The organism is Streptomyces sp. NPDC059989 (genome assembly GCF_042736975.1).
Classification (GTDB): domain Bacteria; phylum Actinomycetota; class Actinomycetes; order Streptomycetales; family Streptomycetaceae; genus Streptomyces.
The window spans coordinates 1-110,325 of sequence record NZ_JBHWUO010000020.1 but is presented as its reverse complement, the minus strand read 5'-3'; the positions used below and the strand labels follow the sequence as shown (position 1 = coordinate 110,325).

105 protein-coding genes, 3 tRNA genes and 2 pseudogenes (1 of these 110 only partly in view) are annotated in these 110,325 nt (G+C 72.5%); 57 read left to right on the top strand and 53 right to left on the bottom strand.

Annotation, left to right across the window (positions count from 1 at the left end; all coding sequences use genetic code 11):
• The 3 genes from ACFWBN_RS19895 to ACFWBN_RS19885 all read right to left on the bottom strand — a co-directional run.
• On the bottom strand, positions 1–400 hold the 5' portion of the coding sequence (locus ACFWBN_RS19895) for an ADP-ribosyltransferase (protein ID WP_385178188.1). It extends 224 nt beyond the left edge of the window; the window shows 400 of its 624 coding nt (coding positions 1–400); it begins with the start codon at positions 398–400; its stop codon lies beyond the left edge, outside the window.
• Positions 401–490: 90 nt separating this feature from the next.
• Positions 491–1,291, bottom strand: a complete 801-nt coding sequence (locus ACFWBN_RS19890; protein ID WP_385178187.1) for a DUF3097 domain-containing protein — start codon at positions 1,289–1,291, stop codon at positions 491–493.
• 28 nt (positions 1,292–1,319) lie between these two features.
• Positions 1,320–2,045 (bottom strand): MBL fold metallo-hydrolase, encoded by a 726-nt coding sequence (locus ACFWBN_RS19885; protein ID WP_385178186.1) that lies wholly within the window; start codon positions 2,043–2,045, stop codon positions 1,320–1,322.
• Positions 2,046–2,212: 167 nt separating this feature from the next.
• On the opposite strand from ACFWBN_RS19885, the gene hrcA reads away from it, so the two are divergent.
• The 6 genes from hrcA to ACFWBN_RS19855 all read left to right on the top strand — a co-directional run bounded on the left by hrcA (position 2,213) and on the right by ACFWBN_RS19855 (position 7,704).
• Positions 2,213–3,229: a heat-inducible transcriptional repressor HrcA gene (gene hrcA, locus ACFWBN_RS19880; protein WP_385178185.1), complete on the top strand. Its 1,017-nt coding sequence runs from the start codon at positions 2,213–2,215 to the stop codon at positions 3,227–3,229.
• Positions 3,230–4,366, top strand: coding sequence for a molecular chaperone DnaJ (gene dnaJ, locus ACFWBN_RS19875; protein WP_385178184.1), 1,137 nt, complete (start codon positions 3,230–3,232; stop codon positions 4,364–4,366).
• Positions 4,367–4,513: 147 nt separating this feature from the next.
• Positions 4,514–5,605 carry a nitronate monooxygenase gene (locus ACFWBN_RS19870; RefSeq protein WP_385178183.1) on the top strand — a complete coding sequence of 364 codons (1,092 nt, stop codon included), beginning with the start codon at positions 4,514–4,516 and terminating at the stop codon, positions 5,603–5,605.
• The gene (locus tag ACFWBN_RS19865) at positions 5,602–6,348 is read left to right on the top strand and encodes a 16S rRNA (uracil(1498)-N(3))-methyltransferase (RefSeq protein WP_385178182.1); all 747 of its coding nucleotides are present in this window, start codon (positions 5,602–5,604) and stop codon (positions 6,346–6,348) included. Before ACFWBN_RS19870 ends, ACFWBN_RS19865 begins: the two co-directional genes overlap by 4 nt.
• Positions 6,349–6,434: 86 nt before the next feature.
• Entirely contained in the window at positions 6,435–6,794 is a 360-nt protein-coding gene (locus ACFWBN_RS19860; RefSeq protein ID WP_385178219.1) for a histidine triad nucleotide-binding protein, read from the top strand.
• A gap of 4 nt (positions 6,795–6,798) precedes the next feature.
• Positions 6,799–7,704, top strand: a complete 906-nt coding sequence (locus ACFWBN_RS19855; protein ID WP_385178181.1) for a ribonuclease Z — start codon at positions 6,799–6,801, stop codon at positions 7,702–7,704.
• A gap of 519 nt (positions 7,705–8,223) precedes the next feature.
• Here the strand turns inward: ACFWBN_RS19855 and ACFWBN_RS19850 are convergent.
• Positions 8,224–9,564, bottom strand: coding sequence for an MFS transporter (locus ACFWBN_RS19850; protein ID WP_385178180.1), 1,341 nt, complete (start codon positions 9,562–9,564; stop codon positions 8,224–8,226).
• Between the two features lie 221 nt (positions 9,565–9,785).
• Between ACFWBN_RS19850 and ACFWBN_RS19845 the strand changes: the two genes are divergently transcribed.
• From ACFWBN_RS19845 to ACFWBN_RS19820, 6 genes are all read left to right on the top strand, one after another.
• The gene (locus tag ACFWBN_RS19845; protein ID WP_385178218.1) at positions 9,786–10,865 is read left to right on the top strand and encodes a carbohydrate kinase family protein; all 1,080 of its coding nucleotides are present in this window, start codon (positions 9,786–9,788) and stop codon (positions 10,863–10,865) included.
• A 136-nt stretch (positions 10,866–11,001) separates the two neighbouring features.
• Positions 11,002–12,039 (top strand): PhoH family protein, encoded by a 1,038-nt coding sequence (locus ACFWBN_RS19840; protein WP_385178179.1) that lies wholly within the window; start codon positions 11,002–11,004, stop codon positions 12,037–12,039.
• Between the two features lie 13 nt (positions 12,040–12,052).
• Complete coding sequence (gene ybeY / locus ACFWBN_RS19835; protein WP_385178178.1) at positions 12,053–12,550, top strand: rRNA maturation RNase YbeY; 498 nt, start codon at positions 12,053–12,055, stop codon at positions 12,548–12,550.
• Complete coding sequence (locus ACFWBN_RS19830) at positions 12,547–13,851, top strand: hemolysin family protein (protein ID WP_385178177.1); 1,305 nt, start codon at positions 12,547–12,549, stop codon at positions 13,849–13,851. Before ybeY ends, ACFWBN_RS19830 begins: the two co-directional genes overlap by 4 nt.
• On the top strand, positions 13,848–14,210 hold the full coding sequence (locus ACFWBN_RS19825) for an MmcQ/YjbR family DNA-binding protein (protein ID WP_385178176.1): 363 nt from the start codon (positions 13,848–13,850) through the stop codon (positions 14,208–14,210). Before ACFWBN_RS19830 ends, ACFWBN_RS19825 begins: the two co-directional genes overlap by 4 nt.
• A gap of 70 nt (positions 14,211–14,280) precedes the next feature.
• A complete protein-coding gene (locus ACFWBN_RS19820; RefSeq protein WP_385178175.1) occupies positions 14,281–14,637 on the top strand; it encodes a cytidine deaminase in 357 nt (118 codons plus the stop codon).
• A 25-nt stretch (positions 14,638–14,662) separates the two neighbouring features.
• Here ACFWBN_RS19820 and ACFWBN_RS19815 read toward each other — a convergent pair whose 3' ends face one another.
• The gene (locus tag ACFWBN_RS19815; protein WP_385178174.1) at positions 14,663–15,967 is read right to left on the bottom strand and encodes an MFS transporter; all 1,305 of its coding nucleotides are present in this window, start codon (positions 15,965–15,967) and stop codon (positions 14,663–14,665) included.
• 71 nt (positions 15,968–16,038) lie between these two features.
• Here ACFWBN_RS19815 and ACFWBN_RS19810 point away from each other — a divergent pair, with 71 nt between their 5' ends.
• From ACFWBN_RS19810 to era, 4 genes and pseudogenes are all read left to right on the top strand, one after another.
• Positions 16,039–17,118 carry a GlxA family transcriptional regulator gene (locus ACFWBN_RS19810; RefSeq protein WP_385178173.1) on the top strand — a complete coding sequence of 360 codons (1,080 nt, stop codon included), beginning with the start codon at positions 16,039–16,041 and terminating at the stop codon, positions 17,116–17,118.
• Between the two features lie 108 nt (positions 17,119–17,226).
• On the top strand, positions 17,227–18,510 hold the full coding sequence (locus ACFWBN_RS19805; RefSeq protein ID WP_385178217.1) for a beta-xylosidase: 1,284 nt from the start codon (positions 17,227–17,229) through the stop codon (positions 18,508–18,510).
• Positions 18,507–19,193: pseudogene (locus tag ACFWBN_RS19800) on the top strand (WxL protein peptidoglycan domain-containing protein); the annotation flags it as partial. The gene ACFWBN_RS19805 and the pseudogene ACFWBN_RS19800, both read left to right, overlap by 4 nt.
• 498 nt (positions 19,194–19,691) lie before the next feature.
• Positions 19,692–20,642: a GTPase Era gene (era, locus tag ACFWBN_RS19795; RefSeq protein WP_385178216.1), complete on the top strand. Its 951-nt coding sequence runs from the start codon at positions 19,692–19,694 to the stop codon at positions 20,640–20,642.
• A 12-nt stretch (positions 20,643–20,654) separates the two neighbouring features.
• On the opposite strand, the gene ACFWBN_RS19790 is transcribed toward era, so the two are convergent.
• The 3 genes from ACFWBN_RS19790 to ACFWBN_RS19780 all read right to left on the bottom strand — a co-directional run bounded on the left by ACFWBN_RS19790 (position 20,655) and on the right by ACFWBN_RS19780 (position 22,919).
• Positions 20,655–21,485 carry a GNAT family N-acetyltransferase gene (locus ACFWBN_RS19790; protein ID WP_385178172.1) on the bottom strand — a complete coding sequence of 277 codons (831 nt, stop codon included), beginning with the start codon at positions 21,483–21,485 and terminating at the stop codon, positions 20,655–20,657.
• A 72-nt stretch (positions 21,486–21,557) separates the two neighbouring features.
• Complete coding sequence (locus ACFWBN_RS19785; RefSeq protein ID WP_385178171.1) at positions 21,558–21,827, bottom strand: protealysin inhibitor emfourin; 270 nt, start codon at positions 21,825–21,827, stop codon at positions 21,558–21,560.
• Between the two features lie 9 nt (positions 21,828–21,836).
• Positions 21,837–22,919, bottom strand: a complete 1,083-nt coding sequence (locus ACFWBN_RS19780; RefSeq protein ID WP_385178170.1) for a M4 family metallopeptidase — start codon at positions 22,917–22,919, stop codon at positions 21,837–21,839.
• Positions 22,920–23,284: 365 nt separating this feature from the next.
• Between ACFWBN_RS19780 and leuA the strand changes: the two genes are divergently transcribed.
• Positions 23,285–25,048 carry a 2-isopropylmalate synthase gene (leuA, locus tag ACFWBN_RS19775; RefSeq protein ID WP_385178169.1) on the top strand — a complete coding sequence of 588 codons (1,764 nt, stop codon included), beginning with the start codon at positions 23,285–23,287 and terminating at the stop codon, positions 25,046–25,048.
• A gap of 64 nt (positions 25,049–25,112) precedes the next feature.
• On the opposite strand, the gene ACFWBN_RS19770 is transcribed toward leuA, so the two are convergent.
• Positions 25,113–25,871, bottom strand: coding sequence for an SDR family NAD(P)-dependent oxidoreductase (locus ACFWBN_RS19770; protein WP_385178168.1), 759 nt, complete (start codon positions 25,869–25,871; stop codon positions 25,113–25,115).
• 193 nt (positions 25,872–26,064) lie between these two features.
• Here ACFWBN_RS19770 and ACFWBN_RS19765 point away from each other — a divergent pair, with 193 nt between their 5' ends.
• From ACFWBN_RS19765 to ACFWBN_RS19745, 5 genes are all read left to right on the top strand, one after another.
• On the top strand, positions 26,065–26,760 hold the full coding sequence (locus ACFWBN_RS19765) for a TerB family tellurite resistance protein (RefSeq protein ID WP_385178167.1): 696 nt from the start codon (positions 26,065–26,067) through the stop codon (positions 26,758–26,760).
• Positions 26,761–27,363: 603 nt separating this feature from the next.
• Positions 27,364–28,986, top strand: coding sequence for a nucleobase:cation symporter-2 family protein (locus tag ACFWBN_RS19760; protein WP_385178166.1), 1,623 nt, complete (start codon positions 27,364–27,366; stop codon positions 28,984–28,986).
• A gap of 85 nt (positions 28,987–29,071) precedes the next feature.
• Entirely contained in the window at positions 29,072–29,818 is a 747-nt protein-coding gene (recO, locus tag ACFWBN_RS19755; protein ID WP_385178165.1) for a DNA repair protein RecO, read from the top strand.
• A gap of 11 nt (positions 29,819–29,829) precedes the next feature.
• The gene (locus tag ACFWBN_RS19750; RefSeq protein WP_385178164.1) at positions 29,830–30,651 is read left to right on the top strand and encodes an isoprenyl transferase; all 822 of its coding nucleotides are present in this window, start codon (positions 29,830–29,832) and stop codon (positions 30,649–30,651) included.
• Between the two features lie 23 nt (positions 30,652–30,674).
• Positions 30,675–31,199: a YcxB family protein gene (locus ACFWBN_RS19745; protein ID WP_385178163.1), complete on the top strand. Its 525-nt coding sequence runs from the start codon at positions 30,675–30,677 to the stop codon at positions 31,197–31,199.
• Here the strand turns inward: ACFWBN_RS19745 and ACFWBN_RS19740 are convergent.
• From ACFWBN_RS19740 to ACFWBN_RS19725, 4 genes are read right to left on the bottom strand one after another with little or no spacing between them, the layout of a single operon-like run.
• Positions 31,196–31,624: a Fur family transcriptional regulator gene (locus ACFWBN_RS19740; protein WP_078892882.1), complete on the bottom strand. Its 429-nt coding sequence runs from the start codon at positions 31,622–31,624 to the stop codon at positions 31,196–31,198. The genes ACFWBN_RS19745 and ACFWBN_RS19740 overlap by 4 nt on opposite strands.
• A gap of 42 nt (positions 31,625–31,666) precedes the next feature.
• Positions 31,667–32,530: a metal ABC transporter permease gene (locus ACFWBN_RS19735; RefSeq protein WP_385178162.1), complete on the bottom strand. Its 864-nt coding sequence runs from the start codon at positions 32,528–32,530 to the stop codon at positions 31,667–31,669.
• Positions 32,530–33,321: a metal ABC transporter ATP-binding protein gene (locus tag ACFWBN_RS19730; protein ID WP_385178161.1), complete on the bottom strand. Its 792-nt coding sequence runs from the start codon at positions 33,319–33,321 to the stop codon at positions 32,530–32,532. Before ACFWBN_RS19730 ends, ACFWBN_RS19735 begins: the two co-directional genes overlap by 1 nt.
• Before the next feature lie 29 nt (positions 33,322–33,350).
• Positions 33,351–34,322, bottom strand: coding sequence for a metal ABC transporter substrate-binding protein (locus ACFWBN_RS19725; protein WP_385178160.1), 972 nt, complete (start codon positions 34,320–34,322; stop codon positions 33,351–33,353).
• Positions 34,323–34,476: 154 nt separating this feature from the next.
• Between ACFWBN_RS19725 and ACFWBN_RS19720 the strand changes: the two genes are divergently transcribed.
• The gene (locus ACFWBN_RS19720) at positions 34,477–35,859 is read left to right on the top strand and encodes a glycine--tRNA ligase (protein ID WP_385178159.1); all 1,383 of its coding nucleotides are present in this window, start codon (positions 34,477–34,479) and stop codon (positions 35,857–35,859) included.
• Between the two features lie 79 nt (positions 35,860–35,938).
• On the opposite strand, the gene ACFWBN_RS19715 is transcribed toward ACFWBN_RS19720, so the two are convergent.
• The 4 genes from ACFWBN_RS19715 to ACFWBN_RS19700 form a co-directional block, all read right to left on the bottom strand.
• On the bottom strand, positions 35,939–36,649 hold the full coding sequence (locus tag ACFWBN_RS19715; RefSeq protein WP_385178158.1) for a VC0807 family protein: 711 nt from the start codon (positions 36,647–36,649) through the stop codon (positions 35,939–35,941).
• 150 nt (positions 36,650–36,799) lie between these two features.
• Positions 36,800–37,393 (bottom strand): TetR family transcriptional regulator, encoded by a 594-nt coding sequence (locus ACFWBN_RS19710; protein WP_385178157.1) that lies wholly within the window; start codon positions 37,391–37,393, stop codon positions 36,800–36,802.
• 20 nt (positions 37,394–37,413) lie between these two features.
• The gene (locus ACFWBN_RS19705) at positions 37,414–38,463 is read right to left on the bottom strand and encodes an aldo/keto reductase (RefSeq protein ID WP_385178156.1); all 1,050 of its coding nucleotides are present in this window, start codon (positions 38,461–38,463) and stop codon (positions 37,414–37,416) included.
• Between the two features lie 62 nt (positions 38,464–38,525).
• Positions 38,526–38,870 (bottom strand): DoxX family protein, encoded by a 345-nt coding sequence (locus tag ACFWBN_RS19700; protein ID WP_385178155.1) that lies wholly within the window; start codon positions 38,868–38,870, stop codon positions 38,526–38,528.
• A gap of 91 nt (positions 38,871–38,961) precedes the next feature.
• Between ACFWBN_RS19700 and ACFWBN_RS19695 the strand changes: the two genes are divergently transcribed.
• Positions 38,962–39,417, top strand: coding sequence for a MarR family winged helix-turn-helix transcriptional regulator (locus tag ACFWBN_RS19695; protein ID WP_385178154.1), 456 nt, complete (start codon positions 38,962–38,964; stop codon positions 39,415–39,417).
• Positions 39,418–39,459: 42 nt separating this feature from the next.
• On the opposite strand, the gene ACFWBN_RS19690 is transcribed toward ACFWBN_RS19695, so the two are convergent.
• Positions 39,460–40,869 carry an MFS transporter gene (locus ACFWBN_RS19690; protein WP_385178215.1) on the bottom strand — a complete coding sequence of 470 codons (1,410 nt, stop codon included), beginning with the start codon at positions 40,867–40,869 and terminating at the stop codon, positions 39,460–39,462.
• 79 nt (positions 40,870–40,948) lie between these two features.
• On the opposite strand from ACFWBN_RS19690, the gene dusB reads away from it, so the two are divergent.
• The 3 genes from dusB (at position 40,949) to ACFWBN_RS19675 (ending at position 46,570) form a co-directional block, all read left to right on the top strand.
• Positions 40,949–42,109: a tRNA dihydrouridine synthase DusB gene (gene dusB, locus ACFWBN_RS19685; RefSeq protein ID WP_362811827.1), complete on the top strand. Its 1,161-nt coding sequence runs from the start codon at positions 40,949–40,951 to the stop codon at positions 42,107–42,109.
• 364 nt (positions 42,110–42,473) lie between these two features.
• Positions 42,474–45,182, top strand: a complete 2,709-nt coding sequence (gene ppdK / locus ACFWBN_RS19680) for a pyruvate, phosphate dikinase (RefSeq protein ID WP_385178153.1) — start codon at positions 42,474–42,476, stop codon at positions 45,180–45,182.
• Positions 45,183–45,568: 386 nt separating this feature from the next.
• Positions 45,569–46,570 (top strand): ArsR/SmtB family transcription factor, encoded by a 1,002-nt coding sequence (locus ACFWBN_RS19675; protein ID WP_385178152.1) that lies wholly within the window; start codon positions 45,569–45,571, stop codon positions 46,568–46,570.
• Between the two features lie 227 nt (positions 46,571–46,797).
• Here ACFWBN_RS19675 and ACFWBN_RS19670 read toward each other — a convergent pair whose 3' ends face one another.
• The gene (locus ACFWBN_RS19670; protein WP_385178151.1) at positions 46,798–47,958 is read right to left on the bottom strand and encodes an alkaline phosphatase PhoX; all 1,161 of its coding nucleotides are present in this window, start codon (positions 47,956–47,958) and stop codon (positions 46,798–46,800) included.
• Between the two features lie 267 nt (positions 47,959–48,225).
• Here ACFWBN_RS19670 and ACFWBN_RS19665 point away from each other — a divergent pair, with 267 nt between their 5' ends.
• Both ACFWBN_RS19665 and ACFWBN_RS19660 read left to right on the top strand, forming a co-directional pair.
• Positions 48,226–48,687: a group III truncated hemoglobin gene (locus ACFWBN_RS19665; RefSeq protein WP_385178150.1), complete on the top strand. Its 462-nt coding sequence runs from the start codon at positions 48,226–48,228 to the stop codon at positions 48,685–48,687.
• A 109-nt stretch (positions 48,688–48,796) separates the two neighbouring features.
• Positions 48,797–49,207 (top strand): VOC family protein, encoded by a 411-nt coding sequence (locus ACFWBN_RS19660; RefSeq protein WP_385178149.1) that lies wholly within the window; start codon positions 48,797–48,799, stop codon positions 49,205–49,207.
• A 6-nt stretch (positions 49,208–49,213) separates the two neighbouring features.
• Here the strand turns inward: ACFWBN_RS19660 and nirD are convergent, their stop codons facing one another.
• Positions 49,214–49,546: a nitrite reductase small subunit NirD gene (nirD, locus tag ACFWBN_RS19655; RefSeq protein WP_385178148.1), complete on the bottom strand. Its 333-nt coding sequence runs from the start codon at positions 49,544–49,546 to the stop codon at positions 49,214–49,216.
• Positions 49,543–52,065 carry a nitrite reductase large subunit NirB gene (gene nirB, locus ACFWBN_RS19650; protein ID WP_385178147.1) on the bottom strand — a complete coding sequence of 841 codons (2,523 nt, stop codon included), beginning with the start codon at positions 52,063–52,065 and terminating at the stop codon, positions 49,543–49,545. Before nirB ends, nirD begins: the two co-directional genes overlap by 4 nt.
• Before the next feature lie 161 nt (positions 52,066–52,226).
• On the opposite strand from nirB, the pseudogene ACFWBN_RS19645 reads away from it, so the two are divergent.
• Positions 52,227–53,222 (top strand): annotated as a pseudogene (locus tag ACFWBN_RS19645) (RNA-guided endonuclease InsQ/TnpB family protein); the annotation flags it as partial.
• Positions 53,223–53,249: 27 nt separating this feature from the next.
• On the opposite strand, the gene ACFWBN_RS19640 reads toward ACFWBN_RS19645, so the two are convergent.
• Positions 53,250–54,578, bottom strand: coding sequence for an NAD(P)/FAD-dependent oxidoreductase (locus ACFWBN_RS19640; RefSeq protein ID WP_385178146.1), 1,329 nt, complete (start codon positions 54,576–54,578; stop codon positions 53,250–53,252).
• 157 nt (positions 54,579–54,735) lie between these two features.
• Between ACFWBN_RS19640 and ACFWBN_RS19635 the strand changes: the two genes are divergently transcribed.
• From ACFWBN_RS19635 to ACFWBN_RS19620, 4 genes are all read left to right on the top strand, one after another.
• Complete coding sequence (locus tag ACFWBN_RS19635) at positions 54,736–54,864, top strand: hypothetical protein (protein ID WP_385178145.1); 129 nt, start codon at positions 54,736–54,738, stop codon at positions 54,862–54,864.
• Positions 54,865–54,916: 52 nt separating this feature from the next.
• Positions 54,917–55,585, top strand: coding sequence for a ferric reductase-like transmembrane domain-containing protein (locus ACFWBN_RS19630; protein WP_385178144.1), 669 nt, complete (start codon positions 54,917–54,919; stop codon positions 55,583–55,585).
• Complete coding sequence (locus tag ACFWBN_RS19625; protein WP_385178143.1) at positions 55,582–56,058, top strand: hypothetical protein; 477 nt, start codon at positions 55,582–55,584, stop codon at positions 56,056–56,058. Before ACFWBN_RS19630 ends, ACFWBN_RS19625 begins: the two co-directional genes overlap by 4 nt.
• Positions 56,059–56,431: 373 nt before the next feature.
• On the top strand, positions 56,432–57,208 hold the full coding sequence (locus tag ACFWBN_RS19620) for a sulfite exporter TauE/SafE family protein (protein WP_385178142.1): 777 nt from the start codon (positions 56,432–56,434) through the stop codon (positions 57,206–57,208).
• A 10-nt stretch (positions 57,209–57,218) separates the two neighbouring features.
• Here ACFWBN_RS19620 and ACFWBN_RS19615 read toward each other — a convergent pair whose 3' ends face one another.
• The 4 genes from ACFWBN_RS19615 to ACFWBN_RS19600 all read right to left on the bottom strand — a co-directional run bounded on the left by ACFWBN_RS19615 (position 57,219) and on the right by ACFWBN_RS19600 (position 60,805).
• The gene (locus ACFWBN_RS19615) at positions 57,219–57,938 is read right to left on the bottom strand and encodes a class F sortase (RefSeq protein ID WP_385178141.1); all 720 of its coding nucleotides are present in this window, start codon (positions 57,936–57,938) and stop codon (positions 57,219–57,221) included.
• Between the two features lie 129 nt (positions 57,939–58,067).
• Positions 58,068–58,610 carry a hypothetical protein gene (locus ACFWBN_RS19610; RefSeq protein ID WP_385178140.1) on the bottom strand — a complete coding sequence of 181 codons (543 nt, stop codon included), beginning with the start codon at positions 58,608–58,610 and terminating at the stop codon, positions 58,068–58,070.
• A gap of 186 nt (positions 58,611–58,796) precedes the next feature.
• On the bottom strand, positions 58,797–60,071 hold the full coding sequence (locus tag ACFWBN_RS19605; RefSeq protein ID WP_385178139.1) for an ATP-binding protein: 1,275 nt from the start codon (positions 60,069–60,071) through the stop codon (positions 58,797–58,799).
• Entirely contained in the window at positions 60,068–60,805 is a 738-nt protein-coding gene (locus tag ACFWBN_RS19600; protein WP_385178138.1) for a hypothetical protein, read from the bottom strand. The genes ACFWBN_RS19605 and ACFWBN_RS19600 overlap by 4 nt, the downstream gene beginning before the upstream one ends.
• A 166-nt stretch (positions 60,806–60,971) precedes the next feature.
• On the opposite strand from ACFWBN_RS19600, the gene ACFWBN_RS19595 reads away from it, so the two are divergent.
• On the top strand, positions 60,972–61,436 hold the full coding sequence (locus tag ACFWBN_RS19595) for a gamma-glutamylcyclotransferase family protein (RefSeq protein WP_385178137.1): 465 nt from the start codon (positions 60,972–60,974) through the stop codon (positions 61,434–61,436).
• A gap of 2 nt (positions 61,437–61,438) precedes the next feature.
• Here the strand turns inward: ACFWBN_RS19595 and dnaG are convergent, their stop codons facing one another.
• The 4 genes from dnaG to ACFWBN_RS19575 form a co-directional block, all read right to left on the bottom strand.
• Complete coding sequence (gene dnaG, locus ACFWBN_RS19590) at positions 61,439–63,340, bottom strand: DNA primase (RefSeq protein WP_385178136.1); 1,902 nt, start codon at positions 63,338–63,340, stop codon at positions 61,439–61,441.
• Between the two features lie 34 nt (positions 63,341–63,374).
• Positions 63,375–64,649, bottom strand: a complete 1,275-nt coding sequence (locus ACFWBN_RS19585; RefSeq protein WP_385178135.1) for an NAD(P)/FAD-dependent oxidoreductase — start codon at positions 64,647–64,649, stop codon at positions 63,375–63,377.
• A 93-nt stretch (positions 64,650–64,742) separates the two neighbouring features.
• On the bottom strand, positions 64,743–66,065 hold the full coding sequence (locus tag ACFWBN_RS19580) for a deoxyguanosinetriphosphate triphosphohydrolase (protein WP_385178134.1): 1,323 nt from the start codon (positions 66,063–66,065) through the stop codon (positions 64,743–64,745).
• A 36-nt stretch (positions 66,066–66,101) separates the two neighbouring features.
• Positions 66,102–66,821, bottom strand: coding sequence for a sirohydrochlorin chelatase (locus ACFWBN_RS19575; RefSeq protein ID WP_385178133.1), 720 nt, complete (start codon positions 66,819–66,821; stop codon positions 66,102–66,104).
• A gap of 308 nt (positions 66,822–67,129) precedes the next feature.
• Between ACFWBN_RS19575 and ACFWBN_RS19570 the strand changes: the two genes are divergently transcribed.
• From ACFWBN_RS19570 to ACFWBN_RS19550, 5 genes are all read left to right on the top strand, one after another.
• Positions 67,130–67,837 (top strand): vancomycin high temperature exclusion protein, encoded by a 708-nt coding sequence (locus tag ACFWBN_RS19570; protein WP_385178132.1) that lies wholly within the window; start codon positions 67,130–67,132, stop codon positions 67,835–67,837.
• Between the two features lie 14 nt (positions 67,838–67,851).
• Complete coding sequence (locus ACFWBN_RS19565; protein ID WP_385178131.1) at positions 67,852–68,673, top strand: glucose 1-dehydrogenase; 822 nt, start codon at positions 67,852–67,854, stop codon at positions 68,671–68,673.
• A 112-nt stretch (positions 68,674–68,785) separates the two neighbouring features.
• A complete protein-coding gene (locus ACFWBN_RS19560) occupies positions 68,786–70,861 on the top strand; it encodes a molybdopterin oxidoreductase family protein (protein ID WP_385178130.1) in 2,076 nt (691 codons plus the stop codon).
• 79 nt (positions 70,862–70,940) lie between these two features.
• Positions 70,941–71,597: a DUF6445 family protein gene (locus ACFWBN_RS19555; RefSeq protein ID WP_385178129.1), complete on the top strand. Its 657-nt coding sequence runs from the start codon at positions 70,941–70,943 to the stop codon at positions 71,595–71,597.
• A 238-nt stretch (positions 71,598–71,835) separates the two neighbouring features.
• Positions 71,836–72,882 (top strand): RNA polymerase sigma factor, encoded by a 1,047-nt coding sequence (locus tag ACFWBN_RS19550; protein ID WP_385178214.1) that lies wholly within the window; start codon positions 71,836–71,838, stop codon positions 72,880–72,882.
• A gap of 61 nt (positions 72,883–72,943) precedes the next feature.
• Here ACFWBN_RS19550 and ACFWBN_RS19545 read toward each other — a convergent pair whose 3' ends face one another.
• The 4 genes from ACFWBN_RS19545 to ACFWBN_RS19530 all read right to left on the bottom strand — a co-directional run bounded on the left by ACFWBN_RS19545 (position 72,944) and on the right by ACFWBN_RS19530 (position 78,726).
• Complete coding sequence (locus ACFWBN_RS19545; protein ID WP_385178128.1) at positions 72,944–74,866, bottom strand: ABC transporter ATP-binding protein; 1,923 nt, start codon at positions 74,864–74,866, stop codon at positions 72,944–72,946.
• Positions 74,863–76,596, bottom strand: a complete 1,734-nt coding sequence (locus ACFWBN_RS19540; RefSeq protein WP_385178127.1) for an ABC transporter ATP-binding protein — start codon at positions 76,594–76,596, stop codon at positions 74,863–74,865. Before ACFWBN_RS19540 ends, ACFWBN_RS19545 begins: the two co-directional genes overlap by 4 nt.
• A gap of 187 nt (positions 76,597–76,783) precedes the next feature.
• Complete coding sequence (locus ACFWBN_RS19535) at positions 76,784–78,253, bottom strand: FGGY family carbohydrate kinase (protein ID WP_385178126.1); 1,470 nt, start codon at positions 78,251–78,253, stop codon at positions 76,784–76,786.
• A 170-nt stretch (positions 78,254–78,423) separates the two neighbouring features.
• Complete coding sequence (locus ACFWBN_RS19530; RefSeq protein WP_385178125.1) at positions 78,424–78,726, bottom strand: YtxH domain-containing protein; 303 nt, start codon at positions 78,724–78,726, stop codon at positions 78,424–78,426.
• A gap of 145 nt (positions 78,727–78,871) precedes the next feature.
• Between ACFWBN_RS19530 and ACFWBN_RS19525 the strand changes: the two genes are divergently transcribed.
• From ACFWBN_RS19525 to ACFWBN_RS19515, 3 genes are all read left to right on the top strand, one after another.
• A tRNA-Asn gene (locus tag ACFWBN_RS19525) sits at positions 78,872–78,944 on the top strand.
• A 5-nt stretch (positions 78,945–78,949) separates the two neighbouring features.
• Positions 78,950–79,022, top strand: a tRNA-Asn gene (locus tag ACFWBN_RS19520).
• A gap of 181 nt (positions 79,023–79,203) precedes the next feature.
• Positions 79,204–79,277, top strand: a tRNA-Ile gene (locus ACFWBN_RS19515).
• A gap of 79 nt (positions 79,278–79,356) precedes the next feature.
• On the opposite strand, the gene ACFWBN_RS19510 is transcribed toward ACFWBN_RS19515, so the two are convergent.
• Positions 79,357–80,514 carry a glutamate--cysteine ligase gene (locus tag ACFWBN_RS19510; RefSeq protein ID WP_385178124.1) on the bottom strand — a complete coding sequence of 386 codons (1,158 nt, stop codon included), beginning with the start codon at positions 80,512–80,514 and terminating at the stop codon, positions 79,357–79,359.
• Between the two features lie 212 nt (positions 80,515–80,726).
• On the opposite strand from ACFWBN_RS19510, the gene ACFWBN_RS19505 reads away from it, so the two are divergent.
• Entirely contained in the window at positions 80,727–81,989 is a 1,263-nt protein-coding gene (locus ACFWBN_RS19505) for an MFS transporter (RefSeq protein ID WP_385178123.1), read from the top strand.
• A 43-nt stretch (positions 81,990–82,032) separates the two neighbouring features.
• On the opposite strand, the gene ACFWBN_RS19500 is transcribed toward ACFWBN_RS19505, so the two are convergent.
• Complete coding sequence (locus tag ACFWBN_RS19500; protein WP_385178122.1) at positions 82,033–82,395, bottom strand: cupin domain-containing protein; 363 nt, start codon at positions 82,393–82,395, stop codon at positions 82,033–82,035.
• A 48-nt stretch (positions 82,396–82,443) separates the two neighbouring features.
• Between ACFWBN_RS19500 and ACFWBN_RS19495 the strand changes: the two genes are divergently transcribed.
• Entirely contained in the window at positions 82,444–83,277 is an 834-nt protein-coding gene (locus tag ACFWBN_RS19495; protein WP_385178121.1) for a helix-turn-helix domain-containing protein, read from the top strand.
• Positions 83,274–84,002, top strand: a complete 729-nt coding sequence (locus ACFWBN_RS19490; RefSeq protein ID WP_385178120.1) for an esterase-like activity of phytase family protein — start codon at positions 83,274–83,276, stop codon at positions 84,000–84,002. The genes ACFWBN_RS19495 and ACFWBN_RS19490 overlap by 4 nt, the downstream gene beginning before the upstream one ends.
• Before the next feature lie 10 nt (positions 84,003–84,012).
• On the opposite strand, the gene ACFWBN_RS19485 is transcribed toward ACFWBN_RS19490, so the two are convergent.
• Together ACFWBN_RS19485 and ACFWBN_RS19480 are read right to left on the bottom strand one after the other, a co-directional pair.
• Positions 84,013–85,395, bottom strand: a complete 1,383-nt coding sequence (locus ACFWBN_RS19485) for a carboxyl transferase domain-containing protein (RefSeq protein WP_385178119.1) — start codon at positions 85,393–85,395, stop codon at positions 84,013–84,015.
• Between the two features lie 9 nt (positions 85,396–85,404).
• Entirely contained in the window at positions 85,405–86,280 is an 876-nt protein-coding gene (locus tag ACFWBN_RS19480; protein WP_385178118.1) for a LysE family transporter, read from the bottom strand.
• Between the two features lie 70 nt (positions 86,281–86,350).
• On the opposite strand from ACFWBN_RS19480, the gene ACFWBN_RS19475 reads away from it, so the two are divergent.
• Entirely contained in the window at positions 86,351–86,785 is a 435-nt protein-coding gene (locus tag ACFWBN_RS19475) for an Lrp/AsnC family transcriptional regulator (protein ID WP_385178117.1), read from the top strand.
• Positions 86,786–86,849: 64 nt separating this feature from the next.
• On the opposite strand, the gene ACFWBN_RS19470 is transcribed toward ACFWBN_RS19475, so the two are convergent.
• Together ACFWBN_RS19470 and ACFWBN_RS19465 are read right to left on the bottom strand one after the other, a co-directional pair.
• Positions 86,850–88,403: a GAF domain-containing protein gene (locus tag ACFWBN_RS19470; protein WP_385178116.1), complete on the bottom strand. Its 1,554-nt coding sequence runs from the start codon at positions 88,401–88,403 to the stop codon at positions 86,850–86,852.
• On the bottom strand, positions 88,400–89,437 hold the full coding sequence (locus ACFWBN_RS19465; protein ID WP_385178115.1) for a rod shape-determining protein: 1,038 nt from the start codon (positions 89,435–89,437) through the stop codon (positions 88,400–88,402). The genes ACFWBN_RS19470 and ACFWBN_RS19465 overlap by 4 nt, the downstream gene beginning before the upstream one ends.
• Positions 89,438–89,648: 211 nt before the next feature.
• Here ACFWBN_RS19465 and ACFWBN_RS19460 point away from each other — a divergent pair, with 211 nt between their 5' ends.
• The gene (locus ACFWBN_RS19460) at positions 89,649–90,359 is read left to right on the top strand and encodes an esterase/lipase family protein (RefSeq protein ID WP_385178114.1); all 711 of its coding nucleotides are present in this window, start codon (positions 89,649–89,651) and stop codon (positions 90,357–90,359) included.
• Here ACFWBN_RS19460 and ACFWBN_RS19455 read toward each other — a convergent pair.
• Positions 90,356–90,949, bottom strand: coding sequence for a hypothetical protein (locus ACFWBN_RS19455; protein WP_385178113.1), 594 nt, complete (start codon positions 90,947–90,949; stop codon positions 90,356–90,358). The two genes, ACFWBN_RS19460 and ACFWBN_RS19455, sit on opposite strands and share 4 nt — an antisense overlap.
• A 78-nt stretch (positions 90,950–91,027) precedes the next feature.
• Here ACFWBN_RS19455 and ACFWBN_RS19450 point away from each other — a divergent pair, with 78 nt between their 5' ends.
• Positions 91,028–91,762 (top strand): hypothetical protein, encoded by a 735-nt coding sequence (locus ACFWBN_RS19450; protein WP_385178112.1) that lies wholly within the window; start codon positions 91,028–91,030, stop codon positions 91,760–91,762.
• A gap of 12 nt (positions 91,763–91,774) precedes the next feature.
• Here ACFWBN_RS19450 and ACFWBN_RS19445 read toward each other — a convergent pair whose 3' ends face one another.
• Entirely contained in the window at positions 91,775–92,197 is a 423-nt protein-coding gene (locus tag ACFWBN_RS19445; protein ID WP_385178111.1) for a MarR family winged helix-turn-helix transcriptional regulator, read from the bottom strand.
• A 95-nt stretch (positions 92,198–92,292) separates the two neighbouring features.
• Here ACFWBN_RS19445 and ACFWBN_RS19440 point away from each other — a divergent pair, with 95 nt between their 5' ends.
• The 3 genes from ACFWBN_RS19440 (at position 92,293) to ACFWBN_RS19430 (ending at position 94,670) form a co-directional block, all read left to right on the top strand.
• Positions 92,293–93,315: an NADP-dependent oxidoreductase gene (locus tag ACFWBN_RS19440; RefSeq protein ID WP_385178110.1), complete on the top strand. Its 1,023-nt coding sequence runs from the start codon at positions 92,293–92,295 to the stop codon at positions 93,313–93,315.
• A 65-nt stretch (positions 93,316–93,380) separates the two neighbouring features.
• On the top strand, positions 93,381–93,803 hold the full coding sequence (locus ACFWBN_RS19435) for an organic hydroperoxide resistance protein (protein WP_266936809.1): 423 nt from the start codon (positions 93,381–93,383) through the stop codon (positions 93,801–93,803).
• A gap of 66 nt (positions 93,804–93,869) precedes the next feature.
• Positions 93,870–94,670: an EI24 domain-containing protein gene (locus ACFWBN_RS19430; RefSeq protein WP_385178109.1), complete on the top strand. Its 801-nt coding sequence runs from the start codon at positions 93,870–93,872 to the stop codon at positions 94,668–94,670.
• A gap of 124 nt (positions 94,671–94,794) precedes the next feature.
• On the opposite strand, the gene ACFWBN_RS19425 is transcribed toward ACFWBN_RS19430, so the two are convergent.
• The 4 genes from ACFWBN_RS19425 to ACFWBN_RS19410 all read right to left on the bottom strand — a co-directional run bounded on the left by ACFWBN_RS19425 (position 94,795) and on the right by ACFWBN_RS19410 (position 97,838).
• Positions 94,795–95,526 carry a hypothetical protein gene (locus ACFWBN_RS19425; RefSeq protein ID WP_385178108.1) on the bottom strand — a complete coding sequence of 244 codons (732 nt, stop codon included), beginning with the start codon at positions 95,524–95,526 and terminating at the stop codon, positions 94,795–94,797.
• A gap of 13 nt (positions 95,527–95,539) precedes the next feature.
• Positions 95,540–96,250 (bottom strand): carbon-nitrogen hydrolase family protein, encoded by a 711-nt coding sequence (locus tag ACFWBN_RS19420; RefSeq protein WP_385178107.1) that lies wholly within the window; start codon positions 96,248–96,250, stop codon positions 95,540–95,542.
• 42 nt (positions 96,251–96,292) lie between these two features.
• Positions 96,293–97,174: an endonuclease/exonuclease/phosphatase family protein gene (locus ACFWBN_RS19415; protein WP_385178106.1), complete on the bottom strand. Its 882-nt coding sequence runs from the start codon at positions 97,172–97,174 to the stop codon at positions 96,293–96,295.
• 82 nt (positions 97,175–97,256) lie between these two features.
• Positions 97,257–97,838: a TetR/AcrR family transcriptional regulator gene (locus ACFWBN_RS19410; RefSeq protein WP_385178105.1), complete on the bottom strand. Its 582-nt coding sequence runs from the start codon at positions 97,836–97,838 to the stop codon at positions 97,257–97,259.
• Positions 97,839–97,994: 156 nt separating this feature from the next.
• Here ACFWBN_RS19410 and ACFWBN_RS19405 point away from each other — a divergent pair, with 156 nt between their 5' ends.
• The gene (locus ACFWBN_RS19405) at positions 97,995–100,448 is read left to right on the top strand and encodes a beta-glucosidase (RefSeq protein WP_385178104.1); all 2,454 of its coding nucleotides are present in this window, start codon (positions 97,995–97,997) and stop codon (positions 100,446–100,448) included.
• Between the two features lie 89 nt (positions 100,449–100,537).
• Here the strand turns inward: ACFWBN_RS19405 and ACFWBN_RS19400 are convergent, their stop codons facing one another.
• Complete coding sequence (locus ACFWBN_RS19400) at positions 100,538–101,440, bottom strand: SGNH/GDSL hydrolase family protein (protein WP_385178103.1); 903 nt, start codon at positions 101,438–101,440, stop codon at positions 100,538–100,540.
• 250 nt (positions 101,441–101,690) lie between these two features.
• Here ACFWBN_RS19400 and ACFWBN_RS19395 point away from each other — a divergent pair, with 250 nt between their 5' ends.
• The gene (locus ACFWBN_RS19395; RefSeq protein ID WP_215013748.1) at positions 101,691–102,185 is read left to right on the top strand and encodes a DUF3145 domain-containing protein; all 495 of its coding nucleotides are present in this window, start codon (positions 101,691–101,693) and stop codon (positions 102,183–102,185) included.
• Positions 102,186–102,244: 59 nt separating this feature from the next.
• Here ACFWBN_RS19395 and fabF read toward each other — a convergent pair whose 3' ends face one another.
• The 5 genes from fabF to ACFWBN_RS19370 form a co-directional block, all read right to left on the bottom strand.
• Positions 102,245–103,510, bottom strand: a complete 1,266-nt coding sequence (gene fabF, locus ACFWBN_RS19390; protein ID WP_385178102.1) for a beta-ketoacyl-ACP synthase II — start codon at positions 103,508–103,510, stop codon at positions 102,245–102,247.
• Between the two features lie 80 nt (positions 103,511–103,590).
• A complete protein-coding gene (locus ACFWBN_RS19385) occupies positions 103,591–103,839 on the bottom strand; it encodes an acyl carrier protein (protein WP_385178101.1) in 249 nt (82 codons plus the stop codon).
• A gap of 56 nt (positions 103,840–103,895) precedes the next feature.
• Positions 103,896–104,900 (bottom strand): ketoacyl-ACP synthase III, encoded by a 1,005-nt coding sequence (locus ACFWBN_RS19380; RefSeq protein WP_385178100.1) that lies wholly within the window; start codon positions 104,898–104,900, stop codon positions 103,896–103,898.
• Between the two features lie 19 nt (positions 104,901–104,919).
• On the bottom strand, positions 104,920–105,837 hold the full coding sequence (locus ACFWBN_RS19375) for an ACP S-malonyltransferase (protein WP_385178099.1): 918 nt from the start codon (positions 105,835–105,837) through the stop codon (positions 104,920–104,922).
• Positions 105,838–105,926: 89 nt separating this feature from the next.
• Positions 105,927–107,144 (bottom strand): PucR family transcriptional regulator, encoded by a 1,218-nt coding sequence (locus ACFWBN_RS19370; RefSeq protein ID WP_385178098.1) that lies wholly within the window; start codon positions 107,142–107,144, stop codon positions 105,927–105,929.
• Between the two features lie 116 nt (positions 107,145–107,260).
• On the opposite strand from ACFWBN_RS19370, the gene ACFWBN_RS19365 reads away from it, so the two are divergent.
• Positions 107,261–107,923, top strand: coding sequence for a pirin family protein (locus tag ACFWBN_RS19365; RefSeq protein WP_385178097.1), 663 nt, complete (start codon positions 107,261–107,263; stop codon positions 107,921–107,923).
• On the opposite strand, the gene ACFWBN_RS19360 is transcribed toward ACFWBN_RS19365, so the two are convergent.
• Positions 107,910–108,728, bottom strand: coding sequence for a serine hydrolase domain-containing protein (locus ACFWBN_RS19360; protein WP_385178213.1), 819 nt, complete (start codon positions 108,726–108,728; stop codon positions 107,910–107,912). The two genes, ACFWBN_RS19365 and ACFWBN_RS19360, sit on opposite strands and share 14 nt — an antisense overlap.
• 79 nt (positions 108,729–108,807) lie before the next feature.
• Here ACFWBN_RS19360 and ACFWBN_RS19355 point away from each other — a divergent pair, with 79 nt between their 5' ends.
• Both ACFWBN_RS19355 and ACFWBN_RS19350 read left to right on the top strand, forming a co-directional pair.
• Positions 108,808–109,197, top strand: a complete 390-nt coding sequence (locus ACFWBN_RS19355; protein WP_385178096.1) for a MerR family transcriptional regulator — start codon at positions 108,808–108,810, stop codon at positions 109,195–109,197.
• Entirely contained in the window at positions 109,194–110,222 is a 1,029-nt protein-coding gene (locus ACFWBN_RS19350; protein ID WP_385178095.1) for an aldo/keto reductase, read from the top strand. Before ACFWBN_RS19355 ends, ACFWBN_RS19350 begins: the two co-directional genes overlap by 4 nt.
• The last annotated feature ends 103 nt before the right edge of the window (positions 110,223–110,325 follow it).

The following is a 110,325-nucleotide window of genomic DNA, read 5'->3' as shown; positions in this document are numbered from 1 at the left end:
CGCTCTTCCACCACGTCTTGTACAGGTCGTGGTCGTAGGTCGTGGAGACGTACGGGGAGGGCTGGTTGACCAGCACGTACTGCTCGATGTCGTACTGGCCGTCCACCGTCGCCTTGGGGTGGAAGCCCTCCGCGAACACCACCGACGGCGGGCGGCTGTCCGCGCGGTAGAGCTGCTTGCAGTTGGTGCGCCAGGACGGGGCCGGGGTGATGCGGGACACGTCGGCCCGCTGGTCCGCGGCGGCGAAGAGGCGGTCGTCCACGCGCGGGCAGGAGTTCGCGGGGGCGGCGTGCGGGGCCGCCGGGGCGGTCGGGACCGCGTAGGCGGAGGTGGACGGCAGGAGGGCGGCGGCAAGGGCGGCAGCGACGACGAACCGGCGCCGGAGGGCAAAGGTGATCATGACCAGCACCCTTGCCCCGCGTGGCCCGGCGTACGCGCACTGTCACCTGAACGTGAGCGTGTGCCGGACCGGGATTGACGCCCGCACCTCTCAGGGGGCCGTCACGAAGTCGATCAGCTCCTCGACGCGGCCCAGCAGGGTCGGCTCCAGATCGCGGTACGAGGTCACCCGCGACAGGATGTGCTGCCAGGCGGCCCCGGTGTTCTCCGGCCAGCCCAGCGCCCGGCAGATGCCCGTCTTCCAGTCCTGGCCGCGCGGGACCACCGGCCACGCGGCGATGCCCAGCGCGGACGGTTTCACCGCCTGCCAGACGTCCACGTAGGGGTGGCCCACGACCAGGACGTCCGGGGAGGTCACCGAGGCCGCGATACGGGACTCCTTCGAGCCCGGCACCAGGTGGTCCACCAGGACCCCCAGCCGGGCGTCCGGGGCCGGGCCGAACTCCGCCACGACGGCCGGGAGGTCGTCGATGCCCTCCAGGTACTCCACCACCACGCCCTCGATCCGCAGGTCGTCGCCCCAGACCCGCTCCACCAGCTCGGCGTCGTGCCGCCCCTCGACGTAGATCCGGCCCGCCCGCGCCACCCGCGCCCGGGCCCCGGGGACGGCGACCGACCCGGAGGCGGTGCGGGCCGGGGCCGCCGGGGCCCGGGACGGGCGGACCAGGGTCACGACCGCCCCGTCCAGCAGGAACCCGCGCGGCTCCATCGGGAACACCCGCCGCTTGCCGAAACGGTCCTCCAGGGTCACCGTGCCCGCCTCGCAGGCCACCACCGCGCCGCAGAAGTCCGTACCGGCCACCTCGACCACCAGATCGGGCTCGGCCGCCACCTCCGGCACGGCCTTGGGGCGCTTCCACTGCGGGGTCAGGTCGGGGGAGTACTCGCGCATCCGGCCGACACTAGGAGAGCCGCGGCCGTCACGCCTCCGACACGCCGAAACGGGCCGCCAGTGTGGCGCGTTGCGCACGCACGAAGCCCGCGTCGACCACCGCTCCGTGACCCGGCACGTACAGCGCGTCCTCCCCGCCCAGCGACAGCAGCCGGTCCAGGGCGGCCGGCCACTGCCGCGGCACGGCGTCCGAGCCCGCCTGCGGCTCACCCGACTCCTCCACCAGGTCCCCGCAGAACACCGCCTCGCGCTCGCCCGGCACGAAGACGGCCAGGTCGTGCCCGGTGTGCCCCGGCCCCACGTTCGCCAACAGCACCTGCACCCCGCCCAGGTCCAGCGTCCACTCGCCCGACACCAGGTGCTTCGGCGGCACCAGCAGGTCCACCGCTTCGGCCGCCTCCGCCTCCGCCAGGCCGTGGCGCACCGCGTCCCCGCGCAGCTCCTCGCGGCCCGTCGACAGCAGGGCGTCCAGCCCGACCGCTCCGTAGAACTCCGCCCCCGAGAAGGCGGCCCCGCCCAGGACGTGATCGAAATGGCCGTGCGTGAATGCGATATGGGTCACGTGCCGACCCGTCAGCCGCTCCGCCTCGGCCCGCACCGCGGCGCCCTCCCGCAGGCAGGACCCGGGGTCGATCACGAGCGCCGAATCGTCGCCCACCACCAGCCCCACGGTGCAATCCCACACCGGAAGCCGCCTCCGGCCGGTCCGTCCGGTCAGCCGTTCCCAGCCCGCCTCTTCCCAACGCACGTCCATGCCGCGACGCTACCCTGGCGGGCCTCCCTTGCCAGGGTCTTACTACCCGGCCGTACACTGAGCGGGGGATCTCTGGCACTCGAACGATCAGAGTGCCAGTCGACAAGCAACGAACGCCAACGAACGCCAACGAACACGGCAACGGACCAGAGCTGGAGGTGTGCGCGATGCTCAGCGAACGCAGACTCGAAGTGCTGCGCGCCATCGTCCAGGACTACGTCGGGACGGAGGAGCCGGTCGGCTCCAAGGCGCTCACCGAGCGGCACCGCCTCGGCGTCTCGCCTGCCACCGTGCGCAACGACATGGCCGTGCTGGAGGAAGAGGGCTACATCGCCCAGCCCCACACCAGCGCCGGCCGGATCCCCACCGACAAGGGCTACCGCCTCTTCGTCGACAAGCTGGCGGGGGTCAAACCGCTGTCGTCGCCCGAGCGCCGGGCCATCCAGAACTTCCTCGACGGCGCCGTCGACCTCGACGACGTCGTCGGCCGCACGGTGCGGCTGCTCGCGCAGCTCACCCGGCAGGTCGCGGTCGTCCAGTACCCCTCGCTGACGCGCTCCACCGTGCGCCACGTCGAGCTGCTGTCGCTGGCCCCGGCCCGGCTGATGCTCGTCCTGATCACGGACACCGGCCGCGTCGAGCAGCGGCTGATCGACTGCCAGGCGCCCTTCGGCGAGACCTCGCTCGCGGATCTGCGGGCCCGGCTCAACAGCCGGGTCGTCGGCCGCCGTTTCACCGATGTCCCCCCGCTCGTCCAGGACCTCCCCGAATCCTTCGAGGCCGAGGACCGCGGCACCGTCTCCACCGTGCTCGCGACGCTCCTCGAAACCCTGGTCGAGGAAGCCGAAGAGCGGCTGATGATCGGCGGCACCGCCAATCTCACGCGCTTCGGACACGATTTTCCCCTGACGATCAGGCCGGTGCTCGAGGCGCTGGAGGAGCAGGTCGTGCTCCTCAAGCTGCTGGGCGAGGCCAACGAGTCGGGAATGGCCGTACGGATCGGGCATGAGAATGCCTACGAAGGACTGAACTCCACGTCCGTCGTCTCGGTCGGTTACGGTTCGGGCGGCGAAACAGTCGCCAAGCTCGGCGTGGTCGGACCGACCCGCATGGACTACCCCGGAACGATGGGAGCGGTACGCGCAGTGGCACGTTACGTCGGACAGATCCTGGCGGAGTCGTAAGTGGCCACGGACTATTACGCCGTTCTCGGCGTGCGCCGCGACGCATCGCAGGACGAGATCAAGAAGGCCTTCCGGCGGCTCGCGCGCGAGCTGCACCCGGACGTGAACCCCGATCCCAAGACGCAAGAGCGTTTCAAGGAGATCAACGCCGCCTACGAGGTCCTCTCGGACCCGCAGAAGAAGCAGGTCTACGACCTCGGCGGCGACCCGCTGTCCTCCTCGGGCGGCGGCGGAGCCGGCGGCTTCGGGGCGGGCGGCTTCGGCAACTTCTCCGACATCATGGACGCCTTCTTCGGCCAGGCCTCGCAGCGCGGCCCGCGCTCGCGGACCCGGCGCGGCCAGGACGCCATGATCCGCCTGGACCTGGAGCTGGACGAGGCGGCCTTCGGGACCACCAAGGACATCCAGGTCGACACGGCCGTCGTCTGCACCACCTGCTCCGGCGAGGGCGCCGCACCCGGCACCTCCGCGCAGACCTGTGACATGTGCCGCGGCCGCGGTGAGGTCTCGCAGGTCACCCGGTCCTTCCTGGGCCAGGTCATGACCTCGCGCCCCTGCCCGCAGTGCCAGGGCTTCGGCACCGTGGTCCCGACCCCGTGCCCCGAGTGCGCGGGCGACGGCCGGGTCCGCTCCCGCCGCAGCCTCACGGTCAAGATCCCGGCCGGCGTGGAGAACGGCACCCGGATCCAGCTCGCGGGCGAGGGCGAGGTCGGCCCCGGCGGCGGCCCCGCCGGCGACCTGTACGTGGAGATCCACGAGCTGCCCCACCCGACCTTCCAGCGGCGCGGGGACGACCTGCACTGCACGGTGACCATCCCCATGACGGCCGCGGCCCTGGGCACCAAGTGCCCGCTGGAGACGCTGGACGGCATGGAGGAGATCGACATCCGGCCCGGCACCGGGTCGGGGCAGTCGATCCCGCTGCACGGGCGCGGCGTCACGCACCTGCGCGGCGGCGGGCGCGGCGACCTGATCGTCCACGTCGAGGTCACCACCCCGGGCAAGCTGGACGCCCAGCAGGAGGAACTGCTGCGCCAGCTGGCGAAGCTGCGCGGCGAGGAGCGGCCGATGGGCCAGTTCGCGCCCGGGCAGCAGGGTCTGTTCAGCCGGCTGAAGGACGCGTTCAACGGCCGCTGACCGGCCCGTGATCCGATGCGCCGAGCCCGGCCGGGGGATGCCCCCGGCCGGGCTCGGCGCATCCGTTCCGGCCACGCCTGGAAGCGGACTATGCCAGGCGAATGCCGTGATTCGGTCCGATGAGCGGGACATGGCACGATGCAGTCCATGTCCACCGCACCGAACGGTCTCTCCCCCTACCCGATCGTGCAGGCTCCCATGGCGGGCGGCGCCTCCTGTCCGCCCCTCGTCGCGGCCGTGTGCGAAGCGGGCGGACTGGGCTTCCTGGCCGGCGGTTACAAGACCGCCGACGGCATGTACCAGGAGATCAAGCAGGTGCGCGCGCTCACCCGGCGCGCCTTCGGCGTGAACCTCTTCATGCCGCAGACCGGTTACGTGGACCCGGCCGCGGTGGAGGCGTACCGCGGGCAGCTGGCCGGCGAGGCCTGCTGGTACGACGTCTCCCTCGCCGACGAGGACATCATCGGCACCAGCGACGACGGCTACGACGCCAAACTGGCCATCCTCCGGGAGGACCCGGTCCCGATCGTCTCGTTCACCTTCGGCTGTCCCACGCCCGGGGCCCTCGCCGCCCTGCGCAAGGCCCGTACGTACACCGTCGTCACCGTGACCTCCGTCGAGGAGGCCCGCGCCGCGCAGGAGGCGGGCGCCGACGCCGTCTGCGTCCAGGGCGTGGAGGCCGGCGGCCACCAGGGCACCCACCGGGACGACCCGCAGGCCGACGGCACGGCGGCCGTGGGCCTGCTCGCGCTGGTGGCCCAGGTACGGGAGGCCGTGGCGCTCCCGATCATCGCCGCGGGCGGCCTGATGCGGGGCTCGCAGATCGCCGCGCTGCTGGCGGCGGGCGCGGAGGCGGCCCAGCTCGGGACCGCCTTCCTGGCCTGCCCCGAGTCGGGCGCCGACCCGGTGCACAAGAAGGCGCTGACGGACCCGCTGTTCGTACGGACCGAGCTGACCCGGGCCTTCTCCGGACGGCCCGCGCGGGGGCTGGTGAACCGCTTCATGCGGGAGCACGGCCCCTACGCGCCGGCCGCCTACCCGCAGGTCCACCACCTGACCTCGGGGCTGCGCAAGGCGGCCGCCGCGGCCGGGGACCCGCAGGGCATGGCCCTGTGGGCGGGCCAGGGGCACCGGCTGGCGCGGACGCTGCCGGCGGGGGAGCTGGTGGAGGTGCTGGCGGCGGAACTGGCCGAGGCACAGTGCACGTTGAAGGCAAGGCAGATGAGGAGTGCGTCATGACGGCCCCGGTGTTCGTGGTCGAAGAGGTCCCGGCGGGACCGGAGTTCGTCCTGGACGGCCCGGAGGGCCGGCACGCGGTGTCCGTGAAGCGGCTCAACCCCGGTGAGGACGTGGTCCTCACCGACGGGCGGGGCCGCTGGGCGGAGGGCGTGGTCAAGGCCGCCGAGGGCAAGGACCGGCTGGTGGTCATGGACCTGCACGCCGTCGAGGAGGAGCCGGAGCCCGCGGTCCGCATCACCGTGGTCCAGGCGCTTCCCAAGGGCGACCGCGGCGAGTTGGCCGTCGAGACCATGACCGAGACGGGCGTGGACGCGATCGTGCCGTGGCAGGCCTCGCGCTGCATCACGCAGTGGCGCGGCGACCGCGGGGCCAGGTCCCTGGCCAAGTGGCGGGCCACGGCCCGGGAGGCGGGCAAGCAGTCCCGCCGGGTCCGCTTCCCGGAGGTGGCCGAGGCCATGTCCACGAAGCAGGTGGCGGCGCTGCTGGCCGGCGCCGACCTGGCGATGGTCCTCCACGAGGACCGCGACACCCCCTCCGAGGCGCTGGCCACGGCCGAACTGCCCACCTCGGGCTCCGTCGTGCTGGTGGTCGGCCCCGAGGGCGGGGTCTCCCCGGAGGAGCTGGCCGTCTTCGCCGGGGCGGGAGCCCACCCCTACCGGCTGGGCCGCTCCGTGCTGCGGACCTCCACCGCGGGCACCGCCGCGACCGCCGTCCTGCTGGCCCGCACCGGCCGCTGGTCCTGACCGGGCGGGCGCGGCCGCCCGCCGTCGCTCTGGATACGATGCCCCGACCGATCACGATCACCGTCACCGTCACGAGAGGCGAAGCAATGGCCGGGGAACCGCAGGCCGACTGCCTGTTCTGCAAGATCGTCGCGGGGAACATCCCGGCGACGGTGGTCCGGGAGACCGAGACGACCGTAGCCTTCCGGGACATCAACCCGCAGGCGCCCACGCACGTGCTCGTCATCCCGAAGGTGCACTACACGGACGCCGCCAGCCTGGCCGCGGCCGAGCCGGGCATCGCCGCCGACATACTGCGTGAGGCCGCACAGGTCGCCGCCGACGAGAAGATCGACGACCACGGCTACCGGGTCGTCTTCAACACCGGCTCCGGCGCGGGCCAGACCGTCTTCCACGCCCACGCGCACGTCCTCGGCGGCCGCGGCCTCCAGTGGCCCCCCGGATAGTCCGTTGTCCGTACGCGAATTCGTGGTGCTGGGCACCGCCAGCCAGGTGCCCACGCGCCACCGCAACCACAACGGCTACCTGCTGCGCTGGGACGGCGAGGGCATCCTCTTCGACCCGGGCGAGGGCACCCAGCGGCAGATGCTCCGCGCCGGGGTGGCCGCGCACGACATCAACCGGATCTGCGTCACCCACTTCCACGGTGACCACAGCCTCGGCCTCGCCGGGGTGATCCAGCGGATCAACCTCGACCGGGTTCCGCACCCCGTCACGGCGCACTACCCGGCCTCCGGGCAGAAGTTCTTCGACCGGCTCCGGTACGCCACGGCCTACCGGGAGACCGTGGTCATCGAGGAGGAGCCGGTGGCCGAGGACGGGCCGCTGGCCCGGGGGGGCTCGTACGTCCTGGAGGCCCGCCGGCTCTCGCACCCGGTGGAGGCCTTCGGCTACCGGCTCACCGAGCCCGACGGGCGCCGGATACTGCCCGAACTGCTCGCGCGGCACGGGATCAAGGGGCCGGACGTCGGCCGGATCCAGCGCGACGGCGAACTGAACGGGGTGACCCTCGAAGAGGTCAGCGAGCCGAAGCCGGGGCAGCGGTTCGCGTTCGTCATGGACACCCGGCTCTGCGACGGCGTGCACGCGCTGGCGGAGGGCGTCGACATGCTCGTGATCGAGTCGACCTTCCTCGACGAGGACGAGCAACTGGCCGCCGACCACGGGCACCTCACCGCCGGGCAGGCGGCGCGGGTGGCGCGGGACGCGGGCGTACGGCACCTGGTGCTGACGCACTTCTCGCAGCGGTACACCGACCCGGGCGAGTTCGAACGGCAGGCGCGGGGGGCGGGGTTCGAGGGGGAGGTGACGGTGGCGGCGGATTTGGTGCGGGTGCCGTTGCCGAAGCGGGGCTAGCGGGGGTTTCGGGGCGCTGCCCCGCACCCCGCGCCTCAATCGCCGGCGGGGCTGGGTTTGGCTCCGGCCGGTCCCCTGGCGGGGGGGCTCGGCGGTGTCCCTGGCGGGGCTTCGCGGGGGCCGGGGCCGGGGACGGGGTGGGGTGTCGGCCGGGACTGCATGATTTATGGCGCCCCATGGGGATTGAGCGGTACGGGCTGCGGTTGCGCCACAAATCACGTTTTACGTCCCGGCCAACACCCCACCCCGTCCCCGACCCCGGCCAGGCACATTCAGACCCGCCCGGGCAAAATCCAGCGCCGCCGGGCACATTCAGCCCCTCCGGCGTTTGAGGAGCGGGGGTCCCCCCGGACGGAGTCTGGGGGAGGGTCTGGGGCGGAGCCCCAGGTCTGTGAGCCGCACCTGAGCGGCGGCGCCGGGCACAGTCCAGCCCCGCCGGCGCTTGAGGCGCGGGGGGCTGGGGGCGGAGCCCACAGGATCGGGGAGGGGCGGGGTGGGGCAGGCTCCGCGCAGCGGTCGTCAGACGCGTTCGCGGCGGCGGGACGGTGTGGTCAGGAGGAGGACGCGGCGGGGCGGACGGCGGCGGAGCGGGATCTCGGTCACCGGGAGTTCGGCGGCACCGACGCGGGGGATCGCCCCCGACGGCGCGCCCGCGCCGGCGGCGAGGACGGCCGCCGGGGCGCCACCGCGGCGGCGGACGGAGCCCGCGGTCAGCGGGCGGCCACCGGCGTGCAGCGCGACCGCGGTCATGGGCCCCGCCACGGCCAGCAGCAGCCCGCCCAGGACCAGCCCCATTCCGGAGAAGCCCGCGGCCTCGGCGAGCACGCTGCCGGTGACCGGCCCGCAGGCCACGCCCAGGGAGGACGCCGAGCCGGCCAGCACCGCCCAGCGGCCCCGCGGGTCGAGGGCCGCGGCGAGCCCGATGGCGTACGAGAGGACCACCGGGTAGAGGGCGTTCCACAGGATCTCGCCCGCCGCGAAGCCGGCGAGGCCGTGCGCCGAGGACGAGAGCGCCACGCAGCAGGCGATCAGCGCCGTGCCCGCGCCGATCGGGACGGCCCGGCCCAGGCGGGCGCCGAGCGCGGAGGCGGCCGTGACGCCGAGCAGGCCCGCGCCGAGCGCCGCGGCGAAGACGATCCCGAGGGTGACCTCCGAGAGGCCCGCCTGCTGGGTGCCGATCCGCCCGCTGACCCCCCACAGGGCGTTCTGGGCCAGGGACCACAGCATCAGGCCGCCCGCCAGGACCACCCCGGCGCGCGGGTACGGCAGCCGGCCCGCCGCAAGCCCGGTGACGGCGCCGGCGTCGGGCCCGCCGAGGCGGGCCGTGGCCGGCCAGGCCGCCGCCGCGACCAGGGCGATCGCCGCGAACGGCAGCCCGTGCCCGCCCCCGAGCCGGGGCAGCGTCAGGTACAGCGCGCCCGCCGTGGCCGAGACCGACAACAGCCCGAGGGCGGAGGTGCGGTGCGGGTCGCGCTGCCCGGCGATCCCGGAGGCGGCCACGGCCGTCGCGGTGCCGGAGCCGAAGCCGCCGACCACCGCGCCCGCGATGACCAGCGGCAGCAGCGAGGTCGCGGCGGCCGTGCCGTAGCCGACGACGGCGAGCAGCAGCCCGATCCGGGCCGGCGGGCGCGGCCCGTGGCGGGATATGCGGGAGGCGAGGGTGAAACCGGCCGCGGCGGAGCCGAGCAGCAGGACCGAGCCGATCAGGCCGGCCTGCGCGGGGCTCAGCGGGAGATGGGCGTCCAGCCGCCCGACGACGGTCGGCAGCAGGTACGGGGCGACGTAGCCGGCCGTGAAGAGGGCCACCAGGGGCCAGGCGGCGGGCGGCGCGGAAGGCGGCGCGGAGGCGCGGTCGAGCACGGATGTTCCAGGTGGTGCGTGGTGGCGCCGCGGAGATCGCGGGGCCCATGTCTATCAAGCGGGCGTAGGGGTGGAAAAGGGCATTCCGGAGGTGATCTGCGACACACTGGGTTTTGACCCTCGCCGAGGCGGGCAGGGCTGGCAGCTTTCCACCGGGAACCGCTTTGCAGAAACGACCCTTCAAGAGCAACGGGGAGTACACCGTGACCAGTCGGGACAGCATCGACAGCCGCTCCGCAGCAGTGGACCCGCTCGGTCCGCTGCGGGATCCCCACGAACCGGGCTGCGACGTCTTCCTGACCGGGACGGTCTTCCTCGACATCATCTTCACCGGCCTCGACTCCGCACCCGTGCGCGGTACGGAGTCCTGGGCGCGCGGCATGGGCTCCAGCCCCGGCGGCGTCGCCAACATGGCCACCGCCCTGGCCCGCCTCGGCCTGCGCACCTCGCTGGCGGCGGCCTTCGGGGACGACCACTACGGCGAGTACTGCTGGGACGCCCTGGAGCAGGGCGAGGGCATCGACCTGTCCATGTCGCGGACCGTCCCCGGCTGGCACAGCCCCGTCACCGTCTCCATGGCCTACGAGGGCGAGCGCACGATGGTCTCGCACGGCCACGAGGCCCCTCCGCCGGCGGGCCCCGGGCCCTTCCCGCAGTGCCCGCCGCGCGCCCGGGCGGCCGTGGCCGCGCTCGGGCCGGACCGGGGCGAGGAGTGGATCGGCGAGGCCGCCCGGCGCGGCTCGCGGGTCTTCGCGGACGTCGGGTGGGACGAGAGCGGCCGGTGGGACCTGGGGGCCCTGGCCGACCTGGAGCACTGCGAGGCCTTCCTGCCGAACGCCGGCGAGGCCATGCGGTACACCCGGACCGACTGCCCGCGCGCGGCGGCCCGGGCGCTGGCCGAGAAGGTGCCGATCGCGGTGGTGACGATGGGCGCGGAGGGCTCGTACGCGGTGGACGGGCACACCGGCGAGACGGCCCACGTCCAGGGGATCGCGGTGGACGAGCTGGACCCGACGGGGGCCGGGGACGTCTACGTGGCGGGCTTCGTCACCGGCACCCTGGCGGGCTGGCCGCTGGCGGACCGGCTGGCCTTCGCCGGGCTGACGGCGGCCCTGTCGGTCCAGGAGTTCGGCGGCTCCCTGTCGGCCCCGGGCTGGCCGGAGGTGGCCCACTGGTGGCGGACCGCCCCCGAGGCCCTGCGCGGCCGGTACGGCTTCCTGGACGACCTGGTCCCGCGGGGCCCGGCCCCGGCGGCGCGCCGCAGGGCGGTGCCGACGATCGGATTCCGCCACTCCGCGTAGCCCTGCGCACCGGCGGCGAAGCCGGGCGTAAAACCCCTCGGGGAAGCCCCGGCGGGGACGTAGGCTTGGTTATCCGGAGGTCGTCGATCGGCGCGGCCCCTCAGCGGGAGGTATGTGCAGGCCACAGTGCCGGCCCATGACTCAGACACCCACAGCCCACATTCCAGTGCCGGGGCAGGCGCGAGCCCACTTCACCGTTCCGGCCAGGCACCCGATGGTGACGGTGCTCGGCTCCGGTGACGCCCTGTTGCGCGTGATCGAGAAGGCCTTCCCGAAGGCCGACATCCATGTTCGGGGCAATCAGGTGAGCGCGATCGGCGATGCGGCGGAAGTCGCACTGATCCAGCGCCTGTTCGACGAGATGATGCTGGTGCTCCGCACCGGGCAGCCGATGACGGAGGACGCAGTGGAACGCTCGATCGCCATGCTCAAGGCGAGCGGCAACGGGACCGGGCCCGAGGAAACGCCCGCCGAGGTGCTCACCCAGAACATCCTCTCCAGCCGCGGCCGCACCATCCGACCCAAGACCCTCAACCAGAAGCGGTACGTCGACGCGATCGACAAGAACACGATCGTCTTCGGCATCGGCCCCGCCGGTACCGGCAAGACCTACCTGGCCATGGCCAAGGCGGTCCAGGCCCTGCAGTCCAAGCAGGTCAGCCGGATCATCCTGACCCGGCCCGCCGTCGAGGCGGGGGAGCGGCTCGGCTTCCTGCCGGGCACCCTCTTCGACAAGATCGACCCGTACCTGCGCCCGCTGTACGACGCGCTGCACGACATGCTCGACCCCGACTCGATCCCGCGGCTCATGGCTGCCGGGACCATCGAGGTCGCGCCCCTGGCGTACATGCGCGGACGCACGCTCAACGAGGCCTTCGTCGTCCTCGACGAGGCGCAGAACACCACCGCCGAGCAGATGAAGATGTTCCTGACCCGGCTCGGCTTCGACTCGAAGATCGTCGTCACCGGTGACGTCACGCAGATCGACCTGCCGGGCGGCGCCAAGAGCGGTCTGCGGCAGGTCCAGGAGATCCTGGACGGGGTGCCGGACATCCACTTCTCGCGGCTCACGTCCGAGGATGTCGTCCGCCACAAGCTGGTCGGCCGTATCGTCGACGCGTACGAGAAGTACGACGACGGCCAGCAGGCCGCGAACGGCCACCAGCGGAAGTAGAACCCAGCGCACCATGTCGATCGACGTCAACAACGAGTCCGGAACCGAGGTCGACGAGCAGGCGATCCTCGACATCGCCCGCTACGCGCTCACCCGGATGCGGATCCACCCGCTGTCCGAGCTCTCCGTCATCGTCATCGACGAGGACGCGATGGAGCAGCTCCACATCCAGTGGATGGACCTGCCCGGACCCACCGACGTCATGTCCTTCCCGATGGACGAACTGCGTCCCCCTGCGAAGGACGACGAGGAGCCCCCGCAGGGGCTCCTCGGTGACATCGTGCTCTGCCCCGAGGTCGCCAAGAAGCAGGGCGAGGACGCCCCGACGCAGCACTCCATGGACGAGGAGCTCCAGCTCCTGACCGTCCACGGGGTGCTGCACCTGCTCGGGTACGACCACGAGGAGCCGGACGAGAAGGCCGAGATGTTCGGCCTCCAGGCGGCCATCGTCGACGGCTGGCGCACCGAGCGCGGCATGACCGGTCCGTCCCCGGCGCCCACCGTCTCGTGAACGCCCCGCAACTGATCACCGGAGCCGTCCTGCTGGTGGTCGTGGCCTGGTTCGCGGCCTGCGCCGAGTCCGGGATCGCCCGGATTTCGAGCTTCCGTGCCGAGCAGGCCGTACGGGAGGGCCGGCGCGGCAGCGAGAAGCTCGCGCAGGTGGCGGGCGATCCGACCCGCTACCTCAATGTGGCGCTGCTGGTGCGGGTCACCTGTGAGATGGCGGCCGGAGTCCTCGTCACGTATGTCTGCCTCGGCGAGTTCGGGGAGACCTGGACCGCGCTGCTCGTGGCCATCGCGGTCATGGTGCTGGTCTCCTTCGTCGCCGTGGGCGTGTCCCCGCGCACGATCGGCCGCCAGCACCCGCTGAACACCGCGACGGCGGCCGCGTACGTCCTCGTGCCGCTCGCGCGGGTGATGGGGCCGATCCCGCAGCTGCTGATCCTCATCGGCAACGCGCTCACGCCCGGAAAGGGCTTCCGCAAGGGGCCGTTCGCCTCCGAGGCCGAGCTGCGCGCGATGGTGGACCTGGCGGAGAAGGAATCGCTGATCGAGGACGACGAGCGCCGGATGGTGCACCAGGTCTTCGAGCTGGGCGACACGCTGGTGCGCGAGGTGATGGTGCCGCGCACCGACCTGGTCTGCATCGAGCGGTACAAGACGATCCGTCAGGCGACGACGCTCGCCCTGCGGTCGGGTTTCTCGCGCATCCCGGTGACCGGGGAGAACGAGGACGACATCGTCGGGATCGTCTACCTGAAGGACCTGGTCCGCAAGACCCACATCAGCCGGGAGACGGAGGCCGACCTGGTCTCCACGGCGATGCGGCCGGCGGTCTTCGTGCCCGACACCAAGAACGCGGGCGATCTGCTGCGCGAGATGCAGCAGGTGCGCAACCACGTGGCGGTGGTCATCGACGAGTACGGGGGCACGGCCGGCATCGTCACCATCGAGGACATCCTGGAGGAGATCGTCGGCGAGATCACCGACGAGTACGACCGGGAGCTCCCGCCGGTCGAGGACCTCGGCGAGGACCGCTACCGGGTCACCGCGCGCCTGGACATCACCGACCTCGGCGAGCTGTTCAAGGTCGAGGCCTTCGACGACGAGGACGTGGAGACGGTCGGCGGACTGCTGGCCAAGGCCCTGGGCCGGGTGCCGATCGCGGGCGCCTCGGCGCTGGTGGAGCTGCCCGACGGGCGTCCGCTGCGGCTGACGGCCGAGTCCCCGGCCGGGCGGCGGAACAAGATCGTGACGGTGCTCGTGGAACCGGTGGCCGCGGTGGAGGCCGCGGGGGAGGAGGGGGAGTGACCCCGGCGCAGCTGCGGAGGTTCTGCCTGAGTTTCAACGCGGCCGTGGAGGAGTTCCCCTTCACCCCGGAGACCTCGGTGTTCAAGGTGCTGGGCAAGGTGTTCGCGCTGACGGCGCTGGACGCGGAGCCGCTGAAGGTCAACCTCAAGTGCGAGCCGGAGCTGGCGGTGCGGCTGCGCGAGGAGCACGAGGCGATCGTGCCGGGCTATCACATGAACAAGCGGCACTGGAACACCGTGACCGTGGGCGGGCCGGGCGGCCTGCCGGAGGCGATGGTCCGGGAGCTGGTGGAGGACTCGTACGACCTGGTGGTGGCGGGCCTCCCGAGGGCGGAGCGGCTGCGGCTCGACCGGCCGTGACGGTGCCCCGCAGAGCGCCTCGGCGGGGTCGTTGCACGGCTCCGCCGGGGCGCTCCATATGCTTTCGCCCATGACCGACACCACCGGGATCGACCCCGAGGACAGCAAGATCATCACGCTGGCGCGCAGCGCCCGGGCCCGCAACGGCGTGCCCGAGGGGGCCGCGGTGCGGGACGAGACGGGCCGCACCTACGTCGCCGGGACGGTGGAGCTCGACTCCCTGAAGCTGAGCGCGCTCCAGACCGCGGTCGCGATGGCGGTGGCGAGCGGGGCGCAGTCCCTGGAGGCCGCCGCCGTGGTCAGCGCCGCCGACGCCCCGGCCGATGCCGACCGCGCGGCCGTCCGCGACCTGGGCGGCCCGGACACCCCGGTGCTGCTGGCGGCTCCGGACGGCACCCTGAAGTCCACGACGCCCGCCGGATCCTAGGGCTCCGACGGGCGGTGGCCGGCGGTCAGGCCGCGACGGCGGCCCCCGCCGGGGAGCGGCGGCGGATGACCATCGCCATCAGGGCCGCCATCGCGCACAGGCCGCCGGACGCGTACCAGACCAGGTCGTACGAGCCGAAGGCGTCCCGCGCCAGGCCGCCCAGGAAGGCCACCACCGCCGCGCCGACCTGGTGCGAGGCCAGGACCCAGCCGAAGACGATCGCGCTGTCCTCGCCGTACTGCTCGCGGCACAGCGCGATGGTCGGCGGGACGGTCGCGACCCAGTCCAGCCCGTAGAAGACGATGAAGAAGATCAGGGGCGGCTGTACCGAGGGCGCCAGCAGCATCGGCAGGAAGAGCAGCGAGATCCCGCGCAGCGCGTAGTACACGGCCAGCAGGCGCCGCGCGTCGAAGCGGTCCGTGAACCAGCCCGAGGCGATCGTGCCGACCACGTCGAACACGCCGATCACCGCGAGCAGCCCCGCGGCCGCCGTCACCGGCATGCCGTGGTCGTGGGCGGCCGGCACGAAGTGGATCCGCACCAGCCCGTTGGTCGAGGCCCCGCAGATCGCGAAGGTGCCCGCCAGCAGCCAGAACGGGCCCGTCCTGGCCGCCTTGAACAGGACGGTCACGGCTCTGCGCGCCGCACCCGGGATCGGCGCCGGCTTGGCGGTGTACGTTCCGCCGTACGGGGCGAGGCCCACGTCCGCCGGGTGGTCGCGCAGGAGCAGCCACACGAAGGGGACCACGGCCAGGGCCGCCAGCGACACCGTGATCGCCGCGGGCCGCCAGCCGTGGTGCTCCACCAGCCAGGACAGCAGCGGCAGGAAGATCAGCTGCCCGGAGGCGCCCGCGGCGGTCAGGATCCCGGTGACCAGCCCGCGCCGCGCGGTGAACCAGCGGTTGGTGACCGTCGCCGCGAAGGCCAGCGCCATCGAGCCGCTGCCCAGGCCCACCAGCACCCCCCAGAACAGCACCAGCTGCCAGGACGCGGTCATCCACACCGTGGCCGCCGAACCGCCCGCGATGACGGTCAGGGCCAGCGCGACGACCTTCCGGATGCCGAAGCGGTCCATCAGCGCGGCGGCGAAGGGCGCGGTGAGCCCGTAGAGCGCGAGATTGACGGAGACGGCGAAGCCGATCGTGCCGCGCGACCAGTCGAACTCCTCGTGCAGCGGCTCGATGAGCAGTCCGGGGAGGGAGGCGAAGGCGGCGGCGCCGATGATCGTCACGAAGGCGACGGCCGCGGCGAACCAGGCGCGGTGGATGCGTCCGGCCCGGCGGGGGGCGCCGTCGGGGGCGGCGGTGGGGGTGGGTGCTGTCTGCGTCACGCCGACAGCTTCCGGCCTGCGGGACACCGTACGACAGTGGCCTGACTGTCACGCTTCGATATGATCGGGCCATGGAGCCGAGCCCGTCGAACCGCCCGAGCCACCCGAGCCACCCGAACCCGCCGAAGGGCCCGGGGTCGCACCGGATCGTCGTCCTCGCCCTCGCCGGGCTGCTCCCCTTCGAACTCGGCATCCCGCACCGGATCTTCGGCCGCGCCAAGGACCCGGCCGGGCGGCCGCTGTACGAGATCCTCACCTGCGGGCTCGCCCCCGGCGCGGTGCGCACGGACGCCGACTTCGCGATCCACGTCGAGCACGGCCCGGAGCTGCTGGCCACGGCCGACACCGTGGTGGTGCCGGCCTCGTACGAGCTGGGCCCGGTGTACGAGCACGGCCTGCTGACCGACGAGCTCGCCGCTGCCCTCGGCCACATCCGGCCCGGCACCCGGCTCGTCTCCATCTGCACCGGCGGCTACGTGCTGGCCGCGGCCGGATATCTGGACGGCCACCGGGCCACGACCCACTGGGCCTCCGCCGAGCACTTCCAGGAGCTGTTCCCGGCCGTACGGGTCGACGCGGGCGTGCTCTACACGGACGACGGGGACGTGCTGACCTCCGCCGGTGTCGCCGCCGGCATCGACCTGTGCCTGCACATCGTGCGCCGCGACCACGGCGCGGCCGTCGCCAACGAGGTGGCCCGGCGGACCGTCGTACCGCCCCACCGGGACGGCGGGCAGGCGCAGTTCATCGCGCGCCCGGTGCCGGAGCCGCAGCTCGCCAGCACCACGGCTGCCCGCGCGTGGGTGCTGGACCGGCTGCACGAACCGCTGCGCCTGAGCGATCTGGCCCGGCAGGAGGCCATGTCGGTACGGACCTTCACCCGCCGGTTCCGGGAGGAGTCGGGCGTCAGCCCCGGGGAGTGGATCACCGGCCAGCGGGTGGAGCGGGCCCGGCAGTTGCTGGAACAGACGGATCTGCCGATGGAGCAGGTGGCGCGGGAGACCGGTTTCGGGACGGCCCAGTCGCTGCGCAAGCACGTGCAGGCGGCGCTGGGCGTCAGCCCGACCGCCTACCGCCGTACCTTCAAGGCGACGGCGGGCACCCTGCCATCTCCTGATGGGCCATCAGTTGATGCCGGACCCGTGCATTGACTTCTCCCGCGCCCCGCTCGTGAATGGCCCCCTGTCGGCGGGACGGAACCCAGGGGGCGGGCAGTGCGAACAGGGGCGCGCAGCAGGAGATGGTCGGCGGCCGTCGGCATGGCGGTGCTCGCGGCCGTGACCGGGAGCGCGCTGAGCGCACCGGCCGCCGCCGACGGTGGGGCCCCGCCCGGCCAGGTGACCTTCCCGACGCACTGCCTGCCGCCCCAGGAGGCCGGACTCCCGCCCGCCGACGGCCCGACCACCGCCCGGATCACCGTCGACGACCCGGCCCCGCAGGTCGGCGACACCGTCACCGTGACCTACCAGGTGGCCGTGACCCCCGCCGTGAACCCCGTCGGCGGCGAACTCCCGGCGGACGTGCTGACCCCGACCGGGCGCGTCCTGCTCGGGGGCGCGCAGAGCGGCGAGGTCACCGTCGTCGGCGCCAAGCGCAACGGGCCCGTCCCGGCGGGCGCGGTCCTCCCGGCCGTCACCATGACCGGCACCTTCACCGTCACCGCGCCCGGCGAGATCACCCTGGCCCCCGGCGGCTACACCCTGCACACCAGCCACCTGCTGGACCTGGACACCACCTGCTCGGCCACCGGGACCCCCGTCTCCGAGCGCCTCACCGCGACCCCGCTGCCCACGGCCAACCTGCGCAGCGTCGCGCTCGCGGCGGCCTACGGGAAACCGGGCGCCAAGGTCCGGGTCACCGCCGCCGGATTCACCCCGGGCGCCACCGTGACGGTGGCGGGCCGGGCGGGCGCCGCCGAGACCGCCGACCGGGTGGCCGCCACCGCTGACCCGCTGGGCGTGGTCCTGGCGGAGCTGCCGGTCACCGACAAGGCCACCACCGCGGTGGTCGCGTACGAGGGCACGGCCTGGTCGGCGGGACAGGGCTCGGGCCCGGCCGCGTACACGGTCATCGACGCCGCGCCGCTGCCGCCGGGCACGCAGAAGGTGACCGCCACCGTGGAGCCGGGCGCGCTGGGCATGACGCAGACGGGCGAGGACATCGCCCTGGGGGCGGTCCCGTACGGCGACGGCGGCGCCGCCCCCGGCCGGATCGGGACCGTCACCGTCAAGGACGCGCGCGGCGGGCCGGCCGGCTGGTCGCTGATCGGCAAGGTCGGCGACTTCACGGGGCCGGGCGGGGTGCGGATCCCGGGGGGCGCGCTGTCGTGGACCCCGTCGTGCGTGGCTGCGGCGGGCAGCCCGAGCGTGTGCGCGGCGGGCAGTGCGGGGGTGGTGGGGCCGGAGGGGGCGGTGCTGGCCTCTACGGCTGACGCGGCGGTGGTCGGGGGCACGTTCACCGTGGATGCCGCCGTCACCCTGCGGGTGCCGCCGTACACGCCGCCGGGTTCGTACACGGCGGTCCTTACGCTGACCCTGTCGTGACGGGGGTGTGGGTGCGGGCGCGAGCCGGGTTGCCGCTGCGCGGGGCCTTCCCCCACCCCGCCCCTTCCCGAAACTGGGGCTCCGCCCCAGACCCCGCTCCTCAAACGCCGGAGGGGCTGAAAGATCAGCCTCGCCTGGGGGTCCCCCCGGACGGAGTCTGGGGGAGTTTGAGGCGCGGGGGTGCGGGGGCGGAGCCCCCGACGGGGGGCTGGGGGCGGAGCCCCCGGTTTCGGGAAGGGGCGGGGTGGGGGAGGCTCCGCGCAGCGGCAGCGCGTCTCGGCAGGGCGCTGCCGGTCGTGGGGGCGGTCCTCGCCGCCGTTTGGCTCGCGCCCGCCGGGACGGCAGAGGCCGCCGACAACGGCCAGTGGTCCGTCCTCCCCGCCGCCAACACCGTCGGCCAGCGGCCGTACTTCTACCTCGCCGCCGCCCCCGGCCAGACCGTCAGCGACTCCGTCACCATCGCCAACCGCACCGACCGCCCCCGCACCTTCCGCCTCTACGCCGCCGACGCCTACAACACCCCCCGCGACGGCGGCTTCGCCCTACGCGGCCCCGACGAACCCCGCCGGGCCACCGCCGCATGGGCGAAGCTCGACCGCGAGCGGGTCACCGTGCCGGCCCGGGCGGCGGTCGGCGTCGCCTTCAGCCTCACCGTCCCCGACCGGGCGGAACCGGGCGACCACCCCGGCGCCATCGTGGCCCTGGAGGACCGGCCGGAGGCTGCCACCCCCCGGGGCATCGGCGTCCAGCAGGCCGTCGCCGCCCGCGTGTACCTGCGGGTGACCGGCCCCACCGCGCCCGCCCTCGCCGTACGGGAGGTCACGGCCACCGGCACCGAGGTCTCGTACACGCTCCACAACATCGGCAACGTCACCCTCCGCCCCCACGCCACCCTCACCGCCACCGGCGCACTCGGCCGGCCCCTGCCCGGCCGCGGCGGCCGCGAGCTCACCGGGCTCCCCGCCGAGCTGCTGCCGGGCCAGGAAGTCCGGCTCAAGGCCGCCTGGGACGGGCCGCCCGCCACGGAATGGGCGGAGCTGACCGTACGCGCGCGGGCCGACGGAACCACAGCTCAGGGCAGTGCCGCCTACGCCGCGCACCCCCGGCTCGCCCCCCTCCTCGCGGGCGGGACGGCCCTCGCGGCGGTGGCCTGGTCGGCGCTGGGAGTCGCATCGGGGAGAATGGCCCGTATGAGCGATCGTTCCCCCGAGTCCACTGCCCCGCACCGTGCGGGCTTCGCCTGCTTCGTCGGCCGCCCCAACGCGGGGAAGTCGACCCTCACCAACGCACTCGTGGGCACCAAGGTCGCGATCACCTCCAACCGGCCGCAGACCACCCGCCACACCGTCCGCGGCATCGTGCACCGCCCCGACGCCCAGCTCGTCCTCGTCGACACGCCCGGCCTCCACAAGCCGCGCACGCTGCTCGGCGAGCGCCTCAACGACGTCGTACGGACCACCTGGGCCGAGGTCGACGTCATCGGCTTCTGCCTGCCGGCCGACCAGAAGCTCGGCCCCGGCGACAAGTTCATCGCCAAGGAGCTCGCGGGGATCAAGAAGACCCCCAAGATCGCCATCATCACCAAGACCGACCTGGTCGAGTCCAAGGTGGTGGGCGAGCAGCTCATCGCCGTCCACCAGCTCGCCGAGGAGCTGGGCTTCCAGTGGGCCGAGATCGTCCCCGTCTCGGCGGTCGGCGACACCCAGGTCCAGCTGCTGGCCGACCTGATCGCGCCGCTGCTGCCGGAGAGCCCGCCGCTGTACCCGGAGGGCGACCTCACCGACGAGCCCGAGATGGTCATGGTCGCCGAGCTGATCCGCGAGGCCGCGCTGGAGGGCGTACGGGACGAGCTCCCGCACTCCATCGCCGTGGTCGTCGAGGAGATGATCCCGCGCGAGAACCGCCCGGCCGACCGGCCGCTGCTCGACATCCACGCCAACGTCTACATCGAGCGGCCGAGCCAGAAGGGCATCATCATCGGCCCGAAGGGCGCCCGCCTGAAGGAGGTCGGGATGAAGTCGCGCAAGCACATCGAGGCGCTGCTCGGCACCCCGGTCTTCCTCGACCTGCACGTGAAGGTCGCCAAGGACTGGCAGCGGGACCCCAAGCAGCTCCGCAAGCTCGGTTTCTGACCTTCCGGACGGTCAGGCCCCCGGAGCCGCCGGCGGTTCCGCGATGAGGGCCGTCGCCACGCGGCGGAATCCGGCGCGGGCGTAGATGCGGGCCACGTCCTCGTCGCCCGCCGAGAGGAAGACCGTACGGGTGCCGCGCGCGAGGGCGTCGGCGACCAGGGCGGCCGTGACCCCGAGGGCCAGGCCCTGGCGGCGGGCCGACGGGAGGGTGCCCACACCCACCACCTCGGCGACGTCCCCGACCGGGTTGTACTGGCCCGAGCACAGCACCAGGCCGTCCCGTACGGCCGCCGCCATGACGGTCAGGCCCGACGCGATCAGACCGGACACCCGTGCCCGGCGCGCCTCCACCCCGGGATCGGCCATCGCCGCCGCCAGCTCCGCCGGGCCGGCCTCGCCCAGCGCCGTCCCCGGGGCCGCGAAGGCCAGCGCCGGGGCCGTGACCGCCGCCGTCAGCAGCGGGTCGCCGGCGCCGAGGAGGCGTACCTCCGGATGCGCGGGGAGCGGTACCGCGGCCGGGTCCAGCACCATCAGCGGGTGCGCGTGGACGTGCAGTCCCGCCGCCTCCACCGCTGCCCGCAGCGAGGGGCTGGTTTCGGCCACCCACTCGAAGGCCTCGGGCACCTTCAGCTCCCGCTGCCGGGCCAGTACCCGCTCCACATCGGCCGCGGTCGCCGCCGGGCCGCCGAGCGCGGGCCGCGCGTAGTACGGCCACCCGGCGCCCTCCTGGACGAACAGGGTCAGCGGGCCGAAGTCCTCGGCCCGCGCCCCGCCCACCCGCGGCACCGTGTCGTAGTACCGCTCCAGCTCGGACAGCGTCGAATCGATCACGTGGTCGGTCATCCGGTCATCCAAGCAAAGCCGCGCCGCCCGGGCACCTGCGTTTCGGCGCCAGGGCGAGGGCCGAACCCCTGGTCAGGCACCCTCCTTCAGGATGCGGGTGATGAGCGCCCGCTGTGCCTCCGACAGGTTCGGCTCCTGGCAGGCCACCGTCCGCCCGTCCACCGTGATCCGGTACGAGAACCCGTCCCGCACCCGGTCCGCCGGAGGCCCCGGCGGGCCGGGCCGCAGCGCCAGCTGGGCCAGGGCCTGCCACTCGGCCTCGTCCGGCCGGCCCGAGGTGTCCACCTCGGCCCGGCGCTCGATGCCCGCGAAACCGCCCGTCCGTACCACCTGAATCCGCATGCGTGCCCTCTACCCCGCCAGCGGGACGCCCACCGCCGACCACGCCTTCTGGAGGGCCAGGTGCTCGGTGCCCCCGTCCCCGTACCGGGCCACGGCGGCCGCCGTCGACAGCCGGGCGAAGTCCTCGAAGTCGGCGTTCGAGGTCAGCTGCCCGCCCGTGAGGGTGTCGTACCAGATCTGCCCGGCCCGCTCCCAGGCCTTGCCGCCCAGCTCGGTCGCCACCACGTAGAAGGCGTGGTTGGGGATGCCGGAGTTGATGTGCACCCCGCCGTTGTCGCGCGCGGTCTCCACGTAGTCGTCCATGGTCGCCGGCTGCGGGTCCTTGCCGAGCTCGTCGTCGTCGTACGCCGTCCCCGGCGCCTTCATCGACCGCAGGGCGACCCCGCTGACGTTGGGCCCCAGCAGCCCGGCCCCGATCAGCCAGTCGGCCTGGTCCGCCGTCTGCTCCAGCGAGTACTGCTTGATCAGCGAGCCGAACACGTCCGACATCGACTCGTTCAGGGCGCCGGACTGCCCGTGGTAGTTCAGGTTCGCCGTGTACTGCGTGACCCCGTGGGTCAGCTCGTGCCCGATGACGTCCACCGACACCGTGAAGTCGAGGAAGAGGTCCCCGTCCCCGTCGCCGAAGACCATCTGCTGCCCGTCCCAGAAGGCGTTGTTGTAGTCCTCGCCGTAGTGGACGCTCGCGTCCAGCGCGAGCCCGGAACCGTCGATCGACTGCCGCCCGAAGCCCTTCAGGAACAGCTCGTACGTGGCCCCGAGCCCGGCGTAGGCGCGGTTGACGGTGGCGTCCTTGCTCGCCCCGTCGCCTTCCCCGCGCACCTTCTTCCCGGGCAGCCGGGTGCGGTGCTGGCAGTCGTAGATGGTCCGGCGCGGATCGTCGGAGGCGTCGGGGGCGGGCGCCGCCAGTGCGGGCGCGATGCCCCGCACTGCGGTGACCCGGCGCCGGGTGCGCAGGAGGGAGTCGCGTTCGAGGGTGCGCTGGGCGAGATCGGCGCGCCGGGAGTCGCCGGAGAGGGCGGCCTTGTCGAGCAGGTGCGGCGGCACGACGGTGCAGAAGACGGGGTGGCGGTGGCTGTGGGAGGCATCCATGCCCGGCAATGTGGCAGTGGGTCATGCCTGTGTCACTACCTGCAACCATGATTCATTCGGTTGTCTGAAAGCGGTGACCTGGGATTGACGGATCGACCGGACCTCCCCGGAGAAAGGAGGCTTAGCTCACATTCGGTGCAAATCGGACGCGTGGGTCTTGCATACTGAAACAGGTCCTCGCGTTACGGCGCGGCTCGGTTAGGCTCGGCCCATCATGCGTTTCGGGCTGCTTCTCCTTAGCTGCCGCGGCGAGGGTCTGTAGTCGTAGGCCGGCCCCCTCCCCGCGGAGTTTGGTGTTGCGGTTTTTACGACCGCCCGTCGGCCGTCCCAGCGAACTACCGCGGACACGCGAGGAGCCCAACGCCATGAGCCAGCAGCCTTTTGTCGGTCGCCCCACGCCCATCACGAACGCGACCCACTCCCAGCAGCCCTCCGGGATGCCGATCCACAAGTACGGCCGGTACGAGCAGGTGGACATCCCGGACCGCACCTGGCCGGACGCCCGCGTCACCAAGGCCCCCCGCTGGCTGTCCACCGACCTGCGCGACGGCAACCAGTCGCTGATCGACCCGATGACCCCCGCCCGCAAGCGCGAGATGTTCGACCTGCTGGTGCGCATGGGCTACAAGGAGATCGAGGTCGGCTTCCCGTCCTCCGGTGAGACGGACTTCGCCTTCGTGCGCTCCATCATCGAAGAGGGCGCGATCCCGGACGACGTCACCATCTCCGTACTGACCCAGGCCCGCGAGGACCTGATCGAGCGGACCGTGGAGTCGCTGGTCGGCGCCAAGCGCGCCACCGTGCACCTGTACAACGCGACCGCCCCGACCTTCCGCCGGGTCGTCTTCCGCGGCTCCAAGGAGCAGATCAAGCAGATCGCCGTCGACGGCACCCGCCTGGTCATGGAGTACGCCGAGAAGCTGCTGGGCCCCGAGACCGTCTTCGGCTACCAGTACAGCCCGGAGATCTTCACCGACACCGAGCTGGACTTCGCCCTGGAGGTCTGCGAGGCCGTCTGCGACGTCTGGCAGCCGGCCGAGGGCCGCGAGATCATCCTGAACCTGCCCGCCACCGTGGAGCGCTCGACGCCCTCCACCCACGCGGACCGCTTCGAGTGGATGGCCCGCAACCTGACCCGCCGCGAGCACATCTGCATCTCCGTGCACCCGCACAACGACCGCGGCACCGCCGTCGCCGCCGCCGAGCTGGCCCTGATGGCCGGCGCCGACCGCATCGAGGGCTGCCTGTTCGGGCAGGGCGAGCGCACCGGCAACGTCGACCTGATCACGCTGGGCATGAACCTGTTCTCGCAGGGCATCGACCCGCAGATCGACTTCTCGCAGATCGATGAGATCCGTCGTACGAGCGAGTACTGCAACCAGATGGAGGTCCACCCGCGCCACCCCTACGCGGGCGACCTGGTCTACACCGCCTTCTCCGGCTCCCACCAGGACGCCATCAAGAAGGGCTTCGACGCGATGGAGGCCGACGCGGCCGCCGCCGGCAAGACCGTCGACGACATCGAGTGGGCGGTCCCGTACCTGCCGATCGACCCGAAGGACGTCGGCCGCTCCTACGAGGCGGTCATCCGGGTCAACTCGCAGTCCGGCAAGGGCGGCATCGCGTACGTCCTGAAGAACGACCACAAGCTGGACCTGCCGCGCCGCATGCAGATCGAGTTCTCCCGGATCATCCAGGCCAAGACCGACTCCGAGGGCGGAGAGGTCACGCCGAAGGCGATCTGGGACGTCTTCTCCGACGAGTACCTGCCCAACCCGGAGAACCCGTGGGGCCGCATCCAGCTGCGCTCCGGCCAGACCACCACCGACAAGGACGGCACGGACACGCTGACCGTCGAGGCGGTCGTGGACGGCGTGGAGACGGTCCTGGACGGCACCGGCAACGGTCCGATCTCGGCCTTCTTCGACGCGCTGGCCGGCATCGGCGTCGACGCCCGCCTGCTGGACTACACCGAGCACACCATGAGCGAGGGCGCCTCCGCCGTGGCCGCCTCGTACATCGAGTGCGCGATCGACGGCCGTGTCCTGTGGGGCATCGGCATCGACGCCAACACCACCCGCGCCTCCCTGAAGGCGGTCATCTCCGCCGTCAACCGCGCGGGCCGCTGAACCGCTCGTACGGGAACCCCGTCCCTCCATCCGGAGGGGCGGGGTTCCGCCGTTTCCCGGGGTCTCAGCGGGCCAGGTAGCCGCCGTCCACCGGCAGGACCACACCCGTCACGAACGAGGCCGCGTCGGAGGCCAGGAAGGCGATGACGCGGGCCACCTCCTCCGGCTCGCCGAGCCGGCCCATCGGGTGGGCTCCGGCCATCTCGGCGAGGTATTCCGGCCCGCCCGGCTCGTCGTCCAGCGCCAGCACCCGCTCCGTGCGGATGGTTCCGGGGGCCACCGCGTTGACGCGGATCCCGTGCGCCGCCCACTCCACCGCGAGGTGCTTGGTCAGCCCCGAGGCCACGAACTTCGCCGGCCCGTACGCCGCCTGCCGGGCCTGCCCGGCCACCCCCGAGATCGAGGACACGCAGACCAGCGCCCCGCCGGGCGGATCCTGCGCGGTCATCGCCTCGATGGCGTACTTGCAGGTCAGGAACATGCCCCGGCCGTCGACGGCCATGACGTGGTCCCAGTCCTCCGGGGTGGTCTCCCGTACATCCGAAAGAGGGAGCACCCCGGCGTTCGCCACGGCGACGTCGAGCCTCCCGTAGGCGCCGACGGCCGTCGCCACCATCGCGCGGTTGGCCTGCGGATCGGACACGTCACCGGTCACCACGGTGACCTCGTGGCCCTCTTCGGCCAGCTGCGCGCGCAGGGCCTCCAGGCCGGGGCGGTTGACATCGGACGCGGTCACCCGGGCCCCGGAGCGGGCCAGCAGCAGGGCCGTGGCCCGGCCGATGCCGCTCGCGGCGCCGGTCACCAGACAGGACTTCTCGTTCATGCGGCCGAGGGTAGGGAAGAAGGCGAGGTGGCGGGGGCGCACTTCGGCCAAGTCCGGGCACCGCCCGATGTTGTCTTGTCACACGACTGACGCATCCTCACCGATGTGGCTAACATCACGCCAACCCGGCGATGTTGCCGTGGGGGTCCCTTCCCGTGCCCAGAGGGCTACGGGGGCGTTACGGAGGTGCGACGTGCTGCCAGTTCGGGGTGGGGACGGCCGGAAGCTGACGGTCTGGGGCATCCGTACCACCTGGAGCACCGTGGGCGACGGGGAGTTCTTCTGCCCGGCCTGCGGTGGCGACCGCAACTACCGCAGGCGCACCGGGCGCCGCCGTTTCACCGTCCTCGGCGTGCCGCTGCTGCCGCGCGGGAGCGCCGGGCCCGTCGTCGAGTGCCAGGCCTGCCGGGAGCGCTTCGCCACCGACGTCCTGGACCACCTCACCACCACCCGCTTCACCGCGATGCTGCGCGACGCCGTGCACACCGTGGCGCTGGCCGTGCTCGCCGCGGGCGGGACGGCCTCGCGCAGCGCGCTGGAGGCCGCCGTGCACGCCGTACGGGCCGCGGGGTTCCAGGACTGCACCGAGGAGCAGCTGGAGTCCCTCGTGGAGGCGCTGTCCAGCGACGAGGGCAGGCTCGGGCTGTACGACGTACCGGAGTGCTGCGGGGCCGCGCTGTCGATAGAGCTCCACGAGGCCCTGGAGCCGCTGGCTCCGCACCTGGCGGGTCCGGGCCGCGAATCGGTCCTGCTGCAGGGGGCCCGTATCGCGCTCGCGGACGGTCCGTACATCCCGGCCGAGCGCGAGGTGCTCTCCACCGTCGGCGCGGCGCTGCGGATCGACGCGGACGACGTGGCCCGGCTGCTCTCGGCGGTCCGGGCGCCGTAACGAGTCTTCCCTTGCAGTGACACCCGAGCCCCCTGGGGCTCGGGTGTTCTGCTTTCCGGACAGCTGTCCCCGCTGAACGGAGGCACTTCGTCCGAAAGTGGCCCGAACGACGTAACGATCCGGCCTCGCAGGGTCCTTTTCGGGCCTCGTGAACGCGGCGTGAACGTCGGAGGCACACCTTCCACACAAGATCGGTCCACCAGTCGGACGCCCGGAAGGCCGGCTTCGAATTTGCGTTGCCGTAGGCCGGTGAATCGCGTAGTCGCAGGTCATGGCCTATGGGCTTCGCGGTCGCGCAGCAGGAACGGCTTCTTCCGGGCGGTGTCGCCCATACTCCTCGATCCGGATCTCCACCACTGGAGAAACCTCTAGATCGGAGATCGGTGACGGTCAACAATTTGTGGAAGTCACCGATACCTGTGAGGCCCCCCACAGGCGTTCAATTCCGGTCACACGACGAGACGCCACCGTTAACACGGCGGGGCTTCGATTCACGTGAACGCACTGACAAGCCTGGCGGATCAACGGGTTAGCGACCCACTTCGACCAGGGATAACCAGATCTCCTCTCACTTACCTCACCTCTTTGAAGGGCAAGGCAGAGATGGCACGTGTCGCCGCCCGGCTTTCCGACAACGGAGAGCAGAGCACGCACCCGGTCGACGAGGTGCTCCCCCTCCCCAAGCTCGCCCTCTACGGCTTCCAGCACGTATTGGCGTTCTACGCCGGCGCGGTGATCGTCCCGATCATCGTCGGCGGAGCCCTCGGCCTCAGCACCGAGCAGCTGGTCTATCTGATCAACGCCGACCTGTTCACCTGCGGTATCGCCTCGATCATCCAGGCGTGGGGCATCGGTCGGATCGGCTCGCGCCTGCCCCTGATCCAGGGCGTCACCTTCACCGCGGTGTCCCCGATGATCGCCATCGGGCTCGGGGCGGGCGGCGGGACGGCGGGCCTGCTCGTCATCTACGGCGCGGTCATCACGGCCGGCATCGCCACCTTCGCCTTCGCCTGGCTGCCCCCCAAGGCCTTCCGGACCGTCATGCGGCTCTTCCCGCCGGTCGTCACCGGCACGGTGATCACCGTGCTCGGCATCGTCCTGATCCCGGTCGGCCTCAACGACGCGGCGGGCGGCCTCGGCAGCCCCGACTTCGGCGACCCCAAGCACTTCGCCTACGCGGCCGGCACGATGCTCTTCATCCTCGTCCTGATGAAGCTCGGCAAGCCGTTCCTCTCCAGCATCTCCATCCTGCTCGGCCTGGTCGGCGGCACCGCCGTCGCCTTCCTGCTCGGCGACGCCAAGTTCGGCGACGTGGGCAAGTCGGACTGGATCGGCATCACCACGCCCTTCTACTACGGAGCCCCGAAGTTCGAGTGGTTCCCGATCGTGCTGATGCTCATCGTCATGCTGATCACCATGGTGGAGACCACCGGTGACACCTACGCCGTCGGCGACATCGTCGGCAAGGAGATCGACAGCGAGACCGTGGCCCGCGCCCTGCGTGCCGACGGCGCCGCGACCGCCCTCGGCGGTGTCCTCAACTCCTTCCCGTACGTGGCCTTCGCGGAGAACGTCGGCCTGGTCCGCATGACCAAGGTCAAGAGCCGCTTCGTCGTGGTCGCCGCGGGCGTGTTCATGATCTTCCTCGGTCTGATCCCCAAGGCCGCCGCGATCGTCGCGGCGGTCCCGCACGGAGTGCTCGGCGGCGCGGCGACGGTGATGTTCGCGATGGTCGCCCTGGCGGGCATCCAGACCCTGGCCAAGGTCGACCTCAAGGAGGAGAAGAACGCGCTGGTCGTGGGCGTCTCCCTGGCCTTCGCGCTGCTGCCCGCCACGGTCCCGGTGCTCTTCAAGGAGCACATGGACGCGGACCTCTCCTCGCTCCTCAACAGCGGTGTCACGCTCGGTGCCACGGCCGCCATCGTCCTGAACCTGATCTTCAACGGCCTGGCCAAGGACGACTCGCACGGCGCGCCCAAGGTCGAGCTGCCCGCCCAGGCGGCCGCCCCGGCCGAAGCCGAAGCGGCACCCGAGGCGGCCGGGACGTCCCCGGAGACCGAGGCGAAGTCCGAGGCGAAGTCCGAGGCGAAGACCGAGGCGAAGACCGAGGCGAAGAGCGGCGGCGAAGCCGAGACGGTCGCCGAGGCCGCCGTCGGCGTCGCGGTCGCGACGAAGACCGGTGCCGAGAAGACCGACACGGACGACGCGGCGACGCCCGCTTCCTGAGCCTCCCAAGGGGTGACGGCCCTCCGTCCGGACCGGTGTCCGGACGGAGGGCCATCGTCGTGCCCGCACAGGCGACAATGGGCGCATGAGTCTGTTCCGCGACGACGGCATCGTGCTGCGCACCCAGAAGCTGGGTGAGGCGGACCGCATCATCACGCTGCTCACCCGGGGCCACGGCCGGGTCCGGGCCGTCGCCCGCGGGGTCCGGCGTACGAAGTCCAAATTCGGCGCCCGGCTGGAACCTTTCTCCCACGCCGACGTGCAGTTCTTCGCCCGCGGCAGCGAGCTGATCGGCCGCAGCCTCCCGCTCTGCACCCAGACCGAGATCATCGCCCCGTACGGCAACGGGATCGTCACCGACTACGCCCGCTACACCGCCGGCACCGCGATGCTGGAGACCGCCGAGCGGTTCACCGAGAACGAGGGCGAGCCCGCCGTACAGCAGTACCTGCTGCTCGTCGGCGCCCTGCGCACGCTCTCGCGCGGCGAACACGAACCGCACCTCATCCTCGACGCCTTCCTGCTGCGCTCCCTCGCCGTCAACGGCTACGCGCCCAGCTTCGAGGACTGCGCGAAGTGCGGGATCCACGGCCCCAACCGGCACTTCTCCGTCGCCGCCGGCGGGGTCATATGCGGGGACTGCCGGGTCCCCGGCAGCGTCGTACCCTCGTCGGAGGCCATCGCCCTGCTCAGTGCCCTGCTGACGGGCGACTGGGACCACGCGGACGCCTGCGAGGCGCGTCACGTGCGGGAGGGCAGCGGGCTGGTCTCCGCCTATTTGCACTGGCATCTGGAGCGCGGGCTACGCTCCCTGCGATACGTCGAGAAATAGGAGCTGGGCACATGGCACGACGCGGGATTCTGGGACGCTCTCGCCGCGAGTACAAGGTTCCCGAGCCGCACCCGTCCGGTGAGCGCCCGCCGAAGATCCCCGGCGAGCTCGTCCCGAACCACGTCGCGGTCGTCATGGACGGCAACGGCCGCTGGGCCAAGGAGCGCGGACTGCCGCGCACCGAGGGCCACAAGGTCGGCGAGGGCGTCGTGCTGGACGTGCTCAAGGGCTGCCTGGAGATGGGCGTCAAGAACCTCTCCCTGTACGCCTTCTCGACGGAGAACTGGAAGCGCTCGCCCGACGAGGTCCGCTTCCTGATGAACTTCAACCGCGACGTCATCCGCCGCCGCCGCGACGAGATGAACGAGCTGGGCATCCGCATCCGCTGGGTCGGCCGGATGCCCAAGATGTGGAAGTCGGTCGTCCAGGAGCTCCAGGTGGCCCAGGAGCAGACCGTCGACAACGACGCGATGACCCTGTACTTCTGCGTCAACTACGGCGGCCGCGCGGAGATCGCGGACGCGGCGCAGGCCATCGCCCGCGATGTCGCCGCCGGCCGGCTGGACCCGTCGAAGGTCAACGAGAAGACCGTCGCGAAGTACATGTACTACCCGGACATGCCGGACGTGGACCTCTTCCTGCGCCCCAGCGGTGAGCAGCGCACCTCGAACTACCTGCTCTGGCAGAGCGCGTACGCCGAGATGGTCTTCCAGGACGTGCTGTGGCCGGACTTCGACCGCCGCAACCTCTGGGCGGCCTGCCTGGAGTACGCGCAGCGCGACCGCCGCTTCGGCGGGGCCGTCCCGAACCAGGCCGAGGGCTCCGCAGGCTGAGCCTGCCGCTAGGCTCCGCCGTCATGGACATGGCTGACCAGGCGGTGGAGCTGCACGGCTCCGCGGCCCGCCGCGACGTACGGGAGGCGCTGCGCTGGCGCGCCGTCGGGGCGCCCGGGGGGCGCAAGCGGCTGATGCTGTGGCTGGTGCTGGTCCCCCTGGCGCCGGTCGCGCTGATCGTGGTCCGGCACGGTCGGGGGACGGATCCGGCGGGCCTGGCCTTCGCGGCCGGCGCGGGGGTGGTCCTGGGCGCCGTCTGCCTCTGTCTGGACCTGTGGCGGTTGGCGCGCCGGATGTACCGCCGGGCCTCGAAGCACCCCGAGTACCGGTGCGTGGTCACCGAGCGGGAGGTGCGGAGCCACCGGCCCGACGGGACGGCCACCGCGTACACATGGGCCCGTTACACCGGCTGGGCCGAGACCCGGAACCTGTTCATCCTCGTCTACGGCGGGGAAGGCCTGGGCTGGCTCCCGAAACGGGGCGCGCAGGACCCGGCCGATGTCGCCCGGGTGCGGGCGATCCTGGAGCGGAACCTGAAGCGGGTCTAGGCGGCGGCCGCGCAGTCGGCGCAGGTGCCGAAGATCTCCACCGTGTGGGCCACGTTCACGTAGCCGTGCTCGGCGGCGATGGACTCCGCCCACTTCTCCACGGCCGGGCCCTCCACCTCGACGGCCTTGCCGCACTTGCGGCAGACCAGGTGGTGGTGGTGGTCCCCGGTGGAGCAGCGCCGGTACACGGACTCGCCGTCGCTGGTGCGCAGGACGTCGACCTCGCCGGCGTCCGCGAGCGACTGGAGGGTGCGGTACACGGTGGTCAGGCCCACGGAGTCGCCACGGTGCTTGAGCATGTCGTGGAGCTCTTGGGCGCTGCGGAACTCGTCCACCTCGTCCAGCGCCGCCGCCACGGCGGCCCGCTGCCGGGTGGATCGTCCTCGTACTGGCGCGGTATTCATCTCGCCAGGCGCAGTCGCCACCGGTTCCTCCTCGTATCGGCCTGCGGCCATTGTGCCAGTCCGCTAGACCTTCACATCGTCCCGCGTGCAGACCTCCTCGGCCGTACGGGCGGCTTTGGCGCGGCGCCGGGCCAGCGGGGCCGACAGGGCCGTCATCGCCATGAAGACGGCGATGGCGAGCAGCACGATCATGGCGCCCGAGGGCGCGTCGAGGTAGTACGTGGTGGCCGTGCCGGTCAGGGCGACGGCGAGGCTGATCGCGACGGCGAGGCCCAGGGTGGTGGCGAAGCCGCGGGTGACCCGCTGGGCGGTCGCCACGGGGATCACCATCATGGCGCTGACCAGCAGCAGGCCGACGATGCGCATCGCGACGGTGACGGTGACGGCGGCGGTGATGGCGATCAGCAGGTTCAGCGCGCGCACCGGCAGGCCGGTGACCCGGGCGAACTCCTCGTCCTGGCAGACGGCGAAGAGCTGCCGGCGCAGGCCGATGGTGACGGCGAGGACGAAGGCGGCGAGGATCGCCATCGCGGTGAGGTCCTCGGGGGCGACGGCGGTGATCGAGCCGAACATGGCACTGAGGAGCTTGGTCGTGGAACCGCCGCCCATGTGCATGATCATCACGCCGCCGGCCAGGCCGCCGTAGAAGAGCATGGAGAGCGCGACGTCGCCGCTGGTCTTGCCGCGGGAGCGGATCAGCTCCATGGCGACGGCGCCGACGACGGCCACCAGCGTGGCCATCCACACGGGGCTGGTGTTCAGCACGAAGCCGATCGCGACACCGGTCATGGCGACATGGCCGAGGCCGTCGCCCATGACCGCCTGGCGGCGCTGGACGAGGTACGTGCCGATCGCGGGCGCGGTGATGCCCACCAGCGCGGCGGCGATCAGCGCGCGCACCATGAAGGGGGAGGCCAGGAGGTCCATCAGCTCAGCAGTCCCGTCCGGAGGGGCTCGGCGTCGTGCGCCGCGTGGGGGTGTACGTGGTCGTGGCCGGGCAGGGCGTGCTGGCCCACGGCCTCCGGAGGCGGTCCGTCGTGGACCACGCAGCCGTCGCGCAGGACGACGGCCCGGTCGATCAGGGGCTCCAGCGGGCCCAGCTCGTGCAGGACGAGGAGGACGGTGGAGCCGGCGGCGACCTGCTCGCGCAGGGCGTGCGCGAGGACCTCCTGGTTGGCGAGGTCCACGCCCGCCATCGGCTCGTCCATGATCAGCAGCTCGGGTTCGGCGGCGAGCGCCCGGGCTATGAGGACGCGCTGGTGCTGGCCGCCCGAGAGGGCGTTGACCGAGGAGTCGGCGTACGCGTCCATGTCGACGAGGGCCAGGGCGCGCTCCACGGCGGCCCTGTCGGCCTTGCGGAGGAGGCCGAAGCGGGAGCGGGCCAGCCGGCCGGAGGAGACGACCTCGCGGACCGTGGCGGGGACACCGCTCGCTGCGGTGGTGCGCTGCGGGACGTACCCGATGCGCGACCAGTCGCGGAAGCGCTTGAAGTCGGTGCCGAATAGGGACAGGGTGCCGCCGGCGAGCGGGACCTGGCCGACCACGGCGCGTACGGCGGTCGACTTGCCGGAGCCGTTGGCGCCGAGCAGGGCGACGACCTCACCGCGGCGGACGGTGAGGTCGACCCCGCGCAGCACGGGGCGCGAGCCGAGCGAGGCCGTGGCCCCGCGCAGGGATATGACGGGCTGGTCGTCAGCCGGTCGGGGCGTGGACTGCATGGCTCGCGCCTCCGTTGCTGCTGCTGTCATTACTTGGCTCCGAGCGCCTTCTGGAGGTTCTTCAGGTTGGACCGCATGACCTCGAAGTAGTCAGCGCCCTGGGACTTGTCGGTGATTCCCTCGAGCGGGTCGAGGACGTCGGTCTTCAGGCCGGTGTCCGCCGCGAGGGTCTTGGCGGTCTTGTCGCTGGCCAGGGTCTCGAAGAACACCGTGGTGACATTCTCCTTCTTCGCGATCTCCTGGATCTCCTTGACCCGGGCCGGGCTGGGCTCGGACTCGGGGTCGACCCCGGAGATGCCCTCCTGGTCCAGGCCGTAGCGCTCGGCGAGGTAGCCGAAGGCGGAGTGGGTGGTGATGAAGGTCTTGGAGGCCGGGTTCTTCAGGCCGTCCTTGAACTCGGTGTCCAGCGCGGTCAGCTGGCCGACCAGCTCGTCGGTGTTCTTCTTGTAGTCCGCGGCGTGGTCGGGGTCGGCCTTCTCCAGGGCGGCGCCGACGCCCTTGGCGACCTCCGCGTACTTGGCGGGGTCCAGCCAGACGTGCGGGTCCTCGCCGGCCCCGCCGTGGCCGTGGTCGTGGCCCTCGGCCTCGTGGCCCTCTTCGCCCCCGTGGTCGTGTCCGGAAGTGCCGTGCGCTTCCAGCTTGGTGAGGGTCGCGGCGTCGACGACGCTCTTCACGCCGGACTGGGCGACGGCCTTGTCGACGGCGGGCTGCAGGCCCTTGAGGTAGAGGACCACATCGGCTTCGCCGAGGCGCCCGGTCTGCTTCGGGGTGATCTCCAGGTCGTGCGGTTCGACGCCCGGCTTGGTGAGGGTGTCGACCTTCACGTGGTCCTTGCCGATCTGCTCGGCGAGGAACTGCATCGGATAGAACGACGCCATCACGTCGAGCTTGCCGTCCTTGCTGCCGGTGGCACTGGCTCCGGAGCAGGCGGTCAGGGCCGTGGCGCCGAGGGCGACGGCTCCGGCGAGGGCGGCTGCGGGTATGAGGCGTCGTACGTTCATGACATCCATTTTCATCAAAGATGGAAACGATTGTCAAAAACCCAGGTGAGAGGGCCGGGCCGGGGCGGTGGAAGGGGTATCCGATTTGAAAGGGAGGGTGTGGGCGCCGGTAACCTGAGGCATTCGCCGTTCGTCCTCGTATGAAGAGAGCACCGTGGCCGCCGACAAGATCGACACCATCGTCAGCCTGAGCAAGCGCCGTGGCTTCGTTTTCCCTTGCAGTGAGATCTACGGCGGCTCCAGGGCTGCCTGGGATTACGGCCCGCTCGGTGTCGAGCTCAAGGAGAACATCAAGCGCCAGTGGTGGAAGGCGATGGTCACCGGGCGTGAGGACATCGTCGGTATCGACTCGTCCGTGATCCTGGCCCCCGAGGTCTGGGTGGCCTCCGGCCACGTCGCGACCTTCTCGGACCCGCTGACCGAGTGCACCTCCTGCCACAAGCGCCACCGTGCCGACCACCTGGAGGAGGCGTACGAGGCCAAGCACGGCCGCCTGCCGGCGAACGGCCTCGCGGACGTCAACTGCCCCAACTGTGGCGTGAAGGGCCAGTTCACCGAGCCCAAGCAGTTCTCCGGCATGCTGGAGACCCACCTCGGCCCGACCCAGGACACCGGCTCCAAGGCCTACCTGCGCCCCGAGACCGCCCAGGGCATCTTCACCAACTTCGCCACCGTGCAGACCACCTCGCGCAAGAAGCCCCCGTTCGGCATCGCGCAGATGGGCAAGTCCTTCCGGAACGAGATCACTCCGGGCAACTTCATCTTCCGCACGCGCGAGTTCGAGCAGATGGAGATGGAGTTCTTCGTCAAGCCGGGCGAGGACGAGCAGTGGCAGGAGTACTGGATGGCCGAGCGGTGGAACTGGTACCGCGACCTCGGCATCCGCGAGGAGAACATCCGCTGGTACGAGCACCCGAAGGAGAAGCTGTCCCACTACTCGAAGCGCACCGCCGACATCGAGTACCGCTTCAACTTCGGTGGTAACGAGTTCTCCGAGCTCGAGGGCGTGGCCAACCGCACCGACTTCGACCTCAAGGCGCACTCCGCCGCCTCCGGCCAGGACCTGACGTACTTCGACCAGGAGGCCGGCGAGCGCTACACGCCGTACGTCATCGAGCCGGCGGCCGGTGTCAACCGCGCCATGCTCGCCTTCATGCTCGACGCGTACGTCGAGGACGAGGCCCCCAACGCCAAGGGCGTCATGGAGAAGCGCACCGTCATGCGCCTCGACCCGCGCCTGGCGCCGATCAAGGTCGCCGTCCTGCCGCTGTCCCGCAACGAGAAGCTGTCGCCGAAGGCCAAGGGTCTCGCGGCCGACCTGCGCAAGTTCTGGAACATCGAGTTCGACGACGCCGGCGCCATCGGCCGCCGCTACCGCCGCCAGGACGAGATCGGTACGCCGTTCTGCGTCACCGTCGACTTCGACACCCTGGACGACAACGCGGTGACCGTGCGCGAGCGCGACACCATGAAGCAGGAGCGCGTCTCCCTGGACCAGATCCAGAGCTACCTCGGCAGCCGCCTGCTCGGCTGCTAGGTCCTCTCCCAGGACGCACGAAGACCGGTGGCCCGGTGCGCGAGGAGCGCACCGGGCCACCGGTCTGTTCGGCCCCGGATCAGGCGGCCGGGGAGTCGGCCTGCGCCGCGGCCGCCTCGGCGGCGCGGCGCTCGCCCTCGGCCTGGGACCGCTTGCCGTAGAGCGCCGTCCACACGCCCAGCGCGCCCAGCACCCCGTAGATCATGATCGGGCTCAGGGTCACCATGGTCTTGGTGTCCAGTGCGTACGCCAGGGCGATCCTGACCAGCGCCTCGGCGACGTAGGCCACGCCCCAGACCAGGGTCATGGTGCGCATGGTGGTGCGGAAGCCCTCGTACTGCCACAGGCCGTTCCACCAGGCCGTGCTCTCCGGAGTCCCGTCGGTGGCGAACTTGCGGCCGAAGTAGAACATCAGCGGGCGCGGTGCGAGCAGGGTGGCGAGGCAGAGCAGGCCGAACAGCCCGGTCACGCCCGAGTCCTTGATCAGCAGGGCGCGGGCCGAGTGGGCGCCGACGAGCGAGACGACGGCCGTGATCACCAGGAACACCAGGGTGACGACGGCGAACTCGTCGAGCTTGCGGCGCCAGGCCACGCTGATGGCGCTGTCGAGCACCGGCCAGGCGCTGCTGAGGAGCAGCGCCGAGAACTCGCTCCAGCCGTGGTCCTCGGTGAGCGTGTTGTACGTGATGATCGGCGCGACCACGTTGAGCCCGATGGTCAGGATCCAGCCGAGGGCGGTGGCGGCGCCGGAGCGGGCGGGAGGTGCGGGTCGTGCTGCTTGGGCGGACAAGGTTCCCCCTGGAACGTGCCTGATGAGTGCGGTAGGGGGAACGTAGGGACATGTGGGTGGCATGTACAAGGCGACCAGGACCAAAATGATCGCCAAGCTGTCCGGACCGGCTGGTTCCGGACAGGCCGGGCCGGGCCGCCGTGGCCCGCGTCAGGCGCGCAGGCCCCGGATGATCAGCGAGGTGACCGCCTCGAACTCCGTGAAGATCGTGGGCGAGAGCCAGTCGGCCGCGTACTGCGGATCGTGGAAACGGCCGGTGGCATCGAAGACCGCACGGGCGGCGGCCGGCACGTCCTCGGCGGAGAGCGAGCCCGCCTCGACCCCCTCGGCGATGATCCGGCCCAACTGGTCGATCAGCTCGGTCAGATGGGCGTCCACGATGCCGCTGTTCTCGGCGAGCAGCACGGTGTAGGTGGCGAACAGTTCGGGGTCGTCGCCGGCCTTGTGGCGCTTGGCCTCGAAGAGGGCCTCCAGCCACGCCTCCAGCTTGGAGGGGGCGCTCTCGGAGGGCGCCGAGGCGATCTCCTCCAGCATGACGACGCTCTTGGCGAGCCAGCGGTCCGTGACGGCCTCGCGCAGCGCCGCCTTCGACGGGAAGTGCCGGTACACGCTGCCGTGGCTGACGCCCAGGGCGCGGGCCACGTCCACCACCGTCGCCTTGGTGGGGCCGAAGCGGCGCAGCACCTCCTCGGTGGTTTCGAGGATGCGCTCGGGTGTCAGGGGCTCGGCAGCAGCGGGTGGCATGGGACGACCGTACCGTCAGCTCAGTGTTCGCTGTCGAGGTGGGCCATCTGGGCCGCCGGGTACCGCTCGCCCGCCGCGGCGCCGGCGGGCACGGCCTCCTCGATGGCCGCCAGGTCGGCCGCGCCGAGGGTTGTCTCCGCGGCGCCCAGCGCCTCGGCGAGCCGGTCCCGGCGCCGGGCGCCCACCAGCGGCACGATGTCCTCGCCGCGCGAGAGCACCCAGGCGATGGCGGTCTGGGCCACGCTCACGCCCTTGCTCTCCGCGACCTTGCGCAGGGCGTCGACCAGGTCGAGGTTGCGGTCGAGGTTGTCCCCCTGGAAGCGGGGGCTCATCCCGCGGAAGTCGCCCGGGGCCAGCGCGCGGTCACGGGTGAAGTGGCCGCTGATCAGCCCGCGGGAGAGCACCCCGTACGCCGTGATGCCTATGCCGAGCTCGCGGGCGGTCGGCAGGATCTCCGCCTCGATGCCGCGGGAGATGAGCGAGTACTCGATCTGGAGGTCCGCGATGGGGGCCACGGCGGCGGCCCGGCGCAGGGTGTCCGCGCCGACCTCGGAGAGGCCGATGTGCCGGACGTGCCCGGCCTGGACCGCCTCGGCGATGGCGCCGACGGTCTCCTCGATCGGGACGTCCGGGTCCACGCGGGCGATCCGGTAGATGTCGATGTGGTCCCGGCCGAGCCGCTGGAGCGAGTAGGCCAGGAAGTTCCTGACGGCCTCGGGCCGGCCGTCGTAGCCGGTGAAGCCGCCCTCGACCGTGCGCAGGGCGCCGAACTTGACGCTGGTCAGCGCCTGCTCGCGGGCCGCGGCGGGCGCGGTGCGCAGGGCTTCGCTGATCAGCAGCTCGTTGTGGCCCATGCCGTAGAAGTCGCCCGTGTCGAGCAGGGTGACGCCCGCGTCGAGGGCCGCGTGGATGGTCGCGAGGGACTCGGCGCGGTCGGCCTCTCCGTAGAGGGCGGACATCCCCATGCAGCCGAGGCCGAGGGGGAAGACGGACGGGCCGGTTGTGCCGAGCGTGCGGTGGGTCGCGGTCGTAGGGGTCCGGGGTGCGGTGACGTTCTCGTTCGTAGCCATGAAACGAGAATGGCATGACGAGTGACAGATTTCAATATCTGTCACTCGTCAGTGTGAGGCGGCTACGACAGGGCCCGCAGGATCAGGGCCGCGGCCGCGACGGCGGTGAGGACGGCGGCCGGGGCGAGCTCGTAGTCCTTGGCGCGGAGGTGGGTGATGACCGCGCCGATGAAGTAGAGGGTCACGCCGATGGCCGCGGCCACGCCGAGCGGGGTGATCCACAGGCCGACGATCAGGCCGATCGCGCCGGCGGCCTTGAGGACGGCCAGGCGTGGCAGCCAGGAGTCCGGGACCTGGACCTTCCGCATGCCGGTGACGATCTGGTCGTTGCGCTGCAGCGTGAGGGTGGCGGAGGCGGCGAGGACGAGGGCGAGCAGCCCGCCGACGACGGCGTAGGCGATGAACATGGAGGGCTCCGATGGTCGGTGGTGATAAACCATTGATTAGCATCAACGATATCCCTCATGCAATGATTCCGTGATTGTTACGATGTGGGACATGACGGCAGATCAGGACGGATCGCACCCCCCGCAGCGGCTGGGCCTGCTGCTGGCCTGGCACGGAGCGGTGACCCAGACCCGGATGAAGAAGGCGCTCAGCGCGGCCGGGCTCACCCCGCGGCACGCGATGACCCTGATGCACCTGGAGGACGGCCCCATCAGCCAGCGGTCGCTCGCCGAGCGGCTGGAGGTGGACCCGAGCGTGCTCGTGGGGATCCTGAACGACCTGGAAGGCGACGGCCTGGCCGAACGCCGCCGGGACGCGGCCGACCGCCGCCGTCACAACGTGGCCATCACCGAGGCCGGAGCCACCGCCCTGGGCAAGACCAACGCGGCGCTCGACGCCGTGGAGCAGGGCCTGTTCGCCGCCCTCTCCGAGGGCGACCGGACCACGCTGCGCGGCCTGCTGGCGCGGATCGACACCCACGCGGACGACTTCGACTGCCAGGAGTAGCCCGCGCGGTTCGCGTGGCGGTCCGACCGGCCTGCGCCGCGGTCAGACGTCGGCGGGCGCCGGGGCGGTCTTGGGGTCCAGGGTGCGGGCCGTGCGCTCCGCCGTCCCGCGCGCCCAGGCACCGCTCGTGGCCGCACCCACGACCAGCACGAGCACCCCGCACAGCGTGATGATCCACCAGGCCGGGCGCGCGGCCGCCGTGAAGTCGGCGCCCCCGGCCATACCGGCCGCCAGGACCGCGCCCACGATGGCGACGCCCAGCGTGCCGCCGGTCTGCCGGCTGGTCGATGCGATGGCGGCAGCGACGCCCGCCTGGGAGCGCGGCATCCCGGAGACCGCGGTATTGGTGATCGGCGCGTTCAGCATGCCGAAGCCGAGCCCGAACAGCACGTACCCGGTGAACAGCAGCGTCGTGGACGTCTCGGCCTGGAAGACGGCGAACAGCAGCCCGCTCACGCCCATGGCGACGCCCGCGATCAACAGGGGCAGCCGCGGCCCGCGACTGCCCACCAGCCGCCCCGACAACGGCGCGAAGAGGAAGGTCAGGACGGCCATCGGCAGCATGTAGAGCCCGGCGTGCAGCGCGTCCAGCCCCCGTACGTCCTGGAGGTACAGCGTGTTCAGGAAGAGGAAGCCGGCCATCCCGGCGAAGCCGCTGATCGCGATCACGGTCGCCCCGCTGAAGGGCGCGCTCCGGAAGAACCGGAGATCGATCAGCGGCTCCTCGCGCCGGGGCTCGTAGACCAGCAGCCCGACGAGCGAGGCCACGGCCACCAGGGCGCATCCCATGATCAGCGGCGAGCGCCAGCCCTCGGCCGGCGCCTCGATGATCCCGTACGTCACCGTCCCGAGCAGGAGCATGACCAGCACCTGGCCCACGGGATCCGCGCGCCGCGGCCGCGCCGCGCGGGACTCGGGGATGTGGCGCAGGGTCAGTACGAGCGCGGCCAGGCCGACCGGCAGGTTGATCCAGAAGATCGAGCGCCAGCCCACCGAATCGACCAGCACACCGCCGATCAGGGGGCCCGCGGCCATGGAGATGCCACCGACCGCCCCCCACACGCCGATGGCCCGCGCCCGCTCGGCCGGATCCGTGAACGTGTTGGTGATGATCGACATCGCCACCGGGTTGAGCATCGCGCCGCCGACGGCCTGGACCATGCGGAAGAAGATGAGCCAGTCCAGACCGGGTGCGAGCGAGCACAGCAGGGAACCCGCGCCGAAGAGCACCAGGCCGGCGACGAACACCTTGCGCCGCCCGATCCGGTCGGCCGTGGAGCCCATCAGCATCAGCAGCGAGGCCAGGACGAGGGTGTAGGCGTCGATGGTCCACTGCAGGCCCGCGACCGAGGCGTCCAGCTCGCGCCGCATGGAGGGGAGCGCGACGTTGAGGACGGTGTTGTCGAGACTGACGATCAGCAGGCTCATGCAGCAGATCCCCAGGACGATCATGCGCTGCCGGCGACTCTGCTGATTCGGCTGACTCGGCTCGATCATGCCGCCGATGCTACGTCTGCCGCACCCCCTCGGCATGCGGGACAATGGGCGGATGACCACGCTCCCTCCGCCCCTCGCGATCGGCCCGCACACCGTGCAGCCCCCGGTGGTGCTCGCGCCCATGGCCGGCATCACCAATGCCCCGTTCCGTACCCTCTGCCGGGAGTTCTCGGGCGGCAAGGGGCTGTTCGTGAGCGAGATGATCACGACCCGCGCCCTGGTCGAGCGCAACGAGAAGACCATGCAGCTGATCCACTTCGACGAGACCGAGAAGCCCCGCTCGATCCAGCTGTACGGGGTGGACCCGGCGACGGTCGGCAAGGCGGTCCGCATGATCGTCGAGGAGGACCGCGCCGACCACATCGACCTGAACTTCGGCTGCCCGGTCCCCAAGGTCACCCGCAAGGGCGGCGGCTCGGCCCTGCCCTACAAGCGGAACCTGCTGCGCGCGATCCTGCGCGAGGCCGTCGCCGGCGCCGGCGACCTGCCGGTGACCATGAAGATGCGCAAGGGCATCAACGACGACCACCTCACCTACCTCGACGCCGGCCGGATCGCCGTCGAGGAGGGGGTCACCGCGATAGCCCTGCACGGGCGCACCACCGCCCAGCACTACGGCGGCACCGCCGACTGGGACGCCATCGCGCGGCTCAAGGAGCACGTGCCGGAGATCCCGGTGCTCGGCAACGGCGACATCTGGTGCGCGGAGGACGCGCTGCGCATGGTCCGCGAGACCGGCTGCGACGGCGTGGTCGTGGGGCGCGGCTGCCTGGGGCGGCCGTGGCTGTTCAACGACCTGGTCGCGGCCTTCGAGGGCCGCCCCGAGGACTTCCACAAGCCGACGCTGCGCGAGGTCGCCGCCACCATGCACCGCCACGCGCAGCTGCTGGGGGAGTGGATCGGCGACGAGGCGCGCGGGGTGATCGACTTCCGTAAGCACGTGGCCTGGTACCTCAAGGGTTTCTCGGTGGGATCCGAGATGCGCAAGAAGCTCGCGGTCACCTCTTCGCTGGCCGAGCTGGACGCTCATCTGAGCGAGCTCGACTTGGATCAGGCGTGGCCCGAGAGTGCGGACGGTCCGCGGGGTCGGACGTCCGGAAACAACCGAGTTGTCCTGCCGGACGGCTGGTTGAAGGATCCGTACGACTGCGCGGGTGTGAGCGAGGACGCTGAACTGGACACGTCCGGAGGCTGACAAATCGCCCTCCGTGCTGCGTGATATACGCCACGCATGGGTAAGGTTTCGCTCAGATGAGCAATCAAGCCACGGGTAAGACTTTCAAAGGGTGGCACTGGGTGCCACCCTTTGTTCGTTCAAGACTTGAAGGCAAATGGATCGATGATCGCTCATCCGAGCGCGAACAGGCCCTTCCGGGCCCCTCTTCATTCGGGATGTGAACGCTCTTCGTACCTTCTGATTACTCGTGAGTTACTTTCGATCTGCTGGCGCATGGGTGGTTACAGCCGCATGTCGACCAAGTGGACATACCCATAAGCCTTCGATCTGGGTATGTTCCTGGCCGTCAGGGCAGCCACCGAGCCTCGAGGAGTCGAGACCCGTGTCGGAAAACAAAGATCAGAAGTTCGTCTACGACTTCACCGAGGGCAACCGCGACCTCAAGGACCTTCTCGGCGGCAAGGGGGCCAACCTCGCCGAGATGACCAACCTTGGACTCCCGGTCCCTCCCGGCTTCACCATCACCACCGAGGCCTGCAAGGTCTACCTGGAGAGCGGTACGGCCCCGGCCGCGCTGCGCGACGAGGTCAGCGCCCACCTTGCCGCCCTCGAGAAGAAGATGGGCAAGAAGCTCGGCCAGTCGGACGACCCGCTGCTGGTCTCCGTGCGTTCCGGCGCCAAGTTCTCGATGCCGGGCATGATGGACACGGTCCTCAACATCGGCCTCTCCGACGAGTCCGTGACCGGCCTCGCCTCCCAGGCCGGTGACGAGCGCTTCGCGTGGGACTCGTACCGCCGCCTCATCCAGATGTTCGGCAAGACCGTCCTCGGCGTCGAGGGCGAGCTCTTCGAGGACGCCCTCGACGACGCCAAGGCCGCCAAGAAGGTCACCGTCGACACCGACCTCGACGCCGCCGACCTGAAGAAGCTGGTCACGCGCTTCAAGAAGATCGTGGCGAAGGAGGCCGGCCGCCCCTTCCCGCAGGACGCCCGCGAGCAGATGGACCTCGCCGTCGAGGCCGTCTTCAACTCGTGGAACACCGACCGCGCCAAGCTCTACCGCCGCCAGGAGCGCATCCCGAGCGACCTGGGCACCGCGGTCAACATCTGCTCCATGGTCTTCGGCAACCTGGGCCCCGACTCCGGCACCGGCGTCGCCTTCACCCGCGACCCCGCCAGCGGCCACGCGGGCGTCTACGGCGACTACCTGCAGAACGCCCAGGGCGAGGACGTCGTCGCGGGCATCCGCAACACCGTGCCGCTCGCGGACCTGGAGGCCATCGACAAGGCCTCGTACGACCAGCTCATGACGATCATGACGACGCTGGAGAACCACTACAAGGATCTCTGCGACATCGAGTTCACCATCGAGCGCGGCCAGCTGTGGATGCTCCAGACCCGTGTCGGCAAGCGCACCGCCGGCGCCGCCTTCCGCATCGCCACCCAGCTCGTCGACCAGGGCCTGATCGACGAGGCCGAGGCCCTCCAGCGCGTCACCGGCCACCAGCTGGCGCAGCTGATGTTCCCGCGCTTCGACGAGGACGCCAAGACCGAGCTGCTCGGCCGCGGCATCGCCGCCTCCCCGGGCGCGGCGGTCGGCAAGGCCGTCTTCGACTCGTACACGGCCGTCAAGTGGTCCCGCTCGGGCGAGAAGGTCATCCTGATCCGCCGCGAGACCAACCCGGACGACCTGGACGGCATGATCGCCTCCGAGGGCATCCTGACCTCGCGCGGCGGCAAGACCTCGCACGCGGCCGTCGTCGCCCGCGGCATGGGCAAGACCTGTGTCTGCGGCGCCGAGGAGCTCGACGTCGACACCAAGCGCCGCCGCATGACGGTCGGCGACACGGTCATCGAAGAGGGCGACGTCGTCTCCATCGACGGCTCCACCGGCAAGGTCTACCTCGGTGAGGTACCCGTCGTACCGTCCCCGGTCGTCGAGTACTTCGAGGGCCGCATGCACGCCGGCGCCGACGACGCCGACGAGCTCGTCGCCGCCGTGCACCGGATCATGGCCTACGCGGACCGCGTCCGCCGGCTGCGGGTGCGCGCCAACGCCGACAACGCCGAGGACGCGCTGCGCGCCCGCCGCTTCGGCGCCCAGGGCATCGGCCTGTGCCGCACCGAGCACATGTTCCTCGGCGAGCGCCGTGAACTGGTGGAGCGACTGATCCTCGCGGACACCGACGAAGAGCGCGAGGCGGCACTCAGTGCCCTCCTGCCGCTCCAGAAGAAGGACTTCGTCGAGCTGTTCGAGGCGATGGACGGCCTGCCCGTCACCGTCCGCCTGCTGGACCCGCCGCTGCACGAGTTCCTGCCCGACATCACCGAGCTGTCGGTGCGCGTCGCACTCGCCGAGTCCCGCAAGGACGCCAACGAGAACGACCTGCGCCTGCTCCAGGCCGTCCACAAGCTGCACGAGCAGAACCCGATGCTGGGTCTGCGCGGTGTCCGCCTCGGCCTGGTCATCCCCGGCCTGTTCAAGATGCAGGTCCGGGCGATCGCCGAGGCCGCGGCCGAGCGCAAGAACGCCAAGGGCGACCCGCGCGCCGAGATCATGGTCCCGCTCGTGGGCACCGTCCAGGAGCTGGAGATCGTCCGCGAGGAGGCCGACCAGGTCATCGCCGAGGTCGAGGCCGCCACCGGCACCAGCCTCAAGCTGACCATCGGCACGATGATCGAGCTGCCCCGCGCCGCCCTGACGGCCGGCCAGATCGCCGAGGCCGCGCAGTTCTTCTCCTTCGGTACGAACGACCTGACCCAGACGGTGTGGGGCTTCTCCCGCGACGACGTCGAGGCCAGCTTCTTCACCGCGTACCTGGAGAAGGGCATCTTCGGGGTCTCGCCCTTCGAGACCATCGACAAGGACGGCGTCGGCACGCTGGTCCGCAGCGCCGTCCAGGCCGGCCGGGCCACCCGCCCCGACCTCAAGCTCGGCGTCTGCGGCGAGCACGGCGGTGACCCCGAGTCCGTCCACTTCTTCCACGAGGTCGGCCTCGACTACGTCTCCTGCTCGCCCTTCCGGATTCCGGTGGCGCGCCTGGAGGCCGGTCGTGCGGCCGCCGAGGCGAAGGGCAGCGACAGCCGCTGATCCCCGGCCCGCGCAAGGGCCTCGTAGACCGCGTCCGCCCCCGGGTTCCCTGACCCCCGAGGGCGGACGCGCCTATTTCTTTGTTGTTCAACGAATCTTTACGCCAGCAGGCGGTGGACGGATCCCCACCCGTCCACCGCCGCTGTCATTCTGCCGGGCACGTCGGCGCTTCCCGGTGCGACCGACCGCCAGGCCCCGCAAAGCCCCCCACGGCCTTCGCGGAGCGTTTCGGTCGCATCGGAGTGTGCCCGGCGGAGTACAGGATTTCGGTTGTCACGCCTCTGCCGAAAGGGGTTTCAACTGTGGCCGAAAGGGCGTGGTGACCACGTGTGACGGCATGCATACTCATGGGGCGGGGGGATTGCGGTTGCACAGGTGGGGGTTCGGTGCTGCGTATCCATTTCACTGGAGTGGACCTGGCACGCGTACGGATGGCAGGGCGTCCCGATGCGTTGTGGGAAACGATTCTCAGCTTTCATCGCTTAAGAGACCGGCGCGATGCCCGGTTGTTCGGTGAATGGCGGACGGAAACCCGGAGCAGGTTGAATAGTGAAACACGCATGCTCGGTATGCTTATACCGGGACGGGGTTATTTCCCCGATTTCCTCACGCCCGTGGAGGGCCAGTACGGGTGGGACGTGGGCCTCGACGCGCTGCGCGGAATCCGGCCCGAGCGGATGCGGCGGGAGCTGTCCCTGCTGACCGCGGGCGCGCCGCCGGCGCCGCGGCTGCGGGAGTTCCTGGACGGCGGGACCAAGCACCTGCCGAGGCTGCTGGGCGAGCTGCGCGGCTACCACCGGGCGGCCGTGGAGCCGTACTGGACCCACATCCAGGCCCAGATCGAAGCCGAGCGGGCGGCCCGCGGGCGGGCCCTGCTGGACGGGGGCGCGGACGAGCTGCTGGCCTCGCTGCCGCCGATGCTGCGCTGGCGGGCTCCGGTCCTGGAGTGCGAGTACCCGGTCGACCGGGACGTACGGCTGCGGGGGCGCGGGCTGCTGCTCCAGCCGTCCTTCTTCTGCCGCCGGACCGCGGTGACCCTGCACGACCCGGAGCTGCCGCCGGTGCTGGTCTACCCGGCCGCCGCCCACCTGGCCTCGGCGCCCGCGGGGAGCGAGGCGACGCGGCCGGTGCTGGAGGAGCAGCGGGTCCGGACGCTGGGCAAGCTGGTGGGGCACACCCGGTCGGTGGTCCTGCGGGCCATAGGAGACGGGGCGACGACCAGCGAACTGGCCCGCCGGGCCGGGGTGTCGCTGGCCTCGGCGAGCCAGCACGCGTGCGTGATGCGGGAGGCGGGGCTGGTGACGACGCTGCGGCACGGGAACGCGGTGCTGCACACCGTGACCCCGCTGGGGGCGGCGCTGCTCAAGGGCGGGGCCGTCGCCTCATGACGGTGGCCGCGCCCCCGGCGGGGTTTCGCCCGTCGGGGGTGCGGCCGGTCGTGCGGGTGCGGCGCCGCGTCCTGGGGCTCCGCCCCGGACCCCGCGCCTCAAACGCCGGCGAGGCTGGAGATCGGGGCTCCGCCCCGGACCCCGCGCCTCAAACGCCGGCGAGGCTGGAGATCGGGGCTCCGCCCCAGACCCCGCGCCTCAAACGCCGGCGAGGCTGAGGATGGCTCCTAGACGCGGAACGGGCCCGTGACCTCGTAGGTGATGCCGCCCGTCGAGCTGCCGCTCGTGCCGCGCTGGCTGCTGAAGTAGAGGCGGGTGCCGTCGGGGGAGAAGGCCGGGCCGGTGATCTCCGAGGAGGACTGGCCGGTGATCCGCAGGAACGGGGCGACCACGTCGTCCGGGGTGATCAGGCAGATCTCCATGTTGCCGCCGTCCTCGGCGATGTACAGGTCGCCGTACGAGGAACCGGTGACGTTGTCCACGCCCGTCAGCGGGGCCGCGCCGCCGGGGACCAGGGAGTCGTCGTAGGCCAGCTCGTACGTGTTGTTCGCGAGGTTGAGCTGCCAGACGCGGTTGTCGCCCTTGGTGGTGAACCAGACCGTGTCGTTGGCGTAGTGGCAGCCCTCGCCGCCGTTGAACTTCTTGGAGCCGGAGACCTGGGTGCGGGTGGTGGTCGGCGAGCCGTCCGGGTCCGGGACGTTCTGCCAGGTGAAGGATCCGGAGGTGGCGGTGCCGGCCTTGAGGACCTGGAGGGTGCCGGAGGACAGGTTGCCCCAGGTGGTCGGGATGAACCGGTAGAAGCAGCCGTTGGTCTCGTCCTCGGTCAGGTAGATCACCTGGCGGACGGGGTCGGCGGCCGCCGCCTCGTGCTTGAACCTGCCCATGGCCGGGCGCTGCACGGCCGCGTTCACGCCGTACGGGTCCGTCTCGTAGACGTAGCCGAGGCTGACCTCCTCGCAGGACAGCCAGGTGTTCCACGGGGACTTGCCGCCCGCGCAGTTCTGCCGGGTGTTGGAGAGGATCCGGTAGGCGCCGGTGATGGTGCCCGAGGAGTTGAACTTCACGGCGCTCGCGCCGCCGGAGGGGTTGATCTCCGAGTTGGACACGTAGATCCAGCCCGTGCCGTCGGCGAAGCAGGCGCCGCCGTCGGGGGCGCTGTGCCAGGTGTACGAGGTGCCGCTGACGGTCTGGCTCGAACGGGCGATCACCCGGCTGCTGAAGCCACCGGGCAGCATGATGCCGTTGGCGTCCGCGGCGCCGAGCGCCCCGTAGGGCCCGGCGCCCGGCTGGGCGGGTGCCGCGTAGGCGGCTCCGTGCATCAACGTGCCGCCGAAGGCGGCGGCCGAGGAGCCGATGACGGCGCCGCGCAGGAAGGTACGACGTTCCACGGTCACTCCTGGGGGAGGGAGGGCCCCGCGTCCGGTCGGATACGGGGTCTCACGCGTGGAGGAACCTAGGAGTGCCGGGTTGACGTGACGTCAATTCCCCATGACGTGCGGGCGACCGGCTCGGGGGCATCGGGGTCGGCGGGCGCAATGGCCGCGCATTTCGCCCGTGGTGATTTCGGCGTGCCGGGGCGCGTCCCTTTCATCGGGTGACATTTGGCGGGACTTTCTCCCCTGGGGAGGCCCCGGGTGGGGGAGGATGGTGGAACCATGAACCACTCCGCCGCCGCCGACATCTCGGGCCGCGCCGACCTCGACGTCGTGCTGCGCCGCTTCTACACGGCCGCCTTCGCGGACCCGCAGATCGGGCCGTTCTTCACGCAGATCGCGGGCACGGACCTGGAGGTGCACCTGCCGCGGATCACCGACTTCTGGGAGCGGGCCCTCTTCCGTACGGCCGACTACCGGCGCAACGCCTACGCCCCGCACGCCGCGCTGCACTCGGCACGGCCGATGACCGCCGCCGACTTCGGGCGCTGGGTGCAGCTGTGGAACGCGACGATCGACGGCCGCCACAGCGGGCCGAACGCGGAGCGCGCCAAGGCGCAGGGCGAGCGGATCGCGCTGACCCTCCACAAGCGGCTGGCCGGCCACCACGCCTCGCTGGACAGTGCGGACGGCCTGGGCTTCGTACCCCTCGCGGCTCTGGAGCTGCGCTCGGCAGCCGCCTGACCTGCGGTTTCGGAACATCTCAAAAAATCTCGCGGGGAGCGATGAGTTTCCCGGGGAGTCCCGGTCTACCTCTCGAAAGCAACGACGAACCGAGAGAAGAGAGACCGCGATGTCCGCCGCCACCATGATCTTCGTGAACCTGCCCGTCAAGGACCTGGACGCCGCCAAGGCCTTCTGGGAGAAGCTCGGCTACTCCTTCAACCCGCAGTTCACCGACGAGACCGCCGCCTCCCTGGTGATCAGCGACACCATCTTCGCGATGCTGCTGACCGAGCAGAAGTTCAAGGAGTTCGCCACCAAGCCGGTCGCCGACGCCGCGAAGACCACCGAGGTGATGGTCGCCCTCAGCGCGGACAGCCGGGCCAAGGTCGACGAGATCGTCGACGCCGCCCTCGCGGCGGGCGCCGTCGAGCCGCGACCGGCCATGGACCTGGGCTTCATGTACGGCCGCGCCTTCGAGGACCTGGACCACCACGTGTGGGAGTACGTCTGGATGGACCCGGCCGCCATCCAGGGCTGATGCCGGCTACGAGGTGGCGGCGGTCCGCACCGGATAGGTCCGGACCTCCACCTCCTCGTCGTCCAGGCAGCGCCCCGACTCCAGGTCGAAGCGCTGCTTCAGCAGCGGCGAGGCCACGAAGGGCCGGCCCGCCGCACACCCCAGCAGCCCCCGCGAGAGCACCTGCGCCCCGGTGAAGGGGTCCCGGTTGCCGATGGCGTACGGGCGCCCCGCGCGGTCGACGAACACCGCGGCCTGGCTCCCGTCGGGCAGCAGCGCGGCGACCCCCCGCCCGGGGGTGAGCGCGGAGAGCTCGCACACCGTCAGCCAACCCTCCGCCACCTTCAGTTCCACGGTCATCGGACTCCTCCGATCGTCAGGACGGCCAGGTCGGGCTTGACCTGGTCGCGCTCGGGCACGAACTTCACCGTCGGGTCGGGGGCGCCGGGCGCGTTCACGAACGACACGAACCGGCGCAGCCGCTCCGGGTCCTCCAGCGTCTCGGCCCACTCGTCGCGGTAGTGCGCCACGTGGTCGGCCATCAGGGCCTCCAGCTCCGCGCACAGCCCCAGCGAGTCGTGCACGACCACGTCCCGCAGGTGGGCGAGGCCCCCCTCCAACCGCTCCAGCCAGGTCGAGGTCCGCTCCAGCCGGTCCGCGGTGCGGATGTAGAACATCAGGAACCGGTCGATCAGCCGGACCAGTTCGGCGTCGGACAGGTCCTGGGCCAGCAGGTCGGCGTGGCGCGGGGTGGCCCCGCCGTTGCCGCCGACGTAGAGGTTCCAGCCGCTCGCGGTCGCGATGACCCCGAAGTCCTTGCTCTGCGCCTCCGCGCACTCGCGGGCGCAGCCGGAGACCGCCGACTTGAGCTTGTGCGGGGCGCGCAGCCCCCGGTAGCGCAGCTCCAGGTCGATGGCCATCCGTACGCTGTCCTGCACCCCGTAGCGGCACCAGGTCTGCCCCACGCAGGACTTCACCGTCCGCAGGGCCTTCCCGTACGCGTGCCCGGACTCGAATCCGGCGTCGACCAGCCGCGCCCAGATCCGCGGCAGCTGGTCCACGCTCGCGCCGAACAGGTCGATCCGCTGACCGCCGGTGATCTTCGTGTAGAGGCCGAAGTCACGGGCCACCTCGCCGATCACGATCAGCTTGTCGGGGGTGATCTCACCGCCCGGGATGCGGGGGACGACCGAGTACGAGCCGTTGCGCTGCATGTTCGCGAGGAAGTGGTCGTTGGTGTCCTGGAGGGCCGCCTGCTCCCCGTCCAGGACGTAGCCGCTGGCGCCGACGGTCGGGGCGAGCGAGGCGATGATCGAGCCGACGGTCGGCTTGCACACCTCGCAGCCGTCGCCGCCGCGCGCCTCCGGGCGGCCGTGGCCGTCCAGGATCTCCTCGTACGAGGTCAGGCGCCGGGTGCGGACGATCTCGTAGAGCTCGGCGCGGGTGAAGGGGAAGCAGCCGCACAGACCCTTGTCGGCGGCGGCCGGCAGCAGCTGTCCGATCACCTTGAGGCAGCTGCCGCAGCCGGTGCCCGCCTTGGTGCACTTCTTGACCTCGGGGAGGGTGGCGCAGGCGGTGATGGCCTTCTTGGTGACGTTGTGGCAGGAGCAGATCACCGCGTGGTCGGGGAGCGAGGACGGGCCGAGCGCGACGGGCGCGCCGACGCCGGCGGGCAGCACCAGCTGCTCGGGGGCGACGGGCGGGACGCTGCCGGTCAGCGGGCGCAGCAGGCCGTACGAGTCCGCGTCGCCGACGAGGATCCCGCCGAGGAGGACGCCGTCGGGGGAGACGACCAGCTTCTTGTAGACGCCGGAGCGGGAGTCGGACCACACGACGTCGAGGCTGTCGGCGGCGGTTCCGTGGGCGTCGCCGAAGGAGGCCACGTCCACGCCGAGCAGCTTGAGCTTGGTGGAGAGGTCGGCTCCGGTGAACTCCTTCTCGCGGCCCAGCAGATCGTCGGCGGCGGTCTCGGCCATCTCGTAGCCGGGGGCCACCAGCCCGTAGACGCGGCCGTCGACGGCGAGGGCGCACTCGCCGATGGCGTAGACGTGCGGGTCGGAGGTGCGGCAGCGGGCGTCGACGGCGATGCCGCCGCGCTCGCCGACGTCCAGTCCCGAGTCGCGGGCCAGCTGGTCGCGGGGCCGGACGCCGGCGGAGAAGACGACGAGGTCGGTGTCGACGGCGCTGCCGTCGGAGAGCAGCATCCCGCTGACCGCCCCGCCCTCGCCGGTCAGCACCTCCTGGGTGCCGACACCGGTGTGGACGGTGAGGCCCATGGACTCGATCGTGCGCAGCAGGGCCGCGCCGCCGCCGGCGTCGACCTGGACGGGCATCAGGCGCGGGGCGAACTCGACGATCCGGGTGGCGAGTCCGAGCCCCTGGAGCGCGCCGGCGGCTTCGAGCCCGAGCAGACCGCCGCCGACGACCGCGCCGGTGGTCTTGTCCTTCGCGTACTCCTCGATGGCGAGGAGGTCCTCGATCGTGCGGTAGACGAAGCACCCGGGGGCGTCCTTGCCGGGGACCGGCGGAACGAAGGGGTAGCTGCCGGTGGCCAGGACCAGCACGTCGTACGGGAACACCTGCCCGGAGCGGGAGGTGACGGTGCGGGCGTCCCGGTCGATGCGCTCGGCGGGGTCGCCGAGGTGGAGGCCGATGCCGTGCTCCTCCATGAACCCGGCGGGCGTCATGGACAGGTCCTCGGCGGTGCTGCCGGAGAAGTACGAGGTCAGGTGCACGCGGTCGTAGGCGGGCCGGGGCTCCTCGCAGAGCACGGTGATCCGGTGCGTCCGGGTCGCACCGCGCTCGGCGAGGGCCTCCAGGTAGCGCTGGCCGACCATGCCGTGCCCGATGAGCACGATCGTGGGCAGGGGCTTGGTCATGTCAGTCTCCTTGAGTGGAAACCCCCGGCTTCGGCCGGGAGAGGCACGTGCTCGGTTCGGAGCCGCGCGACGGTGGCGTATCGATGCGTGATGCTCTGACCGGTGCTTGTGTGCGGCTTTTGACCGGCTCTAGCGTCGGGGGAGTGGGGGCCTCTACTTCTGTGAGGCGGGCGTTCAGGTACCGCTTCCATCCGACTCGTCCGCAGGCAGCTGAGCTGTCGCGGACGTTCGGGTGTGTGCGGAAGGTCTACAACCTGGCCCTGGCCGTCCGGACCGATGCCTGGGCGGCACGTGGGGAGCGGGTGAACTTCGTCCAGACGTCGGCGATGCTCACGGTCTGGAAGCAGTCCGAGGAGCTGGCCTACCTGGCCGAGGTGTCGTGTGTGCCGTTGCAGCAGGCGCTGCGGCATCTGCAGAGTGCGTTTGCGGGGTTCTGGGGGAAACGGGCGAAGTACCCTCGCTTCAAGTCGAAGCGGAAGTCGCGCAGCTCGGCCGAGTACACGCGCAGTGCGTTCCGTTACGCCGATGGCCGGCTGACGCTGGCGAAGATGGCGGAGCCGCTGGATGTCGTGTGGTCGCGTTCGCTGCCCGCTGGTGTGGAGCCGTCCCTGGTCACGGTCTCCCGTGACCGTGCGGGGCGCTGGTTCGTGTCCCTGCTGTGTGAGGACAGCCCTACCCCGCCTCCTGCCGTTACAGCGGCGGTCGGCATCGACGCCGGGCTGACGACTCTGATCGCGCTCTCCACCGGGGAGAAGATCACCAACCCGAGACATGAACGAGGGGACCGGGAGCGCCTGGCCCGGGCTCAGCGAGCTCTTGCCCGGAAGGAGAAGGGCAGCAAAAACCGGGCCAAGGCCCGCATGCGGGTGGCGAGGATCCATGCCCGGATCGCCGTCCACCGGTGGTTCCCCAGCACGCACCTGTGCTCCGTCTGCGGGGTGCTCGCCGACAAGATGCCCCTCGATGTCCGTGAGTGGACGTGTGACTCCTGCGGGACGGTCCACGACCGGGACGGGAACGCAGCGATGAATCTTCTGGCCGCCGGGCTGGCGGTTGCTGCCTGTGGAGCGGGTGTAAGACCTCATCGGGAGTCCTCCTCTCGGTCGGGGCGGTCCGTGGTGAAGCAGGAAACTCCACCCGTGAGGGTGGGAATCCCCTCCCGTTGGGGAAGGGGAGAAGCCAAGTCAGTGGCCTCCGTCGTCGGTGAGCAGGTGGAACAGGCTGTTCAGGTCCTCGTCGTCCGCCCAGCCGCGGGCGAGGGCGCCCACGGTGGACAGCTCGCCCAGCAGGACCCCGCCGACGAGGCGGTCGCCGCGGACGACGACCGTCCGGTAGGTCCGGCGAGTCGCGTCGGCGAGGCGGACCACGTCGTCGCCGGGGCGGGGGGTGGTCTCGCCGAAGGCGGCCAGGTCGAAGGGGTCGCCGGCGCCGCCGAGGGTGAGGCGGGTGAGGGCGCGGGTGCCGGTGTACCGCGTGGGCCGGCCCGTGAGGGTGGCGGCGAGGGCGTCGGCCTGCTCCAGGGCGGCGCCGGCCAGGCCGTACACCTGGCCGGCGTGCTCGGCGCAGTCGCCGATGGCGTGGACGCGGGGGTCGCCGGTGCGGAGGTGGTCGTCGACCACGATGCCCTTGCGGACGGTGAGTCCGGCGGCCCCGGCCAGGCCTGTGCGGGGGCGGACGCCGCAGGCGAGGACGACGAGGTCGGCGTCGAGGCGGTAGCCGTCGGCGAGCTCGACCCCGGTGACCTTGCGGGGGCCTGCGTGCGTGGCCGGGTGCGGCGCCGCCGCCGGGGCTCCGCCCCGGACCCCGCTCCTCGAACGCCGGAGGGGCTGGATTTGGCTGATGCCGCCCGCTTGGTGCGGCTGGGCTGCAGCCGAAGTCGTCAGGCCGCGGACCCGGCATTCCGTGTGGATCTCGATCCCGAGGTCGGTCAGGTGCGTGGCCAGCAAGGCGGAGGCATCCGCGTTCAGCTGGCGTTCCATCAGCCGTTCGCCCTGCTGGGCGAGGACCACCTGCGCGCCCCGCGAGGCAAGGGCACGGGCCGCCGAGACGCCCAGCAGGCCGCCGCCGATCACCACCGCCCGGACCCCGGGGCGGACCGCCTCGGAGAGGGCCAGGCAGTCGTCCATGGTGCGGAACGCGTGGACCCCGTCGGGGAGTTCCCGTTCACCGGGCTCGAACAGGCCGCGCAGGGGAGGGAGCACCGGGTTGGACCCCGTCGCCAGGACCAGCGAGTCGTACGCCAGCGCAGCGCCGTCGTCGCAGTGCACCAGCCGGTCGGCGCGGTCGACGCGGACCGCCCGCACCCCCCGCCGCAGTACGGGGCCGGGCGTCGGGAGGGCGATCACCTCCGGCGCGTACCGGCCCGCCAGGACCTCGGCGAGCAGGACCCGGTTGTACGGGACGTGCGGCTCCTCGCCGAGCACGGTCACCTCCGCGTCCCCGCCCAGCCGCGCAGCGAGCCGCAGGCCCGCGAGGCCGCCGCCGATCACCACCACACGCTGTTCCGAGGTCATGCCCCGAGAGTGCGCGCCCGCTGTTTCCCCGCCGGATCGCCCCTGTTACCCGGCGGGAACGCCCACCTCAGCGTCCGGGTTAAGCCTCCGTGAGGCCATCCTCAAGGCCGCCTTAAGGGCTCTCACCCCGGCTGCCTGGGCCCTTAGCGTGATCCGCATGCGAGATGCGGCGGTGCGGGTCAGGGGCGGGATCCTGGGCGGGGCGGGGGTGGTCGCCCTGCTGTGGGCGGCGCAGGTGCGGCCCTCGGCCCGGCCCGCGCGCTGTTCGCCACCGCCGCGCACCTGACCGGCCTGCTCGCCGGGTACGGGGTGCTGGTGCTGCTGTTCCTGATGGCCCGGTGCCCGCCGTCGAACACGGGGTGGGCGCCGACCGGCTCGCCCGCTGGCACGAGTTCGGCGGCCGCCACGTGCTCCTGCTCTGCTTCGGGCACGGGCTCTTCGCCCTGCTCGGATACGCCGTGCACGAGGGAACCGACGTGGTCTCCGCCGTCCGGGAGCTGCTCGGCTACCCCGCGCTCGCCGCCGCCGCGGCCGGGACCGTCCTCCTGGCCGCGGTCGGTGTGACCTCCGCCCGTGCGGTACGCCGACGGGTCTCGCACGAAACCTGGCGCGGGGTGCACCTCCTGGTCTACCTCGCCGCCTCCCCGGCCTTCGGCCACCAGCTCGCCGGGCCCGATCTGGCCCTCGCCGCCTGGTTCTGGGCCCTCGCCCACACCATGGTCGCCGTCCTGCTGCTCTGGTACCGGGCCGTGGTCCCCGTACGGCAGGCCCTGCGGCACGCGCTGCGGGTCGCCGAGGTCCGGGTCGAGGGGCCCGGGGTGGTCTCCGTCGTCGTGTACGGGGAGCACCTCGCGGAACTGCGTGCGGAGCCGGGCCAGTTCCTGCGCTGGCGATTCTCCCCCCAGCTACCGCTGGGAGGTGCCCCCACCAGCGCAGGCTGTGGCACACCGCGCTGCCGTTCTCGCTGTCCGCGCCGGTCCGCGGGAACACCCTGCGGATCACCGTGAAGGGGCTCGGCGGGCACTCCCGCCGCATCCGCAGGCTGCGCCCGGGCACGCGGGTGCTGGCCACCGGGCCGTTCGGGGCGCTGACCGCCGCCCGGCGGACGCGGCCCAAGGTGCTGCTGATCGCGGGCGGGGTCGGGATCACCCCGATGCGGGCCCTGTTCGAGACGCTGCCCGGCGGCCCGGGGGACATCACCCTGCTCTACCGGGCCGGGGCCGAGGAGCAGCTCGTACTGCGCGCCGAGCTGGAGGCCATCGCCGCCGAGCGGCAGGCCGGGCTGCACTACCTGCTCGGGCCCTCCGACGCCGCCTACGACCCGCTCGCCCCGCGGGCGCTGGCCGCTCTGGTGCCGGACCTGGCCGAGCAGGACGTGTACCTGTGCGGGCCGCCGGGGATGGCCGGGGCGACCCGGGCCGCCCTGCTGCGGGCCGGGGTGCCGGCCGGCCGGATCCATTCCGAGTGCTTCAGCTTCTGACCGGTTCCGACCCTGATACCGGCTCCGGCTCCGACTCCGGCTCCGGCTCCGGCTCCGACTCCCACCCTCCGAGAGGACCCCGCGCGCCGTGCGTCACCCGCTGCACATCGCCCTGTCCGTGCCCGCCGCCGTGCCCGCCACCGCCACGGGCCGTCACCGCCGCCGCTCCGCGCTCGCTTCCCTATCCCCGGCGCAGCGGCTGGCGGCCGGGCTGGGGCTGGCCGGCGTGCCGGCCGCGAGCGTGCTGACGGCGGTCGTGGACCCGGCGGCTCCGGTGGCCCCGGACCGGGCGCCGGCCCGGCAAAGCTCAACCTTTGCGCAAGTTTCCGGGGATTGATGGCTCCTGCACTCGACAGGTCCATAGGGTCAGGTGGTGCCTGACATATCAATGACCATGATCATCATGCTGTGCGTGGCCGCCGCGGCGGCCGGCTGGATCGACGCGGTGGTGGGCGGCGGTGGCCTGCTGCTCCTGCCGGCCCTGCTCCTCGGCCTGCCGAACGCCCACCCCGCCACCGTCCTCGGCACCAACAAGGCCGTGGCCATCGTCGGCACGGCGGGCGCGGCCGTGACCTACGTCCGCAAGGCCCCGGTGAACGTGAAGCTCGCCGTCCGCATCGGCCTCGCCGCGCTCGCGGGCTCGATGGGCGGTGCGGCGCTCGCCGGGGGCATCAGCAAGGACGCCCTCCGTCCGCTGATCATGGTGGTGCTCGTGGTCGTCGCCGGCTTCGTCCTCTTCCGCCCCGCCTTCGGTACGGCCCCGTCCGCCTCGCCCGTCAGCCGGCAGCGGGTGCTGCTCGCCATCGGGCTCGCAGGCCTCGGCATCGGCTTCTACGACGGCCTCATCGGACCCGGCACCGGCACCTTCCTGGTGCTCGCCCTCACCGCGCTGCTCCACCTCGACCTGGTCACCGCCTCCGCCACCGCCAAGATCGTCAACTGCTGCACCAACGCGGGGGCGCTCGCGATGTTCGCCTACCAGGGCATGGTGCTGTGGCAGCTGGCCGCGCTCATGGCGGTCTTCAATCTGGCCGGCGGCATGATCGGCGCCCGGATGGCCCTCAAGAAGGGCAGCGGCTTCGTCCGCGGCGTGCTGCTCACCGTGGTGGGCGCCCTGGTGATCAAGCTGGGCTTGGAGCAGTGGGGCTGACCTGGCTCGCTCAGTAGGTCCCGGTGAGGTGGGCGAAGACCACCACGTTGCCGCGGTAGCCGGTGCGCGGGGAGAAGCCGCCGCCGCAGGTGATCACCCGTAGCTCGGCGCGCTGCGCGGGCCCGTACACGCGGGTGTCGGGGAAGGCCTTGGCGTCGTAGACCTCGACCGCGTGGACCGTGAACACGGCGGTACGGCCGTCCGCGCGCGGGATCTCGACGGCGGCCCCGCGGTGCAGCGCGCCGAGGTTGTAGAAGACCGCCGGCCCGGCCGCGTTGTCCACGTGCCCGGCGATGACGGCCGTGCCGGTGGCGCCCGGCGTGGTGCCGTCGCGGTACCAGCCGGCGAGGTCGCGCCGGGCGGGCGGGGGCACTTCGAGGCTGCCGCCCGGTTCGAGGCCGAGCCCGGTCAGCGGGGCGTCGACGCGGATCGAGGGGATCCGGATCCGGGTGGGCGGGGAGCCGGGGAGCGGTGCGATACCGGGACCCGTGGCTCCGGCGGCGGTCAGGGCCTCGGCGGGAGAGGGCAGCGGTGGCCCGACCGGCTCGCGGGAGCCGCTGGTCACGAGCCAGATGCCGATGCAGGCGGCGAGCGCGACGAGTCCTGCGTGGCGCGGGGTAGGGGAGCGGACGGCTCGGTTCGGCGGGCGCGCGCCCGGTCCGGGGCGGTGGCCGTCCGTGGGCCGGGGCTGCCGGTCGCGCCCCCGGACGCCACCGAAATCGCCACCCATGCGTACCCCCTCGGTTCCGTTTCGAGGTGACAGGCCGTCGCCCGGCCCCGCGAACGGGGGGGACCTCGCGGGGCGGGCGACGGGGGACGGTACCGGTCGGACCGCGGCCGGAGCCGCGGTGGGCGTCCGTCAGCTCCGCGTGCCGCTCGCCCGGCGACGCAGGAGCCAGGTACCGCCGACGGCGGTCGCGGCCAGCACTGCCGCTCCCGCCGCGATCTTGGCGGGGTCGGTGGTGGTGGTCGTGCCACCGCCCACCCCGGTCTGGACGTGGCCCTGCGGGCCGCGTTCGGTGACGACCAGGTCGCCGGTGGCGAACTTGCCGTTCGCGCAGGTCGCGCCGATGCCGTAGGTGCCGGGGCGGGTGTTGTGGGCGACCTGGAACTGGCCCACGACCACCTCCTTGTGGGTGCCCGGCACCAGCTTGAACCGGCCGCCGCCCACCGTGGTGGCGTCACCCTCCGCGTGGCTGCCGGAGCCGCAGGCGGTGGTGTTCACGGTGACGGTGGCGCCGGTGGCGGCGGACTTGGGCCACACCTCCAGCGCCGCGAAATCGCCGGCCGCGAAGCTCACCATGCCGAGATCCACGGCGGCGACGGCGCCGGCGACCGGGCCGGTGAACGCGACGGCGGTCAGCGCGGTCGCGGTCAGCGCGTGGGCGGTTCGTCGGCGCATGGGGACTCTCCTGGAGACACGGGGTCGTGCTTCCGAGGTAACCCGGCCCGCCCGCCGCGCGCCTGCTGATGTTCCGTCAGGTCCGCTCGCGGGCACCCCGTACGCGCATCGTTTCCGCAGGTCACAGCCGATGACAAGGCCATCCGTGCGGCCCGTGCCGTCCGGGTGACCGCGAGGGGCCGTGGATCAGCCCGGCGGGAGCGCCACCGCGGCCGAGGCACCCGAGGGCGCCGGGTTCGTGAGGGTGACCCGCGCGCCGATGACCTGCGCCTGCCCGACGGCGATGGTCAGGCCCAGCCCCGTGCCCTGGCCGCGCTCGGCCGCCCCGGTCAGGAACCGCTGGGGTCCCTCGCGCAGCAGCTTCTCCGGGAAGCCCGGTCCCCGGTCCCGGACCGTCACGGTCGTCCCCGACACCGTGACCGTGACGGGCTCCGCGCCGTGCCGCCGGGCGTTGGCCAGCAGGTTCGCCAGGATGCGTTCGAGGCGCCGCACATCGGTCCGGACCCGGGCCGGCTCCTGGCCGCCCACGACCTCGGCGGCCACCCCCGAGCGCCGCGTGATCGACTCCACCAGCGGGCCCAGCCGGTGGACCTCCAGCTGCGCCTCCTCCCGGTTCGCGTCGAGCCGGGCCACCTCCAGCAGGTCCTCGGTCAGCGTCCGCAGCGCCGCGACCCGGTCGCGGACCAGCTCCGTCGGCCGCCCCGGGGGCAGCAGTTCGGCGGCGGTGTGCAGTCCCGTCAGCGGGGTCCGCAGCTCGTGCGCCACGTCCGCGGTGAACCGCTGCTCGGCCTCCAGGCGCTGCTGGAGGCTGGCGGCCATCGTGTCGACCGCCGAGGACAGTTCGGCCACCTCGTCCCGGGTCCCCGGCACACCCGGCGGCCCGATCCGCGCGTCCAGCTCGCCCGCGCTGATCCGGCGCGCGATCTCGGCCGCCGTCCGCAGCTCCCGGCTCAGCCGGCTCGCCAGGAGCGCCCCGCCGATCGCCGCGAGCGCCACGACCACCGCCCCGTACGCCACCAGCCGGCGGTCCAGGTCGGAGAGTTCGGCGCGGTCGTCGGCCAGCGACTGCCGTACGGACAGCACGTGGTCGCCGCCGATCGGCCGGGCGGCCCACACCGCGGGGTGCCTGCCGGACATGTCCAGGTAGGTGGTGCGCTCCCCGTCGAGCGCCGCCGCCCGCAGGGGTCCGGGCAGCTCCGGACAGTCGATCCGGGCATCTGCCTCGCCGACCTTGTCGAAGTCGAGCCGCCCGGTGAGCTCGTACACCTGCCGTACGCGGATCAGCTGGGCGGTGGCGCTCGCGCGCGCCGCGTCGCCGATCTGGGCCGCCCGCGCCTGGTGGATCAGCACGCCGATGGCGACGGCGACGAGGGAGCAGCCGACGGCGAGCAGGATGGCGATCTTCCAGCGCAGGCCGAGGGCCCGGAGCAGCCCCCGGCAGCGGGTCAGGACGGTCCTCATCGGGAGCTCCCCCCGGCCTCGGGGGCGCGGGACGCCTTGGGGTCCCTGGGCTGGTGGGAGTGGACCGCGGTGCAGCCGGGCGTCGTACGCGCCTCCGGATCGGCGCAGTCCGGTCCGGACTTGCGGAAGCTCCGCTCGTCGTTGACCACCGTCATCCGGTCGCCGTCCCAGTGGTAGCGGACGGCCTGCTCGGAGCCGTCGTCGGCGGCGATGCGGACCAGCAGGTCCGTGCCGACCGCCTCGGCGGCCAGCTGCCGGCCGATGGTGAACAGGATGGAGACGATCTTGCCGTGGACCACCGCGTAGACGCTCAGCGCGGAGCGGCCGGTCGCCGTGTCGGCGGCGACGACGAGCTCCTGCTGCCCGTCGCCGGTCAGGTCCCGGTAGACGGGCGGGCGGGTGCCGGCCGGGCCCGGTGCCCGGATCTCGTCCTTGCCGAGGTACGGCCGCATGCGCGGATCGGCGCGTACGACGTCCTTCGGGTCCACTCCCGCGAGCCCGTCCGCGCCCACGGCCGGGGCGCTCTTCAGCGGCAGCGGCGCGGGCTCCCGCCGGCCCACCGCCGCACCGGGGGCGTTCGTCCAGGCGGGCCAGAGCGGTTCGGGGCGCGGCTGGGTCGACACGGGCGGCGCGGGCGTTCCCGTACCGAGGCCGCCGGGTGCGCCACAGCCGCCGGCGGCCAGTGCGCAGGTGCACAGGAGGGCGGCGAGGAGGCGGCGGGACAAAGGCGTCATGGAGGCAGGACCGTCAGGTGGGGAGGGAGGAGTCCGACGCTAGACGCCGAGGGTCACGGCCACCGCGAGGTTGTGTAACAGCGGTGCGTACGGTGGTGGGGTGCGGGCAAGTCGGGACTTTGGTCCCGGCCCGCGGACCGTTCCGCCGTACCCCAGGGAGGGCCCCGTGACATCGGTCGTCCGGCCAGAAGAGCCGCCCGTTCCGCCTGTTCCGCCCGTTCCGCTCCCGTTCTTCGTCTACGGGACGCTCCGCCCGGGCGAGGTCAACCACGACCTGTTCCTGCGCGGCCGCACCACCGCGGAGGAGCCCGCCAGTCTCCCGGACACGGCGCTCTACGACGGCCCCGGCTACCCGTTCGCGGTCCACAGCCCGGGCTCGGCCGTCGTCGGGGAGCTGATCACCGCCGCTCCGGGCGCGTACGGGGAGCTGCTGGCCGCGCTGGACCGGCTGGAGGAGTACGAGGGCCCGGGCCGCCCGGGGAACATCTACGACCGGATCGCCCGCGAGGCCCTGCGCCCCGGCGGCACCCCGGTCCGGGCCTGGGTCTACCTGGCGTCCCCGCTCCTCGCCCGCGACCTGCGGGAATCGGGCACCGAGATACCCGGCGGCGACTGGCTGAAGCGGACCTAGGCCTAGAGCCCTTCGGCGCCGCGGTTGCGCAGGCGCTGCCCGTACTGCTGGAGCACCCACAGCTCCTCCTGGACCGCGGCCAGTTGCTCCGGCGGGGCCTGCGGGCCCAGCCGGGACATGGTGCCCTGGATCTCGTGGACCCGGCGGTCGACGGCGCGCAGCCGGACCTGGACCAGCTGGACGCCGGCGTAGATCTCGTCCACCGTCTTCGCGTGGATGGCCTCGACCGCCAGCTCGGTGACGAGCGCGCGCACGGTGTCGTTCGGGGCCGCTTCGCGCACGCGGGCCAGGTAGTCCTCGGTGCCGAGCGAGGCGCCGCCCGCGTCCTGGATGGCCTGGCGCACGGCCGCGTAGGGCGGGGCGGTGAACTCGTCCATCCCGTACGCGTCGAAGGCGGGGGAGACCAGGGCCGGGCGCTGGAGGGCCAGCTTCAGCAGCTCGCGCTCGGTGCGGTGGGCCGGGCTGCGCAGGTTCAGCGCCGGGCCGCCGGCCGGCCGGTCGGCGGGCGCGGGGGCGGCCTCGTAGGACGGGCGGCCCCTGCCCTGCTGCGGGGGCTGGTTGCCGCGCTCCCGCGCCCAGCGCGCCAGCTGCGCGACGCGCTTGACCACGAACTGCTCGTCGCGGATGCCGAGCATGCCCGCGAGCTGGACCGCGGACTCGTGCTGGATCGCGATGTTCTTGATGTTGGCGACGACCGGAGCGGCCTCGTCCAGGGCGGCCGCCCGGCCGGCCGGGTTCTCCAGGTTGTGCCGGGCGACGATGTGCCGCAGGGCGAACTCGAACAGCGGGGTACGGGACTCCACCAGCCCGGACACCGCGGCGTCACCCTGGGCGAGGCGCAGGTCGCAGGGGTCCATGCCGCCCGGGGTGATCGCGATGGAGGTCTCGGCGGCGAACTTCTGGTCGTCCTCGAAGGCCCGCAGCGCCGCTTTCTGGCCGGCCGCGTCGCCGTCGAAGGTGAAGATCACCTCGGCGGTGGCGTTGTCCATCAGCAGCCGGCGCAGGATCTTGATGTGGTCCCCGCCGAAGGCCGTGCCACAGGTGGCGATCGCGGTGGTGACGCCGGCCATGTGGCAGGCCATCACGTCGGTGTAGCCCTCGACCACCACGGCCCGCGAGGTCTTCGCGATCTCCTTCTTGGCCAGGTCGATGCCGTACAGCACCTGGGACTTCTTGTAGATCGCCGTCTCGGGGGTGTTCAGGTACTTGGGGCCGTTGTCGTCGTCGCGCAGCTTGCGCGCGCCGAAGCCGACCACCTCGCCGCTGATGTCGCGGATCGGCCACATGAGCCGGCCGCGGAAGCGGTCGATGGGCTTGCCGCTGCGGCTGTCCTGGGCGAGCCCGGAGGCGATCAGCTCCTTGTCGCTGAAGCCCTTGCCGCGCAGGAAGCGGGTCAGGTGGTCCCAGCCGGCCGGGCTGTAGCCCACGCTGAAGTGCGCGGCCGCGGCCTGGTCGAAGCCGCGCTCCGCCAGGAACTTGCGGCCGATCTCCGCCTCGGGGCCGTCCAGCTGGTCGACGTAGAACTGCGCGGCGGCCTTGTGCGCCTCGACCAGGCGGATGCGCTCGCCGCGGCCGCTGGTGCCGGCGGTGTAGCCGCCCTCCTCGTAGCGCAGGGTGATGCCGGCCTGTCCGGCCAGCCGCTCGACCGCCTCCGAGAAGGAGAGGTGGTCGATCTTCATGATGAAGTCGAGGGTGTCCCCGCCCGCCTGGCAGCCGAAGCAGTGGTAGAGACCCTTGCTGGGGCTGACCTGGAAGGACGGGGACTTCTCGTCGTGGAAGGGGCACAGGCCCTTGAGGTTGCCGCCGCCCGCGTTGCGCAGCTGGAGGTAGTCGGAGACCACGGCGTCGATCGGGACCGCGTCCCGTACCGCCTTCACGTCGTCGTCGTTGATCCGTCCTGCCACGCGTGAAGTCTACGGCCGGTCACCGACAAACCCGTCAGGCCCCCTCGGCCGCGACCAGCGACTCAAGCGGAACAGACGGGTCCGCCAGGGCCTCGCGGTCCACCGGCGCCTTCGACCTGATCAGGGCCTGGATCTGCTCGGTGACATCCCACACATTCACGTTCATACCGGCGAGCACCCGTCCCTCCGAGAGCCAGAAGGCGATGAACTCCCGCTTGCCCGCGTCCCCGCGGATCAGCACCTGGTCGTAGCCGCCGGGCGGCGCGTACCCCGAGTACTCCAGGCCCACGTCGTACTGGTCGGAGAAGAAGTACGGCACCCGGTCGTAGCTGACCTCCTGTCCCAGCATGGCCCGCGCGGCGGCCGGGCCGCCGTTGAGGGCGTTCGCCCAGTGCTCCACGCGCAGCCGGGTGCCGAGCACCGGGTGGTGCGCGGCGGCCACGTCCCCGACCGCGTAGACGTCCGGGTCGGAGGTGCGCAGGGAGGCGTCCACGGCGATCCCGCCGCCGTGCTGCCGGTCCACCAGGGCCAGCCCGGAGGTCTCGGCGAGCGCCGTCCGGGGCGCGGCCCCGATCGCGGCGAGCACCGCGTGCGCCGGGTGCTCCTCCCCGTCGTCCGTACGGGCGGCCAGCACCATGCCGTCGTGTCCCACGATCTCCGTCAGCCGGCCCCCGAAGTGGAACCGCACTCCGTGGTCGGTGTGCAGGTCCCCGAAGAGCCGGCCGATCTCCGGGCCGAGCACCGCGTGCAGCGGAGTGGCCTCCGGCTCGACCACGGTGACCTCGGCGCCGTACCCGCGGGCCGCGGCGGCGACCTCCAGGCCGATCCACCCGGCCCCCGCGATCAGCAGGTGGCCGTTGTCCCGGCCCAGCGTGGCCAGGACGTTGCGCAGCCGTTCGGCGTGGGCCAGGCGCCGCAGGTGGTGCACCCCGGCCAGGCCCGTGCCCGGGATGTCCAGGCGGCGCGGCTCGGCGCCGGTGGCCAGCAGCAGCTTGTCGTAGTGCAGCGCGGTGCCGTCGCCGAGGACCACCTTCTTGGCGTCCCGGTCCAGCTGGACCGCGGGCTGGCCGAGGTGCAGCTCGATGTCGGAGGCCGCGTACCAGGACGGCTCGTGGACGAAGACGCTGTCGCGGTCGTCCTTGCCCGTCAGGTACCCCTTGGACAGCGGGGGCCGTTCGTAGGGATGGTCGCGCTCGTCGCCGATCAGGATCACCCGCCCCGTGAACCCCTCGGCCCTCAGCGTTTCGGCCGCCTTTGCCCCGGCCAGCCCCGCGCCCACGATGACGAATGTCCGGTGTGCGTCGACCACCTGATGCCTCCTCATAACCTCTCCGCCACATGCGACCACATGCGAGCGTCCCGCACTGAGCCTGCCGCGTGAAGGGGGAGTGGCCCGATCAGCTCACCCTTCGGCGCGTCGGGTGCGCTGGGTGAGGCGGGCGTGCAGGGAACGGGCGGCTGCGTCGGTGAGGCACGCGATCTGGTCGATGACCGCCCGTTTCCTCGCCTTGTCGTCGGGGGCCGCGTCGAAGATGGCGCGGAACTGCGGGTCCAGGCCCTCGGGGGCGCGGCCGCTGAGGGCCTCGGCGAGTTCGGCCAGGACGATGCGCTGGTCGGCGCGGATCCGCTCCTGCTCGTCGCGCTGCATGACGTACAGGTCGGCCACCGCCTTGAGCACGGCGCACTCGTTGCGCGCCTCGCGGGGGACCACCAGTTCGGCGGCGTACCGGGTGAGGCGGCCGGAGCCGTACGCCTCGCGCGTGGCGCCCTCGGCCGCCAGGCAGAAGCGGCCGATGAGCTGGCTGGTCGCGTCCTTCAGGCGGGCCTGGGCGACGGCCGAACCGTCGTACCCGTGCGGCCACCACTCCTGCTCCATCAGCCGGTCGAGGGCCTCGCGGAGCTCATCCGGCTCGGTGTCGGCGGGCACGTACCGGCCGATGGCCACCCGCCAGATCGCGGTGCGCTCGGGCTCGGCGAACAGGAGGTTGGGGTCGAGGTGGCCCGCGTGCAGGCCGTCCTCGAAGTCGTGGACGGAGTACGCGACGTCGTCCGCCCAGTCCATGACCTGGGCCTCGAAGCACTTGCGGTCCGCGGGCGCGCCGCGGCGCAGCCACTCGAAGACCGGCAGGTCGTCCTCGTACGCCCCGAACTTCACCGAGCCGGGGTCGGTGGGGTGGTCCCCGCGGGCCCAGGGGTACTTGGTGGCGGCGTCCAGACAGGCCCGGGTGAGGTTGAGGCCGACGCTGACGAGCTCGCCGCTCGCCGGGTCGGGCACGAACCGCTTGGGCTCCAGGCGGGTCAGCAGGCGCAGCGACTGGGCGTTGCCCTCGAATCCGCCGCAGTCCTTGGCGAACTCGTTGAGCGCCTCCTCGCCGTTGTGGCCGAAGGGCGGGTGGCCCATGTCGTGGGAGAGGCAGGCCGCCTCGACGAGGTCGGGGTCGCAGCCGAGCGCGGCGCCCAGCTCCCGGCCGACCTGGGCGCATTCCAGGGAGTGGGTGAGGCGGGTACGGGGGCTCGCGTCCCAGTCGTAGGAGCGGGTGCCGGGGGTGACGACCTGGGTCTTGCCGGCGAGGCGGCGCAGCGCGGCGGAGTGCAGCACACGGGCGCGGTCGCGCTGGAAGGCCGTCCTGCCCGGCCGTTTGTCGGGCTCGGTGGCCCAGCGCTCGGTGGCCGCGGGGTCGTAGGGATCGTCGAGTGGTGCAGGGGCGTGTGCGGTGCCTTCCATGCAGAGACGGTAACCGGAAGCTCTGACAAACCGGGATCAGGCGGAGAGGAGTTCCGGCCGCGCGGGTTCGCGGAGCAGCGCGCGGGCCTGGTCGTAGCGGTGCAGCAGCAGACGGGCCAGGGCCGGATGGCAGCCGAGCGGCGCGGCGGCGGAACCGGGCGCGGCCGCCGCGGACTGGGCGGCGAACCGGCCCGGCGCGGCGAAGTACGAGGCGACGGCGATCCGGTGGTGGCCGCGGGCGGTCAGGGCGCGGACCGCGTCGGGGACGGTGGGCGCGGCGGCGGAGGCGTAGGCGGGGACCACCGGGACACCGCCGAGGCGCTCGGCGAGCAGGGCCGCGGTGCGGCGGGTGTCGACGGCGGACTCGGGGTCGCGGGAGCCGGCAGCGGCGAGCACGACGGCCGAACCGGCGGTCCAGCCGGCCTCCAGGAGGCGTTCGTAGAGGGCCTCGACGAGCAGCGGGTGCGGGCCGAGCGGGGCGGCGACGGCGGTGCGCAGATGGGCCGCCCGGGCCGCGAAGGCGGGCAGGTCGCGCTTGACGTGGTAACCGCGGCCGAGGAGCAGCGGGATGAGGACGGCCTCGCCGCGCAGCTCCCGCAGGACCTCGTCGAGCGGCGGTTCGCTCAGCTCTATGTGGCCGAGCCGGACGGCGAGCTGGGGGCGGAGTTCGCGGACGCGGTCGAGGAGCGCGCGGGCGGTGTGCGCGGCGCGGGGGTCGCGGCTGCCGTGCGCGACGGCGACGAGGGTGGGCTGCATGGGCGGACTCCGGGTCGGCGCAGGTCGCTCAGCTGGGTTCCCAGCTGGACGGTGATGCGGCCGAGCAGCTCGGCCGCGCTGTCGAAGGGGAGGGCGGGGGACTCGGGAGGGTGCACCGGCTCCGTCATGAACCGATCCTGCGCGCCGGAGGTTGCCGCCGCGTTGCGCGGGGGTGACGGGTGTTTTCCGGCTGCTCACTCGCTCATTCGTACGGGTGAAAGGCGCCGTCGGCGGAACTGGAAGCCGGGCGGTGATCGTCAATGTGTGCGAACGACGCGTGAGGCGTGGGGTGCACGGGGGGAGCGGTCATGAGGATCAAGGGCTGGGCGAGGTCGGTGGTGGGGTGGCGGCCGAGGCTGCCGCGCGGGGTGCGGGCGCGGCGGCGGGCCGTGCAGGTGGTGATGGCGGGTTGCGTCCTGGCGCTGCTGCCCTCGGCGTGGACGCACGCGGCGGCCGCCGACCGGCTGGGGACGACGGCGCAGGCGCCGGCCGGCGAGGTGGCCGTGGTGTTCGGGGCGGGCCTGTGGAACGGCAGGCCGACGCCCTATCTGGCCCGCCGGCTCGATGCCGCGGCCGAGTTGTACCGGGCCGGCAAGGTCAAGGTGGTGCTGGTCACCGGGGACAACAGCCGCACCGAGTACGACGAGCCGAACGCGATGCGCACCTACCTCACCGGGCACGGGGTGCCGGCGGACCGGATCGTCAGCGACTTCGCGGGCTTCGACACCTGGGACTCGTGCGTGCGGGCCAAGAAGATCTTCGGGGTCGACCGGGCCGTGCTGATCAGCCAGGGCTTCCACATACGCCGGGCCGTCGCCCTGTGCCGGGCGGCCGGCGTGGACTCGTACGGGATCGGCGTCGACGACGAGCACGACTCCACCTGGTACTACGGCGGGACCCGCGAGGTGTTCGCGGCCGGCAAGGCGGCGCTGGACGCGGCCTTCAAGCCCGAGCCGCGCTTCCTGGGCCCGAAGGAGCAGGGGGTGTCGCGGGTCCTGGCCGCTCTGGCACACTGACGGCGGCGTCGGCTATGCCGATTAGTCATATACCGATCTGTCTGTGTGAGCAGGGGTGTGGAACCGTGGCTGTTGTGGATCTGAGCGGCAAGGTCGTCGTCATCACCGGTGGGGCCCGCGGGCTGGGCGCGGCGGCGGCGCAGGCCGTCGTGGACGGCGGCGGCAAGGTGCTGATCACCGACATCCTGGAGGCGGAGGGCGCCGAGACGGCCGCCAGGCTCGGGGACTCGGCCCGCTTCCTGCGGCACGACGTGACGAGCGAGGCCGACTGGCAGGCGGCGCTGGAGTACGCGGTCGCCGAGTTCGGCGGCATCGACGGCCTGGTGAACAACGCCGGCATAGCCACCGGCCAGTTCCTGGAACACGAGAGCGTCGAGCACTTCCGCCAGGTCGTGGAGATCAACCTGGTCGGCGTGTTCATCGGGATCAAGGCCGCGATCCCGCTGCTCCGGGCGAACGGCGGCGGCTCCATCGTCAACATCTCCTCCGCCGCCGGCCTGACCGGCCTCGCCCTCACCGCCGGCTACGGCGCGTCCAAGTGGGGCGTGCGCGGCCTGTCGAAGATCGGCGCGGTCGAGCTCGCCGAGGCGAAGATCCGCGTCAACTCCGTCCACCCCGGCATGACCCTGACCCCGATGACCGCCCCCGTCGGCATCCAGGCGGGCGAGGGCAACTACCCCGGCGCCCCGCTGGGCCGCGTCGGCGTCCCCGAGGAGATAGCCGCCGCGATCGCCTTCCTCCTCTCCGACGCCGCCGGCTACATGACGGGCGCCGAACTGGCGGTGGACGGCGGCTGGACCGCGGGCCTGACCGTGAAGTACCTGACGGGCCAGTGATCCGTACGCCGCGCGGCCTCACGGCAGGCGGGCGGCGGCGCTGAGGCCGAACACCCCGGCTTGTAACGCGAGGCTGCGGCCGGTGTAACACCGCCGTCGCACGCTGGCCTGCATGCACACCTCGGACGCCGTCACCGCCACGCACTGCCCGTACTGCGCGCTGCAGTGCGGGATGAACCTCCGCCCCGAGCCGGGCGGGGCGGGCGTGGCGGTGGAGGAGCGTGCCGACTTCCCCGTCAACCGGGGCGCGCTGTGCGGCAAGGGCCGCACCGCCCCCGCCGTGCTCTCCTCCCGGGTGCGCCTGACCGAGCCGCTCGTCCGCACCCACGCCGGGACGCTCGAACCGGCCACCTGGGAGGAGGCCCTCGACGCCGTCGCCGCGGGCCTCGCCCGCACCGGCCGCGCCTACGGGCCGGACGCCGTCGGGGTCTTCGGCGGCGGCGGACTCACCAACGAGAAGGCCTACGCGCTCGGCAAGTTCGCCCGCGTCGCCCTGCGCACCTCGCAGATCGACTACAACGGCCGCTTCTGCATGTCCTCGGCCGCCGCCGCGCACCAGCGGGCCTTCGGGCTCGACCGCGGCCTGCCCTTCCCGCTGGAGGACATCCCCCGCACCGGCTGTGTGATCCTCGTCGGCTCCAACCTGGCCGAGACCATGCCGCCCGCCCTGCGCTACCTCACCGAGCTCAAGGCCAACGGCGGCACCCTGATCGTCATCGACCCGCGCCGCACCCGCACCGCCGAACAGGCCGACCTCCACCTCGCCCCGCGCCCCGGCACCGACCTCGCGCTCGCCCTCGGCCTGCTGCACCTGGTCGTCGCGGAGGGGCGTACCGACGAGGAGTTCATCGCCGGGCGCACCACCGGCTGGGAGGAGGCCCGGGCGGCCGCCATGGCCCACTGGCCCGAGCTGGTGGAGCGCATCACCGGCGTCCCGGTCCCCAAGCTCCGCGAGGCGGTGGCGATGTTCTGCGCCCCGGAATCCGCGATGGTCCTCACCGCCCGCGGCCCCGAGCAGCAGTCCAAGGGCACCGACACCGTCGGCGCCTGGATCAACCTCTGCCTGGCCACCGGCCGCGCCGGCCGCCCGCTCTCCGGCTACGGCTGCCTCACCGGCCAGGGCAACGGCCAGGGCGGCCGCGAACACGGCCAGAAGGCCGACCAGCTCCCCGGCTACCGCAAGCTCACCGACCCCGCGGCCCGCGCGCACGTCGCCGAGGTCTGGGGAATCGACCCCGACACCCTCCCCGGCCCGGGCCGCAGCGCGTACGAACTCCTCGACGCACTCGGCACGGACGTCCGGGCCCTGCTCCTGATGGGCTCCAACCCCGTCGTCTCCGCCCCCCGCGCCGCCCACGTCGAGGAGCGCATCCGCTCCCTGGACTTCCTCGCCGTGGCCGACGTCGTCCTCTCCGAGACCGCGGCCCTCGCTGACGTGGTGCTCCCGGTCACCCAGTGGGCCGAGGAGACCGGCACCACCACCAACCTCGAAGGCCGCGTCCTGCTCCGCAGGCAGGCCCTCACCCCGCCGCCGGGCGTCCGCACCGACCTGGAGGTCCTGCACGGCCTCGCCGCCCGGCTGGGCGTGGAGAAGGGCTTCCCCACCGCCCCCGAGGAGGTCTTCGAGGAACTCCGCCGCGCCTCGGCCGGCGGCCCCGCCGACTACTCCGGCATCTCCTACTCCCGCATCGAGGCCGAACAGGGCGTCTTCTGGCCCTGCCCGCAGGGCTCCCCGGGGCAGCCCCGCCTCTTCCTGGACCGCTTCGCCACCGACGACGGCCGGGCCCGGTTCGTCCCCGTCTCCCACCGCGAGGCCGCCGAGGTCCCCGACGCGGAGTACCCGATCCTGCTCACCACCGGGCGCGTGGTCGCCCAGTACCAGTCCGGCGCCCAGACCCGCCGCGTGGACGAGCTCAACGCGGCCGCCCCCGGCCCCTTCGTGGAGCTTCACCCCCGCCTCGCCGCCCGGATCGGCGCGGTCGACGGCAGCCCGCTCGCGGTGACCTCGCGCCGCGGCCGCGCGGTGGCCCCGGCCCGGATCACCGACGCCATCCGCGCGGACACGGTCTTCATGCCCTTCCACTGGCCGGGCGAGGGCCGCGCCAACACCCTGACCAACCCGGCGCTGGACCCCGTCTCCCGGATGCCCGAGTTCAAGGTCTGCGCCGTCCGCGTCGAGCCCGCGTAGGGGCCCGCACCATCTCTTGCCGCAGTCTTGGCCGCCGCTTGGACGAACGGCCCGCGGGAGGCGAACTACCTTTCCCGCCATGCCCTTACGCACCCTCCCGTACCGCAAACCGACCCGCGGCCGCGACTACTGGATCCTGGACGACGTCCTGCCCGACGTGGACGCCGTACGGGCCCGCTGCCTGGCGAAGGACGACTGGGTCCAGGGCGCCCCGCACCAGCCCGAGCCCTGGCCGGGCCTGCGCGCCATGCCCGCACTGGAACCGCCCGAACTGGCCCGCGTGGAACGGCTGGTGCGCCAGGCCACCGGCGCGCGGCGGATCTGGCCCGAGAAGCCGGCCGGCACCGGCACCTTCAACCACAACTGCGTCCAGGTCGTCGGCAGGGACGAGTGCGAGCCCCGCCCGCACACCGACTCCCGGAGCGTGTGCCGCTACGCCGCCGTGCTCTACCTCAGCCCGGACGCCCCCGGGGACTGCGGCACCGGCTTCTACCGCCAGAAGCTTCCGGGCGGCGGCCTCGGCGGCAACCAGGTCCTCGCCCCGCACAACAACCTGGTCGACGCCCTCGGCACCCGCTTCGTCCCCCCGGACTCCTTCACCGAGGACCTCCGCGTCCCGCACCGCTACAACCGCCTGCTCCTCTACTCCGCCAACCTCATCCACAGCGCGACGGGCTACTGGGGCACGACCCTGGAGGACAAGCGGATGACGGCCGTCTTCTTCTGGATGGCCTAGCCGTACGGCCCCTGCCCGGGCCGGAGTTCGAGCCGGAGTCCGGGCCGGAGTTCGGGTCGTACATGCGTCCGGTCCGCATCGGGATTCCCGCCGGGGGGTAACCATCCGGTCACGCACCGAGTGCAGAAAATGCCCGCACGCCCCTCGTGGCAGCCATGTGTCGTACCCCACACTGAGTTGCGGTGCCTGAGTCCTCGGACCCCTGGAGGTCGCCCCCGTGCAGACCCAGACCCAGCCCCTGATCGTGACCGATGAGCCCGAGCGCGAGGCCGAGGCCATGGACGACGAGCCAGAGCCCATCGAGCTGATCGAGCCGGTGCCCACACAGCGCAGGCGCAGCAGCGCCGGCAGCGGCGACCGTGCGGGTGGAGCGGGTCCTTCCGCCGATCTGTTCCGGCAGTACCTGCGCGAGATAGGCAGGATCCCGCTGCTCACCGCCGCCGAGGAGGTCGACCTCGCGCGGCGGGTCGAAGCCGGCCTGTTCGCCGAGGAGAAGCTCGCCGGCACCCCGGATCTCGACTCCCGGCTCGCCGTGGACCTCGACCGGCTCGTCGTCCTGGGCCGGATGGCCAAACGCCGCCTCATCGAGTCGAACCTGCGGCTCGTCGTCTCCGTCGCGAAGCGCTACGTGGGCCGCGGGCTCACCATGCTCGACCTCGTGCAGGAGGGGAACCTCGGGCTCATACGGGCCGTTGAGAAGTTCGACTACGCCCGCGGGTACAAGTTCTCCACCTACGCCACCTGGTGGATCCGCCAGGCCATGTCCCGGGCCCTCGCCGACCAGGCCCGGACCATCCGCGTGCCCGTCCACGTCGTGGAGCTGATCAACCGCGTCGTGCGCGTCCAGCGCCGCATGCTCCAGGAGCGCGGCTACGAGCCCACCGCCGAAGAGGTCGCCGTCCACCTGGAGCTGACCCCCGAGCGGGTCATGGAGGTGCTCCGCCTCGCCCAGGAGCCGGTCTCCCTGCACGCCCCGGTCGGCGAGGAGGACGACGTCGCGCTCGGCGACCTCATCGAGGACGGAGACGCCGCGTCGCCCGTGGAGTCCGCCGCCTTCTTCCTGCTGCGCGAGCACCTCGAAGCGGTGCTGTCGACCCTCGGCGAGCGCGAGCGCAAGGTCGTCCAGCTGCGCTACGGGCTCGACGACGGCCGCCCCCGCACCCTGGAGGAGATCGGCCGGATCTTCGGCGTCACGCGCGAGCGGATCCGCCAGATCGAGTCCAAGACCCTCAACAAGCTGCGCGACCACGCCTTCGCCGACCAGCTGAGGGGCTACCTGGACTGAAACGGCACGGGACCACGGGAAAGGGGCGCCCCGAAGGACGCCCCCACCCCGCCGGCCGCGGTCAGTCGACCTCGGCCACCGCCTGCGCGAACTGCGCCGCGTACAGCCGCGCGTACGCGCCGCCCGACGCCAGCAGCTCCTCGTGCGTGCCCTGCTCCACGATCGAGCCGCTCTCCATCACCAGGATCACGTCCGCGTCGCGGATCGTGGACAGCCGGTGCGCGATCACGAAGGACGTACGGCCGTGCGCCAGCCGCGCCATCGCCTTCTGGATCAGTACCTCGGTACGGGTGTCCACCGAGCTCGTCGCCTCGTCGAGGACCAGGATCACCGGGTCCGACAGGAACGCCCGGGCGATGGTGATCAGCTGCTTCTCGCCGGCGCTGACGCCCGCGCCCTCGTCGTCCAGCACGGTGTCGTAGCCGTCCGGCAGGGTGCGGATGAAGCGGTCGGCGTGCGCCGCCCGCGCCGCCTCCTCGATCTCGGCGCGCGTCACTTCGCGCGAAGCCCCGTAGGCGATGTTCTCCGCGATGCTGCCGCCGAACAGCCAGGTGTCCTGGAGCACCATGCCGATCCCGCCGCGCAGTTCCTCGCGGGTCATCTTCGCGATGTCCACGCCGTCGAGGGCGATCTCCCCGCCCGTGACCTCGTAGAACCGCATCAGCAGGTTCACGAGCGTGGTCTTGCCCGCGCCCGTCGGGCCGACGATCGCGACCGTGTGGCCGGGCTCGACCGTCAGCGAGAGGTTCTCGATCAGCGGCTTGTCCGGCTCGTAGCGGAAGGCCACCTTGTCGAGCGTGACCTGGCCGCGCAGCTCCTCCGGGCGCTCCGGAACCTCAGCGTCCGGCTCCTGCTCCTCCGCGTCCAGCAGCTCGTACACCCGCTCCGCCGAGGCGACGCCGGACTGCACGAGGTTCGCCATCGAGGCGACCTGCGTCAGCGGCATCGAGAACTGCCGCGAGTACTGGATGAAGGCCTGCACATCACCGATCGACAGGGTGCCCGAGGCGACCCGGAGCCCGCCGACGACGGCGATCAGCACGTAGTTGATGTTCGATATGAAGAACATCACCGGCTGCATGATGCCGCTGACCAGCTGCGCCTTGAAGGTGGCCCGGTACAGCTCTTCGTTCTGCTCGGCGAAGACGGCCGCCGACTCCCGCTGCCGGCCGAAGACCTTGACCAGGTTGTGGCCCGAGTACATCTCCTCGATGTGCGCGTTGAGCGCGCCGGTGGTCTTCCACTGCGCCACGAACTGCGGCTGCGACTTCTTGCCGATCTTCGCCGCGACGAAGATCGAGACCGGGACGGTCAGCAGTGCGACCAGCGCCAGCAGCGGCGAGATCCAGAACATCATCGCGAGCACGCCGACGATGGTCAGCAGCGAGTTCAGCAGCTGACCCATCGTCTGCTGGATCGTCTGGCCGATGTTGTCGATGTCGTTGGTGGCCCGGCTGAGCACCTCGCCGCGCTTCTGCTGGTCGAAGTACGACAGCGGCAGCCGTGACAGCTTCGCCTGGAGCTCCTCGCGCATCCGGTAGACGGTGCCGTTCATGACGTGGTTCGACAGCCGCGTCGCGACCAGCATCAGCAGGCCCGCCAGGGTGAAGACCACCAGCGCCCAGATCGCCACGACTCCGACGGCGCCGAAGTCGATGCCCTCGCCGGGGGTGAAGTCCGTACCCGACAGCATGTCCGCCATGCCGCCGTCGCCCCGGGCGCGCATGCCCTCCAGGGCCTGCTCCTTGGTGAGGCCGTCCGGCATCTGTCGGCCGACGATCCCCGCGAAGACCAGGTCGGTGGCCTCACCGAGGATCTTCGGCCCGACCACCGCGCACGCGACGCTGCCGACGACGGCGAGCACCATGCCCCACAGCTTGGCCCGGTCGTGGGCGAGCTGTCCCAGCAGCCGCTTGCCCGAGCCCTTGAAGTCCATGGACCGCTGGGCCGGCCCCATCATCATCCGTCCTCCGGGCCCGCTCATGCGGCCTCCGCCTCCGTCAGCTGGGAGAGCACGATCTCCCGGTAGGTCTCATTGCCGGCCATCAGCTCGTGGTGGCGGCCCTCGCCCACCACCTGGCCCTCGTCGAGGACGATGATCCGGTCGGCGTCGCGGATCGTGGAGACCCGCTGGGCGACGATGACCACGGTCGCGTCCTCGGTCTCGCGGGCGAGCGCCGCGCGCAGCGCCGCGTCCGTCGCGTAGTCCAGGGCCGAGAAGGAGTCGTCGAAGAGGTAGATCTCCGGGCGCTGCACCAGCGTGCGCGCGATGGCCAGGCGCTGGCGCTGGCCGCCGGAGACATTGGTTCCGCCCTGGGTGACGGGGGCCTCCAGGCCGCCCTCCAGCGCGGATACGAAGTCCTTGGCCTGCGCCACTTCCAGGGCCTGCCAGAGCTCTTCGTCGGTCGCGTCGGGGCGCCCGTAGCGGAGGTTGGAGGCGACGGTTCCGGAGAACAGGTACGGCTTCTGCGGGACCATGCCGACCGTCTTGGCCAGCAGCTCGGGGTCGAGCCGGCGTACGTCCTCGCCGTCGACCAGCACCTCGCCGCCGGTCGCGTCGAACAGCCGCGGGACCAGGCCCAGCAGGGTGGACTTGCCGCTTCCGGTGGAGCCGATCACCGCCGTGGTCTCACCGGGGCGGGCCACCAGGTCCACCCCGCGCAGCACGGGGGCCTCGGCGCCCGGGTAGCGGAAGTCGGCGCCGCGCAGCTCCAGCCGGCCGTGCACGAGGAGCTTGCGCACCGGGTCGGTCGGCGGCACCACGCTGGAGTCGGTGTCCAGGACCTCCTGGATGCGCTCGGCGCAGACCTCGGCGCGCGGCACCATCATGAACATGAAGGTGGCCATCATCACGGACATGACGATCTGCATCAGGTAGGCGAGGAAGGCCGTCAGCTGGCCGATCTCCATGCCGCCGCTGTCGATGCGCATCGCGCCGAACCAGATGACGGCGACGCTGGAGATGTTCACGACCACGATGACGGCGGGGAACATCAGCGCGAGGAGCTTGCCGGCGGCCAGCGAGACGCCCGTGAGGTCCTCGTTGGCCTCCCGGAAGCGATCCTTCTCGTAGTCGTCGCGGACGAAGGCGCGGATCACCCGGTTGCCGGTGATCTGCTCGCGCAGCACCCGGTTCACGGTGTCCAGGCGGTCTTGCATCTGGCGGAACAGCGGGCGCGTCTTGAGGACGATCGCGCCGACCGCCAGGCCGAGCACGGGGACGACGGCCAGCAGCACGCCCGACAGCTTCACGTCGAGCGACAGCGCCATGGCGATGCCGCCGACGCACATGATCGGCGCCGAGACCATCAGGGTGAAGGTCATCAGCACCAGCATCTGGACCTGCTGGACGTCGTTCGTCGTACGGGTGATCAGGGACGGGGCGCCGAACTGGCCGAGCTCCCGGGCGGAGAAGCTCTGCACGCGGTCGAAGACGGCGGCGCGGACGTCCCGGCCGAAGGCCGCCGCCGTGCGGGCGCCGTAGTAGACGGCCCCGACGTTGCAGACGAGCTGGACGAGCGAGACGCCGAGCATCAGCGCGCCGAAGCGCAGGATGTAGCCGGTGTCCCCGTTGACGACACCGTTGTCAATGATGTCCGCGTTGAGCGTGGGCAGGTAGAGGCTCGCGCTGGTCTGCAGCAGTTGCAGCAGGACCAGCAGGGCGATGGGTTTCCGGTGCGGACCCAGATGGGTCCGCAGAAGTCGTATGAGCACGCGCAGGCTCCGGTCGGCAAGATCGAGGGGTTCACCCCATCTTCGGCCAACCGGCGGCCCGATCCCCACCGGTTTTCGCAAAGCCCGGTCAAAAGGAGTAGGCCGCCTGCGACCCCGGTCCGAGAGGCGCACGGCCGGAACGCGCCGGTGCCTGGCCGGAACGCGCCGGCGTACCGCCGGGCAGGCCCTAGAACGCCCCGGCGCCGGGCTGGAACGCACCCGGGTGGATCTGCTCCCGCGTCGCGATGTACTGCTGGCGCACCGCCTGCCACGCCGGGAACTCCTCGCCCGGCTCGAACACCTGCGCCGCGGGGGCCGGCCAGACCGGCGGGGTGTGCGGGGCCAGCGTGCCCTGCGCCACACCGAGCGCCCACGCCGCCTGGCGCGCCGCGCCCAGCGCCGCGTAGTCGGCCGGAGCCGGCACGACGACCTGCGTCCCGAACAGCCCAGGCGCCGCGGCCTGTACGGCGGGCAGCTCGGCCGCCGCGCCCAGCAGGAACACCCGGCGGATCTCGACCCCGCGCGAGCGCAGCACGTCCAGCGCGTCCACCAGCCCGCACAGCATGCCCTCGAAGGCGGCCCGCGCCAGGTGCTCCGGCTTCATCGAGTCCCGGCGCAGCCCGGACAGGGTCCCGGCGGTGTGCGGCAGGTTCGGCGTCCGCTCACCCTCCAGGTACGGCAGGAGTACGAGGCCGTGCGCACCCGGCGTCGACTTCAGCGCGAGCTCGGACAGCCCCTCCAGATCGGTGCCCAGCAGCTCGGCGGTGCCGCGCAGCGCCCGTACGGCATTGGAGGTGTTCACCACCGGCAGGTGCATGCCGGCGGCGTCGGCCAGGGAGGTGATCAGGCCGCCCGGCTCCGACAGCGCCTCGTGGTGCACCGCCATCACCGAACCGGAGGCGCCCAGCGAGACCACCGCGTCGCCGGGGCCGAGCCCCAGCCCGAGCGCGGCGGCCATCGTCTCGCCGGTGCCGGCGGATATGAGCAGCCCCTCGGGCGTGGTGCCGGCGGCATCGGCCGGACCGAGCACCTCGGGCAGCAGCGCCCGGTGCCCGAGCGCCAGCTCGACCAGGTCGGGCCGCCAGGAACCGGCGGCCGCCGACCAGTACCCGGTGCCGGAGGCGCCGCCGCGGTCGGTGGTCCGCCGGGCAGGCCGGCCCAGCAGCTGCCAGACCAGCCAGTCGTGCGGGGACATCAGCACGGCCACCCGGCGGGCCGCCTCGGGCTCGGTGCGCGCCAGCCAGGCCAGCTTCGCCAGGGGCTGCGCGGCGTGCGGGACCGAGCCCACCGCCTCGGCCCACGCCTGACGGCCGCCGAGGTTTTCGACGAGATCGGCGGCGGCCACCTGCCCGCGCTTGTCGTTGCCGACGAGGGCCGGGCGTACGAGCCCGCCCTGCGCGTCGAGCGGCAGCAGGCCGTGCTGCTGCGCGGAGACCCCGATGGCCTGGACCCCTTCGAGGAGCCCGCCGCCGGCGGCCTCGCCGAGCGAGAGCAGCCAGGCCTGCGGATCGGTCTCGTGGGGATGCGCGCCGTCGGGTTCCCCGGCGGGCTGTGGATGGGGTGCGTACCCCTGGCGCAGCACGGCACCGGTCTCGGTGTCGCAGACGACGATGCGTGTGAACGCGGAAGAGCTGTCCAGCCCGGCGACTATCCCCATGCGGAGAATTCTGCCGCACGCCGGGCCGGTCTCCATCGCCGCGGAGCCTCCGGAACCTCGTGGGTCCCGGAGGCCGCGTGAGTCTCGGGAATCTCCGGAGTCCCGGGAGCCTCCGGAGGGAGGTTCGGGACTCCCGGGCCTCCGCGTCGCGGGCGGGGTGCCGCGTCGCGTCAGGTGTTGCTGGTGCCCCAGTCGTCCTCGGCGCCGGCACCGACCCGGTCGCGCAGTCCCCGTACCCGCCCGGCGAGCCCGGCCGGCACGGCGTCGCCGACCTTCTCGCCGACCGCGGCGAAGGCCTTCCCCGCGAACTCGCGCCCGGTCTGCCCGGCCGTCTCGGCGGCATTGCGCACCGCGGGGTTCTGCGCGATCTCCCGCGCGGACTTCTTCAGCTGCTCGTACCGCTCGCGCCCGGCCCGGGTCCCGAGCACGTACCCGAGGGCCAGTCCGACCACGAACGTGACCTTGTACCGCATGCCTGCCACCCTTCGTCGTGTGGTGCCCGGCCTGCTGTCGATACCGATTGGCGGAGCACCCCCCTGCTTGCGCTAATCTATGACTCGCAACGGGCGCTCGCCCCCCGGCAAGGCCGGAGGTGGGCTGTTCGATGCACCGCAGCAATCCCCTGTAGCTCAATTGGCAGAGCAGCCGGCTGTTAACCGGCAGGTTACTGGTTCGAGTCCAGTCGGGGGAGCGCGGTCCCCTGTAGCTCAATTGGCAGAGCATTCGGCTGTTAACCGGAGGGTTGCTGGTTCGAGTCCAGCCGGGGGAGCAAGGAAGAAGAGGGCCCTCTGGGTCCTCTTCTTTTTTGTCCTGGCCGGGAACCGGGCAGCCCTCAGCGCGGTCTCTCTGAACAGGCGAAGCCGATCATGCGAGGCATCCGAGGCAGGAGATCGTATGAGCGGCTATGCTGCGGCAGACGGCGCGCACACGTGTACGCGCCACGCCGTGAAGGGGCGGTAGCTCAGCCGGTTAGAGCAGCGGACTCATAATCCGTCGGCCGTGGGTTCGAGTCCCACCCGCCCCACTGCGAGCCGCAGGTGCAGAAACGATTGCACCTGCGGCTTTGGTGTATTCAGGGCGGGGTGCCGCGGTGCGCCGGGGGTTTAGAAGTTCTCCGTTTCGTCCGCGAGGTGGCGCAATACGTCCGTCAGGTCCTGGCGGCGGGCGAATGCGACGCGTTGACGGTGGGCGCCCGAGCCGTCGCGGAGGAGGCCGCCCAGGGTCTTGGCCGCGTGGTCGAGGTCGCCGGAGGCGGCCAGTTCCGGAGCGACCAGGTCCAGCAGGGCCTCCGCGAGGTCGGCCGCCGGGAGTTCGGCGCCCGTGTACGGGTCGAGCCCGAACCCCTCCAGGCCGTCGTGGGCCGCCCGCCAGCGCGCGAGGCGCAGTACGTCGTCCCGCAGGACCGGCTCGGGACGCCGCTCCGCGATCTCGCGCAGCGCCGTGGCCACGAGCGCGCGGACCAGCTCCGCCTGGAGGATGGCCGTGTCGATGTCCGGGGACATGTCGGGCGCCCGGATTTCGAGCGTGGGCCAGTTCCCGGACGGCCGGACGTCCCAATAGACCATCTTGGTGTCCAGGGCCGCCCCCGAGCCGAGCAGGGTCTGCACCGAGCGCCGGAAGTGGGCCGTGGACGTGAAGTGCGGGGGCAGGCCCGCCGAGGGCCAGCCCGACCAGGCCATCGCCCGCCAGCTGGCGTGACCGGTGTCACGGCCGCCCCAGAACGGCGAGTTGGCGGCCAGCGCGATCAGCGTGGGCAGCCAGGGTCTGACCCGGTTGGAGACCACGACCGCCGTGTCCACGTCGAGCGTGCCGACGTGGATGTGGCGGCCGCAGCTCACCAGGGTGTCGGTGAGCGCGCCGAAGCGCCGGTGCTGCTCGCGCTGGCGCGGCTCGTCGTCGGTCAGGTGCAGGGGCCCCTCCACGGCCACGACCGGCGAGGGGGCGGCCAGCAGACGGCAGCCGTGGGCGCGGGCGGCCCGCCCGAGGGTGCGCCGCCGGGCGGCGAGCTCCTCGCGCAGCGAAGCCGCCGAGTGGGCGATCGGGGTGGAGATCTCCACTTGGTAGCGGGTGCCTTCGGCATGCAGCTCGCCCGGCAGCCCGCCCGCCGTGGCGAGGACGAGCGGGGCGGCGGGGACCACCCGGAAGGTGCGGGCGTCGACGAGCAGGAACTCCTCCTCGACTCCGACGGTGAGGGGGACGGTGGAGCGCACCGAATTCTGCGCGGTGCCGGTGCTCGTGGTGCTGTTGCCAGGTTCGATCACTACGCCTCCCTGGACATACGAGTCTTTTCATCATGAGCTGAACACGTGGCGAGCAGCGCACGTCGATTCGGTCAAATGTCCGGTGATAGTGGCGAGTTACCGGCAAAATTCGCCCGCGTCGGGACCTCGGAGCACGGAGGGGCGAAAGTTGCGGGTGAGTGAAAGGGGCGGAAGGGCCCCGGGCGCCGGCCGACCGGCGGTTACCATCCGTTGTGACTCGTACGACCGCGCCTACCCGGACCCGACGGCGAATATTCGCCGACATCACGCCTCTGCGCACGTCCCCGGACTACCGGCGGCTGTGGATCGGCGGCACCATCGCCTGGCTCGGCCAGGCGATGACGGCCCTCGCGATCTCGCTCCAGGTCTACGACATCACCCGGTCCAGCTTCTCCGTCGGACTCGTCGGGCTCTTCACGCTGGTCCCGCTCATCGCCTTCGGGCTCTACGGCGGCGCCATCGCCGACACCGTGGACCGGCGCAAGCTCGGCCTCTACAGCTCCCTGGGCGCCGCCGGGTTGTCGGCGGCGCTGGCCGCCGCCGCGCTGTTCGACTACCACCGGGTCTGGTTCCTGTACGCCGTCGTCGCGCTCCAGGCGGTGTGCGGGGCGCTCAACGGCCCGGCCCGGTCCGCCATGATCCCGCGGCTGCTGCCGGCCGATCAGCTGCCCGCCGCCAACGCCCTGAACTCCGTGACCATGACCTCCGGGATGATGGCCGGCCCGATGCTGGGTGGGCTGATCGTCGGCTGGTGGGGCTACCAGGCCGCGTACCTGATCGACCTCGTGACCTTCGGCGCCGCGCTCTACGCGATGTGGCGGCTGCCGTCGATGAAGCCCGACCGCGAGAGCGGCGCGCGGGGGAGGGCCTCCGTCGTCGACGGCCTGCGCTTCCTCGGAACCCGGCCCAACATCCGGATGACCTTCTTCACCGACCTGGCCGCCATGGTGCTGGCGCATCCCCGGGCGCTGTTCCCGGCCGTCGCCGGGCTCTGGTTCGGGGGCGACGCCAAGACCGTCGGCCTGCTGGCGGCCGCGCCCGCCGTGGGGGCGCTGTTGGGCGGGCTGTTCTCCGGCTGGCAGGGCCGCATCCGCCGGCACGGGCAGGCGATCCTGCTCGCCGTCGCCGCCTGGGGGCTGGCCATCGCCGTCTTCGGCCTCACCCGGAACCTGTGGCTCGGACTGCTCTTCCTGGCCGTGGCCGGGTGCGCGGACACCGTCTCGATGGTGTTCCGGACCACCATGCTCCAGGCCGCCACCCCCGACGAGATGCGGGGCCGCCTCCAGGGCGTCTTCATCGTGGTCGTCGCGGGCGGGCCCCGGCTCGGGGACTTCCTCGCCGGGACCGCCGCGGACCTGACCTCTCCCGCCGTGGCGATCACGGGCGGGGGGCTCGGGTGCGTTCTGGTGCTGGGCCTGCTGGCGTTGCGCTGGCGCGGGTTCGCCCGTTACGACGCGCGGTCGCCGCAGGCCTGACCCGCTGGGCCGCGGGGGCCCCGGCCGGGGCAGGCGTCAGGCGTCAGGCGTCGACCGGCTCCCGGGTGCGTTCGCCGCCCGCGCTGCCCGTGTTGGTGGTGCCCGTCGGTTCGAAGAGCAGGATCGCGGTCTCCTCGTCCGCCGCCGGGCAGTGCTCCACCCCGCGCGGGACGACGTACATCTCGCCGGGGCCCAGGACCACGTCCCCGTCGCGCAGGCGGATCGTCAGGGCGCCGCTGACCACCAGGAAGAGCTCGTCGGTGTCCTCGTGGGTGTGCCAGACGAACTCGCCCTGGAGCTTGGCGGCCTTGACCTCGTAGTCGTTGATGCGGGCGATGCGGCGCGGGGCCCACTGGTCGGTGAAACCGGCCAGTTTTTCGGCGATGTTGACCTTCTGTGTCGTCATGTGGACAGGCTGCGGTACGCGCGGGTGGCGGTCTTGTACGTTCCTGACATGGCCGCCATACGTCCGCGCAGCACCGTCTCCGCCTGGCAGCCGCCGGTCCCGGGGATCGCCGAGGTCTTCCACGCCCGGTTCACCGACCACGCCTACCCGGCGCACGTGCACGACACCTGGGCGCTGATGATCCTGGACGGCGGGCGGGTCGACTTCGCGCTGGACCGCGAGCGGTACGGCGTCGGGGTCCGGGACGCCGTGGTCCTGCTGCCGCCCGGGGTGGTCCACGACGGGCGGACGGTCACCGAGGCCGGCTTCCGCAAGCGCAACCTCTACCTCGACGCCTCCGTCCTGCCCGAAAGCCTCACCGGGGCGGCCGTCGACGCCCCGCTGCTGCTCGACCCGGTCCTGCGGGAGCGCGTCGACGGGCTGCACCGGGCGCTCGGTTCCCGGGAGCTGCCGGCCGGGGCGGTCGAGCGGCTGGAGGCCGAGTCGCGGCTGGCGTTCGTACGGGAACGGCTGCACCGGTGGCTCGCGGGGCGCGCGCCCACGGCGTACGGGGCGCCGGGCGCGGGGCTCGCCGTACGGCTGCGCGAGCTGCTCGACGCGCGGGTCACCGAGGGGATCAGCCTGGAGGATGCCTCGGCGGAGCTGGGGCACGTCCATCCCACGCACCTGATCCGGAGCTTCCGGACGGCGTACGGGCTGCCCCCGCACGCGTACCTCACGGGCCGCCGGGTGGCGCTGGCGCGGCGGCTGCTGCTGGCGGGGATGCGGCCGGCCGAGGCGGCGACGGCGGCGGGCTTCTACGACCAGGCGCACCTGACGCGGCACTTCGGGCGGCACGTCGGGATCAGCCCGGCGCGGTTCGCCCGATCCGGCAGGGTGTGAAGGGGAGTGGGCGGGTTCGCCTCGACGGGGGCCTCGTCGGGGGCATCTCCGGACTCGCGGTCGACCGGGACGGCACCGTCGCCGGCGTCTTCGACAAGTCGGCGCTGTACTCGCTGAAGGTGGGCCGCGGGGACACCCCGACCGCCAGGGCCACGGCGCGGCTCCCGCTGACGGACGGCGCAGGGAACGCGATCGACTCCGAGGGGATCGTCGTCGACGGCGACGGTTCGTACCTGATCACCGACGAGTTCGCGCCCGCCATCCGGCGCTACGGCCGGACCGGGGAGGTGCTGGGCACGCTGCCGGTCCGGGACGCGTTCCGCCTGGCGCCGCAGCGGCGGGCCACCACGAACCAGACCTTCGGGTCGCTGACGCTGCTGCCCGGAGGGCGCACGCTGGTGGCGGGCGTGGAGGGGGCGCCGGCCGGCGACGGGAAGGACGCGCAGGGCCGGACCCTCCAGCGGATCCAGACCTGGGAGCGGGGCCGGAACGGCGGGTTCGCGCTGGGACGGCCTCGGCGACCTCGACGGCTGCCCGACGCTGGGGCGCCCTCGAAGCTGCCGCAGAACCACCCGCTGGTCGACAACGTCGAGGGCATGGCGGTGACGGACTACGACGGGCCCGGGCGGGTGCGGCTGCTGCTGGTCAGCGACGACAACGAGCTGGCGCAGCAGGTGACGCGGCTGTACCGGGTGGACGTCCGGCTGCCGGGGCGCCGGCGCTAGGCGCTGGGCGCTAGTCCTGGGGTTCGGCCTTGGCCACGATGCCGCGGGCGACGCCCAGGGCGACCAGGTCCTGGGGGCGGATGCGGAGTTGGTCGGCGGTGGCGGGGGCGGCCTCCGGGGGGCGCTTGAGGATGGCCGCGGCCAGTTCCGGGGCGATGACCGAGAAGTAGCTGTCCGGGGTCACCCAGGTGTTGCCCGGCGCGGCCAGGGCGAGGGCGCCGCCCGAACCGCCCTCGCCGATCAGCAGGGTGGTGACGGGGACACCGGCTCCGGCCAGTGCCGCGAAGGTGTCCGCGATGGCGGCGCCGGCGCCCGCGTGTTCGGCGGCGGCGTCGTTGGCCGCGCCCGGGGTGTCCACGAGGGTGAGCACGGGGATGCCGAGCCGGTCCGCGAGGCGGATCACGCGGGCGGCCGTACGGTACCCCGCCGGGCGGGTGGCGGTGCCGCACTGGGCGGCGTACGCGACGGCGCGGCCCTCGCGCAGCCCGAACCCGCACAGCATGCCGGGGTCGGTGCCGCCCGCGCGGTCCCCGGAGAGGGGGAGGCGCAGGGCGAAGTACGCGTCCAGGTACGCCTCGGCGTGCGGGCGGTCCGGATGACGGGCTTGCCGGACGGCGTCCCAGCCGGTCTCGGGTGCCGCTCCTGCCCCGGCCACCGCCGGGAGGTGCCCCCAGGCCAGTGCGGCCGGGGGCTCGACGGGCCCGGTGGCGCGGGGCGCGGCCAGGACGTGCAGCCAGTCGGCGAGCGTGCCGGGCAGGTCGGCCGGGGGGACGACGGCGTCCACGTGCCCGGCGGCGTACTGGCCCTCGGCGGAGTACGCGGCCGGGTCCGCGTCCGGCGGGCGCACCCGGGAGCCGGCGAAGCCGACCTGGGCTCCGGGCAGCGCGAGGACGACATCGGCCCCCGCCCCGAGGGTGGCCCAGCCGCCGCCGGTGGTGGGGTCGCGCAGGACGGCGATCTGGGGGAGCCCGGCGGCCCGGGTCAGGACGCTCTGGCGCGCCACCCGCTGGAGCTGGGTCAGCGCGAGCATCCCCTCCTGCATGCGGGAGCCGCCCGTCGCGATCAGGGAGACGAGGGGGAGGCGGTGCTCGCGGGCGTGGGTGTACGCGGCTTCGAGCCGGTCTCCGGTGCGCTCGCCGAGGGAGCCGCCGAGGAAGCCGAACTCGAAGGAGATCAGGGTGGCTTCGCGGCCGCCGATGAGGGCGGTGCCGGTGACGACGGACTCCTGCTCGCCGGTCCGCTGCGCGGCGCGGGCGCGGGAGTCGTCGTAGCCGGTCCAGGCCAGGGGGCCGTCGGCGGGGGACTCCCCTCGGGGGACGGGGAGTTCGGCGAAGCTGCCGGGGTCGGTCACGGAGGCGATGGCCGCGCGGGCCGAGAGGCGGGTCGTCGTCACGGGCTCACCCTAGGGGGTGTGCCACGGGAGTGGCAGGGCGATCTTGACCGCGTAGGCGGCGACGAGGCCGTAGCCGAGGCGGAAGGTCCAGACGCGGGCGGTGTCGGAGATCCGGCTCCCGGCGAGGGCGCTGAGCGCGACGAGGGCCTGCTGCCAGAGGAGCGAGGCGGCGCCGACGCCGATGAGGAAGGCGGCTCCGGCTGCGCCGGTGCGGAGGCTTGCGGCCTGGGCCGTGGTGAGGGCGGCGAAGTAGAGGGCGGTGGTGGGGTTCACCGCGGTGAGCCCGACGTACCGGGCGAACGCCTTGCCCGCCCCTGATCCGGGGCTCGGCGCGGGGTTCGGGCCGGGGGCGTGAGCCGGGTGCCCCGGGGCCGCGGGGCTCCGCCCCGGACCCCGCGCCTCAATCGCCGGCGGGGCTGGATGGTGGTCCCGTGCCTCGGAGGACGGAGAGGCGGGATGGTGGCTCGCCGCCTCGCCCGAGGCCGGGGCTGGGCGGGCGGGGTTCCGGCCGGGGCTGTGAGCCGGGTGCCCCGGGGTCGCGGGGCTCCGCCCCGGACCCCGCGCCTCAAACGCCGGCGGGGCAGAGACCGGGGGCGGGGTGGGTCTGGTGAGGCCGTGGGTGGCGATGGTCAGGAGGATCAGGGCCGAGGCGAGGCGGATCCAGGCTTCGATCGGGGAGACGTGGGAGGCCACCCAGGGGCCGAGGGCGGTGGCGAGGGCGGCGTAGCCGAGGTCGACCGCGGCGATGCCCGCGGCGGCCGCCACCGCGGTGCGGCGGCTGCGCATCGCCTCCTGGATCAGCAGCACGCTCATCGCACCCATCGGCATCGCCACGCCCAGGCCCGCCACCGCGCCCGCCAACCCCGTCGTCATCAGTTCGCTCATGGGGGAGAGCCTCCGCGCCCGCCCCGGCCGGAAGGGCGCGAATATCGGCCCCGGCTGCGAGAATCGCGGCATGGACCGCCTCGACAGGGAAATCCTCGGCATCCTGCAGGAGGATGCGCGGATCTCGTACCGCGACCTCGGCGTCCGCGTCGGCCTCAGCGCCAACGCCACCGCCGACCGGGTGCGCCGGATGCGCCGGGACGGGGTGATCCGCGGCTTCACCACCGTGATCGACCCGGCTGCCGACACGCGGGGCGGGCTCGTGGTCTTCATCGACCTCACCCTCCGCCAGGACACGACCAACGAGGAGTTCGAACGGCAGGTCGCCCTGCTGCCCGGGATCACCGAGGTCGTTCACGTGACGGGCCGGCACGACTACCTCGTACGGGCTCGGGCCGCCGACCCGGCCGCCCTCGACGCGCTGCTCCGCCGCCTGAAGAAGGAGGCGGGCGTGGCCCAGTCCAACACCCGCATCGCCCTGCGCGCCGCCCACCGCCCGGCCTGAGGACTACCCCTATCGCGCGGCCGTCTCGGGCGGGTGCCTTGGGCCGGCGCCTTGGGCGGGCGTCCTAGAGCGCCGATTCCCAGGTCGTCGTCGTGCCCCGGGTCCCCGACTCCGTGCGGCCGTCGTCCGCGACCGTCAGGCGTACCCGGGACGGGCTCGCGTCCACCTCCACCTCGATGGAGGTGACCTCCGCGCGCCGGTGTGCCGCCGCCAAGGCGGTCCGCAGGGCGGAGAGCAGGTCGCCCGCCACCGGCTCCGGCAGCAGCGCGTCCACCGCCCCCGCGAAGTGCACCGACGGCTGGAAGCCGAACAGGACCGCCGCCCCGCCCGTTTCGCGGAGCACCCGGCCCCGGAAGGTCGTCGGGGCGTCCGTCGGCGGCTGCTGGAGGGCGAAGATGGCCGTCCGGACCTCCTGGATGGTGGAGTCCAGTTCGTCGACCGCCCGCGCGAGCTCCGCGCCCACGGTGTCGCCGGCCGGCGCCGACGCCGACCGCTTCTTCGTGCTCTCCAGCATCATCTCCGTCGCGAACAGCCGCTGGACCACCAGGTCGTGCAGGTCGCGGGCGATCCGGTCGCGGTCCTCGTAGACGGCCAGCTGCTCGCGGTCGTGCTGCGCGTCCGCCAGGACGAGGGCCAGCGCCGCCTGCGAGGCGAACTGCGAGGCCAGCAGCCGGTCCACCGCGTCGTACGGGGGGCCGCCCCGGGCGCGCGGCAGGGCCAGGGTGCCGATCAGCTGGCCGCCGCTCTGCAGCGGGAGCATCATGCTGGGCCCGAACCGTTCCCGTACGTGGGTGGTCATCCGGGGGTCCGTGGCCGAATCCTCTATGAAGACCGGCTCGCCGCCGAGCAGTTGTTCCAGCACCGGAGATCCGGGGGCGATGGCCGTTCCCACCAGGTCCCCTGGGTCCCCGTGCGTGGAGGCGGCGACGATCTCCATGCCGCCCTCGGGGGTCGGCTGGAGGACCACCCCGGCCACCGCGTCCGCCAGCAGCCGGGCCCGCTCGGCCACGCACATCAGCGCGTCCGCCGCGGGGCGGCCCGCCAGCAGGGTCGTCGTCACGGCGGCGGCGCCCTCGATCCAGCGCTCCCGGCGGCGCGCGGTCTCGTACAGCCGGGCGTTGCCGATCGCTATCCCCGCCTGCGAGGCCAGGACGCGTACGAGGGCGAGGTCCTCCTCGGTGAACGGGCCGCCGCCCAGCTTCTCGGTGAGGTAGAGGTTGCCGAAGACCTCCGTGTGCACCCGGATCGGGACGCCCAGGAAGCTGCGCATCGGCGGGTGGCCGGGCGGGAATCCGGCGGACCGGGGGTCCTTGGCGAGGTCGTCGAGCAGGAGCGGGCGCGGATCGCTGATGAGGGCCCCGAGCAGGCCCGTGCGCCCGTCCGGCAGGTGCGGGATGGCGGCGCGCTGCTCCTCGGTGATCCCGGCGGTGAAGAGCTCGGTCAGCCGGACGCGCTCGGGGTCGACGACCCCGAGCGCGCCGTAGCGTGCCGCGCAGAGCTCGGCCGCCGAGTCCACGATGTGCTGGAGGGTGGCGTGCAGCTCCAGCTCGGAGCCGACGCTGAGGACCGCCTCCAGCAGGACCGGGAGGCGCGCCGGCTCCTGCCCGGCCTTCGTCATTCGGCCAGCGGGTTGAGAACCATGGGGGCGATCTTCCCTTCGAGCATCGCGCCGAGACCGAGTACGGCGCACACGTCCGGCCGTTCCGCGATGGCGACGGGCATGCCGGTGGCGTCGCGCAGCATCTGGTCCAGGCCGGGCAGCAGGGCGCTGCCGCCCACCATCATGATCCCCCGGTCCGTCAGGTCGGCGACCAGGTCGGGCGGGCAGTCCCGCAGCACCTTGCCGATGCCGTCGAGGACGGCGGTCAGCGGGGTGTGGATGGCCTCCCGGACGGCGGCCGTGTCCACGTGCACGGAGCGGGCGAGGCCGGTGGCGACGTCGCGGCCGTGGATGAGGGTGGAGGCAGGCCCCTGGGGGGTGATGCCGTTGCCGTGCAGGGCCAGCTGGAGCGGCCGGACGGCCTGGCTGGGCAGCATCAGCTCGTGCGCGTGGCGCAGGTGCTGGACGACCGCGTGGTCGATGGCCTCGCCGCCGACCGGGATCCGCTCGGCGGTGACGATCGAGCCGAGGGAGAGGACGGCCACCTGGGTGGCCGCGGCCCCGCAGACCATGATCATCGTTGCGGTCGGCTGCTCCACGGGAAGGCCGCAGCCGACGGCCGCCGCGATCAGGGTGTCGACGAGTTCGACGCGCCGGGCGCCGAGCCCGACGAGGGTCTCCACGGTCGCCCGCTGGGCCAGCGGGTCCGCGTCGTGCGGGGTGCAGGCGGCGGCCCGCAGCCGGGGCTTGCGGCGCAGGGCGCGCCGCAGCTTCTCGCCGAGCAGGTGGCGCAGCATCCGCTGGGCCATCTCGATGTCGACGACGGTGCCGCCGGAGACGGGGCGTACGACCCGGATGTAGTCGGGCGTGCGGCCGGTCATCCGCTCGGCGAAGGTCCCGACGGCGATGAGCGCGCCGGTCCGGGTGTTCACCGCGGCGACGCTGGGCTCGTCGACGACCAGGCCGGCGCCCTTGACGTACACACGGGTCCTGGCAGCCCCCAGGTCGACGGCGACGTGGCAGCGGCGCAACTGCTCAAGACTGACGGTCACGGCAGATCCTCCCGAGAGCGCTGACGCAAGATGACCGGCGGAATGCCGGTCGCTTTTCATATCATCTCGGGCATTTGGGGCTAAGCGCCCGTTGAGCTGCTCCGGCCGGGGGGTGTGTCGCGCCTGCATGGGGGTGGATTTCTGTACCGACAGGCAGCACGATGCCCGCACCGCACGCGCTACTCACGCGTAACAAGGTAAAGGGGACTCGATGCTGACGACCCGCCAGAGACTGCTGGCGCTCCTGACGCTGTGCCTGGCGCTGCTCGCGCCCCTGTCGGCACATGCCGCCGACCGGGCCACGCCCGCCGCCTCTGACCTGGCCTCATCGCGCAATCCGGTGGTCTTCGTACACGGTTACAACGCCGACCCGGGCGTGTGGGGAGCCCTGCGCGAGGACCTGCGGGCCGCCGGGTACGCCGACTCGGAGCTCTTCTCCTGGGGTTACGACACGCACCAGTCGGTCAACGAGGTCCTCTCCGGACGGCTCGCCTCCTACGTCGAGGAGGTCCGCCGGCAGACCGGAGCCGCCAAGGTCGACGTCGTCGCGCACTCCTTCGGCTCGCTGGTGAGCCGCTGGTACGTGAAGTTCGGCGGCGGCGCCGCCACCGTGGGCCACTGGGTCTCGCTGGCCGGACCCAACCGCGGCACCTCCACCGCGTGGGCCTGCGCCCTGTGGGACCAGGCCTGCCGGGACATGACGCCCGGCTCGTACGTGGTGAGGAACCTGAACGGCGGGGACGAGACCCCGGGCGCGGTGAAGTACGCGACCTTCTGGTCGAACTGCGACGAGGTGGTCAACCCGGACGACAGCGTGCCGCTGACCGGGGCCGCCAACACGCCGGTCGGCTGCCTCAAGCACAACGACCTGCTCGGCGACGACGGGACCTCCGCGGGCGTCCGCGCCTTCCTGGCCTCCTAGGGCCTGTCGGCCTCCCCGAACGAGACCCGCTGGAGCAGGCCGTACGTGAACTCCGCCACGCAGGGCCTGTCCCGCGCGGCGAAGGCGAGCCGCCAGCGGGTCGGCGCGGTGCCCTCCATCGGCCGTACCGGGGCGAAGGCCCGCGCCACCTCGTCCACCGTCGCCGACCAGGGCCGCAGATCGTCCGGCGAGTCCAGTACGGGCCCCCGCGCGCCCGGGGCCCGTACCAGCCACTCGTTCCACACCGCCCCGTCCGGCGCGGCCAGCACCTCGAAGCGCAGGTCGGGCCAGAGCGGCACCGGCCACAGCAGGGCCTCGCACTCCAGATCGCCGATCGTGCGACGTTCGGCGGACTCCGGCGGGCCCAGCACCGAGCGGTAGCGGGCCAGGGCCCCGCGCGCCCGGGGTGAGCGGACCATGGCCTGCCAGCGCCTGTTCGCCTCCCGCTGGTCCGCGAGCGAGGCCCCCAGCCGGTGGCGGGCCTCCTCGGCCAGGTCCGGCTGGAAGTCCGCCATCCGCCGCAGCAGCACCAGCTGGAACGCGGCCGGTCCGAAGGGTCCCGGGGGCCCCGGAGTCGGGTTCGCTGTCATGGAGGCCACGATTCCACACAGGATCCTTACGTTCCCGGGATACGGATGTAGCCGCCGACCACGTAGCCTGCGGGCGCCATGAACTACTGCCCCGCATGCCGAAGACACCTCAACGGCGCACTGGCGTGCGCCGGGTGCGGCACCCCGGCCGAGTACCTCGTAGCCGTCGCCCCCGGCGGCCCGGCCGTGCCCGCCGCACCCGTGGCCGAGCCCGGCCCGCCGGCCGCGCTGGCCGACGTGTTCGCCGACTCGCTCGTCGTGCTGTCCGCGCCGAACGAGCGCCGGGCCGGTGCGCGCCGCCGCGCCACGCACCGGCGCCGCCGCCGGACGATGCTGACCATCGCGCTCGGCATGCTGATCGCGGCGGGCGGCTCGCTGGTCGTCGCCCGCATGGCCACCGACGGGGACCGCTCCGACCGGGCGGCCACGGTGGTGCTGACCGACGACGCGGGGCCCAAGGCGCCGGAACCGCTGCCGAGCCTGAAGGGTGACCCGGTCGCGCCCTCGGTCCTGCCGTCCGCGAAGGGCGGGGGCACGAAGGCCGCAGCGAGCACGGCGAAGGCGGCCGGGCCCAGTGCTTCCGCCGGGGCCGCGACGCAGCCGGCGCCGGCGTCGTCCGCCCCCGCACCGGCCACGTCGGGGCCGGCCTCCGGTACTCCCGGCCCGGGGCCCTCCGTAAAGCCGACCGGATCGGCGAAGCCCACGTCGACCCGTCGGGCGACCCCGACGGCGTCGCCGCCCGTGCCGTCCCCGTCCCCGTCGCCGACGAAGCCTCCGCCGCCGCCGTGCCCGTGGTGGAACATCTTCTGCTGAGGAACGGGCAGGTCAGCCCAGCATCCGCTTGAGCAGGTCCCGCAGGACCGCCCGCTCGGCCGTGGACAGCCCGGCCAGCGGCTCGCGCGCGAAGTCCAGCGACTCGCGCAGCCGGTCCGCGGTCTGCACGCCCTCCTCGGTGGGGGCGGCCAGCTTGACCCGGCGGTCGGCCGGGTCCGGGCGGCGCTCGACCAGGCCCCGGCCCTCCAGCCGGTCGATGATGCCCGTCACGTTCGACGGCTCGCAGCGGAGCTTCTGCGCGATCCGGCGCATCGGCAGCGGTTCCAGAGCCAGCAGGTTCAGCACGCGGGCCTGGGCCCCCGTGAGCTGGTGGCTGGCGGCCGCGTGCTCGTACTCCATGTGGTAGCGGGCCACGACGTCGCCGATGAGCTCGACGACCTCAAGGGTCACTGGGTCTACGCGACGACTGGGCATGGATCCAGAGTACCCATTTACTTGACAACATGAAATATCCAGGCGCATGGTTGTTTCACCTAGTGAAGCATTTCCGTTCTTACCAGGAGCGCCGCATGTCCGAGATTCCCGCCATCAGCCGCGAGTGGCACCTCGTCCGTCGCCCGCAGGGCTGGCCCGTCGCCGAGGACTTCGCCCTGCGCGAGGTGCCCGTGTCCGCCGAGCCCGCCCCCGGCCGGATCCTCGTGCGCAACCTCCACATGTCCGTGGACCCGTACATGCGCGGCCGGATGAACGACGTGAAGTCGTACATCCCGCCCTTCCAGCTCGACCAGCCGATGGACGGCGGCGCGGTCGGCGAGGTCGTCGCCTCCGCCGCCGAGGGCTTCGAGGTCGGCGACCACGTCCTGCACGGCCTGGGCTGGCGCGAGTACGCGGAATTCGAGGCGAAGCACGCCATCAAGGTGGACGCCTCGCTCGCCCCGCTCTCCGCCTACCTCGGCGTCCTCGGCATGCCGGGCCTGACCGCCTACGCCGGGCTCTTCGAGGTCGCCTCCTTCAAGGAGGGCGACTCCGTCTTCGTCTCCGGCGCGGCCGGTGCGGTCGGCAGCCTCGTCGGCCAGTTCGCCAAGATCAAGGGCGCCTCCCGTGTGATCGGCTCCGCCGGCTCGGACGAGAAGGTGACGCTCCTCACGGAGAAGTACGGCTTCGACGCCGCCTTCAACTACAAGAACGGCCCCGTCGGCGAGCAGCTGCGCAACTCCGCCCCCGAGGGCGTCGACGTCTACTTCGACAACGTCGGCGGAGACCACCTGGAGGCCGCGATCTCCTCCATGAACGTGAACGGCCGGGCCACCCTCTGCGGCGCGATCGCCCAGTACAACGACACCGAGGCCGCCCCCGGCCCGCGCAACCTCGTGCAGGTCATCGGCAAGCGGCTGCGCCTCCAGGGCATCCTCGTCAACGACCACGCCGGCATGCAGCAGCAGTTCGTCCAGGACGTCGCCGGCTGGCTGCGCTCCGGCGAGCTGCGCTACGACGAGACGGTCGTCGAGGGCGTCGAGAACGCCGCCTCCGCGTTCCTCGGACTGATGCGCGGCGAGAACACCGGAAAGATGATCGTTTCTTTCACCGGTTAGGCTCATCCCACGCCGTCGTGACCGTGGGCGCGAGTCGCGGCGATTTACCAGGAGGATCTTCTTACATGTCCATCCAGTACTCCGACGTCGCGTACACCGCTGTTGCCACCGCCGAGAACGGCCGTGACGGCCGCGTCGCCACCAACGACGGTCAGCTCGACGTCGTCGTGAACCCGCCGAAGGAGCTCGGCGGCAGCGGCGCCGGCACCAACCCGGAGCAGCTGTTCGCCGCCGGCTACAGCGCCTGCTTCCAGGGCGCCCTGGGCGTCGTCGCCAAGAACGAGAACGCCGACATCTCCGGCTCCACCGTCACCGCCGAGGTCGGCATCGGCAAGAACGACGAGGGCTTCGGCCTGATCGTCAAGATCTCCGCCGTGATCCCGAACGTGGACGCCGCCACCGCCAAGGACCTCATCGAGAAGGCCCACCAGGTCTGCCCGTACTCCAAGGCCACCCGCGGCAACATCACCGTCGAGCTCGCCGTCTGATCTGGCACCGCTCAGCGAAGGCCGCACCCCGGAACCGGGGTGCGGCCTTCGCCGTAAACTGGCGCCATGCGTGATCTTGCGGGGGGTTTCCGGTATCTGCTGGCCGGACAGAGATGGGTGTTCGGCCACGGCCGCTGGCTGGGCTTCGGCCTGTTGCCCGGGCTGGTGTCCCTGGTCCTCTACGCGGGCGCACTGGTCGGGCTCGGCTACGGCGCCGACGACCTGACCGCCTGGGCCACGCCCTTCGCCGACGACTGGTCCTCGCCGTGGCTCGGGCTCTTCCGCGGCTTCCTGACCGCGCTGGTCTTCTGCCTCGGGCTCTTCCTCGCGGTCATCACCTTCACCGCCGTGACCCTGCTCATCGGCCAGCCGTTCTACGAGTCCCTCTCGGAGCAGGTCGACCGCAGCGAGGGCGGCGAGGTCACCGAGTCCGGGCTGCCGCTCTGGCGGGAGCTGTGGATCTCGGCCCGCGACAGCCTGCGGGTGCTGGGCCGGGTGCTGCTGTACGGGATCCTGCTCTTCGCCCTCGGGTTCATCCCGGTGGTCGGGCAGACGGTGGTCCCGGTGCTCGGGTTCTGCGTCACCGGGTTCTTCCTGACCCAGGAGCTCACCTCCGTCGCCCTCCAGCGCCGCAAGGTGGAGCTGGCCGGGCAGCTGGCGCTGATGCGGTCGCGCCGGCTGCTGGTGCTGGGCTTCGGGGTGCCGCTGGCGCTGGCGTTCCTGGTCCCGCTGGTCGCGGTGTTCCTGATGCCGGGTGCGGTGGCGGGGGCCACGCTGATGGCGCGGGACTTGCTCCGGCCCGAGGAGGAGCCGGCCGCCGAGGCCGTGGCCGGCGGCTTCGGACCGCCGCCCCCCGCGTACTCCTGACTACCGCGTGTACTCGATGACCCCCCTGGGCAAGGAGCTGAACGCGGCCCTGAAGGCCCTGGGGGCCCTGAAGGCTCTGGGGGCGTGGGGCACCAAGCACCTCCTGGCCGACTCCGCCTAGCGGCTAGGGGTGCTGTGCGCGCGGCTCCACCCACAGGGCCTCGCCCACGGCGCACAGTTCTCCGTCGGCGGTGGCCAGCGCCGTGCCCACGCTGTACTTGCGGCCCGAGGAGGAGAGCAGCCAGGCGTAGGAGACGAGCCCCCGGCCCACCGGCACCGGCCGCAGCAGCCGCGCGGTCAGCGCGGCCGTGACCGATCCCGCCTTGCGGTCGTCGAGCAGCCGGCCCGCCGCGTTCCCCGGGCAGTCCAGCGCGCCCCACACCAGCTCGGGCGGCAGCAGCCCGTCCGCGCCCGCGAGTTCCGCCCCGGGGGTCCAGGCCGTGGCGACCAGCTCGCGGCGGCCCGGCACCGGGCCGCAGTGCAGGCGCAGCCCGGTGGCGGGGGTCCGGTCGAGGCCGCAGCCGAAGCAGTCGACGGACACGTCCGGCGGGGCCGCCCGGTAGGCCTCGGCCGCCGCCTCGGCCTGCGCCCAGGACGGGGCCGCGGGGGCCTCCCCGGCGAAGGCGGCGGGCGCCGCGGCGGCGAGCAGCAGCTCGCCGTCGGTCAGCGCGCAGCCGCCCTCCGGGGTCGCCGCGAGCCGGACCGCGCTCCCGGTGGGCACGGGCCGCCGGAAGTCCACCCGTACGCTCTCCGCGGCCGCCCGCCCGGCCAGCACGCCCGCGACGTAGCCGCCGAAGGCCACCCCCGGGTAGCCCTGGAGGTGTTCGGGAACTGTGATCGTCTCGAAGTCGGCCATGCCCGCCACCCCATCACACCGGGACGTCGGCCGTCACCACGCCGGGCGTACGGTCGTCGGCCTCGGCCACCACATCACCGCCCGGAGCCCACACGGCCGCGCCCCCGCAGCCCGTCCACGGGCCCGCCGGGCCGACGTGGTTGGCGAGGACCACGTACAGGCCGTGCTCCTTCGCGATCCCCGGGTACACGGTGGCGCGCTCGCCGATCCCGTCGCCCGTCCCGTACAGGGAGCTCGCGAGGTGGACCCGGCAGCCGTCGGCCGCGGCCCGGCCGGCCAACCGGGGGAAGTGGTTGTCGTAGCAGACGCCCAAGGAGAAGCGGACCCCGCCGAGTTCGAACCGCCCGTCGCGCGTGCCGGGCTCGAAGACGTCCTGCTCGTGCCGGAAGAGGTGCTGCTTCGCGTACGTGGTCACGTGCGCGCCGTCCGCGTCGTACACCAGTGTGGCGATGGCGGGCCGGGGGCCGTCGGTCGGCAGCGCGACATTGACCGCGGTGGCGATGCCCGCGGAGCGCAGCGGGTCCAGCCGGGGGTCGTCGGCGCCGGTCCACAGCCCCGGGTCGGAGGACAGGGCCGCGAGCTCGTAGCCGGTGAGCGTGAACTCGGGGAACACCACCAGCTCGGCGCCCTCCGCGCGGGCCCGCACGGCGAGTGCGGAGGCCCGGGCGGCGTTGGCGGGCACGTCGGCGGGGAGGCAGGTCAGCTGCGCTGCGGCGATCTTCACCCGGTGCAGCATGCCAGGCGCTCGGCGCCCGCCCGAGGCGGGTCAGGCGGTGACGGCCACGGATTCGATCATGACGTGGTGGTCGGAGAACGCCGAGTCGGCCACCATGCACCAGCGCCGGGTCTCGCTGCTGAACAGGTAGTCGATCTTCCCTCCGAAGGAGTGCGTGGCCCGGCCGGTGCGCGAGGCGCCGGTCTGGTCGCACTCCTGGTAGCCCTCGGTGCCGGGGCCGGTGGAGTAGAGGCCGGCGGGCCAGACCCAGGCGGCCTTGTTGTTGGGGTCGTCCGGGGAGAGCGAGTTGAAGTCGCCGCCGAAGACCGTCCTGGGGAAGGTGTTCACGACGGCCTTGATCTGCGCGAACTGCTCGTCGCGGTAGTCCCAGTCCGGGTGGTCCGGGTTGCTGCCCACGCGCGAGGCGTGGACGTTGCACAGCCGCACGTCCCAGTACACGGCCGTCGCGCACTGGAAGGGGCTCTGCTGGCCGACGTACGGCTGCGTCAGCGGGTACTCCTCGGCGTCCGCCATCTGGCCCTTGAGCACGATCGCCGTCCCGATGCGGTCGGCGCGCCCGGCCTGCTCACCGCAGCGGCTGGGCCACTTGCCGTCGGCTCCCTGCGACCACTCGTACGCGGCGAAGCTCTTGGTCCAGCCCGGGCCCAACTGGTTCATCAGCTCGGTGAGATCGTCCTCGCACACCTCCTGGAGCAGCGCGGCGTGGACGTAGTTCTTCTGGACGTGGTACCTGACCACGTCGATCTTCTGCTGCGGCGTGCCGGTGCCCTCGCAGTGCCAGTTGGCGCGCTGCGAGCCGCACATGTTCCAGGACATGACCTGGAGGTTCTTCGTCTCGGCGGCCGCGGCCGCGGGCGCGGCGAACCCGGCGGCCAGTACCAGAGCGGTCACCACCCCGGCGGTCCTCTTCATCAGTCCGGACATCCCCATGGACCTGCCACCCCTCGTCTTCGGTTCGTACCGACGATCAAGGTATCCGCAGGCCCGGCGCCGGTCAGGGGTGGGTGCCGGGCCCGCGCAGCAGCGTCAGGAAGGAGCGGAACGCCGCGGGCATGTCCACCGATTCCGGGGCGAGCAGCCACTGGTACTGGAGGCCGTCCATGACCGCCGTCAGCAGCGGGGCGGCCTGCTCCGGGGTGAGCCCCGAGGGGAGCCGGTCGCCGAACTCGGCGCGCAGCACCGCCGCCATCTCCCCGCGGACCTGGGCGTAGCGGTCGGTGAAGAACTCCCGGGCCGGATGCCCGTCGGTGACGCTCTCGCCGAGCAGCGCCGAGAAGGTCTGCACGATGCCCGGGCGCATGGCGTTGTACTCCACCAGCGAGGCCAGCAGGTCCAGGCGCCAGGCGTCCGCCGAGGCACGCGAGCCGCCGCCCGTGTCCCAGCGGTCGCGCTCCTCCAGCACCGCGACCAGCAGGGCCTCCTTGGTCGGGAAGTAGTGCAGCAGCCCCTGCTGGGTCAGGCCCACGCGCTCGGCGACCGTCCCCAGGGACGCGCCCCGGTAGCCGCGCTCCGCGATCACCTCGAGGGCCGCGCGGACGATCTCCCCGCGCCGCTCCTCGCTCCTCGCCCTGGCCATCGCCCCGGCACCCCTCTCGCTCGCACCCGTCAGCAGGACCGTACGACATCTGGATATCACGAACAGATTACGAACCCTACCGCTCTACAGGTAACGGGTCCACGATGGGGGCACCGCACCGCTCAACCGCACCGCACTCAATGAGGAGGCACGGCCGTGACCGATGCCGATCAGGCCCGCACCAGCGCCGTCGAAGTGGCGCTCGGGAAGCTCGATCTCGACACCAAGGCCCGACTGCTGGCCGGCCAGGACATGTGGTCGCTGCCCGCGATCCCCGAGATCGGGCTGAAGTCCCTGGTCATGTCCGACGGCCCCATCGGGGTGCGCGGCGTGCGCTGGACCGCCGACGACCCGTCCGTCGCCCTGCCCTCCCCGACCGCGCTCGCCGCCGCCTGGGATCCGGCCCTCGCCCGCCGCGCCGGCCGGCTCCTCGCCCAGGAGGCCCGCCGCAAGGGCGTCCACGTCCTCCTCGCGCCCACCGTGAACCTGCACCGCTCCCCGCTCGGCGGCCGGCACTTCGAGTGCTACTCCGAGGACCCGTACCTCACCGGTGAAGTCGGCAGCGGCTACGTGAACGGCGTCCAGGACGGCGGGGTCGGCACCACGGTCAAGCACTTCGTCGGCAACGACGCCGAGACCGAGCGGTTCACCGTCGACAGCGTCATCGCCCCGCGCCCGCTGCGCGAGCTGTACCTGGCGCCCTTCGAGGCCATCGTCGCGAACGCCCACCCCTGGGGCATCATGACCGCCTACAACCAGGTCAACGGCACGACGATGAGCGAGCACCGCTACCTGGTCAAAGAAGTCCTGCGCGGCGAATGGGGCTTCGACGGGTGCAACGTCTCCGACTGGATGGCCGCCCGCTCCACGGCCGGCGACATCCAGGGCGGGCTCGACGTGGCCATGCCCGGCCCGCAGACCGTCTACGGGCCCGCCCTCGCCGAGGCGGTCCGCGCCGGCGAGGTCTCCGAGTCCGCCGTCGACGAGGCCGTGCGCAACGTCCTGCGCCTCGCCGCCCGCGTGGGCATCCTGGAGGGCGCCCCCGCCGCCGTCGAGGAGGTCCCGGCCCCCATCGACGGCCAGGCGCTCGCCCGCGAGCTCGCGGCCCGCGGCTTCGTCCTCGTCCGCAACGAGGCGGTGCCCGGCGGAAGCGCCATCCTGCCCCTCGACGCCGCCGCCGGCACCGTGGCCCTCATCGGCGCCGCCGCCCGCGATGCCCGCGTCCTCGGCGGAGGCTCCGCCACCGTCTTCCCGGAGCGGATCGTCTCCCCGCTCGACGGCCTCACCGCCGCGCTCCCGGACGGGGCCCTGACCTTCGCCGTCGGCGCCGACCCCTCCGACGAACTCGCCCCCGCCGACAAGGGCTTCGAGCTCCGCGCCGTCTGCCGCGACGCCTCCGGCGCGGTCGTGGGCGAAGGCAGCCTGCCGACCGGCCAGGTCCAGTGGATCGGTGACGACCTGCCCGCGGGCGCCACGTACGAGACCATGGCGAGCATCGAGGTGACCGGCACGTTCGTGCCGCGCGAGAGCGGCGAGCACGCCTTCGGCACCCGGGGGCTGGGCGCCTTCGCCCTCGCCGTCGGCGGCGAGACCCGCTGGCACGGCGTCCAGGAGATGGGCAACGAGGCCGACCCCTTCGAGGCCTTCTTCGGCGCCCCCAGCGAGCGTGCCCGGATCACCCTCACCGAGGGCGAGCCCGTCGAGGTCTCGCTGACCTACCAGGTCCCGGACGTGTCCGCGCTGCCGCTCAAGGCGATCATGTTCTCGCTTCTCCACCTCGGCCCGCGGCGCGAAGCCGACGAGCTGATCGCCGAGGCCGTGGAGGCCGCCCGCGCCGCCGACACCGCCGTCGTGGTCGTCGCGACCACCGAGCGCGTGGAGTCCGAGGGCTTCGACCGCACCGACCTCACCCTCCCGGGCCGCCAGGACGACCTGGTCCGCGCCGTCGCCGCCGCGAACCCGAACACCGTGGTCGTCGTCAACGCCGGCTCGCCGGTGGAGCTGCCGTGGCGCGAGGAGGTCGCCGCGGTGCTGCTGACCTGGTTCCCCGGGCAGGAGGGCGGGGCCGCGCTGGCCGACGTACTCCTCGGCGACGCGGAGCCCGGCGGGCGGCTGCCCACCACCTGGCCCGCGCGGTTCGCCGACGCGCCCGTCACCGAGGTCGTCCCCACCGAGGGGCGCCTGGAGTACCGCGAGGGGCTGTTCATCGGCTACCGGGCGTACGAGGCCCAGGGCATCGCCCCCGCCTTCCCCTTCGGGCACGGCCTCGGCTACACCGACTGGACGTACGACTCCCTGGAGGTCACCGGCACCACGGCCCGGGTCCGCGTCACCAACACCGGCACCCGGCCCGGCCGCGAGGTCGTCCAGGTCTACCTGGCCCCGGTGGCCGACTCGGCGGAGCGCCCGGCGAGCTGGCTGGCCGGCTTCGCGGGCGTCGAGGCGGGCCCCGGCGAGAGCGTCGAGGCCGAGATCGCCCTGCCCGCCCGGGCCTTCGAGATCTGGGACGAGGAGGCCCGCGGCTGGCAGCGGATCGGCGGCTCCTACGAGGTCCGCGCGAGCCACGCGCACGGGGACACGCGGCTCACGGCGACGCTCGACATCCCGTAACACACCGTAACGAGCGGAATGGCCGGAAATCACCCCCAAAAACCGGGCAGGGAGCGGGTCCTGACGTTCCCTCTCCCTGCCCGCCGGCGTCAACGCGGCGGTTCGGCCGCCGTCACCTGTCGGTGCGCCAGTTCCGCCAGCCGGGCCTGTCCGTCCTTGCCCGGATGGAACCAGTCCCAGCGGCTCAACTGATCCGCCGCGAAGGGGTACTGGAAGACCGCGCCGCCGTCGTAGCGGCACAGCGTGTCCTTCGCGCAGACCTCGCGGAGCACCTCGTTGTACTCGACCACCCGCGCCCGCACCTGCTCGCGCCGGGAGGTCGCCCCGGAGGCCGCCGACAGCGGATCGGCGAGCATCGACTGACAGATCCCCAGCTTCCAGATCTGCCGGACCATCGGCAGGTCCTTGCCCTGCTCCCACAGCCGCTGGAGGTCCGGGACGCTGGAGACGTAGACCTGGGAGGTGGGGGAAGCGGACCGCAGACCCGCGAGGGCCTGCTCGAAACCGGACCGGAACTCGGCCACCGGCGTCATCGACGAAGCGGTGGGCCGGCAGGCGTCGTTCGAGCCCACCATCACCGTGACCAGGTCGGGCTTGTGCGCGGCCGCCTCGGTCAGCTGTCCCGGCAGGTCCGCCATCCGCGAGCCGGTCGCCGCGTAGTTCCAGCTGCGGGCCGGGGCGTCGGCGTCCCCGAGCAGCCGCGTGGCGAGGGAGCGGACCTGCGGGTCGCTGCCCGTGGCCCAGGAGACCTCCGGGCAGTCGGCGAGGACCGAACAGGCGTCGAAACCCCGCGTGATGGAGTCGCCCACGGCCGCGATCGAGGCGGGCGCCGTGTTCCAGCGGGGCGCGGCCTGCGCCCCGCGCTCGCTCCCGCCGTCCGACCCGCCCGGCCCGCACCCGGCCACCGTCCCGGCCAGCAGCACGGCCGCCGCTGCCGATCCCGCTCCCGTGAGGGTCCGGCGCGCGCGGCGGCGCGCAGCGGTGGTGCGCATCGGGATGGTCCCCTTCTTGACGCCCCCACATCCTTCGGGGGGTCCTGCTGAGTGAAAGCTCTGTGTTTACCGGCCTTGGAGCGACCGTACGTCACACCATGACCCCTGACGCACGGTAGCTTTTTCCCGTGGCGTTTCGGCCGCAGGTCCCGTTGCGCAATGTCAAATAATTTCCGTTACATTACATCACGTCACATACTGTCCGTTTTCTGGAGTTTATTCCCGACCTCGTCCCACACTGGAGGTCCCGGTGACGACACGTGGAGTTCTGTACGTGCACTCCGCACCGCGCGCGCTCTGCCCGCACGTGGAATGGGCGGTTGCGGGCGTGCTCGGGGTGCGGGTGAACCTCGACTGGATCAGGCAGCCCGCCTCCCCGGGCACCTGGAGAGCCGAGTTCTCCTGGCAGGCCGAACCGGGCACCGCCTCGAAGCTCGCCTCCGCCCTGCGCGGCTGGCACCTGCTCCGCTTCGAGGTGACCGCCGAACCCTGCCCGACCGCCGAGGGGGAGCGCTACAGCTCCACTCCGGAGCTCGGCATCTTCCACGCCGTCACCGGTATGCACGGCGACATCCTGATCCCGGAGGACCGGCTGCGGGCCGCCCTCGCCCGGTCCGCGCGCGGCGAGACCGACCTGGAGGCGGAGATCGCCAAGCTGCTCGGCAAACCGTGGGACGACGAACTGGAGCCCTTCCGCTACGCGGGCGAGGGCGCCCCGGTCCGCTGGCTCCACCAGGTCGTCTGAGCACAACGCGAAGGGCCCCGCCCGGCAGATGCCGGGCGGGGCCCTTCGTACGTACGGGATCAGACGGAACGGAACGCGAGCGTCACGTTGTGGCCGCCGAAGCCGAAGGAGTTGTTGATCGCGGAGATCGGGCCCTCGGCGGGCAGCTTGCGCGGCTCGCCCCGGACGATGTCCGCGTCGATGTCCTCGTCGATGTCGTCGAGGTTGATCGTCGGCGGCGCCAGCCGGTGGTACAGAGCCAGCACGGTCGCGACGGTCTCGATGCCGCCCGCGCCACCCAGCAGGTGACCGGTCATCGACTTGGTCGCGGAGATCGCGATGTGGTCGAGGTCGTCGCCCAGCACCTTGCGCAGGGCCTTCAGCTCGGCCGTGTCACCCTGCGGGGTGGACGTGGCGTGCGCGTTCAGGTGGACCAGCTCGGCCGGGTCGAGACCCGTGTTGTCCAGCAGGTTCTGCACCGCGGCCGCGACACCGCGGCCGGTCGGCTCCGGCTGCGCGATGTGGTGGCTGTCCGCGGACAGGCCCTGGCCCAGCACCTCGCAGTAGACCCGGGCGCCGCGCGCGGCGGCGTGCTCGGCGGACTCCAGGACCACGACGCCCGCGCCCTCGCCGAGGACGAAGCCGTCACGGGCCTTGTCGTACGGGCGGGAGGCCGTGGTCGGGTTCTCGTTGTTCTTGGACATCGCCATCATGTTGGCGAACGCGGCGATCGGCAGCGGGTGGATCGCCGCCTCGGTGCCGCCCGCGACGACCACGTCGGCGCGGCCGGTACGGATCATCTCGACGGCGTAGCCGATGGCCTCGGCGCCGGACGCGCAGGCGCTGACCGGAGTGTGCACGCCCGCCTGGGCGTTGACCTCCAGGCCGACGTTGGCGGACGGGCCGTTCGGCATGAGCATGGGAACGGTGTGCGGGGAGACCCGGCGCACACCCTTCTCCTTCAGTACGTCGTACTGGTCGAGCAGGGTGGTCACGCCGCCGATGCCGGAGGCGATCACGGTGCCCAGGCGCTCGGGGGCGATGGAGCCGTCCTCGCCGGCCGGGGCGGTGTAGCCGGCGTCGGCCCACGCCTCGCGGGCGGCGATGATGGCGAACTGCGCCGAGCGGTCGAGCTTGCGGGCCAGCGGCCGCGGCAGGACCTCGTTCGGGTCCACGGCGGCCAGGGCGGCGATACGGACCGGGAGTTCGGCGAAGCGCTCGCCCTCCAGGGTCTTCACGCCGGAGCGACCGGCGAGCAGACCTTCCCAGGTCGAAGCGCTGTCGCCACCCAGCGGAGTGGTTGCGCCGATACCGGTGACGACCACGGTGCGATTGGTCGGGCTCACAGGAATTCTTTCTCCACGTCTCAGGGGGTGCTGAATTGTCACGGCGCCACCGCCAGGTGGCGACAAACGCTGGTCGGGCTTTAGCCCTGGTGCTTCAGGATGTAGCTCGCGGCGTCGCCGACCGTCTTGAGGTTCTTGACGTCCTCGTCCGGGATCTTGACGTCGAAGCGCTCTTCGGCGGCGACGACGACCTCGACCATGGACAGCGAGTCGACGTCGAGGTCGTCGGTGAACGACTTGTCGATCTGGACGTCCTCGACGGGGATGCCGGCGATCTCGTTGACGATCTCCGCGAGACCGGCGACGATCTCTTCCTGGGTGGCGGCCATGTGGCGCTCCTTCTCTGGGTAACTGGTATGCGGGCCGGGTTAAGCGGAATTCGGCCCTAGGGGAGGGTAACGACCGTCGCGGCGTAGACGAGTCCCGCCCCGAAGCCGATGACGAGCGCGGTGTCGCCGCTCTTCGCCGCACCGGTCGCCAGGAGCCGCTCCATAGCGAGCGGAATCGAGGCGGCCGAGGTGTTGCCGGTGGTCTCCACGTCACGGGCGACCGTGACGTGCTCCGGCAGCTTCAGAGTCTTCACCATCGAGTCGATGATCCGCATGTTTGCCTGGTGCGGAATGAAGACGTCCAGGTCGTCCGCGGTGATCCCGGCGGCATCGAGCGCCTGCTGGGCCACCTTGGCCATCTCGAAGACGGCCCAGCGGAAGACCGCCTGACCCTCCTGCGTGATGGCCGGGAACTTCTCGCCGCTGTCGCTGGTGCGGTACTCGTCCCACGGCACGGTCTGCTTGATGGTCTCGGACTTGTCGCCCTCCGAACCCCACACCGTGGGGCCGATGGCCGGCTCGTCCGAAGGGCCGACGACCACGGCGCCGGCGCCGTCGCCGAACAGGAAGGCCGTCGCGCGGTCCTCCAGGTCGGTCAGGTCCGAGAGCCGCTCCACGCCGATGACGAGGACGTACTCCGCGGACCCCTCCACCACCAGGCCCTTGGCCAGGGTCAGGCCGTAGCCGAAACCGGCACAGCCGGCGGAGATGTCGAAGGCGGCGGGCTTGCCCGCGCCGATCCGGTGCGCGATCTCGGTCGCGACGGCCGGGGTCTGCTTGAAGTGCGAGACCGTCGAGACGATCACGGCACCGATCTGCTCGGGGGAGACACCGGCATCGGCCAGCGCCTTGCCCGAGGCCTCCACCGACATCGCGGCGACGGTCTCCTGGGGCGAGGCCCAGTGCCGGGTCGCGATACCGGAGCGGGAGCGGATCCACTCGTCGGACGAGTCGATCGTTTCGAGGATGACCTCGTTGGGCACCACGCGCGTCGGGCGGTAGCCGCCGACGCCGAGAATGCGGGCGTACGGGGAGCCCTTGGCCGGCTTGATCTTGGACATGCTCTGTGGGCTCCTTCTCTCAGGCCGTCTGCTCGGCGACGAGCGCCGCGGCCTTGTCGAGATCGTCCGGGGTCTTCAGAGCCACCGTCGGCACGCCCTTCAGCGCGCGCTTGGCCAGACCCGTCAGGGTGCCGCCGGGGGAGAGTTCGATGATCCCCGTGACGCCCAGCTCGGCGAACGTCTCCATGCACAGGTCCCAGCGGACCGGGTTCGCGACCTGGCCGACCAGGCGGGCGACGACGTCGGCGCCCGTGGTGACAATGCGGCCGTCCTTGTTCGACACGTACTTCAGCGCCGGGTCCGCCGGGGACAGGTCCGCGGCGGCCTTCTCCAGCGTGGCGACCGCCGGGGCCATGTGGTGCGTGTGGAAGGCGCCCGCGACCTTGAGGGCGACGACCTTCATAGAGCCTTCGGGCTTGTCGGCCTCCAGGGCGGCGATCTGCGCCATGGTGCCGGCGGCCACGATCTGACCCGCGCCGTTGATGTTGGCCGGCGTCAGACCCAGCTTCTCCAGGTGGGCGACGACGACATCGCGGTCGCCGCCGAGGACCGCGGCCATGCCGGTCTCGGTGACGGCTGCGGCCTCGGCCATGCCCAGACCGCGGGTACGGACGAACTTCAGGGCGTCGGTCTCGGAGAGCACGCCCGCGTACGCGGCGGTGGTGATCTCACCGACGCTGTGGCCGGCGACGGCACCGAAAGCGGTACGGGAGCCGAGCGCGTCGGCGGACAGGAGACCTGCGGCGACCAGCAGGGGCTGGGCCACGGCCGTGTCGCGGATCTCGTCCGCGTCGGCCTTCGTGCCGTAGTGGGCAAGGTCGAGCCCGATGGCGTCGGACCAGCCCTGGACGCGGTCACGGGCGCCGGGGAGGTCGAGCCAGGGAGTCAGGAAGCCGGGCGTCTGAGCGCCTTGGCCGGGAGCGACGAGTACGAGCACCCTCACACTCTCTCTTGTGGATGGTCCCTGCCGCCGGTGGGGACAGGGACCAAGAACGGTCGGGGTAATTGTTGATGTCCGACAAAAGTCTAGGACTGCGGATCCCCGTCGGCCAGGCGCCCCAGAATCAGGGCGATCCGCAGCGTGAACGCCGAGCGGACATCCGAAGGCGACCAACCGGTGACGTCGGTCACACGTCGCAGCCGGTAGCGCACCGTGTTGGGGTGCACGAAGAGCATGCGGGCCGCCCCTTCGAGGCTGCTCGCCTGCTCCAGGTAGACGCTCAGCGTCTCCAGCAGCGCGGAGCCAGCTTCCTCCAGCGGTCTGTAGATCTCCTCTACTAGCTGCTCACGGGCAGCGGGATCCGAGGCGATGGCGCGCTCGGGCAGGAGATCGTCCGCCAGCACCGGACGCGGGGCGTCCTGCCAGGCCGTGCAGGCCTTCAGCCCGGCCGCCGCGGCCTGCGCGGACTTCGTCGCGTTCAGCAGGTCGGGCACCACCGGGCCGGCCACCACCGGACCGGCCGCGAACGGCCCGATCAGGGATTTGGCCACCTGCATCGGATTGTCGCTGCCGCCCGCGATGACGACCAGGCGGTCCCCGAGCACCCCCGTGAGGACCTGGAGCTTGTGGTGGCGGGCCGCACGCCGGATCGCCTCGACCGTCAGCTCGCTGTCCCCCTCCGGCGCGGTGCCCAGCACCACGCACACGTGCTCCGGGGAGTTCCAGCCGAGCGCCGCCGCGCGCGACAGGGCGCCCTCGTCGGCCTCGCCGGACAGCACCGCGTTCACGACGAGGGACTCCAGCCGGGCGTCCCAGGCGCCGCGGGCCTCGGCGGCCTGCGCGTACACCTGGGCCGTCGCGAAGGCGATCTCCCGGGCGTACACCAGCAGCGCCTCGCGCAGGATCGACTCGTCGCCCGGGGCCGCCACCTCGTCGATCGCGGCCTCCATGACCTCGATCGTGGTGCGGACCATCTCCACGGTCTGGCGCAGGGTGATCGCCCGGGTCAGCTCGCGCGGAGCCGTCCCGAAGACGTCGGTGGAGATCGCCTGCGGGGTCTCCGGGTGCCGGAACCACTCCGTGAACGCGGCGATGCCGGCCTGCGCGACCAGGCCGATCCAGGACCGGTTCTCCGGGGGCATCGCCCGGTACCACGGCAGGGTCTCGTCCATGCGCGCGATCGCGTTGGCTGCGAGCCGGCCGGAGGACTTCTCCAGTCGGCGCAGCGTCGCGGTGTGCGGATGGGCGGGCACGGGATGCGCGGCGTGTGTCGCGGGGGAATGCTCACGTTCGGGTTGGGGCACGGGACAAGACTGCCTTATCGGGAAGCCCTCGCGGAGTCCGGTCCCGCGTCCGGCCCGCCTCCGGTACCGCGTCCGGTCCTGCGTCCGCCCCCTGTCCGGCGGCTACGGTGAGCCCCATGATTGATGTACGCCGCGGCGCCGACCGGTACGAGGGCGGGGACCCGGCCGCCGGGATCACCACCCGGCACGCCTTCTCCTTCGGGTCCTTCTACGACCCGGACAACCTGCGCTTCGGCCCGGTGCTGGCCTGCAACGAGGAGCTCCTGCGGCCGGGCGCCGGATTCGACGAGCACCCGCACAGCCACACCGAGATCGTGACCTGGGTGGCCGAGGGCGAGCTCACCCACCAGGACAGCACCGGCGAGAAGGGCCTGGTCGGGCCCGGCGACGTGCAGCGGCTCAGCGCCGGATCCGGGGCCCGGCACGTGGAGCGCAACGACGGCGAGGTGCCGCTGCGCTTCGTGCAGATGTGGCTCGCGCCGCTCACCGCCGGCGGCGAGCCCTCGTACGAGGTGGTCAGCGGCATCGGCGACGACACGCCCTACGAGATCCCGGCGGCCGGCGCCGTGCTGCACGTCCGGCGGCCGGGCGCGGGCGAGCGGGTCCCCGTACCGGCGGCGGAGCGCGTGTACCTGCACGTGGTGCGGGGGGACCTGCGCCTGGACGGGCAGGAGCTCGGCCCCGGGGACTCGGTGCGGATCACCGGCGAGCGGGACCTGGAGATCACCGCCGGATCCCCGGGCGAGCTGCTGATCTGGGAGTTCGCTAGCGGGTCCTGAGCTCGGCCAGGACCGCGTCGGTGAAGGGGGTCCAGGCCTCCACGGCCCACGGGCCGAAGGCGCGGTCCGTCAGGGCCACGCACGCGGCGCGCGCGTCCGGATCCACCCACAGGAAGGTGCCGGACTGCCCGAAGTGCCCGAAGGCGCGGGGCGAGGAGGAGTCGCCCGTCCAGTGCGGGGACTTGCCGTCGCGGATCTCCATCCCGAGCCCCCAGTCGTTGGGGGACTGGTGCCCGTAGCCGGGCAGGACGCCCTTGAGGCCCGGGTGGACGACTGAGGTGGCCTCGGCGACCGTGCGGACGTCGAGCAGCCGCGGCGCCTGGAGCTCGGCCGCGAACCGTACGAGGTCGGCGACGGTCGACATGCCGTCCTTGGCGGGCGAGCCCTCCAGGGTGGTCGCGGTCATGCCGAGCGGCTCGCACACCGCCTGGTGCAGGTACTCCGGGAAGGGGATGCCGGTGGCCTTGGCGATGTGGTCGCCGAGCACCTCGAAACCGGCGTTCGAGTACAGCCGGCGCTGTCCGGGCGGGGCGCTCACGCGGTGCTCGTCGAAGGCCAGGCCGCTGGTGTGCGCGAGGAGGTGACGGACCGTCGATCCCTCGGGCCCGGCCGGCTCGTCGAGCTCGATCGCCCCCTCCTCGTACGCGACGAGGGCCGCGTACGCGGCGAGCGGCTTGGTGACCGAGGCGAGGGGGAAGCGGTGGCCGACGGGGCCGTGCGAGCCGGCCAGGCTCCCGTCGGCGCGCACGACGGCCGCCGCGGCGGTCGGCACCGGCCAGTTCTCGATGATCCGCAGGCTTTCCATGCCGTTGACGGCCTCTTCGCTCTCCATGGCGCCGAGCCTACTTGCTTGGAGTGCACTCAAGGGTTTTAGCGTGGGGCCCATGAGCCAGAGCCCCAGCCTGACGCAGACGCGGTACACGATCAGCGAGGTCGAGGCCCGGACCGGTCTGACCCAGCACACGCTGCGCTGGTACGAGCGGATCGGCCTGATGCCGCACGTGGACCGCTCCCACTCGGGGCAGCGGCGCTTCACGGACAAGGACCTCGACTGGCTGGGGTTCGTGGGCAAGCTGCGCGCCACCGGGATGTCGGTGGCGGACATGGTCCGCTACGCCGAACTGGTGCGCGAGGGCGAGCACACCGTCGTCGAGCGGCGCGAACTGCTGGAGCGGACGCGACGCGAGGTGCGGGCGCGGATCACGGATCTGACGGACGCGCTCGCCGTACTGGACTACAAGATCAACCTGTACGCGGGGAAGGGACAGCAATGACGGAGCACGGCACGCACGGCACGGTCATCGAGCAGGTCGAACTCGGCAAGGGCGGCCCGCTGGTCGGGATCCAGGGCCTCGGCTGCATGGGCATGAGCGAGTTCTACGGGGACACCGACGAGGCGGAGGCCCGCGCGACCCTGGACGCGGCGCTGGCCACCGGGGTCACCCTCTTCGACACGGCGGACACCTACGGGCGGGGTCGGAACGAGGAGTTCCTCGCCCCCTTCGTGGCCGCGCACCGGGACGAGATCACCCTGGCGACGAAGTTCGCCATAGAGCGCAACGACGACCCGCACTACCGGGGCATCCGCAATGACCGCGGCTACGTCCGCCGGGCGGTGGAGGAGAGCCTGCGGCGGCTCGGCGTGGACGTCATCGACCTCTACTACATGCACCGGCGCGACCCGGCCGTTCCGTTCGCCGAGTCGGTGGGCGCGATGGCAGAGCTGGTGCAGGAGGGGAAGGTGCGCCGGCTGGGGCTCAGCGAGGTCACCGGGGCCGAGCTGCGCGAGGCGCACGCGGTCCACCCGATCGCGGCGCTCCAGTCGGAGTGGTCGCTGTTCAGCCGGGACGTGGAGCGCAGCGCGGTGGGGGCGGCGGCGGAGCTGGGCGTGGCCTTCGTGCCGTACTCCCCGTTGGGGCGGGGCTTCCTGACCGGGTCCTTCGCCGACGCGTCGGCGGACCTCTCGGCGGGTGACTTCCGGCGCCACCAGCCGCGGTTCACCGGCGACAACGCGAAGGCGAACGCGGCGCTGCTGGCTCCCGTCCGGGAGGTCGCCCGGGCGCACGGGGCGACCGCGGCGCAGATCGCGCTGGCCTGGGTGCACCAGCGGGCCGTGCACGGGCTGACGGTGATCCCGATCCCGGGCACCCGCAAGGCGTCGCGCCTCGCGGAGAACGCCGCGGCGACGCGGATCGTTCTGACGGAGCCGGAACTGGCCCTGCTGGAGCCGGTCGCGTCCCGCGTGGTGGGCGACCGGTATCCCGACATGACGTTCACGTCGGCGGCCCGCGAAGCCTGACCCCTCCGGGGGTGCGGTCCGTGCCTGGGCTCGGCGCCGCTACGGGGGCTCCGCCCCCAGACCCCGCGCCTCAAACGCCGGCGGGGCTATAGACAGCCCCGCC

What these genes read in the sequence shown, in the direction of transcription:
- ACFWBN_RS19890 (WP_385178187.1), bottom strand. Translation starts at nt 1,291, where the DNA reads ATGCGCGAGTACTCCCCCGACCTGACCCCGCAGTGGAAGCGCCCCAAG.
- ACFWBN_RS19885 (WP_385178186.1), bottom strand. Translation starts at nt 2,045, where the DNA reads ATGGACGTGCGTTGGGAAGAGGCGGGCTGGGAACGGCTGACCGGACGG.
- hrcA (WP_385178185.1), top strand. Translation starts at nt 2,213, where the DNA reads ATGCTCAGCGAACGCAGACTCGAAGTGCTGCGCGCCATCGTCCAGGAC.
- ACFWBN_RS19870 (WP_385178183.1), top strand. Translation starts at nt 4,514, where the DNA reads ATGTCCACCGCACCGAACGGTCTCTCCCCCTACCCGATCGTGCAGGCT.
- ACFWBN_RS19865 (WP_385178182.1), top strand. Translation starts at nt 5,602, where the DNA reads ATGACGGCCCCGGTGTTCGTGGTCGAAGAGGTCCCGGCGGGACCGGAG.
- ACFWBN_RS19860 (WP_385178219.1), top strand. Translation starts at nt 6,435, where the DNA reads ATGGCCGGGGAACCGCAGGCCGACTGCCTGTTCTGCAAGATCGTCGCG.
- ACFWBN_RS19840 (WP_385178179.1), top strand. Translation starts at nt 11,002, where the DNA reads ATGACTCAGACACCCACAGCCCACATTCCAGTGCCGGGGCAGGCGCGA.
- ybeY (WP_385178178.1), top strand. Translation starts at nt 12,053, where the DNA reads ATGTCGATCGACGTCAACAACGAGTCCGGAACCGAGGTCGACGAGCAG.
- ACFWBN_RS19820 (WP_385178175.1), top strand. Translation starts at nt 14,281, where the DNA reads ATGACCGACACCACCGGGATCGACCCCGAGGACAGCAAGATCATCACG.
- ACFWBN_RS19810 (WP_385178173.1), top strand. Translation starts at nt 16,039, where the DNA reads ATGGAGCCGAGCCCGTCGAACCGCCCGAGCCACCCGAGCCACCCGAAC.
- ACFWBN_RS19805 (WP_385178217.1), top strand. Translation starts at nt 17,227, where the DNA reads ATGGCGGTGCTCGCGGCCGTGACCGGGAGCGCGCTGAGCGCACCGGCC.
- era (WP_385178216.1), top strand. Translation starts at nt 19,692, where the DNA reads ATGGCCCGTATGAGCGATCGTTCCCCCGAGTCCACTGCCCCGCACCGT.
- ACFWBN_RS19790 (WP_385178172.1), bottom strand. Translation starts at nt 21,485, where the DNA reads ATGACCGACCACGTGATCGATTCGACGCTGTCCGAGCTGGAGCGGTAC.
- ACFWBN_RS19785 (WP_385178171.1), bottom strand. Translation starts at nt 21,827, where the DNA reads ATGCGGATTCAGGTGGTACGGACGGGCGGTTTCGCGGGCATCGAGCGC.
- ACFWBN_RS19780 (WP_385178170.1), bottom strand. Translation starts at nt 22,919, where the DNA reads ATGGATGCCTCCCACAGCCACCGCCACCCCGTCTTCTGCACCGTCGTG.
- leuA (WP_385178169.1), top strand. Translation starts at nt 23,285, where the DNA reads ATGAGCCAGCAGCCTTTTGTCGGTCGCCCCACGCCCATCACGAACGCG.
- ACFWBN_RS19770 (WP_385178168.1), bottom strand. Translation starts at nt 25,871, where the DNA reads ATGAACGAGAAGTCCTGTCTGGTGACCGGCGCCGCGAGCGGCATCGGC.
- ACFWBN_RS19760 (WP_385178166.1), top strand. Translation starts at nt 27,364, where the DNA reads ATGGCACGTGTCGCCGCCCGGCTTTCCGACAACGGAGAGCAGAGCACG.
- recO (WP_385178165.1), top strand. Translation starts at nt 29,072, where the DNA reads ATGAGTCTGTTCCGCGACGACGGCATCGTGCTGCGCACCCAGAAGCTG.
- ACFWBN_RS19750 (WP_385178164.1), top strand. Translation starts at nt 29,830, where the DNA reads ATGGCACGACGCGGGATTCTGGGACGCTCTCGCCGCGAGTACAAGGTT.
- ACFWBN_RS19745 (WP_385178163.1), top strand. Translation starts at nt 30,675, where the DNA reads ATGGACATGGCTGACCAGGCGGTGGAGCTGCACGGCTCCGCGGCCCGC.
- ACFWBN_RS19735 (WP_385178162.1), bottom strand. Translation starts at nt 32,530, where the DNA reads ATGGACCTCCTGGCCTCCCCCTTCATGGTGCGCGCGCTGATCGCCGCC.
- ACFWBN_RS19730 (WP_385178161.1), bottom strand. Translation starts at nt 33,321, where the DNA reads ATGCAGTCCACGCCCCGACCGGCTGACGACCAGCCCGTCATATCCCTG.
- ACFWBN_RS19725 (WP_385178160.1), bottom strand. Translation starts at nt 34,322, where the DNA reads ATGAACGTACGACGCCTCATACCCGCAGCCGCCCTCGCCGGAGCCGTC.
- ACFWBN_RS19710 (WP_385178157.1), bottom strand. Translation starts at nt 37,393, where the DNA reads ATGCCACCCGCTGCTGCCGAGCCCCTGACACCCGAGCGCATCCTCGAA.
- ACFWBN_RS19705 (WP_385178156.1), bottom strand. Translation starts at nt 38,463, where the DNA reads ATGGCTACGAACGAGAACGTCACCGCACCCCGGACCCCTACGACCGCG.
- ACFWBN_RS19700 (WP_385178155.1), bottom strand. Translation starts at nt 38,870, where the DNA reads ATGTTCATCGCCTACGCCGTCGTCGGCGGGCTGCTCGCCCTCGTCCTC.
- ACFWBN_RS19695 (WP_385178154.1), top strand. Translation starts at nt 38,962, where the DNA reads ATGACGGCAGATCAGGACGGATCGCACCCCCCGCAGCGGCTGGGCCTG.
- ACFWBN_RS19690 (WP_385178215.1), bottom strand. Translation starts at nt 40,869, where the DNA reads ATGATCGTCCTGGGGATCTGCTGCATGAGCCTGCTGATCGTCAGTCTC.
- dusB (WP_362811827.1), top strand. Translation starts at nt 40,949, where the DNA reads ATGCGGGACAATGGGCGGATGACCACGCTCCCTCCGCCCCTCGCGATC.
- ACFWBN_RS19665 (WP_385178150.1), top strand. Translation starts at nt 48,226, where the DNA reads ATGAACCACTCCGCCGCCGCCGACATCTCGGGCCGCGCCGACCTCGAC.
- ACFWBN_RS19660 (WP_385178149.1), top strand. Translation starts at nt 48,797, where the DNA reads ATGTCCGCCGCCACCATGATCTTCGTGAACCTGCCCGTCAAGGACCTG.
- nirD (WP_385178148.1), bottom strand. Translation starts at nt 49,546, where the DNA reads ATGACCGTGGAACTGAAGGTGGCGGAGGGTTGGCTGACGGTGTGCGAG.
- nirB (WP_385178147.1), bottom strand. Translation starts at nt 52,065, where the DNA reads ATGACCAAGCCCCTGCCCACGATCGTGCTCATCGGGCACGGCATGGTC.
- ACFWBN_RS19640 (WP_385178146.1), bottom strand. Translation starts at nt 54,578, where the DNA reads ATGACCTCGGAACAGCGTGTGGTGGTGATCGGCGGCGGCCTCGCGGGC.
- ACFWBN_RS19635 (WP_385178145.1), top strand. Translation starts at nt 54,736, where the DNA reads ATGCGAGATGCGGCGGTGCGGGTCAGGGGCGGGATCCTGGGCGGGGCG.
- ACFWBN_RS19615 (WP_385178141.1), bottom strand. Translation starts at nt 57,938, where the DNA reads ATGGGTGGCGATTTCGGTGGCGTCCGGGGGCGCGACCGGCAGCCCCGG.
- ACFWBN_RS19610 (WP_385178140.1), bottom strand. Translation starts at nt 58,610, where the DNA reads ATGCGCCGACGAACCGCCCACGCGCTGACCGCGACCGCGCTGACCGCC.
- ACFWBN_RS19605 (WP_385178139.1), bottom strand. Translation starts at nt 60,071, where the DNA reads ATGAGGACCGTCCTGACCCGCTGCCGGGGGCTGCTCCGGGCCCTCGGC.
- ACFWBN_RS19600 (WP_385178138.1), bottom strand. Translation starts at nt 60,805, where the DNA reads ATGACGCCTTTGTCCCGCCGCCTCCTCGCCGCCCTCCTGTGCACCTGC.
- ACFWBN_RS19580 (WP_385178134.1), bottom strand. Translation starts at nt 66,065, where the DNA reads ATGGAAGGCACCGCACACGCCCCTGCACCACTCGACGATCCCTACGAC.
- ACFWBN_RS19575 (WP_385178133.1), bottom strand. Translation starts at nt 66,821, where the DNA reads ATGCAGCCCACCCTCGTCGCCGTCGCGCACGGCAGCCGCGACCCCCGC.
- ACFWBN_RS19570 (WP_385178132.1), top strand. Translation starts at nt 67,130, where the DNA reads ATGAGGATCAAGGGCTGGGCGAGGTCGGTGGTGGGGTGGCGGCCGAGG.
- ACFWBN_RS19565 (WP_385178131.1), top strand. Translation starts at nt 67,852, where the DNA reads ATGCCGATTAGTCATATACCGATCTGTCTGTGTGAGCAGGGGTGTGGA.
- ACFWBN_RS19560 (WP_385178130.1), top strand. Translation starts at nt 68,786, where the DNA reads ATGCACACCTCGGACGCCGTCACCGCCACGCACTGCCCGTACTGCGCG.
- ACFWBN_RS19555 (WP_385178129.1), top strand. Translation starts at nt 70,941, where the DNA reads ATGCCCTTACGCACCCTCCCGTACCGCAAACCGACCCGCGGCCGCGAC.
- ACFWBN_RS19545 (WP_385178128.1), bottom strand. Translation starts at nt 74,866, where the DNA reads ATGAGCGGGCCCGGAGGACGGATGATGATGGGGCCGGCCCAGCGGTCC.
- ACFWBN_RS19535 (WP_385178126.1), bottom strand. Translation starts at nt 78,253, where the DNA reads ATGGGGATAGTCGCCGGGCTGGACAGCTCTTCCGCGTTCACACGCATC.
- ACFWBN_RS19530 (WP_385178125.1), bottom strand. Translation starts at nt 78,726, where the DNA reads ATGCGGTACAAGGTCACGTTCGTGGTCGGACTGGCCCTCGGGTACGTG.
- ACFWBN_RS19500 (WP_385178122.1), bottom strand. Translation starts at nt 82,395, where the DNA reads ATGACGACACAGAAGGTCAACATCGCCGAAAAACTGGCCGGTTTCACC.
- ACFWBN_RS19495 (WP_385178121.1), top strand. Translation starts at nt 82,444, where the DNA reads ATGGCCGCCATACGTCCGCGCAGCACCGTCTCCGCCTGGCAGCCGCCG.
- ACFWBN_RS19480 (WP_385178118.1), bottom strand. Translation starts at nt 86,280, where the DNA reads ATGAGCGAACTGATGACGACGGGGTTGGCGGGCGCGGTGGCGGGCCTG.
- ACFWBN_RS19475 (WP_385178117.1), top strand. Translation starts at nt 86,351, where the DNA reads ATGGACCGCCTCGACAGGGAAATCCTCGGCATCCTGCAGGAGGATGCG.
- ACFWBN_RS19470 (WP_385178116.1), bottom strand. Translation starts at nt 88,403, where the DNA reads ATGACGAAGGCCGGGCAGGAGCCGGCGCGCCTCCCGGTCCTGCTGGAG.
- ACFWBN_RS19460 (WP_385178114.1), top strand. Translation starts at nt 89,649, where the DNA reads ATGCTGACGACCCGCCAGAGACTGCTGGCGCTCCTGACGCTGTGCCTG.
- ACFWBN_RS19455 (WP_385178113.1), bottom strand. Translation starts at nt 90,949, where the DNA reads ATGACAGCGAACCCGACTCCGGGGCCCCCGGGACCCTTCGGACCGGCC.
- ACFWBN_RS19450 (WP_385178112.1), top strand. Translation starts at nt 91,028, where the DNA reads ATGAACTACTGCCCCGCATGCCGAAGACACCTCAACGGCGCACTGGCG.
- ACFWBN_RS19445 (WP_385178111.1), bottom strand. Translation starts at nt 92,197, where the DNA reads ATGCCCAGTCGTCGCGTAGACCCAGTGACCCTTGAGGTCGTCGAGCTC.
- ACFWBN_RS19440 (WP_385178110.1), top strand. Translation starts at nt 92,293, where the DNA reads ATGTCCGAGATTCCCGCCATCAGCCGCGAGTGGCACCTCGTCCGTCGC.
- ACFWBN_RS19435 (WP_266936809.1), top strand. Translation starts at nt 93,381, where the DNA reads ATGTCCATCCAGTACTCCGACGTCGCGTACACCGCTGTTGCCACCGCC.
- ACFWBN_RS19430 (WP_385178109.1), top strand. Translation starts at nt 93,870, where the DNA reads ATGCGTGATCTTGCGGGGGGTTTCCGGTATCTGCTGGCCGGACAGAGA.
- ACFWBN_RS19425 (WP_385178108.1), bottom strand. Translation starts at nt 95,526, where the DNA reads ATGGCCGACTTCGAGACGATCACAGTTCCCGAACACCTCCAGGGCTAC.
- ACFWBN_RS19415 (WP_385178106.1), bottom strand. Translation starts at nt 97,174, where the DNA reads ATGAAGAGGACCGCCGGGGTGGTGACCGCTCTGGTACTGGCCGCCGGG.
- ACFWBN_RS19410 (WP_385178105.1), bottom strand. Translation starts at nt 97,838, where the DNA reads ATGGCCAGGGCGAGGAGCGAGGAGCGGCGCGGGGAGATCGTCCGCGCG.
- ACFWBN_RS19400 (WP_385178103.1), bottom strand. Translation starts at nt 101,440, where the DNA reads ATGCGCACCACCGCTGCGCGCCGCCGCGCGCGCCGGACCCTCACGGGA.
- ACFWBN_RS19385 (WP_385178101.1), bottom strand. Translation starts at nt 103,839, where the DNA reads ATGGCCGCCACCCAGGAAGAGATCGTCGCCGGTCTCGCGGAGATCGTC.
- ACFWBN_RS19380 (WP_385178100.1), bottom strand. Translation starts at nt 104,900, where the DNA reads ATGTCCAAGATCAAGCCGGCCAAGGGCTCCCCGTACGCCCGCATTCTC.
- ACFWBN_RS19365 (WP_385178097.1), top strand. Translation starts at nt 107,261, where the DNA reads ATGATTGATGTACGCCGCGGCGCCGACCGGTACGAGGGCGGGGACCCG.
- ACFWBN_RS19360 (WP_385178213.1), bottom strand. Translation starts at nt 108,728, where the DNA reads ATGGAAAGCCTGCGGATCATCGAGAACTGGCCGGTGCCGACCGCCGCG.
- ACFWBN_RS19355 (WP_385178096.1), top strand. Translation starts at nt 108,808, where the DNA reads ATGAGCCAGAGCCCCAGCCTGACGCAGACGCGGTACACGATCAGCGAG.
- ACFWBN_RS19350 (WP_385178095.1), top strand. Translation starts at nt 109,194, where the DNA reads ATGACGGAGCACGGCACGCACGGCACGGTCATCGAGCAGGTCGAACTC.